This window comes from Streptomyces sp. 2P-4 (assembly GCF_030167965.1).
GTDB lineage: Bacteria > Actinomycetota > Actinomycetes > Streptomycetales > Streptomycetaceae > Streptomyces > Streptomyces globosus_A.
In genome coordinates this window covers 5,464,942-5,578,979 of the sequence record NZ_CP095011.1, presented here as the reverse complement: position 1 = coordinate 5,578,979, position 114,038 = coordinate 5,464,942, and the positions used below count along the sequence as shown (strand labels likewise).

The 114,038-nt window shown below is 73.2% G+C and carries 97 protein-coding genes, 3 rRNA genes and 4 pseudogenes (1 of these 104 running past the window's edge); 36 read left to right on the top strand and 68 right to left on the bottom strand.

From position 1 onward, the window contains the following. Positions 1–231: 231 nt before the first annotated feature. Entirely contained in the window at positions 232–2,325 is a 2,094-nt protein-coding gene (locus MUK52_RS24735) for a right-handed parallel beta-helix repeat-containing protein (protein ID WP_284580104.1), read from the bottom strand. 154 nt (positions 2,326–2,479) lie between these two features. On the opposite strand from MUK52_RS24735, the gene hmgA reads away from it, so the two are divergent. Further along, the gene (gene hmgA / locus MUK52_RS24730) at positions 2,480–3,793 is read left to right on the top strand and encodes a homogentisate 1,2-dioxygenase (RefSeq protein ID WP_284580102.1); all 1,314 of its coding nucleotides are present in this window, start codon (positions 2,480–2,482) and stop codon (positions 3,791–3,793) included. Between the two features lie 79 nt (positions 3,794–3,872). Next, the gene (locus MUK52_RS24725; protein WP_350205969.1) at positions 3,873–4,622 is read left to right on the top strand and encodes a GntR family transcriptional regulator; all 750 of its coding nucleotides are present in this window, start codon (positions 3,873–3,875) and stop codon (positions 4,620–4,622) included. A 42-nt stretch (positions 4,623–4,664) separates the two neighbouring features. Here the strand turns inward: MUK52_RS24725 and MUK52_RS24720 are convergent, their stop codons facing one another. Further along, entirely contained in the window at positions 4,665–4,829 is a 165-nt protein-coding gene (locus MUK52_RS24720; RefSeq protein WP_174250436.1) for a hypothetical protein, read from the bottom strand. 173 nt (positions 4,830–5,002) lie between these two features. Here MUK52_RS24720 and MUK52_RS24715 point away from each other — a divergent pair, with 173 nt between their 5' ends. Then, complete coding sequence (locus tag MUK52_RS24715; protein WP_472912574.1) at positions 5,003–6,259, top strand: type ISP restriction/modification enzyme; 1,257 nt, start codon at positions 5,003–5,005, stop codon at positions 6,257–6,259. A 23-nt stretch (positions 6,260–6,282) separates the two neighbouring features. Here MUK52_RS24715 and MUK52_RS24710 read toward each other — a convergent pair whose 3' ends face one another. Beyond that, positions 6,283–7,014, bottom strand: a complete 732-nt coding sequence (locus tag MUK52_RS24710) for a TetR/AcrR family transcriptional regulator (protein ID WP_284580096.1) — start codon at positions 7,012–7,014, stop codon at positions 6,283–6,285. 70 nt (positions 7,015–7,084) lie between these two features. Here MUK52_RS24710 and MUK52_RS24705 point away from each other — a divergent pair, with 70 nt between their 5' ends. Then, on the top strand, positions 7,085–8,311 hold the full coding sequence (locus tag MUK52_RS24705) for a CaiB/BaiF CoA transferase family protein (RefSeq protein ID WP_284580094.1): 1,227 nt from the start codon (positions 7,085–7,087) through the stop codon (positions 8,309–8,311). 35 nt (positions 8,312–8,346) lie between these two features. Here MUK52_RS24705 and MUK52_RS24700 read toward each other — a convergent pair whose 3' ends face one another. After that, the gene (locus MUK52_RS24700) at positions 8,347–8,616 is read right to left on the bottom strand and encodes a hypothetical protein (RefSeq protein ID WP_114056943.1); all 270 of its coding nucleotides are present in this window, start codon (positions 8,614–8,616) and stop codon (positions 8,347–8,349) included. A gap of 463 nt (positions 8,617–9,079) precedes the next feature. On the opposite strand from MUK52_RS24700, the gene MUK52_RS24695 reads away from it, so the two are divergent. After that, entirely contained in the window at positions 9,080–10,786 is a 1,707-nt protein-coding gene (locus MUK52_RS24695; RefSeq protein ID WP_502963633.1) for a serine/threonine-protein kinase, read from the top strand. Positions 10,787–10,879: 93 nt separating this feature from the next. Here the strand turns inward: MUK52_RS24695 and MUK52_RS24690 are convergent, their stop codons facing one another. Further along, positions 10,880–11,692 carry an SGNH/GDSL hydrolase family protein gene (locus tag MUK52_RS24690; protein WP_281277953.1) on the bottom strand — a complete coding sequence of 271 codons (813 nt, stop codon included), beginning with the start codon at positions 11,690–11,692 and terminating at the stop codon, positions 10,880–10,882. Between the two features lie 241 nt (positions 11,693–11,933). On the opposite strand from MUK52_RS24690, the gene MUK52_RS24685 reads away from it, so the two are divergent. Beyond that, complete coding sequence (locus tag MUK52_RS24685) at positions 11,934–13,034, top strand: DUF5925 domain-containing protein (protein ID WP_284580091.1); 1,101 nt, start codon at positions 11,934–11,936, stop codon at positions 13,032–13,034. A gap of 8 nt (positions 13,035–13,042) precedes the next feature. On the opposite strand, the gene MUK52_RS24680 is transcribed toward MUK52_RS24685, so the two are convergent. Beyond that, positions 13,043–13,447, bottom strand: coding sequence for a GntR family transcriptional regulator (locus MUK52_RS24680; RefSeq protein WP_114056944.1), 405 nt, complete (start codon positions 13,445–13,447; stop codon positions 13,043–13,045). A gap of 52 nt (positions 13,448–13,499) precedes the next feature. On the opposite strand from MUK52_RS24680, the pseudogene MUK52_RS24675 reads away from it, so the two are divergent. Both MUK52_RS24675 and MUK52_RS24670 read left to right on the top strand, forming a co-directional pair. Further along, a pseudogene (locus tag MUK52_RS24675) lies at positions 13,500–14,429 on the top strand (GNAT family N-acetyltransferase); the annotation flags it as partial. A gap of 48 nt (positions 14,430–14,477) precedes the next feature. After that, the gene (locus MUK52_RS24670; RefSeq protein WP_284581765.1) at positions 14,478–14,948 is read left to right on the top strand and encodes a ribonuclease FAU-1 family protein; all 471 of its coding nucleotides are present in this window, start codon (positions 14,478–14,480) and stop codon (positions 14,946–14,948) included. Between the two features lie 29 nt (positions 14,949–14,977). Here MUK52_RS24670 and MUK52_RS24665 read toward each other — a convergent pair whose 3' ends face one another. The 3 genes from MUK52_RS24665 to MUK52_RS24655 form a co-directional block, all read right to left on the bottom strand. Continuing rightward, on the bottom strand, positions 14,978–15,847 hold the full coding sequence (locus MUK52_RS24665; protein WP_114056945.1) for an esterase/lipase family protein: 870 nt from the start codon (positions 15,845–15,847) through the stop codon (positions 14,978–14,980). A 165-nt stretch (positions 15,848–16,012) separates the two neighbouring features. Beyond that, the gene (locus MUK52_RS24660) at positions 16,013–17,092 is read right to left on the bottom strand and encodes a DNA polymerase Y family protein (RefSeq protein WP_502963593.1); all 1,080 of its coding nucleotides are present in this window, start codon (positions 17,090–17,092) and stop codon (positions 16,013–16,015) included. Further along, positions 17,089–20,613 (bottom strand): DNA polymerase III subunit alpha, encoded by a 3,525-nt coding sequence (locus MUK52_RS24655; protein WP_502963592.1) that lies wholly within the window; start codon positions 20,611–20,613, stop codon positions 17,089–17,091. Before MUK52_RS24655 ends, MUK52_RS24660 begins: the two co-directional genes overlap by 4 nt. A 182-nt stretch (positions 20,614–20,795) precedes the next feature. On the opposite strand from MUK52_RS24655, the gene MUK52_RS24650 reads away from it, so the two are divergent. Next, on the top strand, positions 20,796–21,884 hold the full coding sequence (locus tag MUK52_RS24650; RefSeq protein ID WP_114056947.1) for a YhgE/Pip domain-containing protein: 1,089 nt from the start codon (positions 20,796–20,798) through the stop codon (positions 21,882–21,884). 63 nt (positions 21,885–21,947) lie between these two features. On the opposite strand, the gene MUK52_RS24645 is transcribed toward MUK52_RS24650, so the two are convergent. Both MUK52_RS24645 and MUK52_RS24640 read right to left on the bottom strand, forming a co-directional pair. After that, the gene (locus tag MUK52_RS24645; RefSeq protein ID WP_114056948.1) at positions 21,948–22,823 is read right to left on the bottom strand and encodes a S1 family peptidase; all 876 of its coding nucleotides are present in this window, start codon (positions 22,821–22,823) and stop codon (positions 21,948–21,950) included. Positions 22,824–23,346: 523 nt separating this feature from the next. Beyond that, positions 23,347–24,549, bottom strand: coding sequence for a DUF5685 family protein (locus MUK52_RS24640; protein WP_284580086.1), 1,203 nt, complete (start codon positions 24,547–24,549; stop codon positions 23,347–23,349). Between the two features lie 284 nt (positions 24,550–24,833). Between MUK52_RS24640 and MUK52_RS24635 the strand changes: the two genes are divergently transcribed. Further along, positions 24,834–25,283, top strand: coding sequence for a cell division protein SepF (locus MUK52_RS24635; RefSeq protein WP_114056950.1), 450 nt, complete (start codon positions 24,834–24,836; stop codon positions 25,281–25,283). Between the two features lie 9 nt (positions 25,284–25,292). Here the strand turns inward: MUK52_RS24635 and MUK52_RS24630 are convergent, their stop codons facing one another. Together MUK52_RS24630 and MUK52_RS24625 are read right to left on the bottom strand one after the other, a co-directional pair. Continuing rightward, complete coding sequence (locus MUK52_RS24630; RefSeq protein ID WP_114056951.1) at positions 25,293–26,462, bottom strand: acyl-CoA dehydrogenase family protein; 1,170 nt, start codon at positions 26,460–26,462, stop codon at positions 25,293–25,295. 103 nt (positions 26,463–26,565) lie between these two features. Continuing rightward, a complete protein-coding gene (locus MUK52_RS24625) occupies positions 26,566–28,278 on the bottom strand; it encodes an MFS transporter (RefSeq protein ID WP_284580080.1) in 1,713 nt (570 codons plus the stop codon). A gap of 294 nt (positions 28,279–28,572) precedes the next feature. On the opposite strand from MUK52_RS24625, the gene MUK52_RS24620 reads away from it, so the two are divergent. Continuing rightward, positions 28,573–29,718, top strand: coding sequence for a putative hexosyltransferase (locus MUK52_RS24620; RefSeq protein ID WP_502963591.1), 1,146 nt, complete (start codon positions 28,573–28,575; stop codon positions 29,716–29,718). Positions 29,719–29,948: 230 nt separating this feature from the next. After that, a complete protein-coding gene (locus MUK52_RS24615) occupies positions 29,949–31,034 on the top strand; it encodes a phosphatase PAP2 family protein (protein ID WP_114056954.1) in 1,086 nt (361 codons plus the stop codon). A 380-nt stretch (positions 31,035–31,414) separates the two neighbouring features. Here the strand turns inward: MUK52_RS24615 and MUK52_RS24610 are convergent, their stop codons facing one another. Next, a complete protein-coding gene (locus MUK52_RS24610) occupies positions 31,415–32,155 on the bottom strand; it encodes a LysM peptidoglycan-binding domain-containing protein (protein WP_350205962.1) in 741 nt (246 codons plus the stop codon). A gap of 298 nt (positions 32,156–32,453) precedes the next feature. Here MUK52_RS24610 and MUK52_RS24605 point away from each other — a divergent pair, with 298 nt between their 5' ends. Both MUK52_RS24605 and MUK52_RS24600 read left to right on the top strand, forming a co-directional pair. Continuing rightward, positions 32,454–33,269, top strand: a complete 816-nt coding sequence (locus tag MUK52_RS24605; RefSeq protein WP_114056955.1) for a DUF8842 C-terminal domain-containing protein — start codon at positions 32,454–32,456, stop codon at positions 33,267–33,269. 208 nt (positions 33,270–33,477) lie between these two features. Next, entirely contained in the window at positions 33,478–33,873 is a 396-nt protein-coding gene (locus tag MUK52_RS24600; RefSeq protein WP_284580074.1) for a hypothetical protein, read from the top strand. A 12-nt stretch (positions 33,874–33,885) separates the two neighbouring features. Here the strand turns inward: MUK52_RS24600 and der are convergent, their stop codons facing one another. The 4 genes from der to MUK52_RS24580 all read right to left on the bottom strand — a co-directional run bounded on the left by der (position 33,886) and on the right by MUK52_RS24580 (position 38,033). Next, positions 33,886–35,346, bottom strand: coding sequence for a ribosome biogenesis GTPase Der (der, locus tag MUK52_RS24595; RefSeq protein WP_114056957.1), 1,461 nt, complete (start codon positions 35,344–35,346; stop codon positions 33,886–33,888). Between the two features lie 110 nt (positions 35,347–35,456). Continuing rightward, the gene (locus MUK52_RS24590; RefSeq protein WP_114056958.1) at positions 35,457–36,104 is read right to left on the bottom strand and encodes a lysophospholipid acyltransferase family protein; all 648 of its coding nucleotides are present in this window, start codon (positions 36,102–36,104) and stop codon (positions 35,457–35,459) included. Continuing rightward, a complete protein-coding gene (gene cmk, locus MUK52_RS24585) occupies positions 36,101–36,799 on the bottom strand; it encodes a (d)CMP kinase (protein WP_284580068.1) in 699 nt (232 codons plus the stop codon). The genes MUK52_RS24590 and cmk overlap by 4 nt, the downstream gene beginning before the upstream one ends. A gap of 145 nt (positions 36,800–36,944) precedes the next feature. Next, positions 36,945–38,033 carry a prephenate dehydrogenase gene (locus MUK52_RS24580; protein ID WP_114056960.1) on the bottom strand — a complete coding sequence of 363 codons (1,089 nt, stop codon included), beginning with the start codon at positions 38,031–38,033 and terminating at the stop codon, positions 36,945–36,947. A 219-nt stretch (positions 38,034–38,252) separates the two neighbouring features. On the opposite strand from MUK52_RS24580, the gene MUK52_RS24575 reads away from it, so the two are divergent. The 3 genes from MUK52_RS24575 (at position 38,253) to MUK52_RS24565 (ending at position 39,932) form a co-directional block, all read left to right on the top strand. Next, a complete protein-coding gene (locus tag MUK52_RS24575; RefSeq protein WP_114056961.1) occupies positions 38,253–38,594 on the top strand; it encodes a DUF952 domain-containing protein in 342 nt (113 codons plus the stop codon). Between the two features lie 85 nt (positions 38,595–38,679). Further along, positions 38,680–39,138 (top strand): Rieske (2Fe-2S) protein, encoded by a 459-nt coding sequence (locus MUK52_RS24570; protein ID WP_114056962.1) that lies wholly within the window; start codon positions 38,680–38,682, stop codon positions 39,136–39,138. 68 nt (positions 39,139–39,206) lie between these two features. After that, positions 39,207–39,932, top strand: coding sequence for a nucleotidyltransferase domain-containing protein (locus tag MUK52_RS24565; RefSeq protein ID WP_284580064.1), 726 nt, complete (start codon positions 39,207–39,209; stop codon positions 39,930–39,932). Positions 39,933–39,935: 3 nt separating this feature from the next. Here MUK52_RS24565 and MUK52_RS24560 read toward each other — a convergent pair whose 3' ends face one another. The 11 genes from MUK52_RS24560 to pyrG all read right to left on the bottom strand — a co-directional run bounded on the left by MUK52_RS24560 (position 39,936) and on the right by pyrG (position 52,757). Further along, positions 39,936–40,958, bottom strand: coding sequence for an ADP-ribosylglycohydrolase family protein (locus MUK52_RS24560; RefSeq protein ID WP_114056964.1), 1,023 nt, complete (start codon positions 40,956–40,958; stop codon positions 39,936–39,938). Then, complete coding sequence (locus MUK52_RS24555) at positions 40,955–41,698, bottom strand: NUDIX hydrolase (protein WP_284580061.1); 744 nt, start codon at positions 41,696–41,698, stop codon at positions 40,955–40,957. The genes MUK52_RS24560 and MUK52_RS24555 overlap by 4 nt, the downstream gene beginning before the upstream one ends. Before the next feature lie 145 nt (positions 41,699–41,843). Beyond that, on the bottom strand, positions 41,844–43,001 hold the full coding sequence (locus MUK52_RS24550; RefSeq protein WP_284580058.1) for a pseudouridine synthase: 1,158 nt from the start codon (positions 42,999–43,001) through the stop codon (positions 41,844–41,846). Continuing rightward, entirely contained in the window at positions 43,001–43,570 is a 570-nt protein-coding gene (gene scpB / locus MUK52_RS24545) for an SMC-Scp complex subunit ScpB (protein WP_246042862.1), read from the bottom strand. Before scpB ends, MUK52_RS24550 begins: the two co-directional genes overlap by 1 nt. 122 nt (positions 43,571–43,692) lie before the next feature. Next, positions 43,693–44,739, bottom strand: a complete 1,047-nt coding sequence (locus MUK52_RS24540; RefSeq protein WP_284580056.1) for a segregation and condensation protein A — start codon at positions 44,737–44,739, stop codon at positions 43,693–43,695. A gap of 268 nt (positions 44,740–45,007) precedes the next feature. Next, positions 45,008–45,532, bottom strand: a complete 525-nt coding sequence (locus MUK52_RS24535; protein ID WP_174250438.1) for a hypothetical protein — start codon at positions 45,530–45,532, stop codon at positions 45,008–45,010. After that, positions 45,517–46,677 carry a ParA family protein gene (locus MUK52_RS24530; protein WP_114056969.1) on the bottom strand — a complete coding sequence of 387 codons (1,161 nt, stop codon included), beginning with the start codon at positions 46,675–46,677 and terminating at the stop codon, positions 45,517–45,519. The genes MUK52_RS24535 and MUK52_RS24530 overlap by 16 nt, the downstream gene beginning before the upstream one ends. A 335-nt stretch (positions 46,678–47,012) precedes the next feature. After that, entirely contained in the window at positions 47,013–48,128 is a 1,116-nt protein-coding gene (gene ald / locus MUK52_RS24525; protein ID WP_284580049.1) for an alanine dehydrogenase, read from the bottom strand. 150 nt (positions 48,129–48,278) lie between these two features. Further along, on the bottom strand, positions 48,279–50,327 hold the full coding sequence (locus tag MUK52_RS24520; protein WP_284580047.1) for a tetratricopeptide repeat protein: 2,049 nt from the start codon (positions 50,325–50,327) through the stop codon (positions 48,279–48,281). Between the two features lie 70 nt (positions 50,328–50,397). Next, positions 50,398–51,027: an NUDIX domain-containing protein gene (locus MUK52_RS24515; RefSeq protein ID WP_114056972.1), complete on the bottom strand. Its 630-nt coding sequence runs from the start codon at positions 51,025–51,027 to the stop codon at positions 50,398–50,400. 83 nt (positions 51,028–51,110) lie between these two features. After that, the gene (gene pyrG, locus MUK52_RS24510; RefSeq protein ID WP_284580043.1) at positions 51,111–52,757 is read right to left on the bottom strand and encodes a CTP synthase; all 1,647 of its coding nucleotides are present in this window, start codon (positions 52,755–52,757) and stop codon (positions 51,111–51,113) included. Between the two features lie 481 nt (positions 52,758–53,238). Here pyrG and MUK52_RS24505 point away from each other — a divergent pair, with 481 nt between their 5' ends. The 3 genes from MUK52_RS24505 (at position 53,239) to MUK52_RS24495 (ending at position 58,234) form a co-directional block, all read left to right on the top strand. Further along, complete coding sequence (locus tag MUK52_RS24505) at positions 53,239–55,044, top strand: glycoside hydrolase family 15 protein (RefSeq protein ID WP_114056974.1); 1,806 nt, start codon at positions 53,239–53,241, stop codon at positions 55,042–55,044. 114 nt (positions 55,045–55,158) lie between these two features. Beyond that, positions 55,159–56,541 (top strand): FAD-binding oxidoreductase, encoded by a 1,383-nt coding sequence (locus tag MUK52_RS24500; RefSeq protein WP_284580041.1) that lies wholly within the window; start codon positions 55,159–55,161, stop codon positions 56,539–56,541. Positions 56,542–56,614: 73 nt separating this feature from the next. Next, complete coding sequence (locus tag MUK52_RS24495; protein ID WP_114056976.1) at positions 56,615–58,234, top strand: PucR family transcriptional regulator; 1,620 nt, start codon at positions 56,615–56,617, stop codon at positions 58,232–58,234. Between the two features lie 325 nt (positions 58,235–58,559). Here the strand turns inward: MUK52_RS24495 and MUK52_RS24490 are convergent, their stop codons facing one another. The 5 genes from MUK52_RS24490 to MUK52_RS24470 all read right to left on the bottom strand — a co-directional run bounded on the left by MUK52_RS24490 (position 58,560) and on the right by MUK52_RS24470 (position 63,837). Further along, the gene (locus tag MUK52_RS24490; protein WP_284580038.1) at positions 58,560–59,684 is read right to left on the bottom strand and encodes a glycosyltransferase family 4 protein; all 1,125 of its coding nucleotides are present in this window, start codon (positions 59,682–59,684) and stop codon (positions 58,560–58,562) included. A gap of 246 nt (positions 59,685–59,930) precedes the next feature. Next, the gene (gene recN / locus MUK52_RS24485) at positions 59,931–61,658 is read right to left on the bottom strand and encodes a DNA repair protein RecN (RefSeq protein ID WP_284581762.1); all 1,728 of its coding nucleotides are present in this window, start codon (positions 61,656–61,658) and stop codon (positions 59,931–59,933) included. Between the two features lie 145 nt (positions 61,659–61,803). Next, positions 61,804–62,778 carry an NAD kinase gene (locus tag MUK52_RS24480; protein WP_174250439.1) on the bottom strand — a complete coding sequence of 325 codons (975 nt, stop codon included), beginning with the start codon at positions 62,776–62,778 and terminating at the stop codon, positions 61,804–61,806. Then, positions 62,775–63,590 carry a TlyA family RNA methyltransferase gene (locus MUK52_RS24475; protein WP_114056980.1) on the bottom strand — a complete coding sequence of 272 codons (816 nt, stop codon included), beginning with the start codon at positions 63,588–63,590 and terminating at the stop codon, positions 62,775–62,777. The genes MUK52_RS24480 and MUK52_RS24475 overlap by 4 nt, the downstream gene beginning before the upstream one ends. Positions 63,591–63,597: 7 nt before the next feature. Continuing rightward, positions 63,598–63,837, bottom strand: a complete 240-nt coding sequence (locus MUK52_RS24470; RefSeq protein ID WP_284580036.1) for a hypothetical protein — start codon at positions 63,835–63,837, stop codon at positions 63,598–63,600. A gap of 65 nt (positions 63,838–63,902) precedes the next feature. Here MUK52_RS24470 and MUK52_RS24465 point away from each other — a divergent pair, with 65 nt between their 5' ends. After that, on the top strand, positions 63,903–64,250 hold the full coding sequence (locus tag MUK52_RS24465) for an SCP2 sterol-binding domain-containing protein (RefSeq protein WP_114056982.1): 348 nt from the start codon (positions 63,903–63,905) through the stop codon (positions 64,248–64,250). Between the two features lie 17 nt (positions 64,251–64,267). Here the strand turns inward: MUK52_RS24465 and MUK52_RS24460 are convergent, their stop codons facing one another. The 4 genes from MUK52_RS24460 to MUK52_RS24445 form a co-directional block, all read right to left on the bottom strand. Beyond that, positions 64,268–65,119 carry an ABC transporter ATP-binding protein gene (locus MUK52_RS24460; RefSeq protein ID WP_284580032.1) on the bottom strand — a complete coding sequence of 284 codons (852 nt, stop codon included), beginning with the start codon at positions 65,117–65,119 and terminating at the stop codon, positions 64,268–64,270. Further along, the gene (locus MUK52_RS24455) at positions 65,116–66,183 is read right to left on the bottom strand and encodes a FecCD family ABC transporter permease (protein ID WP_246042652.1); all 1,068 of its coding nucleotides are present in this window, start codon (positions 66,181–66,183) and stop codon (positions 65,116–65,118) included. The genes MUK52_RS24460 and MUK52_RS24455 overlap by 4 nt, the downstream gene beginning before the upstream one ends. After that, positions 66,180–67,229: a FecCD family ABC transporter permease gene (locus tag MUK52_RS24450; protein WP_174250440.1), complete on the bottom strand. Its 1,050-nt coding sequence runs from the start codon at positions 67,227–67,229 to the stop codon at positions 66,180–66,182. The genes MUK52_RS24455 and MUK52_RS24450 overlap by 4 nt, the downstream gene beginning before the upstream one ends. Positions 67,230–67,323: 94 nt before the next feature. Further along, positions 67,324–68,355: an HAD hydrolase-like protein gene (locus MUK52_RS24445; protein WP_114056985.1), complete on the bottom strand. Its 1,032-nt coding sequence runs from the start codon at positions 68,353–68,355 to the stop codon at positions 67,324–67,326. A gap of 119 nt (positions 68,356–68,474) precedes the next feature. Between MUK52_RS24445 and MUK52_RS24440 the strand changes: the two genes are divergently transcribed. Then, positions 68,475–69,746, top strand: a complete 1,272-nt coding sequence (locus tag MUK52_RS24440; RefSeq protein WP_284580025.1) for a DUF1015 family protein — start codon at positions 68,475–68,477, stop codon at positions 69,744–69,746. Between the two features lie 67 nt (positions 69,747–69,813). Here MUK52_RS24440 and MUK52_RS24435 read toward each other — a convergent pair whose 3' ends face one another. The 6 genes and pseudogenes from MUK52_RS24435 to MUK52_RS24410 all read right to left on the bottom strand — a co-directional run. Beyond that, positions 69,814–70,668: a tetratricopeptide repeat protein gene (locus MUK52_RS24435; RefSeq protein WP_284581761.1), complete on the bottom strand. Its 855-nt coding sequence runs from the start codon at positions 70,666–70,668 to the stop codon at positions 69,814–69,816. A 213-nt stretch (positions 70,669–70,881) separates the two neighbouring features. Next, positions 70,882–72,012 (bottom strand): annotated as a pseudogene (locus tag MUK52_RS24430) (hypothetical protein); the annotation flags it as partial. Between the two features lie 159 nt (positions 72,013–72,171). After that, positions 72,172–72,288 (bottom strand): 5S ribosomal RNA (rrf, locus tag MUK52_RS24425). 106 nt (positions 72,289–72,394) lie between these two features. Continuing rightward, positions 72,395–75,505, bottom strand: a 23S ribosomal RNA gene (locus tag MUK52_RS24420). Positions 75,506–75,787: 282 nt separating this feature from the next. Further along, positions 75,788–77,307, bottom strand: a 16S ribosomal RNA gene (locus tag MUK52_RS24415). The 16S, 23S and 5S rRNA genes sit together here, the layout of an rRNA operon. Before the next feature lie 554 nt (positions 77,308–77,861). Further along, positions 77,862–78,257, bottom strand: a pseudogene (locus MUK52_RS24410) (DNA-3-methyladenine glycosylase); the annotation flags it as partial. Between the two features lie 68 nt (positions 78,258–78,325). On the opposite strand from MUK52_RS24410, the gene MUK52_RS24405 reads away from it, so the two are divergent. Then, the gene (locus MUK52_RS24405; RefSeq protein WP_284580023.1) at positions 78,326–79,774 is read left to right on the top strand and encodes a recombinase family protein; all 1,449 of its coding nucleotides are present in this window, start codon (positions 78,326–78,328) and stop codon (positions 79,772–79,774) included. A 273-nt stretch (positions 79,775–80,047) separates the two neighbouring features. Here the strand turns inward: MUK52_RS24405 and MUK52_RS24400 are convergent, their stop codons facing one another. Next, complete coding sequence (locus MUK52_RS24400) at positions 80,048–80,659, bottom strand: DNA-3-methyladenine glycosylase (protein ID WP_284580021.1); 612 nt, start codon at positions 80,657–80,659, stop codon at positions 80,048–80,050. A gap of 14 nt (positions 80,660–80,673) precedes the next feature. Further along, positions 80,674–80,931, bottom strand: a pseudogene (locus MUK52_RS24395) (DNA-3-methyladenine glycosylase); the annotation flags it as partial. 104 nt (positions 80,932–81,035) lie between these two features. Between MUK52_RS24395 and MUK52_RS24390 the strand changes: the two are divergent. From MUK52_RS24390 to MUK52_RS24380, 3 genes are all read left to right on the top strand, one after another. Beyond that, positions 81,036–81,818: a sporulation protein gene (locus MUK52_RS24390; RefSeq protein WP_114056990.1), complete on the top strand. Its 783-nt coding sequence runs from the start codon at positions 81,036–81,038 to the stop codon at positions 81,816–81,818. 56 nt (positions 81,819–81,874) lie between these two features. Continuing rightward, positions 81,875–82,408 (top strand): YbhB/YbcL family Raf kinase inhibitor-like protein, encoded by a 534-nt coding sequence (locus MUK52_RS24385; RefSeq protein WP_114056991.1) that lies wholly within the window; start codon positions 81,875–81,877, stop codon positions 82,406–82,408. 149 nt (positions 82,409–82,557) lie between these two features. After that, entirely contained in the window at positions 82,558–83,061 is a 504-nt protein-coding gene (locus MUK52_RS24380; RefSeq protein WP_114056992.1) for an HNH endonuclease, read from the top strand. A gap of 62 nt (positions 83,062–83,123) precedes the next feature. Here the strand turns inward: MUK52_RS24380 and MUK52_RS24375 are convergent, their stop codons facing one another. From MUK52_RS24375 to MUK52_RS24360, 4 genes are all read right to left on the bottom strand, one after another. Then, positions 83,124–83,894: a sulfite exporter TauE/SafE family protein gene (locus tag MUK52_RS24375; protein WP_284581760.1), complete on the bottom strand. Its 771-nt coding sequence runs from the start codon at positions 83,892–83,894 to the stop codon at positions 83,124–83,126. 107 nt (positions 83,895–84,001) lie between these two features. Then, positions 84,002–85,018 carry an SPFH domain-containing protein gene (locus MUK52_RS24370; protein WP_284580014.1) on the bottom strand — a complete coding sequence of 339 codons (1,017 nt, stop codon included), beginning with the start codon at positions 85,016–85,018 and terminating at the stop codon, positions 84,002–84,004. 99 nt (positions 85,019–85,117) lie between these two features. Then, positions 85,118–85,546 carry an NfeD family protein gene (locus MUK52_RS24365; protein ID WP_114056994.1) on the bottom strand — a complete coding sequence of 143 codons (429 nt, stop codon included), beginning with the start codon at positions 85,544–85,546 and terminating at the stop codon, positions 85,118–85,120. 44 nt (positions 85,547–85,590) lie between these two features. Beyond that, on the bottom strand, positions 85,591–86,385 hold the full coding sequence (locus MUK52_RS24360) for an ABC transporter ATP-binding protein (protein WP_114056995.1): 795 nt from the start codon (positions 86,383–86,385) through the stop codon (positions 85,591–85,593). A 144-nt stretch (positions 86,386–86,529) separates the two neighbouring features. Here MUK52_RS24360 and MUK52_RS24355 point away from each other — a divergent pair, with 144 nt between their 5' ends. Further along, a complete protein-coding gene (locus tag MUK52_RS24355) occupies positions 86,530–87,312 on the top strand; it encodes an Rv1486c family protein (RefSeq protein WP_114056996.1) in 783 nt (260 codons plus the stop codon). Between the two features lie 73 nt (positions 87,313–87,385). On the opposite strand, the gene MUK52_RS24350 is transcribed toward MUK52_RS24355, so the two are convergent. The 3 genes from MUK52_RS24350 to MUK52_RS24340 form a co-directional block, all read right to left on the bottom strand. Then, entirely contained in the window at positions 87,386–87,631 is a 246-nt protein-coding gene (locus MUK52_RS24350; RefSeq protein ID WP_284580008.1) for a chaplin, read from the bottom strand. A 154-nt stretch (positions 87,632–87,785) separates the two neighbouring features. Next, the gene (locus MUK52_RS24345; protein ID WP_174250441.1) at positions 87,786–88,433 is read right to left on the bottom strand and encodes a response regulator; all 648 of its coding nucleotides are present in this window, start codon (positions 88,431–88,433) and stop codon (positions 87,786–87,788) included. Next, positions 88,426–89,556, bottom strand: coding sequence for a GAF domain-containing sensor histidine kinase (locus MUK52_RS24340; RefSeq protein ID WP_114056998.1), 1,131 nt, complete (start codon positions 89,554–89,556; stop codon positions 88,426–88,428). Before MUK52_RS24340 ends, MUK52_RS24345 begins: the two co-directional genes overlap by 8 nt. Positions 89,557–90,034: 478 nt before the next feature. On the opposite strand from MUK52_RS24340, the gene MUK52_RS24335 reads away from it, so the two are divergent. Further along, on the top strand, positions 90,035–90,727 hold the full coding sequence (locus MUK52_RS24335; RefSeq protein ID WP_284580003.1) for a transglycosylase SLT domain-containing protein: 693 nt from the start codon (positions 90,035–90,037) through the stop codon (positions 90,725–90,727). 92 nt (positions 90,728–90,819) lie between these two features. On the opposite strand, the gene MUK52_RS24330 is transcribed toward MUK52_RS24335, so the two are convergent. Further along, positions 90,820–93,372 (bottom strand): ABC transporter ATP-binding protein/permease, encoded by a 2,553-nt coding sequence (locus MUK52_RS24330; RefSeq protein ID WP_284580001.1) that lies wholly within the window; start codon positions 93,370–93,372, stop codon positions 90,820–90,822. Between the two features lie 474 nt (positions 93,373–93,846). Here MUK52_RS24330 and serB point away from each other — a divergent pair, with 474 nt between their 5' ends. Next, positions 93,847–95,046 (top strand): phosphoserine phosphatase SerB, encoded by a 1,200-nt coding sequence (gene serB / locus MUK52_RS24325; RefSeq protein ID WP_114057001.1) that lies wholly within the window; start codon positions 93,847–93,849, stop codon positions 95,044–95,046. 68 nt (positions 95,047–95,114) lie between these two features. Here serB and MUK52_RS24320 read toward each other — a convergent pair whose 3' ends face one another. The 4 genes from MUK52_RS24320 to MUK52_RS24305 form a co-directional block, all read right to left on the bottom strand. Then, positions 95,115–95,636 carry a SixA phosphatase family protein gene (locus tag MUK52_RS24320; RefSeq protein WP_114057002.1) on the bottom strand — a complete coding sequence of 174 codons (522 nt, stop codon included), beginning with the start codon at positions 95,634–95,636 and terminating at the stop codon, positions 95,115–95,117. A gap of 100 nt (positions 95,637–95,736) precedes the next feature. Continuing rightward, positions 95,737–95,940: a hypothetical protein gene (locus MUK52_RS24315; RefSeq protein ID WP_114057003.1), complete on the bottom strand. Its 204-nt coding sequence runs from the start codon at positions 95,938–95,940 to the stop codon at positions 95,737–95,739. Between the two features lie 146 nt (positions 95,941–96,086). Then, positions 96,087–96,206, bottom strand: a complete 120-nt coding sequence (locus MUK52_RS24310; protein ID WP_281277954.1) for an SGM_5486 family transporter-associated protein — start codon at positions 96,204–96,206, stop codon at positions 96,087–96,089. A gap of 5 nt (positions 96,207–96,211) precedes the next feature. Further along, positions 96,212–97,567 (bottom strand): CynX/NimT family MFS transporter, encoded by a 1,356-nt coding sequence (locus MUK52_RS24305; protein WP_284579998.1) that lies wholly within the window; start codon positions 97,565–97,567, stop codon positions 96,212–96,214. Positions 97,568–97,636: 69 nt separating this feature from the next. Here MUK52_RS24305 and MUK52_RS24300 point away from each other — a divergent pair, with 69 nt between their 5' ends. Continuing rightward, the gene (locus MUK52_RS24300; protein WP_114057005.1) at positions 97,637–98,326 is read left to right on the top strand and encodes a FadR/GntR family transcriptional regulator; all 690 of its coding nucleotides are present in this window, start codon (positions 97,637–97,639) and stop codon (positions 98,324–98,326) included. A gap of 24 nt (positions 98,327–98,350) precedes the next feature. On the opposite strand, the gene MUK52_RS24295 is transcribed toward MUK52_RS24300, so the two are convergent. From MUK52_RS24295 to fabG, 3 genes are all read right to left on the bottom strand, one after another. After that, a complete protein-coding gene (locus tag MUK52_RS24295; RefSeq protein WP_246042653.1) occupies positions 98,351–98,779 on the bottom strand; it encodes a hypothetical protein in 429 nt (142 codons plus the stop codon). A 217-nt stretch (positions 98,780–98,996) separates the two neighbouring features. Continuing rightward, positions 98,997–99,767, bottom strand: a complete 771-nt coding sequence (fabI, locus tag MUK52_RS24290) for an enoyl-ACP reductase FabI (RefSeq protein WP_114057006.1) — start codon at positions 99,765–99,767, stop codon at positions 98,997–98,999. 5 nt (positions 99,768–99,772) lie between these two features. Continuing rightward, positions 99,773–100,492: a 3-oxoacyl-[acyl-carrier-protein] reductase gene (fabG, locus tag MUK52_RS24285; protein WP_114057007.1), complete on the bottom strand. Its 720-nt coding sequence runs from the start codon at positions 100,490–100,492 to the stop codon at positions 99,773–99,775. 185 nt (positions 100,493–100,677) lie between these two features. On the opposite strand from fabG, the gene MUK52_RS24280 reads away from it, so the two are divergent. The 3 genes from MUK52_RS24280 (at position 100,678) to tyrS (ending at position 105,006) form a co-directional block, all read left to right on the top strand. Next, a complete protein-coding gene (locus MUK52_RS24280; protein ID WP_114057008.1) occupies positions 100,678–102,201 on the top strand; it encodes a TldD/PmbA family protein in 1,524 nt (507 codons plus the stop codon). Then, a complete protein-coding gene (locus tag MUK52_RS24275; RefSeq protein ID WP_284579993.1) occupies positions 102,201–103,595 on the top strand; it encodes a metallopeptidase TldD-related protein in 1,395 nt (464 codons plus the stop codon). Before MUK52_RS24280 ends, MUK52_RS24275 begins: the two co-directional genes overlap by 1 nt. Before the next feature lie 142 nt (positions 103,596–103,737). Beyond that, positions 103,738–105,006: a tyrosine--tRNA ligase gene (tyrS, locus tag MUK52_RS24270; protein WP_114057010.1), complete on the top strand. Its 1,269-nt coding sequence runs from the start codon at positions 103,738–103,740 to the stop codon at positions 105,004–105,006. 93 nt (positions 105,007–105,099) lie between these two features. Here tyrS and MUK52_RS24265 read toward each other — a convergent pair whose 3' ends face one another. Next, positions 105,100–105,378 carry a GlsB/YeaQ/YmgE family stress response membrane protein gene (locus tag MUK52_RS24265; RefSeq protein WP_114057011.1) on the bottom strand — a complete coding sequence of 93 codons (279 nt, stop codon included), beginning with the start codon at positions 105,376–105,378 and terminating at the stop codon, positions 105,100–105,102. Between the two features lie 176 nt (positions 105,379–105,554). Here MUK52_RS24265 and MUK52_RS24260 point away from each other — a divergent pair, with 176 nt between their 5' ends. Together MUK52_RS24260 and MUK52_RS24255 are read left to right on the top strand one after the other, a co-directional pair. Continuing rightward, on the top strand, positions 105,555–105,887 hold the full coding sequence (locus MUK52_RS24260) for a DUF3099 domain-containing protein (RefSeq protein ID WP_428985450.1): 333 nt from the start codon (positions 105,555–105,557) through the stop codon (positions 105,885–105,887). 146 nt (positions 105,888–106,033) lie between these two features. Beyond that, complete coding sequence (locus MUK52_RS24255) at positions 106,034–106,282, top strand: hypothetical protein (RefSeq protein ID WP_114057013.1); 249 nt, start codon at positions 106,034–106,036, stop codon at positions 106,280–106,282. A gap of 14 nt (positions 106,283–106,296) precedes the next feature. Here the strand turns inward: MUK52_RS24255 and moaA are convergent, their stop codons facing one another. From moaA to MUK52_RS24240, 3 genes are all read right to left on the bottom strand, one after another. Continuing rightward, positions 106,297–107,286, bottom strand: coding sequence for a GTP 3',8-cyclase MoaA (moaA, locus tag MUK52_RS24250; RefSeq protein ID WP_114057014.1), 990 nt, complete (start codon positions 107,284–107,286; stop codon positions 106,297–106,299). Positions 107,287–107,460: 174 nt separating this feature from the next. Next, positions 107,461–109,098 (bottom strand): monocarboxylic acid transporter, encoded by a 1,638-nt coding sequence (locus MUK52_RS24245; RefSeq protein WP_114057015.1) that lies wholly within the window; start codon positions 109,096–109,098, stop codon positions 107,461–107,463. Further along, positions 109,095–109,460, bottom strand: coding sequence for a DUF485 domain-containing protein (locus MUK52_RS24240; RefSeq protein ID WP_114057016.1), 366 nt, complete (start codon positions 109,458–109,460; stop codon positions 109,095–109,097). Before MUK52_RS24240 ends, MUK52_RS24245 begins: the two co-directional genes overlap by 4 nt. A 255-nt stretch (positions 109,461–109,715) precedes the next feature. Here MUK52_RS24240 and MUK52_RS24235 point away from each other — a divergent pair, with 255 nt between their 5' ends. Beyond that, on the top strand, positions 109,716–111,251 hold the full coding sequence (locus tag MUK52_RS24235) for a S8 family serine peptidase (RefSeq protein ID WP_114057017.1): 1,536 nt from the start codon (positions 109,716–109,718) through the stop codon (positions 111,249–111,251). Positions 111,252–111,345: 94 nt separating this feature from the next. On the opposite strand, the gene MUK52_RS24230 is transcribed toward MUK52_RS24235, so the two are convergent. The 3 genes in view from MUK52_RS24230 to MUK52_RS24220 are tightly spaced (at most 17 nt apart) and all read right to left on the bottom strand, a layout consistent with a single transcriptional unit that may run on beyond the window. After that, on the bottom strand, positions 111,346–112,389 hold the full coding sequence (locus MUK52_RS24230) for a zinc-dependent alcohol dehydrogenase family protein (protein WP_114057018.1): 1,044 nt from the start codon (positions 112,387–112,389) through the stop codon (positions 111,346–111,348). A 17-nt stretch (positions 112,390–112,406) separates the two neighbouring features. After that, entirely contained in the window at positions 112,407–113,153 is a 747-nt protein-coding gene (locus tag MUK52_RS24225; protein ID WP_114057019.1) for a lysoplasmalogenase, read from the bottom strand. Then, positions 113,150–114,038, bottom strand: partial view of a sterol desaturase family protein gene (locus MUK52_RS24220; protein WP_114057020.1) — the 3' portion only. Its footprint extends 5 nt past the window's final position; 889 of the gene's 894 nt are visible here — the last part of the coding sequence; the start codon falls outside the window, past its right edge — the gene reads right to left on this strand; the stop codon is at positions 113,150–113,152. Before MUK52_RS24220 ends, MUK52_RS24225 begins: the two co-directional genes overlap by 4 nt.

The following is a 114,038-nucleotide window of genomic DNA, read 5'->3' as shown; positions in this document are numbered from 1 at the left end:
GGTGGATCGGGGCCTGTGCGGAGGCGCGGTCCGGGGCCTGCGCGGAGGGAGGGGACTGGGGCCGCGAGGTGGGGCGGGTCGGTGCGGGGGTGGGGTGGGCCGGCGCCGTCGGATGGGTCGGTGGGTGGGCGAGGTCGGGTGTGCGGTGGGCGGGGGGTGGGGTGGTGGCGGGTGTGGCCGGCGCGGGAGCGGGAGTCGGCCCCGTGGGGGTGGGGGGCGGTGGGGGTGGGGTCACCTGGGGCTCCTCTCGGCCGGGGTCGGTGTGGGGGTGGGCGCGGGGGTGGGGGTGGGCGTGGGGCGGGCGGAGGCTGCGGCGGCGGCTGCCCAGAGGGTCCAGACGACTGCTGCCAGGGCGCGGGCCCAGGCAGGGCTGACGGGGGTCCCCGGGATCATCAGGACGGCCTTGTCGAAGGCGTCGAGGAGGGTCAGGCCGGCCAGGAGGAGGGTCAGCCGGGCCAGCCAGGGGCGGTCCGCGTGCAGGGCCGCGCCGGCGCCGGCCCACCACAGGCCGAGGAGGAGGAGGGCCACGGCGGGGACGGCCGTGTCGGCCAGCGGGGTCGTGGAGCCGGCGACGTCCAGAGCCAGGCCGGCCAGGCCCAGCAGCGACGCCGCCGTGCCCAGGCGGGAGCCGCGCAGCCGGCGCGCCCACAGCACCGCCCCGACCAGCCCCAGGACCGCGGCCGTGCCCAGCGCGATCTGGGTCTCGACGCGGGCCAGGCCCCGGGCGCCGTACCAGTCGCAGCCTGCGGGGAGCCTGCGCGCCTGCACGTCGTAGTCGGCGCAGACGAGCAGCTGTGCGAGCTTCACCGGCTCGCCCACCAGCCGGTGCGAGCCGCCTGACACCGCTCCGCGGCGCTCCCCGCACTCGGGCAGGGCTCCCGGGGAGGAGCCGTCGGGGCCGGGCTGCCAGCAGTTGCCGCGGCCCTGTCCGTCCCACCACACGTCCATCCCGTTGGGGCGGACGGCCCCGGACTTGTCGCGGCCCAGGACGTTCTCCGCGTACCGGTTGTGGTGGGAGGTGTCGGCCTGCTTCGACCAGGCGTTCTCGCCGCGGATGAAGGCGGGCACGGCCGACAGGTAGAAGCCGGCGCGGCGGTGCCCGTACACCCAGTTGCCCTCGTAGATGTTCCAGTTGCCGCCGGCGGTGATGATGCCGGTGCCCGGCGGCATGGAGATCTGCGGGCAGACGACGCCCTGCTCGTATCCGCGCTCGACGGGCGGCTTCGCGCAGGTGCCGTCGGCGACGTACCGGTAGTAGTCCTGGTTGTTGTCGTGGATGAGGTTCCGCTCGAACTTCGCGTGGTTCTGCGGCAGGCCGGGGTGCCCGGGGAAGGCGCTGTCCATCGAGGCGCCGCCCATGTTGTGGTCGAACTCGTTGTCGTGCACCCACACCGAGTCCCCGGCGGTGCCGGAGTAGCCGACCATGTTGTGGTGGCTGCGGCAGCCGGTGATCTCGATGGAGTAGCGGGGGACGTCGTAGCCGCGGCCCTCGTTGATGTTGCTGGCGCTGCCCGGGTAGATGCCGGAGTCGCCGTTCCCGTACGACTCGCAGTTCTTGTACAGGCCGTGGTCGCTGGCGAAGGTCAGGAAGCCGTACTCGTCGTTCCAGCGGGTCAGGACGTCGTCGATGACGAAGCCGTCGCCGGCGAGGACGTACAGGGCGTTGAAGGTGGTGCGCTGGGCGGTGAAGTTTCGGAAGTAGACGCCGTTCGACCGGTCGGCGCGGATGGCGTTGAGCTTCTGGTACTTGGCGTCGATGACGACGTCGAGCCGGGACGCGCCCGTCCCCTCGATCTGGAGGTCCTTCTTGCCGAGGATGGCGACGAGGTTCTGGTTGTGCCGGCACTGCACCTGCTGCTCGTACGACAGGATCTGGTAGCCGAGCGCGGAGGAGGGGGCCTTCAGGGCGGCGCACTCCCCCGACGGCTTGGGCAGGGAGGGCTCCTCCTCGTACAGGCCGGGGAGGATCGCGATGTTCATGCCTGGCCGGTCCACCGCGTCGACGGCCTGCTGGAGGTGGCGGTAGCCGGACTTCTCGCACCGCTCGTACAGGGCGAGGTTGCGCTGCCTGAGCGCCTCGGGGAAGGCCGCGATGCGGCGCTCGAAGGCCGGCCGGTCGGTCTTGCAGACCAGCAGGTCGGGCTCGGCGTCGCGGTAGGCGGGCACGGATCCGCTGCCGTCGGGGAAGGTGACCGGCCGCTCCTCGTGCGCGCGTGCGGCGGGCGCGGCCGTCAGGAGGGTCAGCAGCGGCAGCAGGGTGAGGAGGGCGGCGAGGAGGGCCGGCCGGGCGGCGGGGCGTCTGCGGGTCCACGGGGTCCACGACATGCGCGAGAGAGTAGAGCAATGTTCATGTTTTCGGATCCCCTGCGACAGCACCGATCCAAGCCGCGCCCCACACGCCCTCCAGGGGCCATTGACGCGCGGGCCGGGGAATCCTACTGTCGACCATAGGATTCCTTCGACAGAGCGGAAGCACCCCATGAGCGAGCAGGCCAGGAAGACGGCCGAGGGCCTGGAGTACCTCACCGGGTTCGGAAACGAGCACAGCTCCGAGGCCGTGCCCGGCGCCCTCCCGTCAGGCCGGAACTCGCCCCAGCGCGCCCCCCTCGGCCTGTACGCGGAGCAGCTCAGCGGCAGCGCGTTCACCGAGCCCCGCAGCCACAACCGCCGCTCGTGGCTGTACCGCATCCGCCCGTCCGCCGCACACCCGCCGTTCACCCGCGTCGACAACGGGTCCCTTCGGACGGCGCCGTTCACCGAGGCCCCGGCCGACCCGAACCGGCTGCGCTGGAACCCGCTGCCCGACCCGGCCCCCGGCACCGACTTCCTGGCCGGCCTGTGGACCCTCGGCGGCAACGGCGACGCCGCCCAGCGCACCGGCATGGCCATCCACCTCTACTCCGCCGACGCCGACATGACAGACCGGGTCTTCAGCGACTCCGACGGCGAACTGCTGATCGTCCCCGAGCGCGGCGGGCTCCTGCTGCGCACCGAGCTCGGCCTGCTCGCCGCCCGCCCCGGCGAGGTGGCGCTGATCCCGCGCGGCGTCCGCTTCCGCGTCGAGCTCCTCGACGGCACCGCCCGCGGCTACGTGTGCGAGAACTACGGGCGCCCCTTCGAGCTGCCGGACCTCGGCCCGATCGGCGCCAACGGCCTGGCCAACGCCCGCGACTTCCGGGCGCCGGTGGCCGCGTACGAGGACGGGGACCGGCCCACGGAGGTGGTCAACAAGTTCTGCGGCAACCTGTGGTCGGCGACGTACGACCACTCCCCGCTCGACGTCGTCGCCTGGTACGGCACGCACACCCCGTACGTCTACGACCTGCACCGCTTCAACGTGCTGGGGTCCATCAGCTACGACCACCCCGACCCGTCGATCTTCACCGTGCTGACCTCGCCCTCGGACACGCCCGGCCTGGCCGGCGTCGACTTCGTGGTCTTCGCGCCGCGCTGGCTCGTCGGCGAGGACACCTTCCGGCCGCCGTACTTCCACCGGAACGTGATGAGCGAGTACATGGGCCTCATCGAGGGCTCCTACGACGCCAAGGCCGAGGGCTTCGTCCCCGGCGGCGGCTCGCTGCACAACATGATGTCGGCGCACGGCCCCGACCGGGAGACCTTCGACAGGGCGAGCGCCGCCGAGCTGAAGCCGCAGAAGATCGACGACGGCCTGGCGTTCATGTTCGAGACGCGCTGGCCGATCACCGCGACCGCCCAGGCCGCCGGTGCGGACCACCTCCAGCGTGCGTACGACGACGTCTGGGAGGGGCTGGAACGGCACTTCCGCGCCTAAGATGCTCCCGGCCCCGCCGGGAGGGGCCGCGCGCCCCGCGCGCGCGTGCCCGCCGCCTCGTCCGTACGGAGAACCACCCGTGACCGCCTTCGCCCCAGACTCGCTGGTGCTGAACCGGAAGCTGCCGCTCTGGTATCAGGTGTCGCAATCGTTGCGCGCCTCGATACTGGGCCGCACCCCGGACGCCTCGCTGCGCCTGCCCACCGAGGAGCAGCTCGCCGAGCACTACGGGGTGAGTGTGCTGACGATGCGCCAGGCACTCAAGGAGCTGGAGGGCGAGGGGCTGATCAGCCGGCACCGGCGGCGCGGGACGTTCATCGAGCCCGGGGCCATGCGCGGGGCCCCTGTGCGGCTGCTGGGCTCGGTCGACGCGATCGTGGCGCAGCAGTCGGGCGACCGGACGACCGTGCTGGGGCACGAGCGGACGGCCGTCTCGGGCGAGCTGCTGGAGCACTTCCCCGACACGGCCGACGTCGTCGTCTACCGGCGGCTGCGCCACGACGGCGAGAGCGGCGAGCCGACGAACTGGGCGGAGAACGCGGTGCGCCCGGAGATCGCGGAGGCGGTGGACCTGGAGGACCTGGCGCGCTGGCCGATGACCAAGGTCCTGCGGGACGTGGTCGGCGTGCGGATCAGCCGGATCACGGACACCGTCGAGGCGCGGCTGGCCGATCCCGAGACGGCCGAGCTGCTGCGCGTGCCGCTGCTGAGCCCGATCCTGCACTACACGGGCGTCACGTACGGGGAGGACGGGCGCGTCGTGGACGTGGCGCGCATCCGGTACCGCGGCGACCGCTTCTCCTTCACGGTGACGGTCGACGCGCACTGAGGAGGCCGGAGCCGGCGCCCCGCCGCCGCTCCCGCCGTGCGGCTACTTCTCGTCGTCGTCGGCGCGGCGCTCGCCCTCCGCCTGTGAGGGGGTGGTGCGCATGGTGTCCGGGTGGTGGTGCGCCGCCCGCTCCTTCTCGTCCATGTCCTCGTCGAGCCGCTCGCCCTCGGCCTGCGAGGGGGTCGAGTATTCGTCGTACTGACTCATGTCCGCTCCTCGGCTCTGCGGTCGCCCCGCGCGCACCCGGGCCGGGCCCGCGGCGCCCGTGCACGGGGCCGTACACGCCGTACACGCCGTACACAAGGAGCGTAACGCTTCGGCCACCGCCCGGCCCGGACACGGCTGCGGGGGGCCTGCCGGGTGCGGGGGCCGTCGCTACCATCTGCCGGGTGAGCGACGACGTACCGCTGCTGGACGAGCTGATGCCGTGGGCCGTGAGCGGCCTGCGCCTGGGCCGCGCCTGGGTCGCCGCCCCCGATCCGGCGGCCCTGCGGGCTCGCTGGGGCGTGCTGGCCGGTGCCGAGGGGGCGGAGCGGGAGCGGCTGTTCCGGCCGAGCCGGGCCCGTTCCACGGCGCTGGGCGCGGCCGCGCTGCCGGGGCAGCGCGCGCCGTCCACGGCCCGCTTCGCCGATGCCCCGGGGCCGTGCCCGGAGCCGGTGCGGGCGCTGCTGGCGCCCTTCGACGAGCAGTGGCTGCTGCCCGACCAGCGGCTGATCGACTCGGCCCGGCCGGAGCTGTGGCGGGTGCTGGACGGGCAGCAGCTCTTCGTCCTGGAGGGCCCGGAGCCGGTTCCGGCAGCGGTCCCGGAAGCCGCGCCGGCGTCCGGTGCGGCTTCCGCGCCGGCGCCGGCGGCGGCCCTCCCGGAGCCGGGCCTCCAGGTCACCGTGCACCTGCCGGCCGGCCGGCTGGGCCGGATCCGGCCGCTGCACCGCCGCCCGGGCGGCGCGGAGCCCAACCTCGCGCCGGGCCTGCTGCCGCTGCTGGGCGCGCGCTTCGGCGGCTGGGTCACCCCGCAGGACGTGCTGTGCTGGATCCTGGCCGCCGGCCGGCCGGGGCCGCGCGGGTACGGGGTGCCGCTGCCCTCCGACCCGGGGCGGTGGCGGGCGGGGCTGGAGCTGGGCAGCCGCCTGCTGGCCGTGCGGCTGCGCGGGGGCGGCGGCGCGGAGCCGCCCCGGCTGCCGGGCGGCCGCCGCCCGTACGTGCGCTCCGCGGTCACCGGCTGGCCCGGCGGGATCGGGTACGACGCGGCCGCGGAGACGCTGGTCCTCGGCACGGGTACGGTCTCCCCCGTCCCGGCGGAGGCCTGGGAGTACGGGGCGCCGGGCGGGGCGCGGGTCCTGGAGGCGTGGTTCGCGGCCCGCTGCGCGCACCGCAGCCCGGAGGCGGCGGGGCTGGAGGCGGTGGGTCCGGCCGTGTGGCCGCAGGCGTGGACGTCGGAGCTGCTCGCGCTGGTGACGACGCTGGCGCTGCTGGCCGGGGCGGCGGAGGAGCGGGCGGCGTTCGAGCCGGGGCCGCTGCTGCCTCGGGCGGAGCTGGCGGCCGGGGGGGTGCTGCCGCCGCCGCGGTGGGCGCGGCGCCCGGCGTCCGTCCTGGACCACCTGGAGGAGGGCCCGGGCGGGCAGTTCGCCCTGCTGTGACGGGGCGGCCGGGCTCGGGGCCGTCAGGCGGGAGGCGTCCACCCGGCCAGCAGGCGGAGCACGCAGCGGTCGAAGACGGCGTCCATGTCTGCGGCCGCCTCGGCGACGGGATGGGTGTCGGCGAGGGCGGCCGCGAGCAGCGGGTAGGCGCCGGTCGCCAGGGCGGAGCCGAGCCAGGCGGTCCGTACCCGCGTCTCGTCGGCCTCGCTCCAGGGCAGGGCGCGGGCCCGCTCGGCCATGGCGAGCTCGTTCGCCGCGAACGTCGCGACGGAGCCGTTCACGGTCGCGAGGAGTTCCAGCTTCTGCCCTCCGGGCAGGTCCAGCGGGGTGAGGCAGTCCAGGCTGTACTCGAGGTAGCGCAGGGCCTGGGGGCTGAAGCCGTGGACGGGGCCGAGCAGGCGGGGCAGCCAGGGGTGGCGGTGCATCAGGCGTCGCGTCTGGCGGGCGAGGCCGAGGAGGTCGGCCTGCCAGTCGCCGGTGGGCGGGGGGAAGGCGTACTCGGCGCTGACGGCGTCGACCATCAGCTCGTACAGGTCTTCCTTGCGCGGCACGTAGTTGTAGAGGGACATGGTGCCGGCGCCGACGCCGGCGGCGACGCGCCGCATGGAGACGGCGTCGATGCCCTCGGCGTCGGCGATGCGGACGGCCTCGGCGGCGATCGACTCCCGGGTGTGCGCGGGCCGGGGCCCGCGGCCGGCGCGCTGCGGGCGGGCCCAGATCACTTCGGGTTCAGCGGGGCGTCCGCCGGCTGTCATCGCTCATCACCTCGCCGCCATCCTAGAGGGGGTGGTGACAGGGCGGGGTGCGGGCAGGTAGGCAGGGCGCATGGCATCTCACACTCAGGGCGTGCACGCCCGGCCCGCGGATCCGCTGCCCCTGGAGGGCGTCACCGTCGTCGCGGTGGAACAGGCCGTGTCGGCTCCGTTCGCCACGCGCCAGCTGGCGGACCTGGGGGCGAGGGTCGTGAAGGTGGAGCGGCCGGACGGCGGCGACTTCGCCCGCGGCTACGACACCGCGGCCCGGGGCCTCGCCTCGCACTTCGTCTGGGCCAACCGCGGCAAGGAGTCCCTCGCGCTGGACCTGAAGGACCCGCGCGGCCTGGAGGTGCTGCACGGGCTGCTGGCCGGGGCCGACGTGTTCGTGCAGAACCTGGCGCAGGGCGCGGCCGCCCGGCTCGGGCTTGACTCGGCGGCGCTGTGCGCGCGGTATCCGCGGCTGGTCGCCGTGGACGTCTCCGGCTACGGCCCGCAGGGCCCGTACGCGCACAAGCGGGCCTACGACATGCTGGTGCAGTGCGAGGCGGGCCTGGTGTCGGTGACGGGCACTCCCGAGCGGCCCGTCAAGGCGGGGATTCCGGCCGCGGACATCGCGGCGGCCATGTACGCCTTCTCCGGGGTCCTGGCGGCGCTGCTGCGACGCGGGGTGACCGGGCGCGGGGGCCGCGTGGAGGTGTCGATGCTGGACGCGCTCGCCGAGTGGATGGGACATCCGCTGCACCACACGATGCACGGCGGGGAGCAGCCCTCCCGCACGGGCCTGGCGCATGCGGTGATCGCCCCGTACGACGCCTACGCGACGGCCGACGGGGACCGCGTACTGCTGTCGGTGCAGAACGACCGCGAGTGGCGGCGGCTGGCCGGACAGGTGCTGGAGCGTCCCGAGTTGGCGGATGATCCGGCGTATGCGACCAACGCGGCCCGGACCCGGGGCCGGGAGAAGACGGACGCGGTCGTCGCGGAGGCGCTGGGCCGGCTGGACGCGGCCGAGGCGGTGCGGCGGCTGGAGGGGGCGGGTATCGCCTGCGCCCGCCTGAACTCGGTGGCGCAGCTCGCGCACCATCCGCAGCTCGCGGCGCGTGACCGCTGGCGGGAGGTGGGATCGCCGGCGGGTCCGCTGCGGGCGCTGCTGCCGCCGATCGGGCTGCCGGGGGGCGCCGCACCGCGGATGGGTGCGGTGCCCGCGCTCGGCGAGCACACCGACGCCCTGCTGCGCGCCCTGGGGATGTCGGGCGCGCAGATCGCGACTCTGCGCCGGGATGGAGTAATTGCGTAGGCCGGGGCGAAACCTGACGGGGGTCGGGACCGTTCTTACGAGCGGCGGCTGCCGAAGAGCGAGCGGCGCAGCCGCCGCAGCGGCGCGAAGAGCGAGACGCGCGCGCTCCGGCTCCGCAGCCGGTGCGTGTGGTCGCGCGAGGTGAGTTCGCGCATCAGCAGGGTCGCCTCGGCGACCTCCCGGTGCGGGACGGCGGGTCCGCCCAGCACGGCGAGGTGGCGGTCGAGGCGCGAGCTGGTCGCGCTGCTTCCGCAGGTGATGGCAGGCACGCGGGGCGGCCTGCTGCGCATCGTTATCTGTTCCATGTTCTCTCCCCACCCGTACGAGGGCACCCGGCCCGGGCAGGTTAACCCTATCGCCCCCGAGACGCCCCCGGGTATCCCGGTGGTGTGAATTACCCCTATGCGTCGGGGAGTTGACGGTTACTCAGCGGAGTTGTCGGTTACTCTCCGCAAGCTCCGCGGTGTTCAGCCATGCCGCGGGCGGCACGCGGGGGCGCGGCGGGGGCGCCCCGCGCCCGGCACGCCACGCGTTCCGGCGCCGCGACAGGGGCCACGCGGGGCGCACTGCGCTAACTTGGAGTGACCGCCCGATCGCACAGGGGCGCAGGGACGCACGGATGCACAGGGGGCTCGCGTGACGGACGGCAGGGGCGCCGGCGGGACGGGCGCGGCGGGCGGAGGCGGTGGCGGTACGGGCGGCGCGGCGGGCCCGGACCGGGTCGTGGCGGGCCGCTACCGGCTGCTCGGCCTGCTGGGCCGGGGCGGCATGGGCGTCGTGTGGCGCGCCAGGGACGAGGTGCTGGCCCGCGAGGTGGCCGTCAAGGAGGTGCGCGCGCCCGCCGGGCTGGACGGCGCCGAGGTCGGGCGGCTGTACCGGCGGCTGGAGCGGGAGGCCTGGGCCGCGGCGCGGGTGGCGCACCGCGGGGTCGTCACGGTGTACGACGTGGTGACCGAGGACGGCCGGCCGTGGATCGTGATGGAGCTGGTCCGCGGGCTGTCGCTGGCCGACGTGCTGGAGTCGGAGGGTCCGCTCGCCCCGCAGCGCGCCGCGCACGTCGGCGAGCAGGTGCTGGCGGCGCTGCGGGCCGCGCACGAGGCGGGCGTGCTGCACCGGGACGTCAAGCCCGCCAACGTGCTGCTGGCCAACGACGGCCGGGTGGTGCTGGGCGACTTCGGGATCGCGCGCCTGGAGGGGTCGGCGGCGATCACGGTGACGGGCGAGGTGGTCGGCTCTCCGGAGTACATCGCGCCGGAGGTGGCGCTGGGCGAGGAGCCCGGCACGGCGTCGGACCTGTGGTCGCTCGGAGTGACCTTGTACACGGCCGTGGAGGGCGTCTCGCCGTTCCGCCGCGAGTCCGCGCTGTCTACGCTGCGGGCGGTGGTGGAGGGCGAGCCTCCGGAGCCCCGGCGGGCCGGGGCGCTGGCGCCCGTACTGGACGGGCTGCTGCGCAAGGACCCGGGTGCGCGGCCGTCGGCGCAGGAGGCGGCCCGGGTGCTGCGGATCGTCGGCGCGGGCGGGGCCTTGCGGGATCCGGGCGGGCCGCGGGCCGGGGCGGGCGCGCCGGGTCCTGCCCTGCACGGCAGCGGCGGGGCGCTCGCGGACCCGGGGCCGACCGCGCCGATGCCGCGGACCGGCCCGGCACCCGTCGCGGAGCCGGGTGCCGGGTACGGGCCGCGGCCGCAGGGCCCGGGGCGGGCCGGGACGGTGCTCGCCGCGGGGGTCGCGGTGCTGGTGGCGGCGGTGGCGGTGCTGACCTGGCTGCTGCTCGCGGAACGGGCCGCGGGCGGTGGGGGCGGCTCCGGCTCGGCCGGGCCGTCGGCCTCCGCCGCCCCGCCGTCCGCGTCGGGCCCGGAGCCGGGGGCGGCGGGCGGGCCTGCGGGCTCCGCCGGCGGTTCGGAGCCGGCGTCCGCCTCGGCTTCGGCGTCCGCGTCGGCCTCCGCGTCCGGGTCCCCCTCGCCGTCGGGTACGGCCGCGCCGCATGCCTCCGCCGCCGTCCGGGCCGTGCGCGCCGCGTACGCGGGGAGCTGCCCGGCCGCGGCGTGGCGGGCGCCGGCCTTCACCGCCGCCGTGGCGGTGGAGCCGCGGCCGGCGTCGGTCGAGTACCGGTGGGTGCGGCGCGGCGGCGGCTCCGCCGAGGGCTGGCGGTCCGCCCCCTACCCGGCGCACGGGGAGCTGGAGTTGGAGCACACCGAGCTCGCGCACCGGGCGGGCGGGATTCTGGAGGACGCGGTGCGCCTGGAGGTCCGGGGGCCGGCCGAGGCGGTGTCGGAGTGGGTGGAGTTCTCGGTGGTGTGCGAGGAGCAGCCCCCGCCGGGCGGGTCTCCCTCCCCCGGTGCGAGCGCCTCGCCCGGTCCGGGCGTGTCCCCGGAGCCGGAGCCGGACCCGCAGGCGGGCGGCGGGAGCGAGCCGGAGCCCGGGCCCGGCACCGGAGCGGGGCCGGGGGCCGAGTTCGACCCGGAGGCCGCCGCCTGACCGCGGCGCGTACGGGGCCGCGTCGTACGGGCCCCGCGTACGGGGGTGCTGCGGGCGGCGGGCCGGGGCTTGCCGGTCCGCCGCCCGCGGCGGTCACGCGTTGTTGCGGAGGACGGGCAGGTAGCCGCCGGACTGCCCGGCGGCGGTCGGGTGGTAGGACTCGGAGATGTTCGCCCAGTTGACGCTGTGGAGCCAGGCGCTGCCGGAGCAGATCTCGTGGCCGGTGAAGGTGCCGACGACGGAGGCGAAGGTGAAGCCGTGGTCGGCGGCGCGCTTGGCGATGGCGGCGTTCAGGTGGTCGGCCGCGCCGTTGATGGCGGCGCGCTCGCCTTCGGTGAGGCCGGCGATGCAGGTGCCGTTGAGCTTGTAGAAGCGGGGGTAGCCGAGGACGACGACGCGGGCGGCGGGGGCCTTGCCGCGGATGGAGTTGTAGACCCTGTCGAGTTGGGCGGGGAGGGTGGAGTCGACGTAGCCCTTGGCCTGGTTCACCCGGTTGACGCAGGTCGACTCGGACTGGAGCACACAGGTCGTCATGACGTCGGAGAATCCGGCGTCGTTGCCGCCGATGGTGATGCTGACCAGGTCGGTTCCGGAGTTCAGCGGTCCGAGCTGGTTGGCGACGACGTCGCCGGTGCGGGCTCCGGAGCAGGCGGTGAAGGCGAAGCTCTGCGGGGAGTTGGCGGCGGCCCACAGGGCCGGGTAGGCGCGGGGGGTGCGCTTGCAGGAGCCGCTGGAGGAGTCGTAGTTCCCCGCGCCGAGGCCGGAGGAGTACGAGTCGCCCAGGGCGACGTAGCCGAAGTCGGCGGAGGCTGCGGCCGCTTGGCCGGAACCGAACAGGGCGGCGCCGGCGGCGAGTAAGAGGGAGGAGGTCCAGGCGGCGAGGCGGGGCATGCTGCGCAGGGGCATGTGCGGCTCCTCGTGGGGGCGTTCGTGGGGGGGGTTACTCGGGAGTCGGGGTTACTCCTGAGTCCGTGGTACCGGGAGCCGGGATTGGCCGGAAGTGTTCATGCCAAGGAGGTTCGGCGGAGGATTGGGCGCCGGACCTTCACCGCGCCGGGGTTTGGGGTGGAAGCCGGCAGGACAGGCCCTGAGCCGTTCCGGCGAAACACCGGTGCGCCGCGACGGCTCGTGCCGGATCATGGGCGCCATGCCAGCCAACCCCCATGACTCCCTGCCGATCCGGCTCACCGTCGACGACAGCGACTCCCCGGCGGATGTCGTCGACGCGCTGTTCCTCGGCCGGTTCGCCTCCGGCGAGCAGCCCTACTCGCGCAGCGTGAGCATCGAGCGGGTGAAGGCCGAGGCGACGCTGCTGCCGCCCGGCGCCGCCGTGCTCCGCGCGGCGCGCGACTCCGACCGCAGCGCCGTCCTGGCGGAGGGCGACGGCTGGACGGTGCTCGTCTCCCGCTGGAGCCGCGGCGCGGACGTGACGGTGACCGCCGTCAGCGACGAGGTCGCCGAGGGCGTTCTCGGCGAGGCCGTCGAGGGCGCGCAGGACGAGCCGGAACCGCAGCCGGAGAACGTCACCATGGGCTTCTGGTACGTCTCACCGCGCCGCGGCCCCCACCGCACGACCCGTCAGATCTCCGCGGGGACCTGGGCGGAGGTCCGCCGGAACTACACGGCGCCGGTGGCGTCCGCCATGGACCGCCTGATGAAGGTGACCCCGGACGACATCACCGGGCGGCTCCTGCTGCTGCACGGTCCGCCGGGGACGGGGAAGACGTCCGCGCTGCGGACGCTGGCCCGGTCCTGGCGGGACTGGTGCCAGGTGGACTGCGTCCTCGACCCCGAGCGGCTCTTCAACGACGTCGGCTACCTGATGGACATCGCCATCGGCGAGGACGACGGCTCGGCCCGGGGCCGGTGGCGGCTGCTCCTGCTGGAGGACTGCGACGAGCTGATCCGCGGCGAGGCCCGGCACACCGCCGGGCAGGCGCTGTCGCGGCTGCTGAACCTGACGGACGGCCTGCTGGGCCAGGGCCGCAACGTCCTCGTCGGGGTGACGACCAACGAGGACCTGGAGCGGCTGCACCCCGCCGTGGTCCGCCCCGGCCGCTGCCTGGCCCGCATCGAGGTCGGCCGGCTCACGCACGGCGAGTCCGCGGAATGGCTGGGCACGCAGGAGGACGTCCCCCGGGAGGGCGCGACCCTGGCGGAGCTGTACGCGCGCCTGCGCGGCACCGGCCCGGCGGGACCGCTGCTGCCGCCCCAGGGGCACACCGCGGAGGCAGGCCTGTATCTCTGAGGTCGTCGTCAGGCGTCGAAGCGGGCGCGGAGGGCGTCCAGGGCGGCGGCCGCCGCCTCCTCGAAGGTGAGGCCCAGGCGGCGGGCGCGCTCGGCGTAGGCCTGGGCGGCGGCGGCCGCCTCCCGCGCGGCGGAGTCGGCGGCGGCCGCGACGAACGTGCCGTGCCGGCCCCGGGTCTCGACCACGCCGTCCGCCTCCAGGACCCGGTAGGCCTTCGCGACCGTGTTCGCGGCGAGCCCCAGCTCCTCGGCGAGGCCGCGAACCGTCGGCAGCTTGTGTCCGACCGGCAGCCGGCCCGCGAGCGCCGCGTCGGCGATCTGGGCGCGCAGCTGCTCGTACGGGGCGGGGGCGCCGGCCGAGCCGTCGATCCGGATGTTCAGGTTCGTCGAGGTCACGGGCCGATTCTCCCCCATCGGCCGTGATATTCGCAGGCGTCGGGCCGCACCCGGCGCCTACGGTCGGCCCATGACCGTCAAGATCCGTGATCTCCGCCCGCTCGATCCCGCCGACGTGGAGGCCGTCGTACGGGTGCGCCGTGCGGCGCTGCCGTTCATGATCTCCACCCCCGCCGGGGTCGCCTTCGAGCTGGCCTCCGCCCCCGCCGCGCGGCACGCGCGGATCCTCGTCGCCGAGGACGGCGCGGGGCTGGTGGTCGGGACGGCCCAGACCGGCATCGTCCACGACAGCGCCGAGCCGGGCCGGGCCTTCGTCAACGCCCAGGTGGACCCGGCGCACCGGCACCGCGGGGCGGGGACGGCGCTGCTGCGCGCGGCCGAGGAGCACCTGGCCGCCTGCGGAGCCGCGGAGGTGTACGCCTGGGTGCTGGACGAGGAGCCGGCGCGGGCGTTCGCCGAGCGGCACGGCTACCGGTCGGGCCGCTCCGCACACTTCCTGCGCCTGGACCTGTCCGCGGCCGTACTGCCCCCGGCCCCCGCCGAACTGCCCGCGGGCGTCGAGCTGCGCCCCGGTTCGGCGTTCGCGGACGACCCGCGCCCGCTGTTCGAGGCGGACGCGGCGGCCTCCGCGGACGAGCCGGGCGACGTGCCGCTGCTGCTGGAGGACTACGAGGACTGGCTGCGGACCGTCTGGCACGACCCGGAGCTCGACAGGGAGCTGACCTCGGTCGTGGTGGTGGACGGGGCCGTCGCCGCGTTCACCGCGGCCCGCACCGACGGGGCCGCGCGCTACGGCTCGGCGATGACCGGCACCGCGCAGGCCTTCCGCGGGCGGGGCCTGGCCAAACTCGCCAAGGCGGACTCGCTGCGCCGGGCCCGCGCGGCCGGCTACCGGGAGGCCTTCACCGGCAACGACACCGGGAACGGGCCGATGCTCGCCGTCAACGAGTGGTTCGGGTACGAGGTCTGCGCGACGGAGGTCCGCTACGCGAAGCCGCTGCCCGGCCCCGCGGACGGCCCCGCGGACGGGGACGGCGCCGCGGACGACGTGTCCGTGGCCCTCTCGAAGGCGGGCCGCACCAAGATCCGCTACCCGGCCCGGGTGCTGTCCGACGACGGCGACCGGATCACCGTCCGCGCCCGGTGGGCGGCCGACGGCGTCCGCGACTTCGGCTTCGTCCGCTTCGAGCCGGGCGACGTCTTCACCGAGCACTACTGGCGCTCGCGCTGGTACGCGGTGAAGGAGGTGCGCACCGGCGGCGGCACCCTGAAGGGCTGGTACTGCGACATCACGCGCCCGGCGGCGGTCGCGGGCGGCGAGATCCGCGTCGAGGACCTCGACCTCGACCTGTGGGTCTCGGCGGACGCGTCGGCCGTCCTGCGCCTGGACGAGGACGAGTTCGCGGCGAGCGGGCTGGCCGCCCGCGATCCGGAGGCCGCCGCCGAGGCCGTCCGCGCGCTGGACGCCCTCGACCGGCAGGCCCGCACCGCGGAGGGCCTCCGCGCCCTGCTCCTCTGACCCGGACCGGCCGGCCCGCCGCGGGCGGCTCAGTCGAAGACCGAGGCGCAGGTGGTCGGTTCGGCGTTCGCCGGGTCGAGGGCGTTGAGCGCCTCGTGCCAGGCGATCCGGTCGGTGAGTGCGATGGTGAGGTGCTCGGAGAAGTCCAGGGGGCACAGGTCCTGGAGGACGACGTTGCGCACCTGGGACCCGGGGCCCTGGAGGAACCCGCTGCGGTAGGGGGTGACCACCTGGTCGTACCTGGTGGCGATCACCGTGTACCGGACGCCGGGCACGGTGTCGCCGGGCGCGTTGAGCTTGGCGAGGAAGGGCGATCCGGCGATCTGGTCGGCGAGCGCGGGCGTCTTCGTGCTGATCAGCTCCTCGGCGCCGGGGAAGTAGGGCAGCAGCTTGGTGAGCCCGCTCAGGGTGGTGCCGTGGTTGTCGGGGGCCAGGCCGACCAGGGCGTTGACCTTGTCGGCGCCGCCGAGGAACTTCAGGTAGTAGTTCGGCATCATGCCGCCCTGGGAGTGGCCGACGATGTCGACCTTCCGCGCCCCGGTCGCGCCGAGCACCCGGTCGACGTACGCGGAGAGCTGCTCGGCGGACTTGTCGACGGGGCCGAGCCCGTGGAAGAAGGGCACGCCGGGGAGCTGGCCGTAGTCGAGGGAGAAGACGCAGTACCCGCGGTGGACGAGGTAGGGGGCGAACCCGAGCCAGTTGTCGACGGAGTTGCCGAGGGTGCCGTGGACGAGGACGACGGGCCGGGGGTGGGCGGCGGAGGGCTTGCAGGAGAAGTCGTTCCAGCCGCGGCTGGGGCCGGTGGCGGCGGCCTGGGCGGTTCCGGAGGGGGCGGCGAGTGCGGCGGCGGTGAGGAGGAGGACGGCCAGCGGGCGGAGCAGGCGTCGCCAGGGCAGCATCAGGTGATCTCCTTGCGGGTCAAGGGGAAGAGACGTGGGGGTTCAATCCCGTGATCCGGATCACAAGGGGTGCTGCTCACGCCAAATTACGGGCGGGTAGCAATACAGGGAAGTTACGCGTCGGTAAAAAAATCAGGTGTCGACTGCGCCCCGACCGCTCCCCCGCTAGGCCGCGAGCGTGCCGCGAGCAATGGCGTGCGGACCGAAGCGCGCCCGCACCCGGTCGGCGACCGCCTCCAGACGCCGCGCCTTCTCGTCCTCGGGGTCGAAGCTCAGCTGGTGGGCCGCCCGGTCGGCCGGGGCGAGCTCCTCGACCCGCAGCGACAGCGCCCGTACGCGGGCCCGCTGGAGGCCGAGCGCCGCGTACAGGGCGTAGGCCGCGGCGGTCAAGTCGGCGGAGTGCGCGGTGGGTTCGGCCAGGGTCCTCGTACGGGTGAGGCCGGTGCGGTCGGCGCAGCGCACGGTGAGGGAGACGGCCCGGCAGACCTGTCCGCGGGCGCGGAGGAGCGCGCCGAGCTCCTCGGTCAGCGAGAGCAGCGCGCGGCGGTGCCGTACGGGGTCCAGCTCGTCGCGGGCGAAGGGCCGCTCGGCGGCCAGGGAGCGGGCCGCGGCGCCGGGCAGGACCGGGGTGCGGTCGATGCCGAGGGCGCGTTCGTGCACCTCGCGGCCGGCCCGGGCGCCGAGGAGGCGGCGCAGGAGGGCGGGCGGCGCGGCGGCGACGCGGCCGACCGAGTCGAGGCCGTACGCGCACAGGGTGCGGGCCGCCTTGGGGCCGACGCCGTGGAGGGCGGCGACGGGCCTGCGGTCCAGGAACTCCCGTACCGCGCCCGGGTCCGGGCCGACGCGGACGGTCCCCCCGCAGGGGGCCCCGGCGGCGGCCATCCGGGCCAGCATCGGGTTGCCTGCGATGCCGATCGCGCAGTCGACGCCGTACCGGGCGAGGGCGCGGACCCGTATCAGGGCGGCCAGTTCGGGGGCGCTGCGGCCGAAGTAGCGCAGGGCCCCGCGGACGTCGAGGAGCGCGGTGTCGGGCGGGGCCGGCTGCACGAGGGGGGTGAGCTCGCCGAGCAGTTCGAGCAGGCCGGTGTAGAGCGGGGCGCCGAGCGGCTCCCCGTCCAGCCGGCGCATGCGGACGCACAGCACGGTGGCGCCGGCGGCGGGCTCCGGGCCGGCTGCGGGCGCGGGCCCGGCGGCCGGCTGCCCGGCCACCCCGCGCTGCCCGGCCGCCCCGCGCTGCCCGGTCATCCCGCGCTCCCCGGGCTCGCGTGCCACAGCCGGCGCCCCGTCGCCGCGCCCTCCCCGGCCGGCCGGAGGTCCGCCCACGGGTTCATCTCGTAGCCCGTGGGCAGGTGGACCCGGCGGCCGCCGGAGGGGTCGGCGCCGGCCTCCCCGCCGGCGGGCGGGCCGGCGGGCTCGGCGAGCCGCTGCGCGACGGCGTCCAGCCCGCCGGCCTCGCGCAGTTCGACCAGTTCGGCCAGGTTCCAGGCGGCCGAGGCGACCACGCTCAGGCTCTGCGGGCCGCGGCGCTGCACGACGCCTCTGACCAGCAGCAGGAACGAGTGGAAGACGGTGTGCGCGCACGCCTCGTGGCTGTCGTCGAAGAAGGCCAGGTCGACCAGGCCGGTCCCGTCGTCGAGGGTGCTGAAGATGACCCGCCGGCCGGACCGGATCGGCGGGGTCTGGGTGGCCGCCTTGGCGCCCGCGACCAGGACCGTCCGGCCGTGCCCGACCTCGCGCAGCCGGTCGGCGGGGACGACGCCCAGCTCCGCCAGGAAGGCGCGGTGGTCCCCCATCAGGTGGCGGGAGGCGTCCATGCCGAGGACGCCCAGTTCGGCGCTGAGCCGCTCCGCGTCGGTCAGGTCGGGCAGGCCGACCGCGGCCGTGGACCGGCCGCCGTCCAGTGGGAGCTGGGCGCTGCGGGGGCCGCCGCCGCGGGCTCCGGCGGCCCGCTGCGCGCCGTGCAGTTCGGACAGGTGCAGCAGGAGGTCGCGCCGGTTGGCGCCGAAGGAGTCCAGGGCGCCGACCTGGGCCAGGCGCTGGGCGACGGGGTGGCCGGGGTGCGCCCGCTCCCAGAAGTCGCGCAGCGACCCGTACGGCTGCCCCGCCTCGATCCGGGCCGCCTCCGCTCCGCTGATGCCGTGGACGTCGCCGAGGGCGAGCCGGAGCCCCCACACCGGCGGGCCGCCCCCCTGATCGGACACCAGTTCGATGCGGTGGGCGGCCGCCGAGCGGTTCACGTCCAGGGGCAGCACCGGCACGCCCCGCCGCCGGGCGTCGGCGAGGAGCAGCCGCTTGGGGTACATGCCCGGGTCGTGGGTGAGCAGCCCGGCGTAGAAGGCGGCCGGGTGATGGGCCTTGAGCCACGCCGACTGGTACGTCGGCACCGCGAAGGCCACGGCGTGCGCCTTGCAGAAGCCGTAGCTGCCGAACGCCTCGACGATCTCCCAGGTGCGGGCGATCACCTCGGGCGGGTAGCCCCGCTCGGCGGCCTTCGCCGCGAACCACGCCTTGATCCGCGGCTGGGACTCCGTATCGGAGAGCCCGCGCCGCACGCGGTCCGCCTCGTCCCGCCCGCAGCCGGTCATGACGTGCACGATCTCGATGACCTGCTCGTGGAAGACCACCACCCCGTACGTCTCCGCCAGCGCGGGCTCCAGGTGCGGGTGCGGGAAGCGGACCGGGGCCCGCCCGTGCCGGGCCTCGATGAACGGCCGGACCATGTCGGCGGCGACCGGGCCGGGCCGGAAGAGGGAGATGTCCACGACGAGGTCGTGGAAGGTCGACGGCTGGAGCCGGCCCACCAGGTCGCGCTGGCCCGGGGATTCGATCTGGAAGCAGCCCAGGGTCTCGGCGGAGCGGATGAGCTCGTACGTCGCCGGGTCGCCCGGCGGGACCTGCGCCGGGTCGTCCAGGTCGAGCTCCTTCCCCGTGGCCCGCCGGATCTCGGCCACGGCGTGCGCCATCGCGGACTGCATCCGCACGCCGAGCACGTCGAGCTTGAGCAGGCCGAGCTCCTCCACGTCGTCCTTGTCGAACTGGGACATGGGGAAGCCCTCGCCGCTGGTGGGCACCACGGGGGTGCGGGCGAGCAGGGAGGCGTCGGAGAGCAGCACCCCGCACGGGTGCATGGCGATCCCGCGGGGCAGTGCGTCCAGCGCCTCGACGAGCTCCCACAGCCGTCCGTGCCGCTCCTCGCGGACGGCGCGCAGTTCGGGGAGTTCGGCCAGGGCCGCGCGGGCGTCGCGGGCGCGGATGTGCGGGAAGGCCTTGGCGAGGCGGTCGACCTCGGCCGGGTCCATGGACAGGGCGGCGCCCACGTCGCGGATGGCGTGCCGGACGCGGTAGGTCTCGGGCATGGCGACGGTCGCGACGCGCTCGGCGCCGAACCGGTCGATGATGCGCCGGTAGACCTCCAGGCGGCGGGCGGACTCCACGTCGATGTCGATGTCGGGCAGGACGCGGCGGCGCCGGGAGAGGAACCGCTCCATCAGCAGGTTCTGCTCGACGGGGTCGGCGTGGGCGATCCCGAGGAGGTGGTTGACGAGGGAGCCGGCGCCGGATCCGCGGGCGGCGGTGCGGATGCCCATCCCGCGTACGTCGTCGACGACCTGGGCCACCGTCAGGAAGTACGGGGCGAAGCCGTGGTAGGCGATGATGTCGAGTTCGTGGTGCATCCGCTCCCAGTACGCGGGCTTGCCGGCGTAGCCGCGCAGCACCATGCCGGCGGCGGCCCGCGAGGCGAGGACCCGCTGGGCGGTGCGGTCGCCGGCGCCGACGAGGCGGGCCTCGGGGAAGTGCACGGAGCCGATGCCGAGGTCGTCCTCGGGGTCCACCGCGCACGCCTCGGCGGTGTGCCGGGTCTCCGCGAGGAGCCGGCGGGCGTCGCCCGGCCCGAGGCCGGCGGCCCGGGTGATCCGCTCGGCGGCGTCGGCCATGGCGGCCGGGTCCTTCAGCCAGCGCTCGCCGCCGTCGAGGGGGCCCCGCGGGTCGACCGGTACCAGGCGGCGGGCCGCGTCGAGGATGTCGGCGACCGGCCCCTGCCCCGGGTCGGCGTAGCGGACGGCGTTGGTGAGGACGGCGCGCACGCCCTGTTCGGCGGCGAAGCCGACGGTACGGGCGGCCAGCCGCAGCGAGCCGGGCCCGGTGCCGGTGCGGCCGTGGTGCACGGCCTCCAGGCGCAGGGCGTCCCCGTACGCCTCCCGCCAGGGCGCGAGCAGCCGCGCGGCCCGGTCGGGCCGGCCGGCGGCCAGGGCTCGGCCGACCTCGGAGCCGGGTCCGAGCAGGGCGAACACGCCGGTGCCGGGCAGCTCCTCCCAGGGCAGTACGGGCGGGCCGGACGGGGCGGCGGCTCCGGGGGCGCCCGCGTGGGCGGCGGTGACCATCCGGCACAGCTCCGCCCAGCCGGCGGCGCCGTCGCGGGCGAGGAAGACGGCCCGGGGGGCGGACTCGTCGACGAAGGCCCCGCCCTTGGCGGGGGTCCGCCGACGGTGGGACGCCTCCGCGGCCCGCCCGGCGGAAGCAGAGGCGGAAGCGGTACCCGGGGCAGGGGCGGCGGCCACGGCGAGGTCCACCCCGAACAGCGGCCGGACCCCGGCCCTGGCGCAGGCCTTCGCGAACCGCACCGCGCCCGCGAGGGTGTCGCGGTCGGTCAGGGCGAGGGCGTCCATGCCCCGCTCCGCGGCACGCTCCGCGAGCCGTTCCGGATGGGAGCCTCCGTAGCGCATGGAGAACCCCGAAACGGTGTGCAGATGCGTGAACCCTGGCACCCGCGCCTCCTGCTCTCCTCGGTGTCACCTCCCCCGCTCTCCACCATAAGGCAATTCGAATACCCGTGCGAAACAGTTGTTCGATCATCCGGCGGTCCGCCCCCTCGCCCTTCCGTTTCCGCCGTCACCCGTTCAGCGCTCCCCTGCTGCGCTCCCCCTCCTGCCCGCCGAGCGTGTGAGACATGACCCAGAGCACCGAAGAGAGCCGTGGCGCCCCCGCGCCCGGCGGGTTCGCCGCCGAGATCAAGGACGCGGTGACCGCCCGGGCCGCCCTGCTGGTGCTGGGTGTGCTGGCGCTCCAGCTCGCCTTCGCCGTCTCGTACCTCGGGGCCTTCCACGACCCCCGGCCCAGCGGGATCCGCCTCGCCGTCGCCGCCCCCTCCGCGCCGGCCGCCGAGGAGACCGCGCGGCAGCTCGACGGCCTGGAGGGCGACCCGCTCGACGCGCACGCGGTGTCCGGCGAGGCGGCCGCGCTCCGCGAGGTCCGCACCCGCGAGGCCGACGGCGCGCTGATCGTCCGGCCGGGCGGCGGGCCCGACCGGCTGCTGGTCGCGAGCGGCGCCGGCGCCTCCCTCTCCCAGGCCCTGGAGCAGGTCGTCGGCCTCGCCGAGGAGTCCCGGGGCCGCACCCTCCAGGTCGTCGACGCCGTCCCCGCCGACGCGGGCGACGCCCGGGGCCTGAGCTCCTTCTACCTCGTCGTCGGCTGGTGCGTGGGCGGCTACCTGTGCGCGGCGGCCCTCGCGGTCAGCGCCGGCGCCCGCCCCGCGAACACCGCCCGCGCCGCGGTCCGGCTCGGCGCGCTGCTCGTGTACGCGGCCGTCGCCGGGCTGCTCGGCGCGGTGGTCGCGGGCCCGGTGCTGGGGGCGCTGCCCGGCGGGACGGCCGCCCTGTGGGGGCTGGGCACGATGGTCGTCTTCGCGGTCGGCGCGATCACCCTGGCCCTGCAGGGGCTGGCCGGGGTGGTCGGCATCGGCCTGGCGATCCTGCTGGTGGTGGTCGTCGGCAACCCGAGCGCGGGCGGCGCCTACGCGTACGCGCTGCTGCCGCCGTTCTGGCAGGCCGTCGGCCCGGCCCTGCCGCCGGGCGCGGGGACGTACGCGGCGCGCTCGCTCGCGTACTTCGACGGCCACGGCACGGCCGGGCCGCTGCTGGTGCTGGCCGCCTGGGCGGTGGGCGGCGCGGCCGTCACCCTGGCCTGCGCCGCCTTCCGCAGGGGCCGCCCCGGAGCCCCCGTCGGCAGCGGCCTCCCCGAGGAGCGGGTCGCCGCCTGAGCGGCGCACGCAGCGGCCCGCCCGGGGTCCGGGGCCCGGGCGGGCCGCTGCGCTCCTGCCGGGTCAGTAGACGCTGACCCCGTAGGCGTTCAGGGCCTCGACGACCGGCTGGAAGAAGGTCGTCCCGCCCGAGGAGCAGTTGCCGCTGCCGCCGGAGGTGAGGCCGACCGCACGGGTGCCGGAGTACAGGGGGCCGCCGCTGTCGCCGGGCTCGGCGCACACGTTGGTGCGGATCATGCCGTAGACGATGTCGCCGTTGCCGTAGTTCACGGTGGCGTTCAGGCCGGTCACGGTGCCGCTGTGGGTGCCGGTGGTGGAGCCGCGGCGGGTCACCGACATCCCGACGGTGGCGTTGACGGCGCTGGTGATGTCCTGGCTGCCGACGGTCCCGGGGCGGGACAGCGAGGTGTTGTCGTAGCGGACGAGGCCGTAGTCATTGGTGGGGAAGCTCGATCCCACGGTCGGGCCGATCGCCGTGGTGCGCGCCGAGTTCGTGTACCAGGTGCCCGCGCCGTCGGTGCAGTGGCCGGCGGTCAGGATGTAGTAGGTGCTGCCGCGGCGGACGTTGAAGCCGGCCGAGCAGCGCCAGCTCGACGCGTAGATCGCGTCGCCGCCGGAGACCAGCTTGCGCAGCTGGCCGGGGATGCGCTCGACGCGCAGGGCGGCCGCGTCGGCTCCGGCCTCCTTGCGGATCCTGGCGAGGTCCGCCTCGGTGACCGTGGAGTCGGCGGCGACCACCAGGGTGCCGTTGGCGGGGTTGGTGTACCAGGCAGTGCCGGCGACGTCGGCCCGCTGGACGGAGGCGCCTGCCGCCGCGAGCCGCGCGGCGCTGAAGCCGCTGTCCGCGCTGGCGGCGGTGGGCGCGGCGAGCCCGGCGACGGCAGCCAGGCCTGCGGCCACCGCGAGCAGCCGGGTACGGGTGATGCTCTTGATCCTCACTTCTCGTCCTCCCGGGAGGGATCGGGGGCCCGGCGGTGTGGGGGAGCCGGAGCCCGTGAGGCGCAGCCGGGGGTACGGCGGGCGCACAGTTTTCGTCGTGCCCCTGACAAATCCCCGAGTGGCGCTGACGCGAGTGTCTCGGCGCCGGAAAGCGGGGACAAGGGCGTGTTTCGGCCTCCGCCCGCCCGCGGCCGCCCCGGTCGGCGGGGGGCCGCCCGGCGGTGGGAGCGGGCGGAAGACGTGGTCGGCGGAGCCGGGAAGCGGCAGCGGCGTCCGGTCGCGGCCCCCCTCGGCGCAGCGGCCGCCCCCGGACCGCGGAACGGCCGGAATTCGACCCGCCGGGACAGCCGGCGGGTAGGCGGGGGTACCGGGCGGGCGCCGGTGGGGGTTCGCGTCATGTACGGCAGTCCGCCTCGGGGTCGGGTGCGTGATCGCTGGTGTCGCCAACCCTTCCACGCCCGGCCCGGACAGCAACCCGGCAGTACGCCGTCCGGGCCTGCGGCCTCTTGACGGCTGCTCAGTATCAGCTGCACCCGCAGTCGCAGTTGCAGCAGTCACAGCAATCACAGCTGTCGCACCAGGGGTCCCGCTTCTTGCGGGACCAGGGGCCCTCGTGCTCGGTACAGCACAGCTGGCAGGTGCAGAACATCCATGTGGCGACCGCGCAGCCGGCGAGCAGCCCGCGCCGCGGCTTCTGCGGCGGCTGCCCGCCGCCGGGTCCCGGCGGCATCCCGGGCCCCCCGCCGTACGGCCCGCCGCCCTGCGGCCCGCCGCCGTACGGGTTCCCCTGGCCCGGCCCGAAGCCCTGCGGCGGCGGCGCGCCGAAGCCGCCGCCCCGGCCGGCGGAGTTCACGGCCGTGTGCCCGCAGGAGGAGGTGCCGAAGGCGCGGTCCACGGAGCTCCGCAGCTCGTGCACCAGCAGCCGGTGGGCCAGCCCGGCGTCCGCGAACTCCACCTCGTCCAGCGCGAGCCGGATGCCGTGCAGGGCGTCGTCGCACAGCCGGCGCACCTCGGCGAGCGGGGTCCCGGTCGCCGTCAGCGGGTTCCAGGCGCCGTTCACGGCGTCCTCGGCCTGGTCCTCGACCGCGTCCAGCAGGTGCGCAAGCCGGCCGAAGTACCGGCCGGCCTCGGCGAGCGGGGCGGCGTTGCCGGGCCGCCCGGCCAGCCGTGCGGTATGCGCGAACGCCGCGGCCGTCGCCGTCTCCGTCGGCTCGGTCACCGCCAGCACCGGCGTGCCCGGACCGGCCAGGGTCTCGATGCCGGTCTGCCGGTCCACGGCGTCGACGAGGACGGCGGTGTCGAAGCCCAGCGAGGCTCCGGTGCGGGCGCCCGCCCGGTCCCAGCGCCGGGCCACCCGGCGGGCGGCCGCGGCCATCGGCGCGCGGGCCAACAGCCCGTCGCCGTCCGCGACGTGGTCCCGCACCTTCGCCGAGGCGAGCACGAGCGAGACGGCCGCGGCGAGCCGCGCGCCCTCGCCGTCGGCCACGGCAGCCGTCCGCATCCCGCGCAGCGGGCACGGACCCGCGGTGCGCCGGGCGCCGGCGACGGGGCCCGACTGAGCCTCCGTCAGAACCGATATGAGAAGCCCGTCGTAATTGGTCACGATACGGGCGAACTGCCCGTGGTCACCCCTGAGCGCCAGGCAGAGCCCGCACAGGTGGGCTGTCCACTCCGCCTTGAACCGCTCCCCGAGGCGGTGCGCACAAGGTCTGACGATGCCGAACAATACGGGCCCCCCGAGTGTCATCCGCGGAAAGATGGGCATCGTATCCAGCCAGATCAGTCACCCGTACGCCCCCGCCGACCACCCGCGCGGCCGCACCGGTCGTATTTTCACTCGGTCAGCAGTGGCGCCGCCCAGGATCCTCGACAGTGCAACGGATGTTCTGCACCAGTACCGTCACGAAACAACTTCGCGGCGGCCATCCGCTTGGCGCGTTGTCAGCATCATGGAGGACCATAGGGGTTGCGGAGAAAAGGACAGACTGACCGCGGTGAAAGGAGGCGTCCATGGGTTCGGTACGCAAGGCGAGCGCCTGGCTGGGTCTCGTGGAGGACAGTGACGACGAGCGTTACTACGACGACGACTACGCGGAGGCCGGGCACGGTTCCGTCGCCGGCCCCGGCGACCAGTGGGCCACCGACCCGCGGGTCCGGGTCGCCTCCGAGTCCGCCGTCGAGCGCGGCCGCCGCATCGCCACCGTCACGCCGGACGGCTTCCGCGACGCCCGCGCCATCGGCGAGCTGTTCCGCGAGGGCGTGCCCGTCATCGTCAACCTGTCGCTGATGGACCCCGCCGACGCCAAGCGCGTCGTCGACTTCGCCGCCGGCCTCACCTTCGGACTGCGCGGCTCCATCGAGCGGGTGGCGACCAGGGTCTTCCTGCTGACCCCGGCCGACACGCAGATCGTCAGCGGCGAGCCGGGCGGCCGCTCCCGCGACTTCTTCAACCAGAGCTGAGGCCGGGCCTCACCGGAAGGCGTCGAGACCGGTGAGCGCCTTGCCCAGCACCAGCTGGTGCATCTCGACGGTGCCCTCGTAGGTGAGCACCGACTCCAGGTTGGTGGCGTGCCGCATGACGGGGTACTCCAGGGAGATCCCGTTCGCGCCGAGGACCGTGCGCGCGGTGCGGCAGATCTCGATCGCCTCGCGGACGTTGTTGAGCTTGCCGAAACTGACCTGCTCCGGCCGCAGGGTGCCCGCGTCCATCCGCCGGCCCAGGTGGTGGGCGAGCAGGATGCCCTTGTGGAGCTCCAGCGCCATGTCCGCCAGCTTCGCCTGGGTGAGCTGGAACCCGCCGATGGGCCGGCCGAACTGCTCGCGCGTCCTCGCGTAGTCCAGCGCCGCCTCGAAACTGGCGCGCGCCGCACCCATCGAGCCCCAGACGATCCCGTACCGCGCGTGGCTGAGGCAGCTCAGCGGCCCCTTCAGGCCCGCGACCCCCGGCAGCACCGCATCGGCCGGCAGCCGGACGTCGTCCATGACCAGTTCGCTCGTGACCGAGGCGCGCAGCGACCACTTGTGCTTGATCTCGGGGGCGGAGAAGCCCGCGGAGTCGGTGGGCACCGCGAAGCCGCGGATCCCCTCGTCCGTCTGCGCCCAGACCACCGCGACCGAGGACACCGAGCCGTTGGTGATCCACATCTTGCGGCCGTTCAGGATCCAGTCCGTGCCGTCCCGCTTGGCGTGGGTGCGCATGGCCGCCGGGTCGGAGCCGACGTCGGGCTCGGTCAGGCCGAAGCAGCCGATCAGCTCGCCCGCCGCCATGCCGGGGAGCCAGCGCTGCTTCTGCTCCTCGGAGCCGTAGCGGTGGATCGCGTACATGGCAAGGGAGCCCTGGACGGAGACCAGGGAGCGGATCCCGGAGTCGGCCGCCTCCAGTTCGAGGCAGGCGAGCCCGTACTGCACGGCGGTCGCGCCCGCGCAGCCGTACCCCTCCAGGGACATGCCGAGGGCGCCGAGCGCGCCGAGCTCGCGGGCGAGCTCCCGGATGCCGGGGAGTTCGCCGCGCTCGTACCAGTCGGCGACGTACGGCAGGACCCGGTCGGCGGCCCATGCGCGGACCGTGTCGCGGACGGCGGCGTCCTCGGGGCTGAGGAGCTCGTCGAGGCCGAGCGGATCGGTGGGGACGAAGGACACGGGGCCTCCCGGCGGACCTGGGGGTGAACCTAGCGGTGCTAGTTTGTCGCCGCGGCGGGCGCCGGTCCACCCCCCGCCTGCCGGGTCGGACGGCGCCGGGTGGTCAGACGGCCTTGGCCGTGGGGCGGTCCTCGGCGTCTGCCGTGCCTGCCGTGCCTGCTGCGCCGGCCGCGCCCACCGGGCCCGCCTGGGCCGGCAGCGGCACGGGGGCGGCGGCACCCGCGGTGTCGGTCTCGTCCCCTCCGGCGCAGTCCATGGCGCGCGGCAGCTTCAGCGCCATCAGCGCCCCGGCGAGCAGCAGGCCGGCGCTGACGACGAGCGTGATGTGCAGCCCGTGGACGAACGAGTGCCGGGCGGCCGCGTACAGCGCCTCGCCCGCGGCCCCGCCGAGGTCCCCCGCGATCTGGTAGGCCTCCCCCAGCGAGTTGGCGGCGCCCCGCGCCTCCTGCGGCGGCACCCCGGGCACGTCGAGCAGCCCCGGCGCGTACGCCGCGTTCATCACGCTGCCGAGGAGGGCGATGCCCATGCCCGCGCCGAACTGGTAGGAGGTCTCGCCTATGGAGGCCGCCCCGCCCGCGGTCTCGGCGGGCGCCTCGCTCAGCATCGACTCGTACGCGGCGAACAGCGTCGTCTGGAGCCCGAAGCCGAGCAGCACGAAGCCGGCGGTGAGGAGCACGGGCCGGTCGTGCTGGCCCATGAGGGTCAGCAGCAGCACGGCGAAGGCCGTCAGCAGGAAGCCGAGCGAGACCATCGTGCGGGGGCCGATCCGGGCCAGGGTGTAGGAGCCGGTGGCGCCCGCGGCCATCGCCGCGAAGGTCAGCGGGAGCAGCCGGAGCCCGGTTTCGAGCGGGCTGAGCCCCAGGACGAGCTGGAGGTACTGGACGGCGAGCAGTTCCAGTCCGACCAGGGCGAGCATGGCGAGGACGATGCACCCGACGGAGGTGGAGAAGGCGGCGCGGGCGAACATCCGCATGTCGATCAGCGGGTGTGCGAGGCGCCTCTGGCGGCGGGTGAAGAGGACGAGCAGGAGGATGCCGAGGAGGAGCGGTACGAGGCATTCGGCGTCGAGGAGCCGGCGCTCGGCTCCGAGCCGCTTGACGCCGAGGACGACGCCGAGGACGCCGCCCGCGGCCATGAGCGCGCCGAGCACGTCCCACGGCCCGTCGGCGGCGCCCTTCGACTCGGGGAGCAGCCACCGTCCGAGCGGCAGGATCAGGGCCATCAGCGGGATGTTGATGAGGAAGACCGAGCCCCACCAGAAGTGCTCGATGAGGAAGCCGCCGAGGACGGGGCCGCCGGCCGCGCCGATGGCGGCGACGGCGGTCCAGATCCCGATGGCGAGGGCGCGCTCGCGGCGGTCGGGGAAGACCTGGCGCAGGATCGACAGCGTCGCCGGCATGATCATGGCGCCGCCTATGCCGAGGAGGGCGCGGGCGGCGATCAGGACCTGGGCGTGGTCGGCGAAGGCGGCGACGGCCGAGGCGGCGCCGAACAGGCCGTAGCCGAGCAGGAGTATCCGGCGGCGGCCGATCCGGTCGCCGAGGGTGCCGAAGAGGATCAGCAGGGCGGCGCAGACGAGCGGGTAGGCGTCGACGATCCACAGCAGCTCGATGGGGCCGGGGCGCAGGTCCTCGGTCACGGCGGGGACGGCGACGTGCAGGATCGTCGCGTCGAGCGCGACGAGGACCAGGCTGACGCAGAGGACCGCGAGGACGAGCCACCGGTTCGTTCCGCCGGAGGCGGCCCGGAGCCGGTTGCGGAGGGGTCCTCTGTCGGTGTCGGCGATCCTGCGGCCGGCCGCGTTGGTCCCCGACATGCATGTACCTCCCAGATGAATCGCTCGCACCCGGTGGACCGGTGTTCTCGGCGGGCCGCGGCGGCGGTGTGCGGTGCGGCGCCCTGCGGGTCCGGCGGCGACGTGCGAGTGAAGGGTCAGCGTACGCGAGTTCGCCCATGCCACACGTGGTCAAGCTCTCATCGCGGCGGCGGCCTCCCTGTGGCGTGCGCCACTCACCCCACCCCCTTCCGGCGGCTGCCCTTCCCCGGCGTACACGCGTCGTGACGGTCCGTGGTTCTGCGCCGGTCGGCGGTCACGGCCCTGCGGATAATCATGCCTGTGGAAGATCTTGGATGGCGCCGGGCCGCGCCTGCCCTGGCGGTCTACGCGGCGGTCCGGCTGCTCGGTGCGGCCGTTCTGTACGGGTGGGGCGCCGCCGTCGGCAGCAGTGCGCACACGCTGCTGTCGGCGCGGTGGGACTCGCTGTGGTACGCCCGCATCGCGGCGGAGGGCTACGGGTACGAGGTGGTCCTGCCGAACGGGGACGTGCACGCGAACCTGGCGTTCTTCCCGCTGCTTCCGTGGCTGGAGCGGCTGGTGTCGGGGGCGACGGGGCTGGGGTACGGCTCGGCGGGCCTGGCCGTGTCGGCGGTGGCGGGTCTCGCGGCGGCGTGGGGGATCTTCGCGGTGGCCGGGGCGGTGTGCCGGGAGCGGTGGCCGGAGGCGGACGCCCGGCGGGTCGGGGTGTGGGCGGTCGCGGTGTGGGCGGCGCTGCCGGTGGGCGTCGTGCAGTCGATGGCGTACAGCGAGGCGCTGTTCACGGCGCTGGCGGCATGGGCGCTGTACGCGGTCCTGCGCGGGTGGTGGCCGGCGGCGGGCCTGCTCGCGGCGGGGGCGGGGCTGACCCGCCCGGTCGGCGCCGCCGTCGTGGCGGCGGTGTGGGTGGCGGCGGCCCTGGCGTGGCGGCGCGGCGGGCGGTCGTGGCGGATCGCGGCGGGGGCGGCCCTGGCTCCGGCGGGGGCGGCGGCGTACGTGCTGTGGGTGGGTGCGTTCACCGGTGAGGGGCTGCTCGGGTACCTGCGGGTGCAGGAGGGCTGGGGCAACGGCTTCGACGGGGGGCTGGCCTTCGCCCGGTTCGCCGCGGCCATGCTGGCCGAGGGGCCCGGTCCGGCCGCGGCGGGGCTGGCTTTGGGCGGGGGCGTTCTGCTGGTGCTGTGGCTGTACGCGCTGTGCGTACGGCAGCGGCAGCCCGCCCCGCTGCTCGTCTACACGGGGATCGTGGTCGCGCTGGCGCTGGGCGCGTCGGGGTACTTCGGCTCGAAGCCGCGGCTGCTGCTGCCGGCGTTCCCACTGCTGTTCCCGGCGGCCCTCGCGCTGGCCCGGTGGCGGCCGGGGCGGGCGGCGGCGCTGCTGGGGGCGGCGGCGCTGGTGTCGGCGGCGTACGGGGCGTTCTGGCTGAACGGCTCGGGACCGCCGTAGCGGCGCGGGCGGCGGATGCTCTTACGCCTCGGGCGGAAAGGAATTGGACCGCCGAGATAAAGACCATGTAAGCGGTGCGAATGAATGGCCGCACCAAAGAGCCGGATGCGCCAACTAATGCCTTAATCCCAGGAATTACGCACCGCGTGAGACCAACTCCACATCACATGGTCATCACAAACCCGGTGATTCGACCGGGCTGCACAGCGGCGCGCGGTAACGTCGATTGAGTGCGTACCGACCAAATCCTGACCCGGCTGGAGCGGGTGTTCGCCCGACTGGACCGGGAACCCGAGCGGCCGGCTCATCTGCAAACACCGCGGATGAGCCGGCATCGCGTCGTGCTCCTCGGATCGACCTTCGCGTTCTACCTCGCGATCGTGGTGGCCGTCCTGACCACGTCCTGGCTCGTCCGCCTCGACTGGCAGGTGATGTTCTTCCGGCCCTACGAGCAGTGGCCGCAGCTGCACGCCTTCCTCGACTACCTCGTCGTGCTGGGCCAGCGCGGACCCACCGCGGTCATGGTCGCCGCGTGGCTGGGCTGGCGCTCCTGGCGGCAGCACACGCTCCGCCCGCTGATCACCCTCGGCGTGGCGCTGCTCCTGCTGAACGTGACGGTGGGCTCCGTCAAACTCGGCCTCGGCCGGCTCGGCCCGCACTACGCCACCACGATCGGCTCGGCCGAACTCTTCGCCGGCGGCGACATATTCCCTTCCGGGCACACCGCCAACGCCGTCGTGACGTGGGGCATCCTCGCCTACCTGGCCTCGACCGTGACCACCCGGCGCGTACTGTCCATCGTCTCCGCGGTGGTCTCGCTGAGCGTCGGCGCCACCACGGTCTACCTCGGCACCCACTGGGTCAGCGACGTGCTGCTCGGCTGGTCCGCGGGCCTGCTGATCATGCTGGCGCTGCCCTGGTTCGAGCCGCTGATCGCCGGCGTCGAGGCCTGGGTGTTCGCCAAGCGCGAGGCGATGCGCCGCCGCGTGGAGGCCGGGACGCTGCCCGCGCCGGTCGCCGCGATGCTCGTGCCGCTGCTGTCCGCCGGGGGCAAGTGGCGGCCTCCGGCCCCGGCGGGCGCCCCGGCTCCGGCCGCTGCCGCCACTCCGGCCCCGGTGCCCGCCCAGACGGCCGCGGCGGCCGCAGCCACCGGGCACACGGCGCTCGCCCGGCCGACCGCGCACCTGTCCGGCCGGCCGCACCTGGTCCGGCCCGAGCGCCTGCCGGGGGCCCCGGCCGGCTCCCGCCGCCCGGCCCACGGCGACCGGGCGGGCGCCGCCCGCGCTGCCGCCCGCCCGGCCGCGGGCGGCAGCTGACGGAACCGGCCCGGACCACCGGGCACGAGGGCCCGCGCGGGGCGGTACGCACCACCCCAGCCCGCGCGGGAGCGAGGCGGGCCGGAGCCGCATCCGGCCCGCCTCGGCCGTTCCCGGAGCCCGGGCGTCAGCGCCGCGCCCGGCCGTTCGTCCGTACCGGGTCACGCTTGTGTCACGGAATGTCGACAGTTTTACGGGTCGTCAGACTTCCCCCGATCGCCGCAGGAAGACCGCCCCGAACCGGCCCCCGCCATTGTTTATCCGGCGCGCCGCCGCATCCGCGGGAGGCCCGCTTTCGTATTCCGTTCGAGTGTCCGCGAATTCGGCGGCGGTATTGTGCGCGGCGGCCTGCGGCGCACCGCCGGGGCGTTCCGGTTCGCTTACGCCTTCTCCGCCGGAGCGGTTGCCGCGGACCCGGCCGGCACCGGCTGCGGACTCTGCCCGTCCGCCGCTTCGGAACTCGTTCCGGGGCCGCCCGGAACGGCCGACGGAGGCCGTTCCACAGGCGCCGACGGCGCCGGACGCGGCGGCGGGAGGACCAGCAGGAGGCCGAGGGCGAGCGCCTCCGGACGCGGCCCGACCACTGCCCGGTTGGCCTCGTACAGCGCCTGTGCGCCGCCCTCGACACGCCGCTTGCGGGCGATCCCCGCCAGCGTGTCCCCGGCTCGCACCACGTGCATCCGCCCGGCCAGCCCGTACCGCCGCGCGCATACCGGCCAGGCCTCCCAGCCCTGCTCGGCGAGCACTTCCTCCGCCACCGCGATCTGCTGCTCCCGCGTCGCCAGGTCCGCGCGCGGCGCATGGGCGAGGCCCCCGTACTCCTCCCACGTCGACTGCCGGAACTGCAGCCCCCCGTAGAAGCCGTTGCCCGTGTCGATCGCCCACCGCCCGCTGCTCTCGCAGTCGGCCACGCAGTCCCAGGGCCACTCCCCGCCCGGCCCGCAGTCCCCCGGCCCGCTGCCGACGGTCCCCGGCGAGCCGGGGTGCGCGGCGGCGGCGGGGCCGGGCGCCGGCGGAGGAGGGGCCGCGCCGGCTCCCGGGGGGAGTACGAGGACGAGAGCCAGCGCGGCGGCGGCTGCGGCCGCCGCTGCGGCGGCCCGCCGGATCCGGGGGTCGGGCACCGGGCCACGCTACGCAGCCCGTCGGAGCCCGCCTCCCGCGCCACGCGGCCTGTCCGATACCCCACTCGGTCGGCGGACGCGCCCCCTTCCCTGGAAACGGCCATGACCGGACACCAACTGGACATGAAACGGCATCTGTTGGCACCGAACCGAAGCCCCGGTCGGGCCCTTCACCCCTCTGGCCGCCAGGTTCGATTCCGTTCCCCCGGACGGCGTGACCCCGGCCGCCGATCCGCCGTTGATCCCGGCAGGCCGGGAACCGCCCGGCCCCCGCTCGCCTAGCCCGAGGAGCCACCCCGTGCCCCGCATGCTCGACGTCAGTGATGAGGTACGTGCCGAGATCGGTGACGAAGAAGCCGAGAGGCTGCTCACCGGCGACGACGCACCGCGCAGCTACGACTGCACCTCCTGCCGCACCCCCGGGGACCCCGAGACCGACCCCACGAGCACTGTCCTGTTCGTCGGCGACGAGACCGCCGTCCTCGCCTTCGCGCACGCCGGCTGCATCCCCTCCCAGGTCGTGTCGGTCTCCGAGGAGCAGCTCCAGGGCGCCGTCCGCAGCATCACCGGCGACAGCCCCGCCCCCGAGGCCCCCGCCGCCGGCGGCGCCGTCCCGCAGAGCGTCCCCGGCGGCCAGGCCGTCCTCGGCATCACCAGCGGCCTCGTCCTGATCGGCGGCGAACTGCACCCGGCCCTCGTGGTCGAGCCGACCGCGCCGATCGCCCGCCCCGGCACCACCGGCCCGGGCGACGACTTCCTGCCGCTCCTGATCGAGCAGGGCTTCATCCCGGTCACCGACACCGCCGAGCTGCCCACCCCGCTGGCCGGCTGGTCGGTGCTGCTCGCCGCGGGCCAGCTGCACGCCGTGCTCCAGCCGGGCGCCGACGGCTCCGGCCCCGTCGCCTGGTGGCAGGCGCACCAGGCCCTGTCGGTCACCGAGGGGTGGCGGGCCGCCGTCAACAAGTCCCAGCGCGTCCTCGTCTACGCGGCACCCGTCGGCTCCATCGGCCAGCAGCCGCGGGAGGACCTCCTGCGGGACGCCCTCGACAAGGCCGCCGCGGCCGGCAAGCTGGTGGCCGCCTCGATGCCGCTGGCGGGCACCCCGGGCGCCTGACGGGAAGCGGGCCCGGAGCGACCGTCCCACCCCTCACGAGGGGGCGGGACGGCGCACGTCGCCGGGGTGTGCGGGCCGCCCGCACACCCCCGGCGATCTGCGTTTCCTGCCCCTCCGCCCGCATCCGCAGGGCCCCGGGGTCGTTGGCTGATACGTGCATTCATACGACCCCTCCCGCGCCTCTGCCCCTACCAGCAGCATCTCCCGGATGCGCCCCGTACAGGACCGGGACGGCGCTCCGGCCGCCTCGCACACCCCCATCTACGACACGCTGTGCTCGGAGTACCTGCGGGCCTTCCGGGCGCTGCCCGGCGACCGCTCCGGCGAGGAGGACCTCGCCTTCACGGGGTTCTCGTACGGCGGCTCCCACGCCGCCGGCACCGGTTTCCACGGGGCCGGCTGGAGCGGCTCCGGATGGCAGCCGGAGCCGTGGCAGCCGCCGTACGCGCCCGTGCCGGCCCCGGCCGCGCCGCAGCCCTCGTACGCGTACGCAGGCGGCTCCGCGGGCACCGGCTCCGCCGCATACGCCGGCGGGCGGCAGCACCAGCCCGGGATGCAGCACATCCCGGCGGCCCTGCCGCCCGCCCCGCGCCGGGGCTACTGACCCCCGGCGGCGCTACTTCTTCTTGTGCTGGCCGCCGCGCTTCTCCCGCACCCGCACCGAGATGTGGATCGGGGTGCCCTCGAAGCCGAACTCCTCGCGCAGACGGCGCTCGATGAACCGGCGGTAGCCGTGCTCCAGGAAGCCGGAGGCGAAGAGGACGAACCGCGGCGGCTTGCTGCCCGCCTGGGTGCCGAACAGGATGCGGGGCTGCTTGCCTCCGCGGATCGGGTGCGGGTGCGCGGCGACGAGCTCGCCGAGGAAGGCGTTCAGCCGGCCCGTCGGGACGCGGGTCTCCCAGCCGGCCAGCGCGGTCTCGATCGCCGGGACCAGCTTCTCCATGTGGCGGCCGGTCTTCGCCGAGACGTTGACCCGGGGCGCCCAGGCGACCTGCTGCATCTCGGTCTCGATCTCGCGCTCGAGGTAGTAGCGGCGCTCCTCGTCGAGCTCGTCCCACTTGTTGTAGGCGACGACGACGGCGCGGCCCGCGTCGACCGCCATGGTGATGATGCGCTGGTCCTGGACGCTGATGTTCTCGGTCGCGTCGATCAGGATGACCGCGACCTCCGCCTTCTCGACGGCGGCGGCCGTGCGCAGCGAGGCGTAGTAGTCGGCGCCCTGCTGGAGGTGGACGCGCTTGCGGATGCCGGCGGTGTCGACGAACTTCCAGGTGACTCCGCCGAGTTCGATGAGCTCGTCGACCGGGTCGCGGGTGGTGCCGGCCAGTTCGTTGACGACGACCCGCTCCTCCCGGGCGACCTTGTTCAGCAGGGAGGACTTGCCGACGTTGGGGCGGCCGATGAGCGCGATGCGGCGCGGCCCGCCGACCTGCCCGCCGCCGAAGGACTGCGCCGGGGCCTCCGGCAGCGCCTCCAGGACGGCGTCGAGGAGGTCGCCGGTGCCGCGGCCGTGCAGCGAGGACACCGGGTAGGGCATGCCCAGGCCGAGGGACCACAGCATCGCCGCGTCGGCCTCGCCGCTCTGGCCGTCGACCTTGTTGGCGCACAGCACGACGGGCTTGCCGGCGCGGCGCAGCAGCTTGACGACGGCCTCGTCGCTGTCGGTGGCGCCGACCTTGGAGTCGACGACGAAGACGACGGCGTCGGCGGTCTCGATGGCGTACTCGGCCTGCGCGGCGACCGAGGCGTCGATGCCGAGGACGTCCTGCTCCCAGCCGCCGGTGTCGACGACCTTGAAGCGGCGGCCCGCCCACTCGGCCTCGTAGGTGACGCGGTCGCGGGTGACGCCCGGCTTGTCCTCGACCACGGCCTCGCGGCGGCCGATGATGCGGTTCACCAGGGTCGACTTGCCGACGTTGGGCCGGCCGACGACGGCGAGGACGGGCAGCGGGCCGTGGCCCGCCTCCTCGATGGCGCCCTCGACCTCTTCCGGGTCGAAGCCTTCCTCCGCGGCGAGCTCCATGAACTCCGCGTACTCGGCGTCGCCGAGCGCTCCGTGGTCGTGCTGGTCGTTCATGAAGTCCGTTCCTCGTCGTTCGTGGTGGTCGGTGGCGGCCGCGCGGGGTTCCGCGCCGGGCGCCACTACTGGGTCAAGTCTCGCTCAGCGCCGGCCGGGGCGCCCGGCGCTCAGCGCCCGGTCAGGCGCCTGGCGTCCGCGAGGTGGGCCGTGAGTCTGCTCTGGATGCGCACGGTGGCCTCGTCCAGGGCGGTGCGGGTGCGGCGGCCGGTGCCGTCGCCCGCGTCGAAGGGGGAGCCGAAGACGATGTCGACGCGGCTCTTGAACGGGGGCAGGCCGCGTATCAGCCGGCCGGGGCGGTCGGTGCTGCCGAGGACGGCCACCGGGACGACCGGCGCCCCGCTGCGGACGGCGAAGTACGCGAGCCCGGCGCGCAGCGACGCGAAGTCGCCCTCGCCGCGGGTGCCCTCGGGGAAGATGCCGAGCGCGCCGCCGTTGTCGAGCACGGCGAGGGCCTTGGTGACGGCGGTGCGGTCGGTGCCCCGGCGGTCGACGGGGACCTGGCCGATGCCCTCCAGGAAGGTCCCGAGCGGGCCGACGTACGCCTCCTTCTTGACGAGGAAGTGCAGCGGGCGCGGCGCGGTGCCCATGACCATGGGCCCGTCGATGTTGTGGGCGTGGTTCACGGCGAGGATGACGGGACCGGAGGCGGGCACGCGCCAGGCCCCCAGTACGCGCGGCTTCCACAGCCCGTACATGAGCCCGATGCCGATCCGCCGGCCGACCGCCGCACCCTTCGGGGAGGGCGTCCGGGTCACTTGCGGCCCGCCCTCTTCTCCTCGACCAGGGTCACCACGCACTCGATGACCTGCTCCAGGGTCAGCTCGGTGGTGTCCACCTCGACGGCGTCGGCGGCCTTCGCCAGCGGCGACGTCTTGCGGCCGGAGTCGGCGGCGTCCCGCTTGATGAGGGCTTCCTTGGTGGCCGCGACGTCGGCGGCCTCCTTGCCGCGGAGCTCGCCGCTGCGGCGGGCGGCGCGGGCCTCGGGCGAGGCGGTGAGGAAGACCTTCAGGTCGGCGTCGGGCAGGACGGTGGTGCCGATGTCGCGGCCCTCGACGACGATGCCGCCCTCGGCCCCGGCGGCGATGCTCCGCTGGAGGTCGGTGATCAGCGCGCGGACCTCGGGGACGGCGCTGACCGCGCTGACCTTGGAGGTGACCTCGCGGGTGCGGATCGGGCCGGAGGCGTCCACGCCGTCGACGGTGATCGTCGGGCCGGCCGGGTCGGTCCCGGAGACGATCGCCGGCTTGCCGGCGGCCAGGGCGACGGCGTCCGCGTCGTCGGTGTCGATCCCGTTGGTGATCATCCACCAGGTGATGGCCCGGTACTGGGCACCGGTGTCCAGGTAGCGCAGCCCGAGCTTGGCGGCCACGGCCTTGGAGGTGCTGGACTTGCCCGTGCCGGAGGGACCGTCGATGGCGACGATCACGGCGGACGGAGCTGCGGTTTCCACGGTGCGGGCACCTTCCTGGTTGCGCGTGCGTGTCAGGGCGTGCGAAAGCGCCCCTCTCCAAGGTTACCGGGCCCCGGAGCGGGCGCTGCCCGGAAGCCGCCGCGGGGGCCGCCGGGGCGGCTGCGGCCCCGGCGGCGGGCGGCGGTCACGGGCGGCGCAGGGCCCAGCCGCGGTCGCGCAGCTCCGCGGTGAGGGCGGCGGCGGCGCTCGGGTCGACCATGAGCTGGACGAGGCCCGCCTGCTGGCCGGTGGCGTGCTCGATCCGCACGTCCTCGATGTTGACTCCGGCCCGGCCGGCGTCGGCGAAGATCCGGGCGAGCTCGCCCGGCTGGTCGCTGATCAGGACGGCGACGGTCTCGTACGCCATCGGGGCGGCTCCGTGCTTGCCGGGGACCCGCTCGCGGCCCGCGTTGCCCCGGCGCAGCACGTCCTCGATGCCGCCGGCGCCACCGCGCCGCTCGTCCACGTCGGCGGACTCCAGGGCGTGCAGGGCGTCGACGGTGGCCCGGAGGTCGGCGGCGATGCCGGCGAGGACCTCGGCGACGGGGCCGGGGTTGGCGGAGAGGATCTCCACCCACATGCGCGGGTCGGAGGCGGCGATGCGGGTGACGTCGCGGATGCCCTGGCCGCAGAGCCGCACGGCGGTCTCGTCGGCCTCCTCCAGGCGGGCGGCGACCATGCTCGACACGAGCTGCGGGGTGTGCGAGACGAGCGCGACCGCCCGGTCGTGGGCGTCGGCGTCCATGACGACCGGGACGGCGTTGCAGAGCGCGACGAGCTCCAGGGCGAGGTTGAGCACCTCGTGGTCGGTCTCCCGGGTGGGGGTGAGCACCCAGGGGCGGCCCTCGAAGAGGTCGGCGGTGGCGGCGAGCGGACCGGACCGCTCCTTGCCGGCCATGGGGTGGGTGCCGATGTAGGCGGTGGTGTCCGCGCCGAGCGCGGCGAGCTCCCGGCGCGGGCCGCCCTTGACGCTGGCGACGTCCACGTACGCGCGGGCCACGCCGCGCCCGATGGCGTCGGCGAGGGTCGCCGCGACGTGGGCGGGCGGTACGGCGACGATCGCGAGGTCGACCTTCCCCGCGGGCGGCTCGTCGGTGCCGGCGCCGAGGGAGGCGGCCGTGCGGGCCGTGTCGGGGTCGTGGTCGGCGAGGTGGACGCGGACCCCGCGGGCGGCGAGGGCGAGGGCCGCCGAGGTTCCGATCAGGCCGGTTCCGATGACGACGGCGGTTCTCACGGGGCGCTCCAGGGTTGCGTGGTGTGGCGGCGGATCACTCCGGGCCAGGGTAGCCAGCGCGGGGGTGCCCGGGGTCCGGCGGCCCGGCAAGGGGGCGGGCCCGGCGCGGGCTGCCGGGCCCCGAGGGGGCCCTTCCGGACCATGGCACCGCCGATGGAGGGGGCCTGCCACTCGGGGCCGGTCCGCGGCGGGGCGGCGCGGCCGGGGTAGAACGTCGGCATGATCTTCCACATCGTCCCGCTCGCCGACTGGTCCGCCGCGCCCGAGCTCCCGTACGCCCCTGCCTCGCTGGACGCGGAGGGCTTCGTGCACTGCTCGGCCGACCGCCCCACCGCCCTGGAGATCGCCGACCGGTACTACCGGGAGGCGGAGGGCCCGGTGCTGGCCGTTGAACTCGACGAGCGGGCGCTGACCTCGGAGGTCCGCCGGGAGGGTGAATCGGGCGGCCGCTACCCGCACGTGCACGGGCCGCTGGAGCGGGCGGCGGTGGTCCGCGTCTGGGAGGTCGTCCTCCGGCCGGGTGCCGCACCGGAACTGGCCCCGTGGGAGCCGGGTGCCTGACGGGCGGCGCGGCGGAGCACCGCCCGGGGCCCGGCGCGCGCAAGGATGCTCTTCGCCGGTCCCGGCCCAGACGAGGAGGAGCCCCATGAGCGATCCCCTGCCCACCGCCCGACGCACCGTCCTGGCGGCGGGGGCCGCCGCCCTGGCAGGCGGCGCGGTGGCCGGCTGCGGCGGGGAGGAGGAGCCCTCGCCGATCCCGGAGAGCGCGACCCCCGGCACGTCCGGCCCGCAGGCTGCGGCCCCGAGCGAGAGCGCCGGGACGGCGCTGCTGAAGACGTCGGAGGTGCCGGTGGGCGGCGGAACGGTGCTGAAGGACCGGAAGCTGGTGGTGACCCAGCCGACGGCGGGGACGTTCAAGTGCTTCTCGGCGGTGTGCACGCACCAGGGCTGCCTGGTGAACAAGGTGGCCGCCGGCACCATCGACTGCCCCTGCCACGGCAGCCGGTTCGCCATCGCCGACGGCGCGGTCGTGAAGGGCCCGGCGACCCGCCCCCTCCCGGAGGCGGGGATCACGGTCTCGGGCGGCCAGGTGTCCCTGGCGTAGCGGGGTGACGGGGCGGGGCGGCGCAAATCCCGTCGACCGGGGCCCGCCTCCGCGCCTACCCTCCGGGGATGACCGGACAGACCACTCCGTCGGGCGCGACCGCAGCGTCCGGCCGGCACGCCCTGGTGCGCGACCACACGGTCTACGCGTGCGTCATGGGCTCGCGGGCGTTCGGCCTGGCGATCGGGTCGAGCGACACCGACCGGCGGGGCGTCTACCTGGCCCCGACCGCGCTGTTCTGGCGCTTCGAGAAGCCGCCGACGCACGTGGAGGGCCCCCGGGAGGAGGAGTTCTCCTGGGAGCTGGAGCGCTTCTGCGAACTCGCGCTGCGCAGCAACCCGAACATCCTGGAGTGCCTGCACTCGCCGCTGGTCGAGCGGCTGACCCCGGTGGGGGAGGAACTCCTCGCCCTGCGCGGGGCGTTCCTCTCCCGGCGGGTGCACGCCTCGTTCACCCGCTACGCGAAGGCCCAGCACGGCAGGCTCCTGGCCGGCGTACGGCTGCACGGCGCGCCGCGCTGGAAGCAGGCGATGCACCTGCTGCGGCTGCTGCTGTCCTGCCGCGACATGCTCCGCACGGGCCGCCTGGACATCGACGCGACCCCGTACCGCGACCGCCTGCTGGCGGTGAAGCGGGGCGAGCTGTCCTGGGCGGAGATCGACGCCTGGGCCTCCCGCCTGTCGGACGAGTCGGACGCGGCCCTCGCCCGCTCGCCCCTCCCGGCCGCCCCGGACGCGGCGGCGGTGGAGTCCTTCCTCCACCGTGCCCGCCGTACGAGCGCCGCGTCGGCGTAGCGCTCAGGCGTTCCAGAGGGCGGCGAAGGCGTCGAGCTCCTCGCGGTATTCGATGCGGGTCGTCCAGTCGTCCGGCCAGGCCGCCGCGCCCAGGTGGGCGCCTGCGAAGGCGCCGGCCAGGCAGGCCAGGGAGTCGGAGTCGCCGGAGGTGCAGGCGGCGCGGCGCAGGGCCGTCAGGGGTTCGTCCGGGAAGAGCAGGAAGCACTGGAGGGCCGTGGCGAGGGCTTCCTCCGCGATCCAGCCCTCGCCGGTGGTCAGGCAGGGGTCCGTCTCCGGGGACGGGGACCTCAGGGCGGCCGCCAGCCGGTCCAGGGCGGCCAGGCAGTCGTCCCAGCCGCGGGCGATGAAGGACTGCGGGCTCGCGTCGCAGGCCGTCCGCATCCAGAGGTCGCCGAGCCAGCGCCCGTGGTAGCGGGTGCGGTTGTCCAGGGCGTACGAGCGCAGCAGCCCGACCAGGCCGGTGACCTCGGCCCCGTTGGCGAGCAGCCACACCGCGCGGGCCGTCAGGTCCGAGGCGGCGAGGGCGGTGGGGTGGCCGTGGGTGAGGGCCGACTGGAGCTGGGCGGCGCCGGCCCGCTCCTCCTCCGTCCAGCCGGGGACGAGGCCGACGGGGGCCACGCGCATGTTCGCGCCGCAGCCCTTGGAGCCGGTCTGGCTGGCGTCGCGCCAGTCCCGCGCGGGGTCGGTGAGGAGGCTGCACGCCCGCAGGCAGGTGTTGCCGGGGGCGCGGTTGTTCTCCGGGGACCGGTACCAGGCCGTGAACTCCTCGCGGACGGGTCCGGCGAGGCCCTCCGGGGTCAGCGGGCCGCGGTCGGCCGCGGTGCGCATGCCGCGGGCGAGCGCGAGGGTCATCTGGGTGTCGTCCGTGACGATCGCCGGGCGGGGCAGCCGCATCTGCCGCCAGGGACCGGTCTTCGCGAGGATCGCCGGGACGTCGTTGAACTCGGTGGGGAAGCCCAGGGCGTCGCCGAGGGCCAGGCCGAACAGGGATCCGGCCGCCGCGCGCTTCGTCGCCGTCGTCGTCATGTCTTCGGGGTTCCTTCCGGGGGCGTGGGCGTGGGGCGGAGCAGCGGGGGGTGCAGGGCGGTGGCGGGGCCGGCCCGGTAGAGCGCGGCCGGTTTGCCGCGGCCTCCGGTGAGCCGGGCGGCGCCGGGCACCGCTTCGACGAAGCCGGGGGTGGCGAGCACCTTGCGGCGGAAGTTGGGCCGGTCCAGGGCCGTGCCCCAGACCGTCTCGTAGACGGCCCGGAGCTCGCCGAGGGTGAACTCGGGCGGGCAGAAGGCGGTGGCCAGGCAGGTGTACTCCAGCTTGGCGCCGATCCGGGAGCGGGCGTCCGCGAGGATCGCCGCGTGGTCGAAGGCGAGCGGGCCGGCCTCCCCGACCGCCGTCCACCGGGCGCGGTCCGCGTCGCCGCCGCCTTCCGGGGCCGGCTCGGGCATGTCGGGGACGAGCGCGGTGAAGGCCACCGACACCACCCGCATCCGGGGGTCGCGGTCCGGTTCGCTGTACGTGCGCAGCTGCTCCAGGTGGAGCGCGGCGACGACCGGCTCGGGCAGCCCGGTCTCCTCGGCGAGTTCGCGGCGGGCCGCCTGCTCCGCGGACTCGCGGGGCAGGACGAAGCCGCCGGGCAGCGCCCAGGCGCCTGCGTACGGGTCCTGGCCGCGCCGGATCAGCAGGACGTGGAGCGCGCCGGCGCGGACGGTGAAGACGGCGAGGTCGACCGTGACCGCGAACGGCGCGAAGCCGCGCGGGTCGTAGTCCGCCATGGCGGCACCGCCTCCCCTCATTCTCTTAAGAGTCATTTTGACTATAAACAGGGCGGGGTGTGCCGGGCAAGCAGAAAGCCCGCAGTGCCGTGTGGGGCACTGCGGGCTTTGCGTGCGGAGGCGGAGCGGGCCGGCCGCGGCCGTCCTACAGGCCGACCTCGCGCATCAGCATGCCGACCTCGGTGTTGGTCAGGCGGCGCAGCCAGCCGGACTTCTGGTCGCCCAGCTCGATGGGCCCGAAGGCGGTGCGGACGAGCTTCTCGACCGGGAAGCCGGCCTCGGCGAGCATCCGGCGGACGATGTGCTTGCGGCCCTCGTGGAGGGTGACCTCCACCAGGTAGTTCTTGCCGACCTGGTCGATCACGCGGAAGTGGTCCGCGCGCGCCCAGCCGTCCTCCAGCTCGATGCCGTCCTTGAGCCGCTTGCCGATGTCGCGGGGCAGCGGGCCGGTGATGGCGGCGACGTAGGTCTTCTTCACCCCGTACTTGGGGTGCGTCAGGCGGTGGGCCAGCTCGCCGTGGTTGGTGAGCAGGATGACGCCCTCGGTCTCGGTGTCGAGCCGGCCGACGTGGAAGAGGCGGGTCTCGCGGTTGGTGACGTAGTCGCCCAGGCACTGGCGGCCGTCCGGGTCCTCCATGGTGGAGACGACGCCGACCGGCTTGTTCAGCGCGAAGAACAGGTACGACTGGGTCGCCACGGTCAGGCCGTCGACCTTGATCTCGTCCTTGGGCAGGACGCGCTTGCCCTGCTCGGTGACGATCTCGCCGTTGACCTCGACGCGCGCCTGCTCGATCAGCTCCTCGCACGCCCGGCGCGAGCCCATGCCGGCCCTCGCGAGCACCTTCTGCAGCCGCTCGCCCTCCTGCTCTGCGCCCGGGAAGGTCTTCGGGGTGCGGATGACCGGCTTGTCCGCGTACCGGTCGCGTACGCGCTCCTCGATCCGGGCGTCGAACTCGCGCGGCCGCGACGGGCTGCCGAAGCCCGCCTCGCCGCGCCGCGCGCCGCCGCCCTGGCCGCCGCGCCCGCCGCTCTGGGGCCGGCCGGGCTTCTTAGGGCTGCCCTTGGCGCCGCCGCGGGCGTCCGCGCCGCGGGAGCCGCGGGTGCGCTCGGCGTCGGGGCCGACGTCGTAGCGGCGCTCCTCCGGGCGCGGGCGGCGCGGGCGCTGCGGCGCGCCGCCCGCCCGCTCGTCGCGCGCGCTGCCGGCGCCGCGGGGGTTGCCGCGCCCGCGTCCGTCTCCGTCCCTGCGGCTGCCGCCGCCGCCCGTGTTCCGGTTGCCGCCGTTGCCGTTGCCGCTGCTTCGCATCAAAGTTCCGTCGTCTTGTCGTCTTCTTCGGTGTCCGGTGCGTCCGGATCGAACGACGGAACGCCTTCCTGCGTCTCGGCCTCGATCGCCTCCGCCTCGGGGAGGAAGGGCGCCAGCTCCGGGAGCTCGTCCAGGCCGCGAAGGCCCATCCGCTCCAGAAAGTAGTTCGTCGTCCTGTACAGGATCGCACCTGTTTCGGGTTCCGTGCCCGCCTCGGCGACCAGACCGCGCTGGAGGAGCGTGCGCATGACCCCGTCGCAGTTCACCCCGCGCACCGCGGAGACGCGGGAGCGGCTGACCGGCTGGCGGTAGGCGACCACGGCGAGGGTCTCCAGGGCCGCCTGGGTGAGGCGGGCCTGCCGGCCGTCCAGGACGAAGCGCTCGACGGCGGCCGCGTAGCGGGGGCGCGTGTAGAAGCGCCAGCCGCCGGCGACGAGCCGCAGCTCGAAGCCGCGCTGCTGGACGGCGTACTCGTCGGCGAGCTCGCGCAGGGCGGCGGCGATCTCGCGCGGGGTGCGGTCGAGGACCTTCGCAAGGTGGGCCTCGGCGGCGGGCTCGTCCACGACCATGAGGACGGCCTCCAGCGCGGGCTTCAGCGGCAGCCCGGCCACGGCGTCGCCCGTGTCGTACGCGCCCTCCCCGCCCGGCAGGGCGTCGTCGGCGGGTGGCTGGTCCATGGTGTCCCACTCCTTCATTCCGCGGCTTCGGCGATCCGGTCGAACTCGTCGGTCACGGCGGGCATCGCGCCGGCCCCGCCGCCCGTCCAGCGCACGGTCAGCGTGCGCAGGGCCTCCTCCTGCTCCAGGGCGACCGCCTTCTCGCGGTAGAGCTCCAGCAGCGCCAGGAACCGGGCGACGACCGTGAGGGTGTCGTCCGTGTCCCGGGTGAGGTCGTCGAAGGTGGCCGCGCCCCGCTCCCGGAGGACGGCCACGAGGACGGCGGCCTGCTCCCGGACGCTGACCAGGGGGGCGTGGATGTGGTCCACGTAGACCTGCGGCTGCGCCCTGGGCTGCATGGCCCTGGCGGCGAGGCGGGCGAACCCCTCGGCGCCGATGCCGAGGACGACCTCCGGCAGGAGCGCCGCGTGGTGGTCCTCCAGGCCGACGGTGCGCGGGTGGCGGAGGCCTTCGGACTCGGCCCGCTCCGCGAGGATGTCGGCGATGCGCTTGTAGGCGCGGTACTGGAGCAGCCGCGCGAAGAGCAGGTCGCGAGCCTCCAGGAGGGCGAGGTCGGCCTCGTCCTCCACGTCGGCGGCGGGCAGGAGGCGGGCGGCCTTGAGGTCGAGGAGCGTCGCGGCGACGACGAGGAACTCGGTGGTCTGGTCGAGGTCCCCGTCGGGCCCCATGGCCCGGATGTGCGCCATGAACTCGTCGGTGACCCTGGACAGCGCGACCTCCGTGACGTCGAGCTTGTGCCGGGAGATGAGCTGCAGCAGCAGGTCGAAGGGCCCCTCGAAGTTGTCGAGCCGCAACGTGAACCGCCCGTGGCCCCCTTCGGCCCCCTCGGCAGGGGCGCCGGCCTCCGGCCCCGGCACGGCGCGCGGTGCCGCCTCCGGGGGGCCGTGAGGGGCAGTCGGGGCCGCCGGGGCGTCGGGGGCCGGGCCGGGGGCCGCGGGCCCGGAGAGCGCCTCCTGCGGCTCCGCCGGTGCCGGCTCCGTCGCTTCGGGGGCCGGGGATGCGCCGGGGCCGCGCCCGAGGGTCCGGCGGGGTGGGCGGCCGGCTTCGGCGGGAGAGGGCATTGCAGTCCAGGGAGGTACGGGGGGGCGGGCCCGATCGGCCCGCCCCAAGGCTCCCACGAACCCGGCCCGCGCGGCCCCCGGAGACCCGCGCCCCGCAGGGGGTGGCTCTTCAGGGGCTCGCGGCCCGCCGCGGGCAGGGCCGACAGGCGGCGCCCGCCGGCGGTCGCGCCGGCGCGGGCCGGGGGGCGGGGGGTCGGGGGCCGTGGCCGACTGGCCGCAGGGGGCCGGGCAGCCGGGCGTCGGCCGCAGGGAGCGTGGGGCCGGGGAGTCAGCGGCCGCGGAGGCGGCGGACCAGGATGCTGGCGTCGCCGCGGGACTCCAGGTCCGCCAGGACGACCGCCACCGCCTCGCGGACGATGCGGCCGCGGTCCACCGCGAGGCCGTGCTCGCCGCGGAGCACCAGGCGGGCGTGCTCCAGGTCCATGAGCTCCTCGGCGGAGACGTAGACCGTGATCTTCTCGTCGTGGCGCTCGCGCCCGCTCGGCCGGCGGCCCGACCCGCGGCCGGCGCCCTTCCCGCGGCGGGTGGCCCCCGCGGGGGCGGCGGCCGCGGTGACAGAACCTTCCTGCGGCTGCCGCGGGGCTCCCACCACGGGGTCCGTGCGCTCCGTGCCGGCCGCTGCCTCCCGGCCCCGGCCCTCACCCGCCGTGCCCTCCGCCGCCACCGCCGAGTGGTCGGGCAGGGCCGCCGCGGCTTCCTCGCCGCCCCGCTTCGGCGAGGACGACTGCAGTGCCATCCCCCCGGTCGTACGGAACAGTTCGTCGGCTCCGGGCAGACTCACTCGGCGTGACACCGGGCGAGCACCTCCCTGGCCAGTTGGCGGTAGGCGGCGGCACCGACGGAGTTCGAGGCGTACGTGGTGATCGGCTCGCCGGCGACCGTGGTCTCCGGGAAGCGCACGGTGCGGCCGATGACCGTGTGGTAGACGTGGTCGTCGAACGCCTCGACGACGCGCGCCAGCACCTCGCGGCTGTGCACCGTGCGGGAGTCGTACATCGTGGCGAGGATGCCGTCGAGCTCCAGCTCCGGGTTGAGCCGCTCCTGCACCTTCTCGATGGTCTCGGTCAGCAGGGCCACGCCGCGCAGTGCGAAGAACTCGCACTCCAGCGGGACGATGACCTTGTGGGCCGCCGTCAGGGCGTTGACCGTCAGCAGGCCGAGCGAGGGCTGGCAGTCGATGACGATGTAGTCGTAGTCGTTCATCAGCGGCTTCAGCGCCCGCTGGAGCGTCGACTCGCGCGCGACCTCGCTGACCAGCTGCACCTCGGCGGCGGAGAGGTCGATGTTGCTCGGCAGGAGGTCCATGTTGGGGACCGCCGTCTTCAGGAGCACCTCGTCGGCCGACATGCCCCGCTCCATGAGCAGGTTGTAGACCGTCAGGTCGAGTTCCATCGGGTTCACGCCGAGGCCCACGGACAGCGCGCCCTGCGGGTCGAAGTCGACGAGGAGGACCCGCCGCCCGTACTCGGCGAGTGCGGCGCCCAGGTTGATGGTCGACGTGGTCTTGCCGACGCCGCCCTTCTGGTTGCACATCGCGATGATCTTCGCCGGACCGTGGTCGGTCAGCGGACCCGGGATCGGGAAGTACGGCAGCGGACGTCCGGTCGGGCCGATCCGCTCGCGGCGCTGGCGGGCAGCGTCGGGCGCGAGGGTGGCCGCGTACTCGGGGTCGGGCTCGTATTCCGCGTCGGGGTCGTAGAAGTGCCCCTCGGGCACCTGGTCGTAGTCGGCGAAACCAATGGGCGCATCGCCGCTGTGGTCGCCGGCCGTGGAGTTCACGTCTAGGCCGTCCATGCTCTTTTGGGGCGTCGTCATGTGCTGGTGGTTTGCGAACGTGCGGACTGCGACGGAGCCGACCGCTTCGAGCCCGGCCGGACCCTGGCCCCGCTCGGGCGTCCCTGCGCGACCACCCCCAGGAGTAAATGTCGACTCATTCACAAGTCGTCTTACCTCCTCGGACGTGACCAGGACACTTATCGATAGGTCAGCGTGGCACCATGCCGACGGTTGGCGACTCTATGGCGTGTCACCGCCCAGCGGCAACACAATCCACCGGACCGGCAACGATGTGTCGGCAACCGAACACCGCTCTGTCAAGGGCGTCGGACCTGTCACTGTGAAGTTTCGCAGGTGTGCGAAAGGGTTAAAGGGCTACCTTTGAGGCGAGTTGGGCCCGGCCGGCCCGCCCGCGGCAAACGCGCCCGGCCGGACCTTGCGCGCAAGGTCCGGCCGGGGACGTGAGATTGACGTCAGTCGTTGACGGGTCGTACGGCTCAGCCGAGCAGCGTGCCGATCTCCACGGACTCGAGGCCGTGGGCCTCGGCGACCGGGCCGTAAACGACCTTGCCCTCATGGGTGTTGAGGCCCAGCGCGAGCGCCGGGTCGCGGCGCAGCGCCTCGGCCCAGCCCAGGTTCGCGAGCTGCACGATGTAGGGCAGCGTGGCGTTGGTGAGGGCGTAGGTGGAGGTGTTCGGGACGGCGCCCGGCATGTTGGCGACGCAGTAGAAGACCGAGTTGTGGACCTGGAAGGTCGGCTCGGCGTGCGTGGTCGGACGGGAGTCCTCGAAGCAGCCGCCCTGGTCGATCGCAATGTCGACAAGTACACTTCCGGGCTTCATCTTGGCGACGAGCTCGTTGGTGACCAGCTTGGGGGCCTTCGCACCCGGGATCAGCACGGCGCCGATCACGAGGTCGGCCTCGACGACGGCCTTCTCCAGCTCGTAGGCGTTGGAGACGATCGTCTTGACCTTGGTGCCGAAGATCTTGTCGGCCTCGCGGAGCTTGTTGATGTCCCGGTCGAGCAGGGTCACGTGGAAGCCCATGCCGATGGCGATCTGGACCGCGTTCCAGCCGGAGACGCCGCCGCCGATGACGACGCACTCGCCGGCGTGGGTGCCGGGGACGCCGCCCGGGAGCACGCCGCGGCCGCCGGCCGAGCGCATCAGGTGGTAGGCGCCGACCTGCGGGGCGAGGCGGCCCGCGACCTCGGACATCGGGGCGAGGAGGGGCAGCGCGCGGTTGGCGAGCTCGACCGTCTCGTACGCGATGGCGGTGGTGCCGGACTCCAGCAGGGCGTCCGTGCACTCGCGGGAGGCCGCCAGGTGCAGGTAGGTGAAGAGCGTCTGGTCCTTGCGGAGGCGGTGGTACTCCTCCGCGATGGGCTCCTTGACCTTCAGCAGCAGGTCGGCGGTCGCCCAGACCTCGTCGGCGGTGGGGAGGATCTCCGCGCCCGCGGCGACGTACTCGGCGTCCGAGATCGAGGAGCCGACACCGGCGTTCTGCTCGATGAAGACCTGGTGGCCGTTGCGGACCAGCTCATGCACGCCGGCAGGCGTGATGGCGACCCGGAACTCGTTGTTCTTGACCTCGCGGGGGATGCCGACCTTCATCGTCGATCACGGTCCTTGGCTCAGGGGATTTTCGGGGCACTTCCATACATACCCGTCCACAAGGCGCGCAACGGGATGCACCACGAGATGACGTGGTGGAGCCAGTCTAATGAAGGATGAGGCGCTGTCTAGCCTTGCAAACCAATAATCTCAGTCGTTACCACTGCGGATTTCGCAGGCCGCGGGGTCATCTCCCAGCAGTCTGTCGGCCGCCGAGCGGTGCAGCCGGGCCGCCGCGGGATCACCCAGCCGGTCGAGGGTGTCGGCCAGCCTGACCTGGAGCGCGGCCTGCAGCCGCAGGTCCCCGGCACGGCGTGCGAGCTCGACCGCCTCCCGGCAGGTGTGCAGCGATTCCTCGGGCCGTCCGGCGTACTCCTGGATGCGGGCCATCTCGCTCAACGCCTTTGCCTGGCCGGGGACATCGCCCAGCTTCCGGTAGCCGGCGGCGGCCGCCCGCCAGGCGCGCAGCGCGTCCCCGTACCGGCCTGCATGGGTGTGCGCGTTGCCGAGCCGCCCGTACAGCCGGGCCTCGTCCGCCCGCTCCCCGCGGGCCAGTGCCTGGGCCAGGGCGCGGCCGAACCAGTCGGCGGCCCGCTGCCAGTCGGAGAGCTCCTGGTAGGCGCCGCCTACGGATTCCATCGCGCGGCCCGTCGCGTACGGGTCGTTCGCGGCGCGTCCGGCGTCCAGCGCGGCCCGGTAGCGCTCCAGGGCCTCCCGGGTCCGGCCCGTCTCGGCGTCGAGGTCGGCGATGTTCAGCAGGGCGGCGGCCTGCTCCCGGTACAGGCTGCGCCGCTCGGCGACGTCGAGGACCAGCCGGTGCAGCCCGTACAGCTCGGGGGCGGCGGCCGCGGTGCCCCGGTGCTCGGCCAGGGCCCGGACCAGGCCCGCGACGAGCCGGCGGGCCAGGGTGTCCAGGCCCCCGTCGGCGACGGCGAGGACCGCGGAGGCCGACAGGGCGGGCAGCCTGCTCTCCAGCCAGGTCGCGGCGGCCCGCCGGTCGGCGAAGCGCAGGGCGCGTGGCAGCCCGTCCAGCTGCTCGCGTACGCCCTCCGCGTCCTCGGGGCCGGCCATGGCGCCGCAGGAGTGCAGCAGGCGGACGGTGCGCTCCAGCATCCGGGCGCGGGCGAGCTGGACCTCGGCGGGCCGCTCCTTGGCCTCCAGCAGGCTGCGCAGCAGCGGGGCGAGGCAGCCGGGCAGCCGGAACAGGCCGTCGGGGGCGTGCCGGAGCAGGCCGAGGCCGGCGAAGTCCTCCAGGAGTGCCTGGGCGGCGGCCACGGAGCAGCCGGCCAGGGCGGAGGCGGTGTGCGAGTCGACGATCCCGGCGGGCGCGAGCGGCAGCAGCCGGAGGGTCCGCTGGGCCGGCTGCGGGAGGGACTCGTAGACGAGCCGGAAGGCCCGCCCGAGGGGACCGGAGCTGCCCGCCGGCATGTCGTGGAGCTGCTTGGCGGTGTCGGAGACGGCGGCCTTGGGACGGGCGGCGAGCCACCCGCCGACCATGGCGAGGACGGCGGGCAGCCCCCCGCACACCTCGGCGAGGTCCTCGGCGGCCCGCGGGTCGGCGGCGATGCGGGTGGTGCCGATGAGGCGGGCGAGCATCTCGACGGCGGCCGGGGGCTCCAGCCCGCCCAGGGTGCAGGGGCGGACGTCCGGGATTCCGGTGAGCGGGCCCTCTGCGGTCAGCACGACCAGGCACTCGGGGGTGTCGGGGAGCAGGGCGTCGACCTGGTAGGGGTCGGCGGCGTCGTCGACGAGCAGGATCACGCGCTTGCCGGCGACGGCGGCGCGCAGGACGGAGCTGAGCTCGTCCTCGGAGGCGCCCGGCGGGGTGGCCTCGCCGAGGCCCTCCAGCAGGGTCCGCAGGGCCCGCTCGGTGGTGGTGCCCTCGCCGCCGGGGGCGGTCAGCCGGACGCGCAGTACGCCGTCCGGGTAGTCGGCGGCGACCTGCCGGACGAGGGCCTCGGCGAGGGCGGTGCGCCCGGACCCGGGTCGGCCGGCGATGAGCAGGAGCCGGGCCCGGGGGGACTTGGCCTTGCGGCCGGAGAGGGTGTCGAGGCCCGTGCGCGCGATGTCCTCGCGCAGCTCCTTCAGCTCGCGCCGCCGCCCGACGAAATCCGCCACGGATCCGCTCCTCTCCCTGCCTTCGGGGTGCGAGCGTAGTTCACGCAGAGCGACGACCCGTGGCGGGCGGGGCGGGCACATCCCCCGATCGGATCAGCGGATGGTCACACCGCACCGCCGTTCGGGGGCCCGCCCCCGCGGGCGGGCGGCCTCAGGCCTCGTACGGGCGGGCCGGCCAGGGGGCCTGCGCCGGGCGCAGCGAGTCCGGGCCGCCCTCGGCTGCGAGGGCCGCCTGGAGGGCCAGGACGCCGTTGGCCAGGCCCGGGTTGCCGAGGTCTCCGGCGAGGACGCCGCGTACGAGGTCGGCGAGCGGTACCCGGGCCACCTCCATGTCGGCCTCCTCCTCCGACGCCTCGAAGCGGTCGCCCTCCGCGTCGGCGAGGCCGCGCGCGAGGAAGACCCGGACCGCCTCGTCGGAGCCGCCGGGCGAGGCGAAGAAGTCGACGAGCACGCGCCAGTCCTCGGCCTTGACGTGCGCCTCCTCGTACAGCTCGCGCTGCGCGGCGTGCAGCGGGTTCTCGCCGGGCACGTCGAGCAGGCCGGCCGGGAGCTCCCACAGCCGGTGCCGCACGGGGTGGCGGTACTGCCTCAGCACCAGGACGCGCCCCTGCTCGTCGTAGGCGAGGACGCACACGGAGCCGGGGTGGGCCTGGTAGTCGCGGGTGGCGGCGGAGCCGTCGGGCATGCGGACCTCGTCGGTGACGACCGCCGTCTTCTTCCCCTGGAAGGGGCGCCGGCTCGACAGCGTCTCCCACGACTCGGCCGTGTCCTTGATGATCATTCCCCGAAACCCTCCGCACATGTGACAGCCGGGGCACGGACGTCCGTGCCCCGGCTGTCTACCGTATGCCCTCGCTCAGGCCGTCACTTGCCGGTCTTGCGCTCCACCGCGGCCTTGACCAGGCCGGCGAAGAGCGGGTGCGGGCGCGTCGGGCGGGAGCGCAGCTCCGGGTGGGCCTGGGTGGCCACCAGGTAGGGGTGCACCTCGCGCGGGTACTCGACGTACTCGACGAGCTTGTTGTCCGGGGAGGTGCCGGAGAAGACGAGGCCGGTCTTCTCCAGCTCGCCGCGGTAGGCGTTGTTCACCTCGTAGCGGTGGCGGTGGCGCTCGTCGACGTACGCCTGGTCGCCGTAGACCTCGCGGACGATCGAGCCCTCGGCAAGCTTCGCCGGGTACATGCCCAGGCGCATGGTGCCGCCGAGGTCGCCGGCGCCCTCGACGAAGGCCAGCTGCTCCTCCATGGTCGAGATGACCGGGTGCGGGGTCGAGGGGTCGAACTCGGTGGAGTTGGCCTCATCGATGCCGCCCAGGTTCCGGGCCGCCTCGATGACGACGCACTGCAGGCCCAGGCACAGGCCGAGCAGCGGGATCTTGTTCTCGCGGGCGTAGGTGATCGCGCCGACCTTGCCGTTCACGCCGCGGTCGCCGAAGCCGCCGGGGACGCAGACCGCGTCCACGTCCGCCAGCTGGGCGGCCGCGCCGGCCGGGGTCTTGCAGTCGTCGGAGGTGACCCACTTGATCTGGACGCGGGCCCGGTTGGCGAATCCGCCGGCGCGCAGCGCCTCGGTGACCGACAGGTAGGCGTCGGGCAGGTCGATGTACTTGCCGACGAGCGCGACCTTGACCTCGTGGTCGGGGTTGTGGACCCGGTCGAGGAGGTCCTCCCAGACCGTCCAGTCCACGTCGCGGAACGGCAGGTCGAGCTTGCGGACGACGTACGCGTCGAGGCCCTCGGTGTGCAGGACCTTCGGGATGTCGTAGATCGACTTGGCGTCGATGGCGGCGACCACGGCGGCCTCGTCCACGTCGCACATCAGCGAGATCTTGCGCTTGATGGAGGTCGGCACGTCCCGGTCGGCGCGCAGCACGATCGCGTCGGGCTGGATGCCGATGTTGCGCAGGGCCGCGACCGAGTGCTGGGTCGGCTTGGTCTTCAGCTCGCCGGAGGGGCCGATGTAGGGGAGCAGCGAGATGTGCACGACGAAGACGTTGTCGCGGCCGACCTCGTGGCGGACCTGGCGGACGGTCTCCAGGAACGGCAGGGACTCGATGTCGCCGACGGTGCCGCCGACCTCGGTGATGACGACGTCGACGTCCTCGGTCGCCATCCGCCGGATGCGGTGCTTGATCTCGTTGGTGATGTGCGGGATGACCTGCACGGTGTCGCCGAGGTACTCGCCGCGGCGCTCCTTGGCGATGACCGTCGAGTAGACCTGTCCCGTGGTCACGTTGGCCGAGCCGTCGAGGTCGACGTCGAGGAAGCGCTCGTAGTGGCCGATGTCCAGGTCCGTCTCGGCGCCGTCGTTGGTGACGAACACCTCGCCGTGCTGGAACGGGTTCATGGTGCCCGGGTCGACGTTCAGGTACGGGTCGAGCTTCTGCATGGTGACCCGCAGGCCGCGCGCCTTCAGCAGCGCACCCAGGCTGGAGGCCGTGAGGCCCTTGCCGAGGGACGAGGCGACACCTCCGGTGACGAAGATGTGCTTGGTCGTCAGGGATTTGGGCGGCATCGCCAAGAGGGGGCTCCCGTGGTCGCGAAGTGAGGTGCGTCCGGCGCCGGCCACCGTCGAACCGGAAGGTCTCAGGGGGCGCCGAAGCTGCGGTTTCGGGGTGCCTGATTCGCACAGGCAGACCACCGGTCCACGGGGTACCAGCCTATCAGCGCCCGGCGCGCTCCGCCTCCGGGCACGCCCCGCCACGGCCGCCCCACGCTGCGCGACGGGCCGCCCGCTGAGCCGGTCGGGCGGCATCCGCGCCGGTCACCCGTTCGGCCGAGCGGCATTCCCCCGAGACTTCAGGGGATCACTAGGCTGCCGTCATATCCTGCTCGGATATCGCTCCACATCGCCGCCGAGCAGTCCGGCAGACGGCGTAACCCGGCCGCATCCGGAATCATGAGCTCAGTGCGGGGATCCACACACGGAAGACCGCGCAACCGCGCAATGCAAGCGCCCTTCGGGGCGGACGTGGCCGTTCGACTGGAGAGGCATCGTGTCCGGGCGCATCGAGGATTACGCACTGATCGGAGACACGCAGACCGCCGCACTGGTCTGCCGGGACGGATCGGTGGACTGGCTGTGCCTTCCCCGCTTCGACTCCCACGCCGTCTTCGCGAGCCTTCTCGGAACGGAGGACCACGGATTCTGGCGGATCGGCCCGGCCGGCCAGGCCGGAGCCGCGGCCCCGTACGCCGACCGCCGCCGCTACCAGGGCGACTCGCTGGTGCTGGAGTCCGAGTGGGACACCCCGCGCGGCACCGTCAGGGTGATCGACTTCATGCCGCCGCGCGAGGACCACGCCCCCCAGCTGGTCCGCATCGTGGAGGGCGTCAGCGGGCGGGTGCCCATGCGGTCCTCGCTGCGCATGCGGTTCAGCTACGGGCGGGTCGTGCCCTGGGTCCACAAGGTGGACCAGCGCACCGTGGCCGTCGCCGGCCCCGACTCGGTGTGGCTGGACACCGACGCGCAGACCTACGGCAAGGACCTGACGACGTACTCCGACTTCACCGTCGGCCCCGGCGACCGGGTGGCCTTCTGCATCAGCTGGGCGCCCTCGCACCGCGCCGCGCCCGAGGTCCCCGACGCGGCGGCCGCGCTGGCGGCGACCACCGCGTTCTGGCGCGAGTGGGTCGACCACTGCACGTACCACGGCCCCTACCGCGAGGCGGTCGTCCGCTCCCTGATCACGCTCAAGGCCCTCACGTACGGGCCGACCGGCGGGATCGTCGCCGCCCCGACCACCTCCCTGCCGGAGGAGATCGGCGGCGTGCGGAACTGGGACTACCGCTACACCTGGCTGCGCGACGCCGCCATCACCCTCTCCTCGCTGCTGCGCACCGGCTACCGCGAGGAGGCCCAGGCGTGGCGCGAGTGGCTGCTGCGGGCCGTCGCCGGCGACCCGGAGAACCTGCAGATCATGTACGGGATCGCCGGCGAGCGGGAGCTCGGCGAGACCGAGCTGGACTGGCTCCCCGGCTACGAGGGCTCCCGCCCCGTCCGTGTCGGCAACGGCGCAGCCCACCAGCTCCAGCTGGACGTCTACGGCGAGGTCACCGAGGCCCTGCACCTCGGCCACATGACGGGCCTGGCCCGCAACGACTACGCCTCGGTGCTCCAGCTGAAGCTGATCAAGTACCTGGAGCAGCACTGGGACCAGCCCGACGAGGGCATCTGGGAGGTCCGCGGCCCGCGGCGGCACTTCGTCCACTCCAAGGTGATGGCCTGGGTGGCGGTGGACCGGACGATCAAGCTGATCGAGAGCGGCGACGCGGACGGCCCGCTGGAGCGGTGGCGCGAGCTGCGCGACGAGATCCACCAGGACGTCTGCGAGAAGGGCTACGACAAGGAGCGCAACACCTTCACGCAGTCCTACGGGTCCAAGGAGCTGGACGCCTCGCTGCTGCTGATCCCGCAGATGGGCTTCCTGCCGCCGGACGACAAGCGGGTCATCGGCACCATCGAGGCGATCCAGCGCGAGCTGTCCACGCCCGACGGGTTCATCCTGCGCTACCCGACCGCGGGCGAGGAGGCGGGCGTGGACGGGCTGGAGGGCGACGAGGGCGCCTTCCTGGCCTGCTCGTTCTGGATGGCCGACGACCTGGCGATGATCGGCCGGGTCGACGAGGCCCGCCACCTCTTCGAGAAGCTGCTCGCCCTGCGCAACGACCTGGGCCTGCTGGCGGAGGAGTGGGACCCGCGCCTCCAGCGGCAGGTGGGCAACTTCCCGCAGGCGTTCAGCCACGTCCCCCTGATCGACACCGCGCTGCGGCTGACCGCGAGCGGCGCGTACGGGGGCTGACCGGGACCGCCGGGCGGCGGGCTGCTTGCGGCGCGCCGCTTCCGGCGCGCCGCCCGGGTGGGGCCCGCCTACCCTGGAGGGGTCCCTCGACCGCTCGGGAAGGAGGGGTAGGCGATGGCTCCCCTCTCCAAGGCGGGCAACGCGCTCGCCGCGCTCCGCGAGGACCTCGCCGGCGACGTCTTCGCCCCCGGCGATCCGGGCTACGACGACGCCCGGCGCATCTTCAACGCCATGATCGACCGGCGGCCCGCCGTGATCGCCCGCTGCGAGAGCGTCGAGGACGTCGTCACCGCCGTCCGCTTCGCCCGCGACCTCGACCTGCCCATTGCCGTGCGCGGCGGCGGCCACAGCGTCGCAGGCATGTCCCTGAACGACGGCGGCCTCGTGATCGACCTGCGCCTGATGAACGACGTGGCGGTCAACCCGGCGGCCCGGGCCGTCCGCGTCGCCGGCGGCGCCGTCATGGGCGACCTCGACCGGGCCTGCGAGCCGCACAAGCTCTCCACGACCGGAGGACGCGTCTCCACCACCGGCGTCGGCGGCTACGTCCTCGGCGGCGGCAGCGGCTGGACCGACCGCAAGTTCGGCCTGGCCGTCGACAACCTCCTCGGCGCCGAACTCGTCACCGCCGACGGCACCGTCGTGGAGGCGACGGCGGAGGAGAACCCCGAGCTGTTCTGGGCCCTCCACGGCGGCGGCGGCAACTTCGGCATCGCCACCGCGCTCACCCTGCGCCTGCACGACCTGCCCGCCTTCTCCTTCGCGCTGGTGATGGCGGCGCCCGAGCACGGGCCCGCGCTGGCCCGCGCCTACCGGGACGTCGTGGAGGAGGGCCCCGACGACCTCGGCGGCGGGTTCATCTACCTGACCGGCCCGCCGGAGGACTTCGTCCCGCCGCACCTGGCCGGCACCCTCCTCGCCTGCGCGCTCCTGACGTTCACCGGACCCGAGGAGGGCGTCCGCAAGGCGGCCGCACCGCTCCTGGCCGTCCCGCACGAGGCCGAGCTCATCGCCGAGCTGCCCTACGCGGAGTTCGCGTGCATGCTCGACGACCCGCCCGGCCTGCGGAACTACTGGTCCGCCGAGTACCTGACGGGCGCGCCCGACGACATGCTGGACGTCTTCTGCTCCCGCGCCGAGTCCATGCCCGTACCGTCCAACTGCCAGCACGTGCTGTTCCCGCAGGGCGGCGCGATCGCCGCGGGCCCCCGGCAGTGGCCGGTGCCGTACCGGGACGCCCCCTGGGTCGTGCACCCCTTCGGCGTGTGGGAGGACCCCGCCGACGACGAACGGGCCATGGCGTGGGTGCGGGGCGTCCGCGCCGACGCCCGGCCCTGGAGCACCGGCGCCGTCTACCTCAACTTCACCGGCGACGAAGGGCCCGAGCGGATCGTCGCCGGCGTCGGCGCGGAGAACCTGCACCGGCTGCGCACCGTGAAACGGGAGTACGACCCCGACAACGTCTTCCGCTTCAACCACAACATCACCCCCCTGTAGCCGGACGGGGACCGTGCCCGCGGACGCCGCCCCGCCTTGGAACGACGCCGGACGCCCGGTAGCGTCCCGCGGCATGGACAACCAGGGCGGGATCACCGTTCAGCGGGCCCTCGAGCTCCCCGGACTGCGCAGCGGGCTGCCGGAGGTGGTGGCGTGCGCCGACCGCCTGGGCCGCACCGTGCGCTGGGTCCACGCCGGCGAGGTCCCCAACATCGCGTCGCTCCTCAAGGGCGGGGAGCTGCTCCTGACGACCGGACTCGGGCTCGGCACCCGGCCCGCCGAGCAGCGGGCGTTCGTACGCCGCCTCGCGGAGCGCGGTATCGCAGCCCTGGTCGTCGAGCTGGGGCCGCGCTTCACCCGGCTGCCCGCGACCCTCGTCGACACGGCGCGGGCAGCCGGGCTGCCGCTGGTGCAGCTGCACCGCGAAGTGCCGTTCGTGGCGGTCACGGAGGAGGTCCACACCGAGATCGTCAACGGGCACTATGCGCTCCTCCAGCGGGCCGAGGAGGTGTACGGGCGCTGCACGCAGGCCCTCCTCGGCGGCGGCGGCATCCCGCAAGTGCTGCGCATCCTCGCCGACTTCACGGCGAACCCCGTGTTCCTGGAGACACCCGACGGGCAACTGCTGTACGGCGCCGGCCCCGTGGCGGGCGAGGCCGCGGCCGACCCGCTCCAGGTATGGGAAGGGCTGCGCGGCCAGCGGGCCGCCGAGCCGTCGGGCCACGCCGTCGTCGTCGACGTGCCCGGCGGCGGGCCCGGCACCGGCTCCGTCCGGGCGCGGCTCGTCCTGCTCGGGGTGTCGGCGCCGCTGCTGCCGGTGCACCGGATGGCCGCCGAGCGGACCGCGGGCGTCCTGGCGGTGGTCATGATGCAGGCCCGGCAGGAGGAAGAGCTCGCGGCACGCGGCCGCGGCGACTTCCTGACCGACCTCGCGGAGGGCCGCATCTCCGCCGAGGACGCCCCCGCGCAGGCCCGGGTGCTCGGGTTCCGGCCCGGCGACGGGCCGCTGCTGCCGGTGGTGATGCGGCTGTCGGCCGACCTCGGGCCGTCGGGGAACTGGGCCGTGCTGGCCCGGGCCGTCCTGGAGGAGCTGTCGGCGGTCGGCGTGCCGGTGCTGCTCGGAGTGCGGCCCGTGGAGGGCAGGGTGCCGCTGCTGGTGTCGCTGCGCGCCGAATCCGAGCGGACTGCCGTCGCCGACCGGGTCGCGGCCGCGCTGCGCGCCGGCCTGGAACGGGCCGGGCTGGAGCGGGCCGGGGCGCCCGCGGCCGTCGTCGTCGGCGTTGCCGGCGGCTGGGCGGCCGCCTCGGCCGGGCTGCGGCATGCGGCCGAAACCGCCACCGCCGCCCACGGCCTGCCGGCCCGGCCCTGGTACGACGCCCGCCGGCTCGACATCGACCTGCTGCTGTGGCGGCTCCGGGAACATCCCGACCTGGCGGCGTTCGTCGAGCGGGCGATCGGGGCGCTGCGCGCCCACGACGCGGTGGCGCGGCCGGCGCTGCTGCCGACGTTGGAGACGTACCTGGCCCATGCGGGCCGCAAGGCGGAGACCGCGCGCGAGCTGCACCTGAACCGGCAGACCCTGTACAACCGGCTGGCCCGCATCGCCGACCTCCTCGGCACCGACCTGGACGACCCGGAAACGGTGCTGTCCCTGAGCCTGGCCCTCCGAGCCCGCCGCCACACGACCCCCTGAGCCCGCGCGGGCTGGATTCAGCGGCCCGTCGTCGCCACGTGCCGCGCATGGAGGCCATCTCCTCACCAGCCATCGCGATGACACTGGCCCACTCCAGCCCCAGAGGCACGGGCCCCGCCCCAGCCTCGCCGACAGCTGAGGCACAGACCCCGAACCAGCCGCTGGCGATTGTGGCGCAGGCCCCCAACCCGCCCCCGGGCATGAGGCGAACGGGGCCCGGCCCAGCACGCCGACGGCCGAGGCGCACGGGGGTCCCGGTCCAGCCCCGCCGGCGTTTGAGGCGCGGGGTCGGGGCAGCGCCGCCGTGTCGGCTCTGGGGGGAGAGTCAGCGGCGGTGGGTGAGTTCGTCGTAGACGGACAGGATCTGGGCCACCGTGTCGTCCTCCGACGGCCAGGTCGCCGCCTGCGCGCGGCCCGCGTCGGCCAGGTGGCGGCGGCGGGCCGGGTCCGCGAGGAGGGCCGCCACGGCTGCGGACAGGGCGTCCGGGTCGCCGTAGGGGACCAGTACCCCGGCCTCGCCGATCAGTTCGGGTACGCCGCCGACCTCCGTCGCCACCAGCGGCACGCCGGCCCGCAGTGCCTCCTGCGCGAGCAGGGACCGCGCCTCCCACCGGCTGGGCAGTACCGCCACGTCGGCCGCCGCGAGCAGCCGGGCGGCGTCCCGGCGGCGTCCGAGCAGCCGGACGGGCAGGCCTTCGGCCTCGATGCGCCCGGTGAGCTCGGCCCGCATGGGCCCTTCTCCGGCGATGACGACGAGCGGGGCGGGGTCGAGGCCGCGCCAGGCCCGGGCGGCGTCGAGCAGGAGGCTGTACCCGCGGTGCGGGACCAGGCTGCCGACGGCGATGACGAGGGGCCGCCCGACCGCGCCGAGCTCCGCCCGGGTCTTGCCGGGGTCGGCGGCCTCGGCCCGCCCGCCGGCGGGTGCGGCCGGCACGGCGTGCCGGGCGAGCCGTACGTCCCGGGCCCCGCGGGCACGTGCGAGGTCCACCTGGGCCGAGGAGCTGCCGAGGACCACGGCGGCGGCGCGGGCGACGTGCCGTTCGAGGAGGCGGCCGAGCCGCCCGAGGGAGCCGTCGGCGCCGGGCCCGCCTCCCGCCCAGGTGACGACGAGCGGTACGCGCCGCCCGCGCAGGGCGAGGAGGGCCCGGGCGGCGGCCCGGACGCCGTGGGCGTGCACCACGTCCGCGCCGGCGCACACGGCGCGCATGGCGCTCACCGCGTCGGGCGCGAACTGCGCGCCGGCGCCGGTGAAGTCGTACTCCCCTTCCGCTTCGACGGGCGCGCACACGGTGACCCGTACCCCGCGCGCGGCGAGCCCGGTGGTCAGCGACCGGACGTGCGCGCTGCTGTCCGCGCCGGCGCCGCCGAGGACCTGGACGGTGCGCAGGGGCGGCCGCCCGTACGGCTGTGCGGGGGCCGGGGCCGGGACCGGGGCCGGGGAGCTGCTCACTGGCCGGGGGCTCCTGGGTGAGGGGGCAGAGTCGCCGCCCAGGATGCCAGGGCGTACGCGCGTTCCGCGTCGATACGGAGTCGGATCCGGTACGAGATACCGTCACGCGCCCCTGAGCGTCACCCACACGGCGTAGTGTCCGTCATCTTCGCGCCACCCCCGCGCCACCCCGGGGCCGCTCCGGCGCGTGCGCGGGGGCGGCCCCGGGGCGCGGCATGCGCGCCGGGGCCGCCCCCGGGTGCTGCGCTACGCGTCGGCGCGCGCCGCGGCGAGGAGTTCCTCGGCGTGGGCGCGGGCGGAGACGGAGTCCTCGTGGCCGGCGAGCATCCGCGAGAGTTCGCGGATGCGGGCTTCGCCCTCCAGGACGGTGACGCCGCTGCGGGTGACGGAGCCGTCGTTGGTCTTCTCGACGAGGAGCTGCCGGTCGGCGAAGGCCGCCACCTGCGGCAGGTGGGTGACGACGACGACCTGGGCGGACTTGGCGAGCTTGGCCAGTCGCCGCCCGACCTCGACGGCGGCCTTGCCGCCGACGCCGGCGTCGACCTCGTCGAAGAGGTACGTGGGGACGGGGTCGGAGCCGGCGAAGACGACCTCGACGGCGAGCATGACGCGGGAGAGCTCACCGCCGGAGGCGCCCTTGGCGATGGGCCTCGGCTGGGCGCCGGGGTGCGGGGCGAGGAGCAGTTCGACCTCGTCCGCGCCCGTCGGCCCGTAGGCGACCGCCCGGCCGCCGACTTCGACGCCGTCGTCCTCGTCGGCGGCCTCGGCCTGCCGGATGTCGATGGTGACGCGGGCGTGGGGCATCGCGAGGGAGGCCAGTTCCCCGGTGACGGCTGCGGCGAACCGGGTCGCCGCCTCGACGCGGGCGTCCGTCAGGGCCTGGGCGAGCTGGGAGAGTTCGGCCCGCAGCCCGTCGCGTTCGGCGGTCAGCTCGGCGATCCGCTCGTCGTCGCCGTCGAGTTCGAGGAGCCGCGCGGCGCTCGCCTGCGCCCATTCCAGTACCGCGTCGACGGAGTCGCCGTACTTCCGGGTGAGCTGGGTGAGGGCGGCCCGGCGCTCTTCCACGGCGGCGAGCCGCAGCGGGTCGGCGTCGAGGTCGTCGGCGTATCCGGCGAGTTCTCCGGCGACGTCGGCGAGCAGGATCTGGACCTCGCCGATGCGCTCGGCGAGTACACCGAGGACCGGGTCGTGGGAGCGTACGGCCTCCAGGGCCCGGTGGGCGCCGGCGACGAGCGTGGTGGCGTCGACGCCTTCCGGGTCCTCGACGTCGCCGGCGAGCGCGGCGTGGGCGATCTGCGCGGCGGAGGCGAGCGCTTCGGCGTGGCCGAGCCGTTCGGCCTCGGCTGCGAGTTCCGTGTCCTCGCCGGGGACCGGCTCGACGGCGGCGATCTCCTCCAGCCCGAAGCGCAGGAGGTCGGCCTCCTGGGCGCGCTCGCGGGCGCGGGTGGTGATCTCCTCCAGTTCGGCGGCGACGGCCCGCAGCCGCCGGTAGGCGGCCCCGTACTTCTCCAGCGGGACGGCGACGGCGTCGCCGGCGTACCGGTCGAGGGCCTGGCGCTGCCGGGCGGGCCGCAGCAGGCCCTGCTGGTCGGTCTGGCCGTGGACGGCGACGAGGTCGTCGGCGAGCTCGCCGAGCAGCCCGACGGGCACGGAGCGGCCGCCGACGTGGGCGCGCGAGCGGCCTTCGGCGGACACGGTCCGGCTGATCAGGAGGGCGCCGTCGTCGAGCTCGGCGCCGGCCTCCTCGGCGCGTACGGCGGCCGGGGCGCCGGGGCGCATGACGATGCGCCCCTCGACGACCGCCGCCTTGGCCCCGATCCGTACGAGGGCCGGGTCGGCGCGCCCGCCGAGCAGCAGCCCGAGGCTGGTGACGACCATCGTCTTGCCGGCGCCGGTCTCGCCGGTCACCGCGGTGAATCCGGGCGACAGCTCGACCACCGCGTCGTCGATGACGCCCAGGGACCGTATCCGCATCTCCTCAAGCACGGGACGACCATACCGAGGTTTCACCGATGGCATGTGACGTCACCCGCCGGGAATTCTTCGAACGGATGTGCTATTGAATGGTCGTCCGCGGCCCGGGCGGAGCGGCCCCGTCCGCACAGCCGCCGGCCGGCGGTCAGTCCTGGTGCGGCGCCCCGCGCCAACCCGACACCGGCAGCGCGAACTTGGCGACGAGCCGGTCCGTGAACGACGCGTGGTGCAGCCGCGCGAGCCGCACCGGCACCGCGCCGCGGCGGACCTCGACGCGCGCCCCGGCGGGCAGCTCCAGCATCCGACGGCCGTCGCACCACAGCACGCCGTGCAGGGTCCCGGGCTGCACCTCGACGGCGAGCACCGAGTCCGGCGAGGTCACCAGCGGCTTCGCGAACAGCGCGTGCGCGCTGATCGGCACCATCAGCAGGGCCTCGACCTCGGGCCACACCACGGGGCCGCCCGCGGAGAACGCGTACGCCGTGGAGCCGGTCGGCGTCGCGCAGACGATCCCGTCGCAGCCGAACGCCGAGACGGGGCGGCCGTCGATCTCCAGGACGACCTCCAGCATCCGCTCGGGCGACACCTTCTGCACGGCGGCCTCGTTCAGCGCCCAGTCGCGGTGGACGACGTCCCCGTTGGAGCGGACCATCACGTCGAGCGTCATGCGGTCCTCGACCTCGTACGCCCGCGTCACGACCCGGTCGACGACCCGGTCGAGGTCGTCCCGCTCGGCCTCGGCGAGGAACCCGACGTGGCCCAGGTTGACGCCGAGCATCGGCACCCCGGAGCCGCGCGCGAACTCCGCGCCGCGCAGCAGGGTCCCGTCGCCGCCGAGGACGATCAGCAGCTCGCAGCCTTCGAGCACCTCGGGCGTGCACTCGGCGACCAGTTCCGCCTCGGGCGGCAGCGGCAGGTCCCGCGCCTCGTCCTCCAGGACCCGTACGCCGAGCCCGCTCTTGACGAGGCCCCGGACGACGAGCTCGGCGCTGCGGATGGCGGCCTGCCGCCCGGTGTGGGCGAGCAGGAACACCGTCCGCCGCCCCTCCCCCGCCCTGCCGCCCGCCCCCGCCGGCTCCGCCGGTTCCGTCCCGCCGTTCGATCCCGCTGAATCTGTCACTGCGGCCCCTCCGCCACTGCACGGTCGACATCCGCCGGGTCGAGTGCCGGTGCCCCCGCCCGCAGCCACAGAAAGTACTCGACGTTGCCCGAGGGGCCCGGCAGCGGACTGGCGGTCACCCCGAGCACGCCGAGGCCCAGCCGGGCCGCCTGCTCGGCGACGCCGCGCACGGCCTCGGCCCGCAGCTCGGGGCTGCGGACGACGCCGCCGCTGCCGAGGCGCTCCTTGCCGACCTCGAACTGCGGCTTGACCATCAGCACCAGGTCGGCGCCGGGCGCGCAGCAGGCGACGAGCGCCGGCAGGACCAGTCCGATCGAGATGAACGACAGGTCGCCGACGACGAGGTCGACGGGGATGCCGTCGATCTGCTCCAGGGTCAGCTCGCGGACGTTGGTGCGGTCCTTGACGGTGACCCGCTCGTCGCTCTGGAGCGACCAGGCGAGCTGCCCGTAGCCGACGTCCACGGCCATGACGTGGGCGGCCCCGGCGCGCAGCAGCACGTCGGTGAAGCCGCCGGTGGAGGCGCCTGCGTCGAGCGCCCGGCGGCCTTCGACGACGAGTCCGAGCGGCCGGAAGGCTGCGAGCGCGCCGGCCAGCTTGTGGCCGCCCCGCGAGACGTAGTCGGGGTCGCTGTCGTCCTTGAGGACGACGAGGGCCGCGCTGGTCTCGACCTGGGTGGCCGGCTTGGTCGCGGTGGTCCCGCCGACGGTGACGCGGCCCGCGGCGATCAGCTGGGCGGCGTGCTCCCGCGAGCGGGCCATGCTGCGGCGTACCAGTTCGGCGTCCAGGCGGCGGCGTGCCACTCCTGCCACGTTCGGTTCAGCTCCTGTTGTCGTACGGTCCGGGGGCGGGCGGTGCGTCCAGCGCGGTCAGCGCCTCGCGCAGGCCCCTGTGCACATCCTCGTACACGGCGGCGTGCCCGTCCGCCGGGAGGTGGTCGGCGTCCGCGAGGCGCTCCAGGCAGGCGTCCACCCCGGGGTGCCCGGTGGGCGTGCGGACGACGCCGAGCGGCGCCGGCGCGGCGGGCTCCGGGGGTGCGTCGGCGGCTTCGTCGGTCATGCCCCGACGCTACCCCGAAGCGCGCGGGCGCCGCCGCACCTCTCTGCGGTACGGTCGAGATCACGATGGCTACGATCGATGAGTGCCGAGCCGCACTCGACCGACTCTCCGGCAACCTGGCGCGGGCCGACGGCGACGTGCGCGGCGCGGCCGCGCTCGACCGCTCCCTGAGCTGCCACGTCACCGACCTGGACCGCACCTTCACGGGCCGCCTCGACGGGGGCCGGATCCGGGTGGAGGGCGTCGCGGCGGGCCCGCCGGCCGGCCGGGCGGACATCAGGCTGGCGATGACGGGCGACGACCTGGTGGCACTGGTCGCGGGCGACCTGAACTTCGCCCGCGCGTGGGCCTCCGGCCGGGTCAGGCTGGAGGCGGGCCTGCGCGACCTGCTCCGGCTGAAGAAGCTCCTCTGACGGCGGCCGTCCGCGGCTCAGGCGCCGGCAGCCGCCTCCGCGGGTGCGGTCTGCGGCCGGGCCCGCTTGCGGGCGGCCGGGATGACCAGGGGCGTGCCCGTCTCCGGGTCGTCGATGATCTGGCACCGCAGCCCGAACACCTTCTCCACGAGCTCCGCGGTCACCACCTTGGCCGGCGGGCCCTCCGCGACGACCCTGCCGCCGCGCATGGCGATCAGGTGCGTGGCGTAGCGGGCGGCGTGGTTGAGGTCGTGGAGCACCGCGACGAGGGTCCGGCCCTGGTTCTCGTGGAGTTCGGCGCACAGGTCCAGCACGTCGATCTGGTGCTGGATGTCCAGGTAGGTCGTCGGCTCGTCCAGCAGCAGCAGCGGCGTCTGCTGGGCGAGCGCCATCGCGATCCACACGCGCTGCCGCTGCCCGCCGGACAGCTCGTCCACCGTGCGGTCGGCGAGCTCGGCGACGCCCGTCGCGGCCATCGACTCCAGGACGACCCGCTCGTCCTCCTGCGACCACTGCCGCAGCAGCCCCTGGTGCGGGTACCGGCCGCGGGAGACGAGGTCGAAGACGGTGATCCCGTCCGGCGCGACGGAGGACTGCGGGAGCAGGCCGAGGGTCTTGGCGACCTTCTTCGCGGGCATGGAGCCGATGGCGTGCCCGTCGAGCAGCACCTGCCCGGCGGACGGCTTCAGCATCCGCGACAGGGCGCGCAGCAGCGTGGACTTGCCGCAGGCGTTGGGGCCGACGATCACCGTGAACGAGTTGTCGGGTATCTCCACCGACAGGTTCTCGGCGATGACCCGCTGCTCGTAGCCGAGGGTCACGTTCTGCGCGGACAGCCGCTGCACGTGCGTACTCCTTGAGTTCGTCATATACGTCCCGCCCTGCGCTCGGTGACGAGCAGCCAGAGCAGGTAGGCGCCGCCGACCAGCCCGGTCAGCACGCCGACGGGCAGCTGGTCGGCGCCGAAGGCCCGCTGCGAGGCCCAGTCGGAGAGCAGCAGCAGGACGGAGCCCATCAGCGCGCCGGTGACCAGGTTCGACCCGGGCGAGCGGGTCAGGCGCCGGGCCAGCTGCGGTGCGGCCAGCGCGACGAAGCTGATGGGCCCGGCGGCCGCGGCCGCGGCCGTGGTCAGCAGGACGGCCGCCAGCATCAGCAGCATCCGCATCCGCTCGACCCGGACGCCGAGGGCGTACGCGGCGTCGTCGCCCATCTCCGCGATCCGCAGCGCCCGCCCCTGGGAGAGGGCGAGCGGGAACAGCACGGCGCAGGTGCCCAGCAGCGGCCACACCTGGCTCCAGTCGCGGCCGGCGAGCGAGCCGGTCAGCCAGACCATCGCCCGGGTCGCCTCGATGAACTGGGCCTTGGTCAGCAGCCACTGGATCCCCGCGATGAGCATCGCGGAGGCGCCGATGCCGACGAGCACCAGCCGGTAGCCGTGGACGCCGCGCTTGTAGGACAGCAGGTAGATCAGGACGCCGGTGACCAGGCCGCCCGCGAGGGCGCCGCCGGCGACGGCCGTCGCGCCGCCCTTGAACAGGACGATCACGAGGAGCGCGCCGACGGCCGAGCCGTACCCGAAGCCGAGCAGGTCCGGGGAGCCGAGCGGGTTGCGGGAGACGGACTGGAAGACGGCGCCGGCCATGCCGAGCGCGGCGCCCACGAGCAGCGCGACCAGGACCCGCGGCAGCCGCAGGTCGTTGACGATGAAGTCCTGTGCGGGGGTGCCGTTGCCGAGGAGGGTCTGCACGACGTCCGCCGGGGCGATCTCGAAGTCGCCGGTGCCGATCAGCACGACCGACAGGGCCGCCGCCGCGGCGGCGAGGAGCAGCCCGGTCAGCAGCGCCCGCGGCTCCGCGCGCAGGGACAGCCCGCCGGGGGCGCGCACGGTCCGGGAGCGGGACCGTATCCGGGCCGTGGGGAGTTCGACGGTCACAGCTGGGCCATCCTCTTGCGCCGGACGAGATAGATGAAGACGGGGCCGCCGATGAGCGCGGTCACGATGCCCACCTGGAGTTCGGCGGGCCGGGTGACGATCCGGCCGACGACGTCCGCGCCGAGCAGCAGCACCGGCGACAGGACCGCCGAGTAGGCGAGCACCCACCGCATGTCGGGCCCGGTGATCATGCGCGCGAGGTGCGGGATCATCAGCCCGATGAAGACGATCGGCCCGCAGGCCGCCGTCGCGGCCCCGCACAGCAGGGTGATGGCGACCATGGCCCCGATACGGGTGCGGGTCAGGTTCGCGCCGAGGGCGCGCGCGGTGTCGTCGCCCATGGACATGGCGTTCAGCGGGCGGCCGAGCGCCGCCGCGAGCAGCGCCCCGGCGAGCAGGAAGGGCGCCACCTGCCGGACGGTGTCCATGTTGGCCGAGGCCAGCGAACCGACCGTCCAGAAGCGGAGCTTGTCGAGGGCCTTGCTGTCCATCAGCTGCACCGCGTTGATGTAGCCGACGAGGGCGGCGCTGGCCGCGGTCCCGGCGAGCGCCAGCCGGACCGGCGTCGCGCTGCGGCTGCCGCCGAGCACGTACACGACGACGGAGACGGCGGCGGCGCCGAGCAGCGCGAACCAGACGTACTCGGTGAGGGTCGAGGCCCCGAGGAAGCTGATGGCGGACACCACGGCGGCCGCGGCGCCGGCGTTGACGCCGAGGATGCCGGGCTCGGCCAGCGGGTTGCGGGTCAGCGCCTGCATGACGGCCCCGGACAGGCCGAGGCCGAGGCCGACCATCAGCCCGAGGAGGGTCCGCGGGACGCGCAGGTCCCGGACGACCACGTCGGAGGTGGTCCCCGAGTAGTGGAAGAGCCCGTGCCACACCTCGTCGAGGGGCATCTGCTTGGCGCCGACGGCGATGCTCGCCACGAGGACGAGCGCCAGCACCGCCAGGGCGGCCAGCAGGCCGGCGGCGCGCGCGGCGTGCCGCTTGCGGATGGCTGCGGCGCCGGGCGCCGCGCTCTGTTCGGGAGGACTCTCGACCAACACGCGGTTAGGTTAGCCTAGCCTCGGCGGATTCCGGCCATGGGATGCCTTCCGACCTGCGCTCCTGCACCCGGTGCTCCGCTGCCCGCCGCTTCCGCTACAGCCGGATACGGTCCAGTGCCGCGGCCGTGTCGAGCCGGCAGGAGCCGTCCCCCGCGGCCGTCCAGGCCGCCGCGCACAGCGCCCGCAGCCCGTCGACCGGGTCGCCGGCGCCTTCGAGGCGCAGTGCGCCGTCCGCCGCGGCCGCCGTCCAGCCGCCGCACCGGAAGCCGTCCCCGGCCGGCTCCACCTCCGGCTGCCCGGTCAGCAGGCCGCGCAGGTCGCGGTCGACGTACGTGGGCCGGTGGCGCGGCTCGGCCCGCAGCAGCTGCGCGCCGTCGGCGATGCCGGTGAGGACGAGCAGCGAGTCGACGTCCCCGTTGAACGCCCCCTCGATGTCGGTGTCCAGCCGGTCCCCGACGACCAGCGGCCGCCGCGCGCCGGTCCGCAGGACCGTCTCCCGGTGCATCGGGGGCAGCGGCTTGCCCGCCACCTGCGGCTCGGCGCCGGTCGCGATCCGCACGACCTCGACGGCCGCACCGTTGCCCGGCCCGATGCCCCGCGCCTGCGGAATCGTCAGGTCCGTGTTGGACGCGAACCACGGCACCCCGCGCCGGATGGCGAACGAGGCCTCCGCGAAGCGCCCCCAGGGCAGTTCGGGCCCCCCGTAGCCCTGGACGACCGCGGCGAGACCCGCCTCGTCAGCGGACTCGACGGGTACCAGCCCGCGTTCGCGCAGCGCGACCCGCAGCCCCTCCCCGCCGATCACCAGCACCTTCGCCCCCGGCTCGACCTGCTCCGAGATCAGCCGGGCCACCGCCTGCGCGGAGGTGATCACGTCGTCGGCGCCGGTCGGGATGCCCAGCTCGCTCAGGTGCGCGGCGACGGCGTCCGGGGTGCGCAGCGCGTTGTTCGTGACGTACGCCAGGTGCATCCCGCCGTCGCGGGCGGCCTCCAGCGACTCCACCGCGTGCGCGATCGCCTCGCCGCCCGCGTAGACCACGCCGTCGAGGTCGAGCAGGGCCGTGTCGTACGCCCGGTGGAGGCTGCGCTCGCTGCCCGCCGGACTCGTCCTGCTCCGCCGCGTCATCCTGTCCGCTCCCTCTGTCCGTCCGGCCCGATCGTCTACGACCGAATCCTGCCGCATGTGCTCCGAGATCTTTTCCACACGATCATCCCGCATGCCGAGACGCCCCTTACCATGCACCAATGACCACCTCTGCCACCTTGCCCTCCGGGCTGCGCCTGCTCCCCTTCCCCGGCCTGCGCTATGTCCCGGAACGCGTCGGCAGCCTGGCCGCGGTCACCTCTCCGCCGTACGACGTGGTGGTCCGCCCCGACGGCGTCGACTACCTGGAGTCGGCCGATCCGCACAACATCGTCCGGCTGATCCTGCCGCAGGCCGACACCCCTGCGGCGCGGAACGACCAGGCGGCGCGCACGCTGCGGGACTGGCTGGAGAAGGGCGTGCTGAGCGCGGACCCGGAGCCGGCCCTGTACGTGTACGAGCAGCGCAGGGGGCCGATGGTGCAGCGCGGCCTGATCGGTGCGCTGGCCCTGTCGGGGGCGGAGGCGGGCGTGGTGCTGCCGCACGAGGACGTCATGCCGCACGTGGTGACGGACCGGGCCGGGCTGATGCGCGCCACTTCGGCGAACCTGGAGCCGCTGCTCCTGACGTACCGCGGCGGGGACGCGGGCGCGGGCGCAGCGGAGGTCGTGGAGCGGACGGCGCTGAGGGCGCCGCTGCTGGCGACGACCACCGAGGACGGGGTCCGGCACCGGCTGTGGGCGGTCACCGACCCGGCCGACCAGGAGGCGGTCGCCGCGGACCTGGGCCGCCGCCAGGCGCTGATCGCGGACGGGCACCACAGGTGGGCGACGTACCTGCGCCTGCAGGAGGAGCACCCGTCGCCGACGGACTGGGACTTCGGGCTGGTGCTGCTGGTGGACACGGTGCGCTACCCGCTGGAGGTGCGGGCTATCCACCGGGTGCTGCGCCGGCTGGCTCCGGCGGACGCGCTGGCCGCGGTGGAGGGCTCGTTCCGGGTGCGCCCGGTGGACGGCCCGCTGCCGCTGGCCCTGGAGGCGCTGGCGGATGCCGCGGAACGCGGCAACGCCTTCCTCGTCGCCGGGGACGGCTCATTCCACCTGGTGACGGATCCGGATGCGGGTCTGCTGGAGCGCACGGTCCGCCGGGACCGGCCGGAGGCGTGGCGCCGGCTGGACGCGACGGTGCTGCACGCGACGCTCCTGGACGCCGTGTGGCGGATCCCGGACACCCCCGACCAGATCACGTACATCCATGACGCGGCGGCGACGGTGGAGATGGCGGAGCGCCACGGCGGGACGGCGGTGCTGCTGCATCCGGTGCGGGAGGAGGTCGTGCGGGGGCTGGCCCGGCAGGGCGTGATGATGCCCCGGAAGTCGACCTCGTTCGGTCCGAAGCCGGCGACGGGCCTGGTCCTGCGCAGCCTGGGCTGAGGCCCGCGGAAACGCCGGAGGGCGGCACCCCGCTCGGGGTGCCGCCCTCCTGTCGTCGGGTCTGCGCTCAGGCGCCGTCGCCCGGGCGGTCCGCTTCGTCGTCGCGGACGCCGCCGGCGTCGGCGTCGGCGTCGGCTTCCGGGGCGTCGAGCGGCTCGTACTCGTCGTCGTCCTCGTCGTAGTACTCGGTCTGGTCGGCGGCGCGCTCGGCGGCGGCCACTTCGGCCGCGTCCTCGCCGTCGGCGCCGTCCTCGTCCTCGTCGATCGACCCGTCGAGCGCGTCGACGAACTCGACGCCGTCGAGCTCGGCGAGGCGGTCGGAGGCGTCGGTGGCGCCGTCCTTGTCGGCCTCGACGGTCTTGGCGAACCACTCGCGGGCCTCGTCCTCGCGGCCGGCGGCGAGGAGCGCGTCGGCGTACGCGTAGCGCAGGCGCGCGGTCCACGGCTGGACGGAGGAGGAGGCGAGCTCGGGGCTCTGGAGGGTGACGATGGCGGCGTCGAGCTGGCCCATGTCGCGGCGGGCGCCGGCGGCGACGAGCCGCATCTCCACCTGGCCGGCCTTGTCGAGCTTCTGCACCTCGGGCTCGCCGGCCATCGCGAGGGCGCGCTCGGGGCGGCCGAGGCCGCGCTCGCAGTCGGCCATGACGGGCCACAGCTCGACGGAGCCGGTCATGCGCTTGGCGGCGCGGAACTCGGCGAGGGCCTCGCTGTACTTCTGCGTGGCGTACGCGGCGAAGCCGGCGGCCTCGCGGACGGCGGCGACGCGGGAGGCCAGGCGCAGGGCGATCCTCGCGTAGGCGTAGGCCTGCTCGGGGTCCTCGTCGATGAGCCGGGCGACCATGACGAGGTTCCGGGAGACCTCCTCGGCGAGCCCCTTGGGGAGGCTCAGGAGCTCCTGGCGGACGTCGGCGTCGATCTCCATGCCGGTGACGTCCTCGTCGATGGGGAGGCGCTTGACGGGCTCGCGGTCGCGGTCGGCGCGGAAGTCCCGGTCACCGCGGTCGCCGCGGTAGCCGCCGCGGTCGTCGCGCCCGCGGTAGCCGCCACGCTCGCCGCCCCGGTCGTCACGCCGACCGTAGGAGGGGCGCCCGCCGCGGTCGTCGTCCCGGCGGAACGACGGACGGTCGTCGTCACGACGCGGGTACGACGGACGGTCGTCACGGCGGAACGACGGGCGGTCGCCGCCGCGGTCGTCGCGCCGGCCGTACGAGGGCCGGTCGTCACGGCGCGGGTAGGAGGGGCGCTCACCGCGGTCGTCACGGCGGAAGTTCGGGCGGTCGCCGCCGCGGTCGTCACGACGCGGGTACGACGGCCGGTCGCCCCGGTCACCGCGGTCGTCACGGCGGAAGTTCGGACGGTCGCCGCCCCGGTCGTCACGACGCGGGTACGACGGCCGCTCGCCCCGGTCACCCCGGTCGTCACGGCGGAAGCTGGGACGGTCGTCGTCACGACGCGGGTACGACGGCCGCTCGCCCCGGTCACCCCGGTCGTCACGGCGGAAGCTGGGACGGTCGTCGTCACGACGCGGGTACGACGGACGGTCGTCACGGCGGAACGACGGACGGTCGCCGCCGCGGTCGTCGCGCCGGCCGTACGAGGGCCGGTCGTCACGGCGCGGGTAGGAGGGGCGCTCACCGCGGTCGTCACGGCGGAAGCTGGGACGGTCGTCGTCACGACGCGGGTACGACGGCCGCTCGCCCCGGTCACCCCGGTCGTCACGGCGGAAGCTGGGACGGTCGTCGTCACGACGCGGGTACGACGGACGGTCGTCACGGCGGAACGACGGACGGTCGCCGCCGCGGTCGTCGCGGCGGGGGTACGACGGGCGGTCGCCGCGGTCACCCCGGTCGTCACGGCGGAACCCGCCGCGGTCGTCGTCGCGGCGCGGGTAGGAGGGGCGCTCCCCGCGGTCGTCGCGGCGGAAGGCGGGACGGTCGTCGCGACGCCCGTAGGAGGGGCGGTCGCCGCCCCGGTCGTCGCGACGGGGGTACGACGGGCGGTCGCCGCGGTCGTCACGGCGGAAGCCGCCGCGGTCGTCGTCGCGCCGGCCGTAGGAGGGGCGGTCGCCCCGGTCGTCGCGGCGGAAGGGCGGACGGTCCCCGCCCCGGTCGTCACGGCGGAAACCGCCGCGGTCGCCGCTGTGCGAGCGGCCGCCGCGGTCGTCACGGCGGAAGCCGCCCCGGTCGCCGCCACGGTCGTCACGGCCCCCGCGGTAGCCGCCCCTGTCACCGCCGTCGTTGCGACGAGGCTCGCGCTCCGGACGATCGTCGGGAGAGTTGGACATGGGTGTGACTCCTGTCTTCGGGGTACCGCTAGTCATTCTCGCGCAACCTACCCCCGGCCGCGCTTCGACGTATTGAAGAGAAAAACAAAAAGGGCCCGTGGTCCAGCGTTGAACGCTGGACCACGGGCCCTTTGAAAGATTGTTCGGCGGCGTCCTACTCTCCCACAGGGTCCCCCCTGCAGTACCATCGGCGCTGAAAGGCTTAGCTTCCGGGTTCGGAATGTAACCGGGCGTTTCCCTAACGCTATGACCACCGAAACCCTATCGGTTTCGAGCGAACAAGCACACTCTGTAGTTGTGTTCCAGCTCTAGAAACCGGCAACTGTTCGTTGCTTCAGAACTAACACAGTGGACGCGAGCAACTGAGGACAAGCCCTCGGCCTATTAGTACCAGTCAGCTCCACCCGTTACCGGGCTTCCACATCTGGCCTATCAACCCAGTCGTCTACTGGGAGCCTTACCCTCTCAAGGAGGTGGGAATACTCATCTTGAAGCAGGCTTCCCGCTTAGATGCTTTCAGCGGTTATCCCTCCCGAACGTAGCCAACCAGCCATGCCCTTGGCAGGACAACTGGCACACCAGAGGTTCGTCCGTCCCGGTCCTCTCGTACTAGGGACAGCCCTTCTCAATATTCCTACGCGCACAGCGGATAGGGACCGAACTGTCTCACGACGTTCTAAACCCAGCTCGCGTACCGCTTTAATGGGCGAACAGCCCAACCCTTGGGACCGACTCCAGCCCCAGGATGCGACGAGCCGACATCGAGGTGCCAAACCATCCCGTCGATATGGACTCTTGGGGAAGATCAGCCTGTTATCCCCGGGGTACCTTTTATCCGTTGAGCGACGGCGCTTCCACAAGCCACCGCCGGATCACTAGTCCCGACTTTCGTCCCTGCTCGACCCGTCGGTCTCACAGTCAAGCTCCCTTGTGCACTTACACTCAACACCTGATTGCCAACCAGGCTGAGGGAACCTTTGGGCGCCTCCGTTACCCTTTGGGAGGCAACCGCCCCAGTTAAACTACCCATCAGACACTGTCCCTGATCCGGATCACGGACCGAGGTTAGACATCCAGCACGACCAGAGTGGTATTTCAACGACGACTCCACAACCACTGGCGTGGCCGCTTCACAGTCTCCCACCTATCCTACACAAGCCGAACCGAACACCAATATCAAACTGTAGTAAAGGTCCCGGGGTCTTTCCGTCCTGCTGCGCGAAACGAGCATCTTTACTCGTAGTGCAATTTCACCGGGCCTATGGTTGAGACAGTCGAGAAGTCGTTACGCCATTCGTGCAGGTCGGAACTTACCCGACAAGGAATTTCGCTACCTTAGGATGGTTATAGTTACCACCGCCGTTTACTGGCGCTTAAGTTCTCAGCTTCGCCCCACCGAAATGGAGCTAACCGGTCCCCTTAACGTTCCAGCACCGGGCAGGCGTCAGTCCGTATACATCGCCTTACGGCTTCGCACGGACCTGTGTTTTTAGTAAACAGTCGCTTCTCGCTGGTCTCTGCGGCCACCCCCAGCTCAAGGTGCAAGACCTATCACCAGGAATGGCCCCCCTTCTCCCGAAGTTACGGGGGCATTTTGCCGAGTTCCTTAACCATAGTTCACCCGAACGCCTCGGTATTCTCTACCTGACCACCTGAGTCGGTTTAGGGTACGGGCCGCCATGAAACTCGCTAGAGGCTTTTCTCGACAGCATAGGATCATCCACTTCGCCACAATCGGCTCGGCATCAGGTCTCAACCTTGTATGAGGGACGGATTTGCCTACCCCTCGGCCTACACCCTTACCCCGGGACAACCACCGCCCGGGCTGGACTACCTTCCTGCGTCACCCCATCGCTTACCTACTACAAGTCCGGTTCGTCGGCTCCACCACTTCCCTTCACCCGAAGGATCCAGGACGGCTTCACGGACTTAGCATCGCTCGCCTCGATATTGGGCGTTTCAAAGCGGGTACCGGAATATCAACCGGTTGTCCATCGACTACGCCTGTCGGCCTCGCCTTAGGTCCCGACTTACCCTGGGCAGATCAGCTTGACCCAGGAACCCTTAGTCAATCGGCGCACACGTTTCTCACGTGTGTATCGCTACTCATGCCTGCATTCTCACTCGTGAACCGTCCACAACTCGCTTCCGCGGCTGCTTCACCCGGCACACGACGCCCCTACCCATCACAGCCTCCGTTGGGAGTATTACTGCAATGACACGACTTCGGCGGTACGCTTGAGCCCCGCTACATTGTCGGCGCGGAATCACTTGACCAGTGAGCTATTACGCACTCTTTCAAGGGTGGCTGCTTCTAAGCCAACCTCCTGGTTGTCTCTGCGACTCCACATCCTTTCCCACTTAGCGTACGCTTAGGGGCCTTAGTCGATGCTCTGGGCTGTTTCCCTCTCGACCATGGAGCTTATCCCCCACAGTCTCACTGCCGCGCTCTCACTTACCGGCATTCGGAGTTTGGCTAAGGTCAGTAACCCGGTAGGGCCCATCGCCTATCCAGTGCTCTACCTCCGGCAAGAAACACACGACGCTGCACCTAAATGCATTTCGGGGAGAACCAGCTATCACGGAGTTTGATTGGCCTTTCACCCCTAACCACAGGTCATCCCCCAGGTTTTCAACCCTGGTGGGTTCGGTCCTCCACGAAGTCTTACCTCCGCTTCAACCTGCCCATGGCTAGATCACTCCGCTTCGGGTCTAGAGCGTGCAACTCAAACGCCCTGTTCGGACTCGCTTTCGCTACGGCTTCCCCACACGGGTTAACCTCGCTACACACCGCTAACTCGCAGGCTCATTCTTCAAAAGGCACGCAGTCACGAGACGTGCAAGCACGTCCGACGCTCCCACGGCTTGTAGGCACACGGTTTCAGGTACTATTTCACTCCGCTCCCGCGGTACTTTTCACCATTCCCTCACGGTACTATCCGCTATCGGTCACCAGGGAATATTTAGGCTTAGCGGGTGGTCCCGCCAGATTCACACGGGATTTCTCGGGCCCCGTGCTACTTGGGAGATGAGCAAGCAAGCCGTACAGATTTCAGCTACGGGGGTCTTACCCTCTACGCCGGACCTTTCGCATGTCCTTCGCCTATCCATACGGTTTCTGACTCGCCCAGCCGCCGGCAGACGACTGAAGCTCATTCCACAACCCCGCATGCGCAACCCCTGCCGGGTATCACACGCATACGGTTTGGCCTCATCCGGTTTCGCTCGCCACTACTCCCGGAATCACGGTTGTTTTCTCTTCCTGAGGGTACTGAGATGTTTCACTTCCCTCGTTCCTCCACACTGCCTATGTGTTCAGCAGCGGGTGACAGCCCATGACGACTGCCGGGTTTCCCATTCGGACACCCCGGATCAAAGCTCAGTTGGCAGCTCCCCGGGGCCTATCGCGGCCTCTCACGTCCTTCATCGGTTCCTGGTGCCAAGGCATCCACCGTGCGCCCTTAAAAACTTGGCCACAGATGCTCGCGTCCACTGTGTAGTTCTCAAACAACGACCAGCCACCCATCACCCCACCAGACAAGCTGGCGAGTTCACTGGGGCCGGCACTGAAGACTAGCCAGACGGCCGTGCCTTCAGGACCCAACAACGTGCCAGGCACCCTCGTTCATCCGCATCCTCTTTCCACGCCGAAGCAGTACTCGAGAACCATCAGATCCGAAGATGCCAACTAATCAACGTTCCACCCATGAGCTGACCGTGCAGAACGTTTGCCTGCAATCGGTACTGTGCTCCTTAGAAAGGAGGTGATCCAGCCGCACCTTCCGGTACGGCTACCTTGTTACGACTTCGTCCCAATCGCCAGTCCCACCTTCGACGGCTCCTCCACAAGGGTTGGGCCACCGGCTTCGGGTGTTACCGACTTTCGTGACGTGACGGGCGGTGTGTACAAGGCCCGGGAACGTATTCACCGCAGCAATGCTGATCTGCGATTACTAGCGACTCCGACTTCATGGGGTCGAGTTGCAGACCCCAATCCGAACTGAGACCGGCTTTTTGAGATTCGCTCCACCTCACGGTATCGCAGCTCATTGTACCGGCCATTGTAGCACGTGTGCAGCCCAAGACATAAGGGGCATGATGACTTGACGTCGTCCCCACCTTCCTCCGAGTTGACCCCGGCGGTCTCCTGTGAGTCCCCATCACCCCGAAGGGCATGCTGGCAACACAGGACAAGGGTTGCGCTCGTTGCGGGACTTAACCCAACATCTCACGACACGAGCTGACGACAGCCATGCACCACCTGTATACCGACCACAAGGGGGCACCCATCTCTGGATGTTTCCGGTATATGTCAAGCCTTGGTAAGGTTCTTCGCGTTGCGTCGAATTAAGCCACATGCTCCGCCGCTTGTGCGGGCCCCCGTCAATTCCTTTGAGTTTTAGCCTTGCGGCCGTACTCCCCAGGCGGGGAACTTAATGCGTTAGCTGCGGCACCGACGACGTGGAATGTCGCCAACACCTAGTTCCCAACGTTTACGGCGTGGACTACCAGGGTATCTAATCCTGTTCGCCCCACGCTTTCGCTCCTCAGCGTCAGTAATGGCCCAGAGATCCGCCTTCGCCACCGGTGTTCCTCCTGATATCTGCGCATTTCACCGCTACACCAGGAATTCCGATCTCCCTACCACACTCTAGCCAGCCCGTATCGAATGCAGACCCGAGGTTAAGCCTCGGGCTTTCACATCCGACGTGACTGGCCGCCTACGAGCTCTTTACGCCCAATAATTCCGGACAACGCTTGCGCCCTACGTATTACCGCGGCTGCTGGCACGTAGTTAGCCGGCGCTTCTTCTGCAGGTACCGTCACTTTCGCTTCTTCCTGCTGAAAGAGGTTTACAACCCGAAGGCCGTCATCCTCACGCGGCGTCGCTGCATCAGGCTTTCGCCCATTGTGCAATATTCCCCACTGCTGCCTCCCGTAGGAGTCTGGGCCGTGTCTCAGTCCCAGTGTGGCCGGTCGCCCTCTCAGGCCGGCTACCCGTCGTCGCCTTGGTAGGCCATTACCCCACCAACAAGCTGATAGGCCGCGGGCTCATCCTTCACCGCCGGAGCTTTCCACCGCGGAAGATGCCTTCCGCAGTCGTATCCGGTATTAGACCCCGTTTCCAGGGCTTGTCCCAGAGTGAAGGGCAGATTGCCCACGTGTTACTCACCCGTTCGCCACTAATCCCCTCCCGAAGGAGGTTCATCGTTCGACTTGCATGTGTTAAGCACGCCGCCAGCGTTCGTCCTGAGCCAGGATCAAACTCTCCATGAATGTTTACCGGTAATCCGGTGCACACACACGTAGAGCGGGCCAGTCATGCCGGAATAGGACCGACTGACCACTGCGTCCTCGCTGTGTTGTTGCCTGCAAGCACTTCCAGAGGAAGCCTCACAGGTCTTTTTCAAAGGAACCTCATCCACCGAAGTGGACGGGGTATCAACTTCTGGCGTTGATTTTTGGCACGCTGTTGAGTTCTCAAGGAACGGACGCTTCCTTCGTACTCACCCGCAGTAACACTTACTGGGGCTTTCCTCCGGGCTTTCGTTCTTCGTTTCCAACCTTACCAGATCGTTTTCCGTCCCGTTTCCGGCCCGCTTTTTCGATCCGAGGCCGTTGGGGGCCTTTGCCTTTCGGCGTTCCACCACTTTAGCGCCCTCTCCCCGCAACTCATAATCGAGTCATCGGAAATCGAATTCGGACATGCCGAATGCGACCCCGCCAGGGGTGAAGTGCTCGGTGGTGTTTTGGGCCGCCTCCCAGGGGCTGTCGGTGACAGCTGCCTGTTCCTACGGCTCGGGCCACGTTAGGCGTCCGTCGAGGCCGAGTCAAGTCGAGCGGCGGCGTGGCGCGTGGGCCCGGTACGGGCTGACCGTGGGGTCGCCGTCGATCCAGTACCGGTACGGGTGGGCCGCGCCCGCGCCGCCCACTCCCGTGCGCGGACCGTTCCCCACCTGGTCCGATACGACGGACCTGCCTGTCAGCAGGGACAGCGCGGAGTCAGGGCCGGCGCACAGGTCCGTGCCGTCCAGGGAGCGGTCCACCGCGAGGGCCGTTGCCAGACGGGCCGGACCCTTGGCGAGTTCCTTGTCTTTTTTGGCTGAGAGTCGACGTTTGCGGGCGAGCTCGGCGCCCACCGTGATCTCTCCCTCCCTCACCAGGACACCGCTCGCGTGGTCCTTCGGGCCACACACCAGGTTGAGGCTGAACCACATGCCGTAAGTAACTCACTAGGCATGTATGTCGTTGGTCCGGCAGCATCGGCAAAGCGACGACAAGCAGAAGACAGGCAGTGCGAGCGATCATCTACGCCAGGCTCAGCCCCACCCCGAGGGGCGAGGAGTCCAAGGGTGGGAACCTGACACAACAGGTTGAGCTGAGTCAGGCGCTGTGCGACCGGAAGGGCTGGTCGGTCGTAGCCACGATCGTTGAGAAGGACACGTCGGCTTCGACGAAGCGGGGAACCAAGCGGAGCGCCGAGTGGGAGCGCGTCAAGGCTCTGGTGGAGGACGGCAAGGCGGACGCCATCGTGTCCCGCCACTACGACCGCATGTACCGCACCCCCTGGGATCTTGAAGATCTGGTGGACCTGGCCGAGGCGACCGGCGTCACACTGGCCGCCGCACAGGCGCAGGGAGTGCTCGACCTGTCCACGCCGTCCGGCCGGCTCGCTGCTCGCATCGGCGCTGTGGTGGCTCGCAACGAGACCGAGATGCGAGTCGAGCGTCAGGTGCTCGGACACCAGCGGCGCAGGGAGTCGGGGAGGCCCTTCTGGAGTACTCGCCCCTTCGGCTTCGAGCGGGACGGCAGGCACCGGGAAGCAGAGGCGGAGGCCCTGCGGCAGGCGTACCGGGACGTCCTGGGCGGCGTCACCCTCTGGTCCATCGCGAAGGACTGGAACACGCGTGGGCTGCTCTCGCCGCACGGCAAGGAGTGGCGCAGCTCGAACCTTCGGATGGTCCTCTTGAAGCCGAGGAACGCGGGAATCCAGACGTACTCGCAGTGGGTAGAGAAGCCGGACGGGACGCGCGTGCGGCGGACCGAGGAGACCGGCGCGGGCAACTGGGAGGCGATCGTCTCCGAGGGCATATTCAGGGCCTTGGTCCGCTACCTGAGCGACCCGGAGCGCAACACGGGCGGCGGCGGCAAGCGCAAGGCCCTGTTGTCCGGCGTGGTCCGCTGCTCGAAGTGTCAGGCCGTCGTCACTCAGGGGTGGAGCAAGAAGAACGCGGCAGGTGAGCGGTACCGCATCTACACCTGTTCGGGTGGCCGGTGCATCACCTGCCCGGCTGACCCGCTGGACTCCTTCGTAGTCAGGAAGGTCATCGACAGGGCCGAGGAGTGGAACGCTGCACCGGCCACAGATGCCGCAGACGAGGAGCGAGAGGCCGAGCTGCTGGCCGAGGAGACGGCCGCATCCGAGAGGCGCACCGCCCTGGCGGAGATGTTCGCCGTAGGGGACATCGACGCGTCGACCTTGCGGACGGGCATCAGCAGATGCGACGCCGACCTGACCAAGATCCGGGCCGAGCTGGCAGACCTGGCATCGCAGCGGGTGCGCGTCGACCTCGGCGACATCGAGTACCTGTGGGAGGAACTGGACTACGAAGACCCCGACCGCATCGATTACGTGCGGACCGTCGTCATGCAGGTCTGCGAGCGAGTCGAGCTGATGCCGCGCGGTCGAGGGGTCCGATCCTTCAAGGGCGAGCACTGCCGGATCACGTTCCGGAACCCCTGAGATCCGATCACGGAGGGCCAAGCCGGCTGTCGGCGCCACGTGGCGATGGGCCCTGTCTGACGAGAGTCGGGTGGGGCCCCTTCGTCATACCCGGCGAGAAGGAGCCGGACATCCCTCAGAGGCTCTGTGCGCACCTCTCGCTCCCAGTTCATGCAGCAACGTGGCTCGACCGGCCAGGGACGCGTCACGGGCCGCGCTCGCCGACGATCACGCACCGCCTGACCCAACTCCGCACCGACTCCCCGGCGGGCCGTCAGCAAGGTGCACAGCGGGTCAGGCTCCTGTGGTCGGTTTGGCTCGCGGGCTCAGTCGGTACGCCGAGACCGTTGGATCACCGGCGAGGTAGAACCGGTGTTGCCAGTCGTGGGCCTTGCTCACGCCTACCCGAGGACCAACCTGGATGAGCGCGGCAGGTACTGGCTTCCCCTCGGACAACACGACCGAGGTACCTGTCAGGAGGTTTGCGCCATTGTGCTCTGCCGTGATGCCGAGTGCCTGGCCGACGTTCCCCGGACCTCGGGCAAGACGTGGACTCTCGACCCTCTCCCCTCGCCGCTTGCGCGCCAGGTCTTCGCCCTCGATGACCCTGCCTGCCCGGATGAGGACACCCGAGGCGATGCCATCCGTACCGGTGACGACGTTGGCGCACCAGTGGAGACCGTGGGACCGGTAGACGTAGAGGTGTCCTGCGGGCCCGAACATGGTGGCGTTGCGGGCAGTCCGGCCTCGGTAGGCATGGGAAGCTGGGTCAGCCGTGCCGGAGTACGCCTCGGTTTCCGTAATGGCGATGCTCACAGTCCCCTCGGGGGTCTTGCAGGTGAGGACACATCCGAGCAGCCTGGGGGCGACCTCTTCAGCGGGATGGGAGAGGAGATCAACGTTCATGCTGACTGCCTTGACATGCCGTAGATGAAGTAGACGTACGCGTGTCCGGGCGGTCCGAACATCGACGCGTTCCTCGCGGTGCGGCCGCGGTAGGCGTGGGAGCCGGGGTCGGACTCGCCCTCGTAGGCCTCCACCTCCGTGATGCGGAGCTCGATCGGGCCCTCCTCGGTGCGGCGGACCAGGATCCGGCCGAGAAGGTCCGGGGCCACGGTGAGGACCGGCCGGTCGTAGAAGGACCGGGGCAGGGGCGTACGGTCGGGGCGCGCGCTCATCCGGTCGAGCGTACTGGAACACGCGCGCCTGCAACCGGCGCCTAAGGTTCCGCGTTGGTAGGGGTTAGTCGCACACGTCTTCACAAGGGGAGTCGAAGCAGATCATGGGGTTCAAGAAGCTGTTCGCCGCACTGGGCGCCGGCGGTGCGTCCGTCGACACGGTCATCACCGAGCCGAACGTGGTGCCCGGCGGCATCGTGCAGGGCGAGGTCCGCATCCAGGGCGGTTCCGTGGAGCAGCAGATCGAGGGCCTGTCGGTCGGTCTGCAGGCGAAGGTCGAGGTCGAGGGCGGCGACCAGGAGTACAAGCAGGACATCGTCTTCACCAAGCAGCGCCTCGGCGGCGCCTTCAAGGTGCAGGCCGGCGCCCAGCACGTCGTGCCGTTCGGGCTGGAGATCCCGTGGGAGACGCCGATCACGCACTTCGAGGGCCACCACCTGCACGGGATGAACATCGGCGTCAGCACCGAGCTGGAGATCGCGCGCGCCGTGGACGCAGGCGACCTCGACCCGATCAACGTGCACCCGCTGCCGGCGCAGCAGGCCGTCCTGGACGGGTTCCGCCGGCTGGGCTTCACCTTCCGCAGCGCGGACATGGAGCGCGGGCACATCCGCGGCACGCGGCAGACGCTGCCCTTCTACCAGGAGATCGAGTTCCTGCCGCCGGCGCAGTACCGGGGTCTGAACCAGGTCGAGCTGACCTTCATCGCCGACGGCTCCGAGATGGACGTCGTCCTGGAGATGGACAAGAAGGCCGGCCTGTTCTCCGAGGGCAGCGACACCTACCGCTGCTTCCGGGTGGGGCTGCAGTCGTACCAGCAGACCGACTGGGCCGCGTACCTCAACGAGTGGATCGCCTCGGTCGGTTCGCAGCGCAACTGGTTCTAGGCTCGGAGCCGGTGCCGGTGCGGTCCGGCACCGGTCCGCGATCAGGAGGTTCAGCAGTGGCCGAGCAGAACAGGGCTCCCCTCCCCCACGCCTTCCACCCGGAAGTCGCCTCGTTCACGGTGGTGAGCGACGATCTCCGGCACGGCGGGGAGCTGGCCGGCGGCCAGGTCCTGGAAGGCGGGAACGTCTCCCCGCACCTGCGCTGGGAGGGTTTCCCGGAGGGGGCGAAGAGCTTCGCCGTGACGTGCTTCGACCCGGACGCCCCGACGGGCAGCGGGTTCTGGCACTGGGTCCTCTTCGACCTGCCCGCCACCGTGACGGAGCTGCCGGCCGGCGCGGGCAGCGGGAAGTTCGAGGGGCTGCCGGACGGAGCCGTGCACGTCCGCAACGACTACGGGACGCGGGACTTCGGCGGGGCGGCGCCGCCGGCCGGCGAGCGCCACCGGTACGTGTTCACCGTGTACGCGGTGGACCGGGAGAAGCTCGGGCCCGGCCCGGACGCCTCACCCGCCGCAGTCGGATTCAACCTGCGGTTCCACACACTGGGGCGCGCCCACCTGATCGGTGAGTACGAGGCGCCGGCAGGCTGATCGTTCGCCTCCTGTTTGCCCGGTCCTGGTCTGAAGCAGACCCGGACCGGGCATTTTTAATGCGTTGTCCCGCGTGGCGCGCGCAGCCAGAGTGGTTGCGGGCCCTGCAGCCAGGGTGGACGCGGGCCTGCGCACGGGAGGTGGGCGAGATGCGGGACACGCTGGTGCTGAATGCGAGCTTCGAGCCGCTGTCGACGGTGACCCTGAACCGGGCCGTCGTGCTGGTTCTCCAGGACAAGGCAGTGGTCGAGCAGTCGCATCCGGAACTGCGTGTCCGAGCGGCCGCCGTGGACCTTCCGATGCCTCGGGTGATCAGGTTGTGCCGGTACGTCCGTGTGCCGTTCCGAAGACACGCGCCGTGGTCCCGGCGGGGCGTGCTGGTGCGGGACCAGCACCGGTGCGCGTACTGCGGGAAGCGGGCCACGACGGTGGACCACGTGGTGCCGCGGGCGCAGGGCGGCCGGGACACCTGGCTGAACACGGTGGCGTCGTGCGCCGAGGACAACCACCGCAAGGCGGACCGGACTCCGGACGAGGCGGGTATGCCGCTGCTGCGGGAGCCGTTCGTGCCGTCCCCTGCGGACGCCATGCTGCTGGCCCTCGGGGTCGGCGGCCGGGAGGCGCTCCCGGAGTGGCTGGGCAGCACGGCGTAGGAACGGGTGGAGGCCCGTCCCCCGAGGGGGCGGGCCTCCGGCGTGTCCGGGGTGCGGCCCGGTCAGCGCAGCAGCATCTGGGCGATGGCGACGGTGCCGACGGCGACGATGACGCCGCGGAGCACGGTCGGCGGGAGCCTGCGGCCGACCTTGGCGCCGATCTGGCCGCCGAGGGTGGAGCCGGCCGCGATGAGGAGGACGGCCGTCCAGTCGAACTCGGCGACGAAGAGGAAGAAGACCGCGGCGATGCCGTTGACGACGGCGGCGATGACGTTCTTGACGGCGTTGATGCGCTGGAGGTCCTCATGGAGCAGGAGCCCCATCAGGCCGACGTAGAGGACGCCCTGGGCGGCGCCGAAGTAGCCGCCGTACGCGCTGGCGAGCAGCATGCCGCCCGCGAGGGCGGGGCCGCCGTCGGGGTGCGCTCCGTCCGAGCCGGCGGCTTCGCGGCGCCCGCGGAGGGCGGCGGCGAGTCGGGGCTGGAGGACGACGAGGACGAGGGCGAGCCCGATGAGCACGGGCACGATGGTGTCGAAGGACTCCGACGGCAGGCTCAGGAGCAGGACGGCTCCGGCGAGGCCGCCGACGGCGGAGACGGCGCCGAGCCGCAGGACGCGGGCGCGCTGCCCGCGGAGCTCCCGGCGGTAGCCGAAGGCTCCGCTGAGGGAGCCGGGGACCAGGCCGAGGGTGTTGGAGACGTTCGCCGTGACGGGCGGGAGGCCCGTGGCGAGCAGCACCGGGAAGGTGATGAGGGTGCCGGAGCCGACGATCGTGTTGATGGTGCCTGCGCCGATGCCGGCGGCGAAGACCGCGACTGATTCCCAGAGGGACATGGACATGGACCGGGCCATCTCCTTTGCATAGGAGGACGCCTCCCCGCCATTGAGGTCGAGGGGCCTCCTTGATCATGCAGGAGGGGACGGCCCGGTGGGCGCGCGGGTCAGTCGATGGGGGGCTGTTCGCGGCGTTCGGTGCCGTTGGCGCCGTTGCCGTTCCCGGTGTGGCCGCCGTTGGCGCCGTTGCTGCCGTTGTTCGCGCCGGACTTGGCGGAGTTCAGGGGGTTGAAGCCGGAGCCGCCGCCCATGGGGCCGAAGTTGCCCATGGCTCCGGAGAGGCCCTTGAGGGCGTCGCCGATCTCGCTGGGCACGATCCAGAGCTTGTTGGCGTCGCCCTCGGCGAGCTTCGGGAGCATCTGGAGGTACTGGTAGGCGAGGAGCTTCTGGTCGGCGTCGCCGGCGTGGATGGACTCGAAGACGGTGCGGATGGCCTGGGCCTCGCCCTCGGCGCGCAGGGCGGCGGCCTTGGCCTCGCCCTCGGCGCGCAGGATGGAGGACTGCTTCTCGCCCTCGGCGCGCAGGATCTCGGACTGGCGGACGCCTTCGGCCTGGAGGATCGCGGCGCGCTTGTCGCGGTCGGCGCGCATCTGCTTCTCCATCGAGTCCTGGATGGAGGTGGGCGGCTCGATGGCCTTGAGCTCGACGCGGTTGACGCGGATGCCCCACTTGCCGGTGGCCTCGTCGAGGACGCCGCGGAGGGCCGCGTTGATCTCCTCGCGGGAGGTGAGCGTCCGCTCCAGGTCCATGCCGCCGATGATGTTGCGCAGGGTGGTGACGGTGAGCTGCTCGATGGCCTGGATGTAGCTGGCGACCTCGTAGGTCGCGGCGCGGGCGTCGGTCACCTGGTAGTAGATGACGGTGTCGATGTTGACGACGAGGTTGTCCTGGGTGATGACCGGCTGGGGCGGGAACGGCACGACCTGCTCGCGGAGGTCGATGCGGTTGCGGATGGAGTCGATGAAGGGGACGACGATGTTGAGGCCCGCGTTGAGGGTGCGGGTGTAGCGGCCGAACCGCTCGACGATGGCTGCGCTGGCCTGCGGGATCACCTGGATCGTCTTGACCAGGGCGATGAAGACCAGAACCACCAGGATGATCAGGACGATGATGATCGGTTGCATGCGGTTCCCCGTGCCCTTCCGGCTGTCTGTGCTGCCCCGTTGATGCGTTCGGAGTCTCGCAGACCCCGGGGCCGCAGGTCGGCTGCTTGGCTCAAGTACTCACATGACGACGGCGGTTGCGCCGTCGATGTCGACCACGTCCACCTGGCTGCCGGGTTCGTAGGCGGCGTCGGCGTCGAGGGTGCGGGCGGACCAGATCTCGCCCGCGAGCTTGACGCGGCCTCCGCTGCCGTCGACGCGTTCGACGACGACGGCCGTTCTGCCCCTCAACGCGTCGATTCCGCTGCGGTGTTGGGGGCGCTGGTCGCGGCTGCGGTTCGCGATCGAGCGGACGGCGGCGGTGAGCGCGACCGACACGACGACGAAGACGAGGACCTGGGCGACGATGCCGCCGCCGAGCGCCGCGGTGGCGGAGGCCGCGAGCGCCCCGACCGCGAACATGCCGAGTTCCGGCATCGCGGTCAGGACGAGCGGGATGCCCAGTCCGACCGCACCGATGAGCCACCACACCCACGCGTCGATGTCCACGGGTTCATGGTAGGTCGGGGGGCGCGGTCGGGACAGGGTGCGGGTCAGCGCAGGGGCAGTCCCCGGGCGGTCCAGCGGTCGTGCTCGGTGCGCTCGACGACGAGCGGGAGGCCGAAGCAGAGGGAGAGGTTGCGGGAGGTGAGTTCGAGGTCGATGGGGCCGGCGGTGACGACCTTGCCCTGACGGATCATCAGGACGTGGGTGAAGCCGGGGGCGATCTCCTCGACATGGTGGGTGACCATGGCCATGGAGGGCGCGAGCGGGTCGCGGGCCAGGCGGCCGAGGCGGCGTACGAGGTCCTCGCGGCCGCCGAGGTCGAGGCCGGCGGCGGGCTCGTCGAGGAGGAGGAGCTCGGGGTCGGTCATCAGGGCGCGGGCGATGAGGGTGCGCTTGCGCTCGCCCTCGGAGAGGGTGCCGAACTTCCGGTCGAGGAAGTCGGTCATGCCGAGGCGGTCGAGGAAGGCGCGGGCGCGCTGCTCGTCGACCTCCTCGTACTCCTCCTGCCAGGTCGCGGTCATGCCGTACGCGGCGGTGAGGACGGTCTGGAGGACGGTTTGGCGCTTGGGGAGCTTGTCGGCCATCGCGATGCCGGCGATGCCGATGCGGGGGCGCAGCTCGAAGACGTCGACCTTCCCGAGGGTGCTGCCGAGGATGGTGGCGGTGCCCTTGGTGGGGAAGAGGTAGCTGGAGGCGATGTTGAGCAGGGTGGTCTTACCGGCGCCGTTGGGGCCGAGGATGACCCAGCGCTCCCCTTCCTTCACCGACCAGGAGACCTGGTCGACCAGAGCCCGGCCCTCGCGGACCACGGATACGTCCTGAAGCTCCAGTACATCGCTCATGAGCGCGTTGTCTCCCCTTGAGGTCTCGGTTCGTCTGTGCGCCGGTGTGCGCAGCCCCAGGGGAAAACCTACGCCACTCGGGGCGGGGTCCGGGCGCCAGCCCGGCTGCCGGGGCGGTTCCGGGCCGGTCCGTAGAGTGGGGGGATGCTTTTCGAACCACGTTCAGGGCGGCTGGCCGCCTGGGGGAACGCGCTGCTGGCCGGTCTGGTCTCGCCCGACGAGGCCGTGTCGTCGATCGTGGCCGGGGACGCCGTGCACCGGGTGGCGGGGCTGCCGGGCGAGCCGGGGCCGGTGGGGCTGACGCTGGCGCTGGGGCGGATGCGGGCCCTGGGGGTGACGGGGCTGCGGGTGGCGCTGCCCGTGCCGGGGCATCCGCTGGGGCTGAGCGGGCCGCCGGAGTTCAACGCGCGGGCGCTGGAGTCGCAGGAGGCGGTGGTCGCCGTGGGGGCGGCGCTGGGGCTGGTGCCGGAGGTGGCCGAGGCGGGGCCCGCGGGGGACGTGCACGTCGAGGTGGTGTGGCGGTGCCTGCCCGTGCGGGAGGCGCCCCCGGCGGACGTGCCGTCTCTGGGCGAGGCGGAGCGGGAGCTGGCGGAGGCCGTGCGCGAGGCGACGGCGGTGCTGACGCGGCTGGACGTGGCGGCCTCGGGGCCGGCGGCGGAGGCCGCGGTGTCGGCCTTCCGGGCGCGGGCGGAGGCCGGGCGGGAGGCGCTGGCTCCGGGGTATCCGGCGCGGGCGGTGCGGGTGCTGGCGCTGGCGCAGCGGGTGGACCTGCTGGTGTCGCTGGCGTACGAGCGGGGGCACGGCGGTGCGGTGGCGGCGTCGGAGATGGCGGCGCGGGCTGAGGCGCTGCGGCCGGTGGAGCGGGTGGCGCGGCGGGCGCTGGTGGCGGCGTACAACGCGGCGGTGGAGGAGCGGGAGCGGGGCTGAGTGCCCGGGGGCGCGGCACGGCCCCGCCTCCGGGGAGAGGGAGGAGGCGGGGCCGGCGGCGGGGGGCGGCGGGTCAGCCGTTGGTGCCGGTGTTTCCCCAGGCGCCGTTCAGCAGGCCGACCGCGGTGACCGCGTTGCCGACGGCGTTCACGGGGACGTGCACCGGGACCTGGTCGAGGTTCCCGGAGGCGACGCCGGGCGAGCCCGCGGCTTCGCCCGAGGCCCAAGCGCCGCCGTGGGCGGAGGCGGCGCCCGCCCCCGCGGCGAGGAGGCCGCCCGCGATCAGGGCGGCGGCGGTGGCCTTCTTGGTGTTCTTCACGTGTCCTCGTCCTCCGTACGTCTGCCGGGGCCGGCGCTCCGGCACGCCCTGGAGAACGGTCCCGCGCCGCACGGGATACGCCGTGTGGGCGACATGCACCCGACGGTATGACATTCGGAACGGCGGATGGACGGGTCGGCGGCGGCGCGCCGCCTCAGCCGGCCGCGCCGTGGCGGACGGCCCAGAGCGCCGCCTGGGTGCGGTCGGCGAGGTCCAGCTTCATGAGGATGTTCGAGACGTGCGTCTTGACCGTCTTCTCCGACAGGACGAGCGCCCGCGCGATCTCCCGGTTGGAGCGGCCGTCCGCGATAAGGCCGAGGACCTCCTGCTCCCGCTCGGTCAGGGAGCCGCCGCGGCCGGCCGCCGGCTGGTCGTCCTGGGACAGCAGCGCCTCGGCGACCTCCGGCTGGAGCAGGACGTGCCCGGCGCGGACGGAGCGGATGGCCGCGGCGAGCGCGTCCGGGTCGATGTCCTTGTAGACGTATCCGGCGGCGCCGGCGCGCAGGGCCGGGACGACCGTCCGCTGCTCGGTGAAGCTGGTGACGACCAGGACCCGGGCGGGGTTGTCCGCGGCGCGGAGCCGGCGCAGGGCCTCGATGCCGTCGGTGCCGGGCATCGTGATGTCCATCAGGATCACGTCGGGCCGCAGCTCCTCGGCGCGTGCGGCGCCCTCGTCGCCGTCGGCGGCCTCGCCGACGACCTCGATGTCGTCCTGGACCTCCAGGAAGGTGCGCAGGCCGCGCCGGACGACCTGGTGGTCGTCGACGAGCAGGACGCGGATCCGGCCGGGCGTCTCAGCCACCGGGTACCTCCATCTCGATCGTGGTGCCCGCGGCGGGCGCCGAGTGCACGGTGAGGCGGCCGCCGGCGCCGGCGGCCCGGTCCCGCATGGAGACGAGGCCGAGGTGGCGTCCGGCCGCGCGGACGGCGGCGGGGTCGAAGCCGCTGCCGTTGTCGGCGACGGTGAGGACGGCGCCGGTGCCGCGCCGGGCGAGCACGACGTCGACGCGGTCGGCGCCGGAGTGGCGCAGGGCGTTGTGGAGGGCTTCCTGGGCGACGCGGAGGAGTGCCTCCTCCTGGGCGGCGGGCAGGGCGCGTACGCCGTCGCAGGTGAAGGTGACGCGGGCGGCCTGCGCGCGGTCGAGGACGCGGACGTGGCCGCGGAGGGTGGCGGCGAGGCCGTCCTCGTCGAGGCCGGCGGGGCGCAGTTCGGTCACGGCGGCGCGCAGTTCGTCGGCGGCCTCGGCGGCGAGGGCGGCGACCTGGTGGAGTTCGTCCTTGGCGCGGGCCGGGTCGCGGTCGACGAGGGCGGCGGCGGCCTGGGCGGTCAGGCGGAGGGAGAAGAGCTTCTGGCTGACGGCGTCGTGCAGCTCGTGGGCGAGGCGGGAGCGCTCCTCGGCGATGGTGAGCTCGCGGCTCCGCTCGTACAGGCGGGCGTTGGTCAGGGCGATGGCGGCGTGCTGGGCGAGGAGGCCGAGGAGTTCCCCGTCCTCCTCGGTGAAGCCGCCGGGGGCGTGCTTGTTGGCGAGGAAGAGGGCGCCGAGGGTCTCCTCACCGTCCCGGATGGGGCGGCCGAGGAAGTCGGCCATCTCGGGGTGGGCGGCGGGCCAGCCCTCGAAGCGGGGGTCCTTGCGCACGTCGGCGAGGCGCTCGGCTCCCTCCTGGTGGAGCATCGCGGCGAGGATGCCGTGCTGGCGGGGCAGGGGGCCGATGCGGCGCCACTGCTCCTCGCTGATGCCGTCGACGACGAACTGCGCGAAGCCGCCGTGGTCGTCGGGGACGCCGAGGGCGGCGTAGCGGGCGCCGAGGAGGGCGCGGGCCTCGATGACGATCGTGCGCAGGACGTCGCGTACCTCCAGCCGCCGGCTCATGGCGAGCAGTGCGGTGCTGACGGCGGCGAGGCCGCTGCGGGGGGCGTGGTCCATGGAGATCACCGTACTCGGGGCTGTGACCTGCGGGATCGGGCGCGGGTCCTAGGGCGGGAGCCGGAGGGGGGCGGGGCCGGGGGTGCGGGTCGCTGGCGTGTTCCTCCGCCCTCGGGAGGAGGGCGGGGGCGGCCGGGGTCCTCCTGGAGTCGGACTTCGGTGACGGATTGCATTGCTTTGGCAACGCCGGGTGAGATTGTTACCTGCCCGATGTGAGCCCGCGCATAGGACCCAGGTCACTTACGAAGGAGCGTAGTGGACGGGTAAAGGCGACATCAATGCTGCTCTGGGCGGTGCGCGGGGCTGAGATCCGGGCGCGGAGCGGCGCCGTGATCCACTAAGCGGGATCGTACGTCACACCTTTGCCACGGGATTTTGCCGCCGCTAAGAATTGCCTCCGTCGCACGGCGCCGCGGATCTCCCCCGATTCGCAGGCCGCCTTCCTGCGGCTCCCGCGATTCGAAGAGGTTGTCCACGCATGTCCGAGATCAACATCCCCGGCCGTCGTCTGACGAAGGCCCACAAGAGGTCCTTCGCCACCGTCGCCGCCCTCGGCGCCGCCGCCCTCGCCGCCACCCTCGTCCCCGGCGGTGCCGGGAACTCCGGCCAGGCCGAGGCTGCCGCCGCTCCCGCGGCGTGGACGCAGGTCACGGGCGCCGTCCAGGCCCAGACCGTGCAGGCGAACCTGGCCGCGCAGCAGGCCGTCGCCGCCAAGGCCGCCCAGCAGGCGGCCGCCGCTGCCAAGGCCAAGGCGGACGCCGCGGCGAAGGCCGAGGCCGAGGCCAAGGCGAAGAAGGCCCGCGAGGCCAAGGCAGCCGCCAGCCGCGCCGCCGCCCGCACGCCCGTCTTCGCGAACAACCTGGACGGCTGGATCAAGGAAGCCCTCTTCATCATGAAGAAGGAGGGCATCCCGGGCACCTACGCAGGCATTCACAAGAACGTGATGCGCGAGTCCTCGGGCAACCCGCTGGCCATCAACAACTGGGACATCAACGCCAAGAACGGCGTCCCGTCCAAGGGCCTGCTCCAGGTCATCTACCCGACCTTCAAGGCCTACCACGTGCCCGGCACCAAGTTCGACCAGTACGACCCGGTCGCCAACATCGTCGCCGCCTGCAACTACGCGGCCGACCGCTATGGCACGATCGACAACGTCAACAGCGCCTACTGAGCCGGCACGCACGGCACGGCAGCCTCTTGCGCCGAAGGGCGGCACCCGGTTTCGGGTGCCGCCCTTCGGCGTTCTCGTGCGGGAGCCGTGCGCTAGTTGCGCATGACCTCGGGCTCGTGGCGGCGCAGCAGGCGCTGCACGGCGAAGCCGCAGACCACGCCGAGCGCGACGAGGACGAGGATGTCCAGGGTCCACTGCCCGATCGTGGGGTCCCACAGCGGGTCGGTGTTCTGCGGGTTCTCGATGTCCCACGGCGCCATCAGCTTGCCGAGGTTCAGCGTGGTGCCGGAGGCGGCGATGGCCCAGCGGGACGGCATCAGCCAGGCGAACTGCTCCAGGCCGGGCTTGTCGTAGATCTGGAACAGGATGCCGGTGAAGACGACCTGGACGATGGCGAACATGACCAGCAGGGGCATGGTCTTCTCGGCGGTCTTCACCAGCGCGGAGATGACCAGGCCGAACATCATCGACGTGAAGCCGAGCGCGATCACCGAGATGCACAGCTCGGCGGCGGGCGACATGAACAGGCCCTCGGCGGGCAGCTTGCGCGGGGTGAAGCCGATGGCGCAGATGATCACGCCCTGGAGGGCGGTGATGACGCCGAGGACGATCACCTTCGACATCAGGTAGGCCGAGCGGGACAGGCCGGTGGCGCGTTCGCGCTCGTAGATGACCCGTTCCTTGATCAGTTCTCGGACCGAGTTGGCGGCTCCGGAGAAGCACATGCCGACCGCGAGGATCAGCATGATCGTGCCGGCGTCGCCGTTGAACCGGCTCGGCGGGATCGGCGGGGCGAGGCCGAACTTGGCGGGGATGACCGTGGAGACGATGCCGAGGACCGCGGGCAGGGCCACCATCAGCACCATGAAGCCCTTGTCCGAGGCGATCACCGACAGGTAGCGGCGGATCAGCGTCCACAGCTGCGAGCCCCAGGCCTGCGGCTTGGGCGGGATCATCTGCTGCGGGGGCATGGCGACCGACTGCGGGGCGACCGCGTCGAGGTCGGCGGCGTACAGCTGGTAGTGCTGCGAGCCCTTCCAGCGGCCGGCCCAGTCGTAGTCCCGGTAGTTCTCGAAGGCCGAGAAGACGTCCGCCCAGGTGCTGTAGCCGAAGAAGTTCAGCGCCTCGTCCGGCGGGCCGAAGTAGGCGACCGAGCCGCCCGGGGCCATGACCAGCAGCTTGTCGCACAGCGACAGCTCGGCGACGGAGTGGGTGACCACGAGCACCGTGCGGCCGTCGTCGGCGAGGCCGCGCAGCAGCTGCATGACGTCGCGGTCCATGCCCGGGTCCAGGCCGGAGGTCGGCTCGTCCAGGAAGATCAGCGACGGCTTGGTCAGCAGCTCCAGGGCCACGGAGACGCGCTTGCGCTGGCCGCCGGAGAGCGCGGTGATCTTCTTGTCCTTGTGGATGTCGAGCTTGAGCTCGCGCAGGACCTCGTCGATGCGGGCGGCGCGCTCGGACTCGGCGGTGTCGCCGGGGAAGCGGAGCTTGGCCGCGTACTTCAGGGCGGTGGAGACCCGCAGCTCCTTGTGCAGGATGTCGTCCTGCGGGACCAGGCCGATGCGCTGGCGGAGCTCCGCGAACTGCTTGTACAGGTTGCGGTTGTCGTAGAGGACGTCGCCCTGGTCGGCGGGCCGGTAGCCGGTGAGCGCCTTCAGCAGCGTCGACTTGCCGGAGCCGGAGGGGCCGATGACGCCGATGAGCGACTTCTCCGGGACGCCGAAGGTGACGTCCTTGAGGATCTGCTTGCCGCCGTCGACGGTGACGGTGAGGTGGCGGGCCGAGAAGGAGACGTCGCCGGAGTCGACGAACTCCTCCAGCCGGTCCCCGACGATGCGGAACGTGGAGTGGCCGACGCCGACAATGTCGTTCGGGCCGAGCAGCACGGAGCCGGACTTGGGCAGCGCCTGGCCGTTGACGTAGGTGCCGTTGTGGCTGCCGAGGTCGTGGATCTCGAAGCGGCCGCCGGTGGAGCGGAACTCCGCGTGGTGGCGCGAGACCTGGAGGTCGGAGACCACGAGCTCGTTGTCCAGGGCGCGGCCGATGCGCATGACGCGGCCGACGGCGATCTGGTGGAACGTCGTCGGGCTGCGGTCGCCGCCGTAGCCGGACGCGGCGCCCTGGGCGGGGGCCGCGCCGCCGCCCTGCTGGTGCGGGAACTGCGGCTGCTGGGCCGGGGCGGCCTGCTGCTGCGGGTGCTGCGGCCACCCCTGGGCCTGCGGCTGCTGCTGCGGGGCGGGGGCCTGGTAGGCCGGGGCCGCCTGCGCCTGGGCCGGGGCCTGGTACGCGGGGGCCGGGGCCTGGTAGGCCGGCGCCTGCTGCTGCGGCACGGCCTGCTGCGGCGCGCCGGCAGCGGCGGCGCTGAAGTTCAGCCGCGGGCCGTCGGTGGCGTTGCCCAGGTGGACCGGTGTGCCGGGCACGAGCTCGGTGTGCTGGACCCGCGCACCGTGCACGTACGTGCCGTTGGTGCTGCCGTGGTCCTCCAGGCCCCAACCCCGTCCGTTCCACGCGATGGTGGCGTGCCGCCAGGACACGCGCGCGTCGTCGACCACCACGTCTCCCTGGGGGTCGCGCCCCAGCGAGTACGACCTGGACGGGTCCAGCGTCCAGGTCCTTCCGTTCAATTCCAGTACGAGTTCCGGCACTCCAGCCCCACTTAGGTCCCCCGAGAATCTCCCCGGCCGTCAGGGAGTCCGACGGCAGGGAGTCTAGGGATGGCTAACATCCTGGGGAACTATTTCAGGCTGGGGCCGACATGTGGAATCGAGCCCCCGTCAGGGCCCCGGGGCAGCCCGCCCGCCGGGCAAAGCACCCGCAGCAGGCCATACGGGACTCCCTGCCCCCGCGCCCGGCCCGTACGGGGCCCCCGGGCCCGCCCGGAGGGGTCGGTTCCCGGCCCGCTCGGGCCCGGGAGGGCCGCCGCGGGCCCCCGTTTCGTTGGTGAACCGTGACACTCGGGCGCGCCGCCGGGCCCGGCGGCCGCCCGCCGGCCCGGTGCGCCGCGTGGCCCGCCGTTCACCCGCGGTCCACCCGCCCGACGCGCTGACCGGGGGAAAGGGGTCCCGGTGGGTGGGACGGGGGTCCACCTGCGGCGGGCGGGCAGATACGGTGAGAGCACCATGAGCGCTTCGCAGACCTCCGAGGTCCCCACCCTCCTCGTCAAGATCTTCGGCAAGGACCGCCCCGGGATCACCGCCGGGCTGTTCGACACCCTCGCCGCGTACTCCGTCGACGTGGTCGACATCGAGCAGGTCGTCACCCGCGGCCGCATCGTCCTGTGCGCCCTCGTCACCATGCCCGCCGGCGGGACGGAGGGCGAGCTGCGGGCGACCGTCCACAGCTGGGCCGAGTCCCTCAAGATGCAGGCGGAGATCCTCTCCGGCACCGGCGACAACCTGCCGCGCGGCAGCGGCCGCTCCCACGTCACCGTGCTCGGGCACCCGCTCACCGCCGAGTCCACGGCGGCCATAGCGGCCCGGATCACCGCAACCGGCGGCAACATCGACCGCATTTTCCGGCTCGCGAAGTACCCGGTCACGGCCGTCGAGTTCGCGGTGTCCGGCTGCGAGACCGAGCCGCTGCGCACCGCGCTGGCCACGGCCGCCGCGCACATCGGGGTCGACGTGGCGGTGGTCTCGGCGGGCCTGCACCGCCGGGCGCAGCGCCTGGTCGTGATGGACGTGGACTCCACGCTCATCCAGGACGAGGTCATCGAGCTGTTCGCGGCGCACGCGGGCTGCGAGGCCGAGGTCGCCGAGGTGACCGAGCGGGCCATGCGCGGGGAGCTGGACTTCGAGCAGTCGCTGCACGCCCGGGTGGCGCTGCTGGCCGGGCTCGACGCCTCGGTCGTGGAGAAGGTGCGCGCGGAGGTGCGGCTGACGCCGGGCGCCAGGACGCTGATCCGCACGCTGAAGCAGCTCGGCTACCAGGTGGGTGTGGTCTCCGGCGGGTTCACGCAGGTGACGGACGACCTCAAGGAGCGGCTGGGGCTGGACTTCGCCTCCGCCAACACGCTGGAGATCGTCGACGGCCGGCTGACGGGCCGGGTGACCGGCGAGATCGTGGACCGGGCGGGCAAGGCGCGGCTGCTGCGCCGCTTCGCCGAGGAGGCCGGGGTGCCGCTGTCGCAGACGGTGGCCGTGGGCGACGGCGCGAACGACCTGGACATGCTGAACGCGGCCGGGCTGGGGGTGGCGTTCAACGCCAAGCCGGTGGTCCGGGAGGCCGCGCACACCGCGGTGAACGTGCCGTTCCTCGACACGGTGCTGTACCTGCTCGGCGTCACCCGCGAGGAGGTCGAGGCCGCGGGCCTCACCTGACGGAGGGGTGGAGGGGCCCCGGCGGTCGGCCGCCGGGGCCCCTCCGTGTCCGCGGAGTCCTGCGCGGGTCAGTGGTCCTTCGGGGTCCAGAAGTCCAGCAGCGTGCCGACGCCGTGCTCGACGGACTTCCACGAGCCGGTGAAGGAGACGACGGCGAGCGCTGCTGTCGGGAAGCCGGTACGGGCCATCCTGGCGAGGGAGTCGCCCTCCGCGCGGCCGGCGAGGGCGTCGGCGAGGGCGTGCATGCCCGGGTTGTGCCCGACCACGAGGAGGTCGCAGACCTCGTCGGACGTCTCGTTGAGGAGGGCGATGAGCTCGCCGAGCGAGGCGTCGTACAGCCTCTCCTCGTAGACGGTCCGGGGGCGCTGGGGCAGTTCGTGGACGGCGAGCTTCCATGTCTCGCGGGTGCGGACTGCGGTGGAGCAGAGGGCCAGGTCGAAGGCGATGCCGGTCTCGGCCAGCTTCAGTCCGGCGGCCGGTGCCTCCTGGCGGCCGCGCTCCGCCAGGGGGCGTTCGTGGTCGGACACCTCCGGCCAGTCGGCCTTGGCGTGCCGGAGGAGGGCGATCCTGCGGGGTGTGTCGGCGCTCATGGGCCCAGCTTCCCACGGATCGGCCCCTGCGGGCCCGGGTGTCGCGCCGCCCGGGTGCGGCGGCGGGGCGCGTCGCGGCGCGGGCGGGCGCGCGGGTGCGTCAGCCGGCGGCGCGCATCAGTTCGCGGCCGACCTGGAGCAGGTGGGGGGTGTCGCCGGTGGATGCCTGCGCCTCCCCGGCGCCGGCCGGGAGGAGGAGCAGCAGGCAGAAGGCGAGGACGGGCAGGGCCAGGGCCCACCAGTGCAGCCGGGCGTCGGCGCCGGCGGCGGTGCGTGATCCGGTGGGGCGCGTGGGGGCCGACATGGGCCGCCTCCGTGGGTGTGCGGGTGGGACGGGCTGGCTCCTTCGAATCTAGGGATCCGGAGGGCCGCGGCCCATCAGGGGTGCACCCGAGGCGACCCTGAACCCTGCCCCCTAGGGGATGGTGGGGCAAGCCCCACCCCGGCGGGTCAGGGGGCGGCGACGGTGGCGATGACGGCGATGACCACGGTGATGGCGAGCATGGCCCCGAGGACGATGCCGAGCATCTTGCGGCCGTTCTGCGGGTCGGGGTCGAGTACGGGATCCATGCCGTTCAGTCTCGCACGGCGCATTCGGCCTCGACGGTGCGGTCCCGGCCTGCGAGGACGCCGAGGGCGATCTGCGGGACGAGGAGGCCGGCCATGACGGCCAGCGGGAGGTCCCAGCCGCCGGTGTGCTGGTAGAGGGCGCCGATGAGGAGGGGGCCGGGCAGGGAGAGGAGGTAGCCGGTGCACTGGGCGAAGGCGGAGAGCCGTACGACGCCGCCCGGGGTCCTGGCGCGCAGGCCGATCATGGTGATGGCGAGCGGGAAGGCGCAGTTGGAGAGGCCGAGGAGCAGCGCCCAGGCCCAGGCTCCGGCGGCGGGGGCGAGCTGGAGGCCGGCGTAGCCGGCGAGGCCGAAGGCGCCGAGGACCGCGGCGATGGCGCCCTGGTTGCGCATGCGGCCGGCCAGGCCCGGGATGACGAAGGCGAGCGGTACGCCCATGACCATGGTGACGGCGAGCAGGACGCCCGCGGAGCCGGCGGAGACCCCGGCGTCGCGGAAGATCTGCGGCAGCCAGCCCATGGTGACGTACGCGCCGGTGGCCTGGAGGCCGAAGTAGCCGGCGAGGGCCCAGGCGGTGCGGCTGCGGACGACGGAGGGGCCGGTCCGGGGCGCGGGCGCCCCGCCCCCGGCGGCGGCCCGGCGCCGGTCGCGGCGCGCGGCGGCGGCGATCGGCAGCCAGGGCAGGACGGCCGCGGCGGCGGGGAGCGCCCAGACGAGCAGGCCGGTGCGCCAGTTGCCGCCGAGGGCGGAGGTCAGGGGCACGGTCGCGGCGGCGGCGAGGGAGGTGCCGATGGCGAGGGCCATGGAGTACAGGCCGGTCATGGTGCCGACGCGGTCGGGGAACCAGCGCTTGACGATGACGGGCAGCAGGACGTTCGTCAGGGCGATGCCGGCCAGGGACAGGGCGCTGGCGGCGAGGAAGCCGGCGGCTCCCTGCGCGAAGGGGCGGATCAGCAGTCCGGCGGCGACGGCTGCCATGCCGGCGCAGACGACGGCGGCGGGCCCGAAGCGGCGGGAGAGGCGGGGCGCGGTGATGCCGAAGACGGCGAAGCAGAGGGCCGGGACGGAGGTGATCAGTCCGGCGACGGTGCCGTTCATGCCGAGGCCGGTGCGGGCCTCTTCGAAGAGGGCGCCGAGGCTGGTGATGGCAGGGCGCAGGTTGAGGGCGGCCAGGACGATGCCGAGGACGAGGACGGGGCCGAGCCAGCCTGGCTGTGCGGGCTCCGCGGAGGGGGCGGCGGGCCGGGGGGCGGAGGCGGCGCGCTGGGCGGGCGGGGCGGGGTGCCGTCTCGGGGCGGCCAGGGTGCTCGGGCCGTTCGGGGTGTTCGCAGTGTTCGGGGTGCGGGTGTGGTCGTCGGGCATGGGTCCATCATAGAATCATGGGATGATTGACTGTCCCCTGCCGGAGCGGACCGAGAGGACCCCGTCCGGATGCCGCTGACCTCGCCCCGCCGATCCGCCCTGGTCGACCAGGTGATCGCCCAGCTCAGGAACCAGATCACCTCCGGGGAGTGGCCGGTCGGCTCCCGGATCCCCACCGAGCCGGAGCTCGTCGAGCTGCTCGGCGTCGCCCGCAACACCGTGCGCGAGGCCGTCCGGGCCCTCGCGCACAACGGACTCCTCGACATCCGGCAGGGTTCGGGGACGTACGTCCTCGCCACCAGCGAGCTGGCCGGGGTGATGCACCGCCGCTTCGCCGGGGCCGACCCGCGGCACGTCGCGGAGCTCCGCTCGACGCTGGAGTCCTCGGGCGCCCGGCTGGCGGCCGAGCGGCGCACCGACCGGGACATGGCCCAGCTGGACGCGCTGCTGGCGCGCCGCGAGGAGGCCTGGGCGAGCGGGGACGCCGGGCTGTTCGTCGCGGCGGACGTCGCCCTGCACATGGCGGTGGTCGCCGCCTCGCACAACGAGGTGCTCGTCGAGCTGTACGCGGACCTCGGCGACCTGGTCGCGGAGTGGCTCCGCACGGACGTGGGGACGGTGCTGGAGCCGTCGGCGCACCTGGACCACGCGCGGCTGATCGAGGCGATCCGGCGGGGCGACGGGGACGCGGCGGCCGCGGAGGCGGCCGGGTACCCGTACGCCTGCCTGGGCGGCGGCCGGCCGGAACCGCGGACGTAGCAGGGCCGCGGGGCCGCGGGGCGGTCAGGCCCGCCCGTGGGTGATCCAGGCGGAGCGGACCTCCTTCCAGCAGCGGCCCACGAGTTCGACCCGGCCTGCCGGGTCGAGCGGTACGGCGGCGCCGTCGCCGTCGAGGTCCCACCAGCGGTCGCATTCGACGTGCAGCCGCAGGTGGTCGGTCTCGGGGTAGCCGTTCTGGCAGTGCGCGGTCACCAGTGAGCCCTCGATGACGGTGTCGCAGTCGGCGCCGAAGAGCTCGGCGGCGGGCGGGGCGGGCCGGACGGGCGGTTCGACGGGGATGTCGTCGAGGTCGACGACGGCGGAGTCCGCGGTGGCGGGCACCGGCGCCGAACGCGGCCCCGCGGGCGGCGCGGGCGTCCCGGGGACGAGGAGGGCGGCCAGGGCCACCGGGGTGACCAGCAGCAGTACTGCCCGGCTCGGCCTCGCGTGCACGCCCGCACCTCCTCCCCGCAGCAGGATCCGGGAAGATCCCGGCCCGGTCAGTTTGCCGGGTTCTGTCCCGGTTTTCGACTCGGGAAGATCCGGTCGGCGGGCGTACGTGCGTTCGCCGGGCGCCCCCTTCCCCCGGGCCTGTACGCCCGAACGGCGGCGGCCGCGCCTCCCCTCGGGGAAGCGCGGCCGCCGCCGTTCGGATGGTGCGGCCGGGTGCTCAGGCACCCATGGCGTGCAGGCCGCCGTCCACGTGGACGATCTCGCCCGTGGTCTTCGGGAACCAGTCCGACAGCAGCGCGACGACGCCGCGGCCCGCCGGCTCCGGGTCGCTCATGTCCCACTCCAGCATGGAGCGGTGGTTCCAGGTGTCCGCCAGCTCGCCGAAGCCCGGGATGGACTTCGCGGCCATGGAGCCGAGGGGGCCGGCCGAGACCAGGTTGCAGCGGATGTTCTCCTTGCCCAGGTCGCGGGCGAGGTAGCGGCTGGTGGCCTCCAGGGCGGCCTTGGCCGGGCCCATCCAGTCGTACTGCGGCCAGGCGAACTGCGCGTCGAAGGTCAGGCCGACGACCGCCGCGCCCTCCGCCGGGAACAGCGGCTTGCAGGCCATGGTCAGCGACTTCAGCGAGAACGCCGAGACGTGCATGGCGGTGGCGACCGACTCGAACGGGGTGTTCAGGAAGTTGCCGCCGAGGGCGTCCTGCGGGGCGAAGCCGATCGAGTGGACGACGCCGTCGAGGCCGCCGAGCTCGTCGCGGACCAGCTGCTCCAGGCGGCCCAGGTGCTCGTCGTTCGTGACGTCGAGCTCGATGACCTTGACCGGCTTCGGGAGCTTCTTGGCGATGCGCTCGGTCAGGGTGGGCCGCGGCCACGCGGTGAGGATGACCTCGGCCCCCTGCTCCTGGGCCAGCTTGGCGACGTGGAAGGCGATGGAGGACTCCATCAGCACGCCGGTGACGAGGATCCGCTTGCCCTCGAGGATTCCGCTCATGGTGATCAGTGACCCATGCCCAATCCGCCGTCAACGGGAATGACGGCTCCGGTGATGTACGCGGCGTCGTCGGACGCCAGGAAGCTGACCGCTGCCGCGATCTCCTCGGGCTGCGCGTAGCGGGCGAGCGGCACGTTCGCCACGATGGCCGCGCGCTGCTCGTCGGTGAGCACCTTCGTCATGTCGGTGTCCACGAAACCGGGCGCGACGACGTTGAAGGTGATGTTGCGGGATCCCAGCTCGCGGGCGAGCGAGCGGGCGAAGCCGACCAGCGCCGCCTTGGAGGCCGCGTAGTTGGCCTGTCCGGCGGAGCCGAGGAGGCCCACGACCGAGGAGATCAGGACGACGCGGCCCTTCTTGGCGCGCAGCATGCCGCGGTTGGCGCGCTTGACGACGCGGAAGGTGCCGGTGAGGTTGGTGTCGACCACCGAGGTGAAGTCGTCCTCGGACATGCGCATCAGGAGCGTGTCCTTGGTGATGCCGGCGTTGGCCACCAGCACCTCGACGGCGCCGTGGGCGTCCTCGATCTCCTTGTAGGCCTGCTCCACCTGCTCGGAGTCGGTGATGTCGCAGCGGACCGCCAGGACGCCGAGTGCGGTGAGCTCCTCCGGCGGCTCGCCCGAGCGGTACGTGACCGCGACCTTGTCGCCGGCCTGTGCGAAGGCGCGGGCGATGGCGAGGCCGATGCCCCGGTTTCCTCCGGTGACGAGAACCGAGCGGCTCAACGGATCACCCTTTCGACTAGCGGTCTGAGTACCAGAAACCTATAGGCCCCGCAGGGAATGCGGAGAATCGATGTCCCACAGGGCCGTGCGACGGGCTCTGTCGAGTCCCTACAGAAAGGGGTAGGCACAAAAGCCCCGGGCGCGCCATGATCAGGGGGACCGGCCCCGACCTCGGGAGGAATTCCGTGCCCCATTCCATCGACGCGGCCTTCACCGCGCTGCCCCTGCGGGCGCTCGCCGACGCGGCGCTCGCCCGGGCCCGCGCGCTGGGCGCCGAGCATGCCGACTTCCGGCTGGAGCGGATCCGCAGCGCGTCCTGGCGGCTGCGGGACGCCAAGCCCTCCGGCGGGTCCGACACCACGGACCTGGGGTACGCGGTCCGCGTGGTGCACGGCGGTGCCTGGGGGTTCGCCTCCGGCGTGGACCTGACGATGGACGGCGCGGCGCGCGTGGCGTCCCAGGCAGTCGCCATGGCGAAGCTGTCCGCGCAGGTCATCAAGGCCGCCGGGTCCGACGAGCGGGTCGAGCTGGCCGAGGAGCCGGTGCACGCCGACAAGACGTGGATCTCCTCGTACGAGGTGGACCCCTTCTCCGTCCCGGACGCCGAGAAGGCCGCCCTGCTGGCCGACTGGAGCTCCCGCCTGCTCGCCGCGGACGGCGTGGCGCACGTGGACGCCTCGCTGCTCGCCGTGCACGAGAACAAGTTCTACGCGGACACGGCCGGCACCGTGACCACCCAGCAGCGGGTGCGGGTCCACCCGCAGCTCACCGCGGTCGCCGTGGACGGGCAGACCGGCGGCTTCGACTCCATGCGGACCATCGCGCCGCCCGTCGGCCGCGGCTGGGAGTACCTGACCGGCACCGGCTGGGACTGGGACGCCGAGCTGGAGCAGATCCCGGAGCTGCTCGCCGAGAAGATGCGCGCGCCCAGCGTCGAGGCGGGCCGCTACGACCTCGTGGTCGACCCCTCCAACCTGTGGCTCACCATCCACGAGTCGATCGGGCACGCCACCGAGCTGGACCGGGCGCTCGGCTACGAGGCGGCGTACGCGGGGACCTCCTTCGCCACGTTCGACCAGCTCGGCAAGCTCAGGTACGGCTCGTCGATCATGAACGTGACCGGCGACCGCACCGCCGAGCACGGCCTGGCCACCATCGGCTACGACGACGAGGGCGTCGAGGCGCAGAGCTGGGACCTGGTCCGCGAGGGCACCCTGGTCGGCTACCAGCTGGACCGGCGCATCGCGAAGCTGACCGGCCTGGGGCGGTCCAACGGCTGCGCCTTCGCCGACTCCCCCGGACACGTCCCCGTCCAGCGCATGGCGAACGTCTCGCTCCAGCCGGACCCGGGCGGGCTGTCGACGGAGGACCTGATCGGCGGGGTGGAGCGCGGCATCTACGTCGTCGGCGACCGCTCCTGGTCGATCGACATGCAGCGCTACAACTTCCAGTTCACGGGGCAGCGCTTCCACCGGATCGAGAACGGCAGGCTGGCCGGCCAGCTGCGCGACGTCGCGTACCAGGCGACGACCACCGAGTTCTGGGGGTCCATGGAGAAGGTCGGCGGCCCGCAGACCTACGTCCTGGGCGGCGCCTTCAACTGCGGCAAGGCGCAGCCGGGCCAGGTCGCCTCCGTCTCCCACGGCTGTCCGTCCGCGCTGTTCCGCGACGTGAACATCTTGAACACCACCCAGGAGGCCGGTCGCTGATGACCTCGAACCGCACGAAGCCGCACGAGATCGTCGAGCGGGCCCTGGAGCTGTCCACCGCCGACGGCTGCATCGTCATCGCCGACGAGGAGTCGACGGCCAACCTGCGCTGGGCCGGCAACACGCTCACCACCAACGGCGTGACCCGCGGCCGCACGCTGACCGTCATCGCCACGGTCGACGGGCGGGAGGGCACCGCCTCGGGGGTCGTGTCGCGCGCGGCCGTCACCGCCGACGACCTGGAGCCACTGGTCCGGGCAGCCGAGGCCGCCGCGCGCGACGCGGGCCCCGCGGAGGACGCGCAGCCGCTGGTCACGGGCACGCCCGCCTCGCCGGACTTCGCCGACGCCCCGGCCGAGACCTCCTCGTCGGTCTTCGCGGACTTCGCTCCGGCGCTCGGCGAGGCCTTCGCCCGGGCCCGGGCGGGCGGCCGCGAGCTGTACGGCTTCGCCAACCACGAGCTGGTCTCCACGTACGTCGGCACCTCGACCGGGCTGCGGCTGCGGCACGACCAGCCGAACGGCACGCTGGAGCTCAACGCGAAGTCCCCGGACCGGCAGCGCTCGGCGTGGGCCGGCCGCGGCACCCGGGACTTCAAGGACGTGGACCCGCTCGCGCTGGACGCGGAGCTCGCCGTGCGCCTGGGCTGGGCGGCGCGCCGCCACGACCTGCCGGCGGGCCGGTACGAGACGCTGCTCCCGCCGACGGCGGTGGCGGACCTGCTGATCTACCAGATGTGGTCGGCGGCGGCGCGGGACGCGGTGGAGGGCCGGACGGTGTTCTCCAAGCCGGGCGGCGGCACCCGGCTCGGTGAGCGTCTGTCCCGGCTGCCGCTGACCCTGCGCAGCGACCCGAACGCCCCGGGGCTGGAGTCGGCGCCGTTCGTGATCGCGCACAGCTCGGGCGACGACGCGTCGGTCTTCGACAACGGCCTGCCGGTGCCGGCGACCGACTGGATCAAGGACGGCGAGCTGGCCCGGCTGGCGACGACCCGGCACACCGCGGCCCTCACGGGCATGCCGCTCTCCCCCGGCTTCGGCAACCTGGTCCTGGACGGGGGCGGGGAGAAGTCGCTGGAGGAGATGGTCGCGGGCACGCAGCGGGGCCTGCTGCTGACCTGCCTGTGGTACATCCGCGAGGTCGACCCGGCGACGCTGCTGCTGACCGGCCTGACCCGGGACGGCGTCTACCTCGTGGAGGACGGGGAGGTCGTGGGCGAGGTGAACAACTTCCGGTTCAACGAGTCGCCGGTGGACCTGCTCTCGCGGGCCTCGGAGGCGGGACGGACCGAGAAGACGCTGCCGCGCGAGTGGAGCGACTGGTTCACCCGGGCCGCGATGCCGGCGCTGCGGATCCCGGACTTCAACATGAGCTCGGTCAGCAAGGGCGTCTGACCGTACGCGCCTGCCCGCCATCCGCCCGCCCGGCGGCTCCGGCGCCGCCGGGCGGCCGTCGGGAGGCGGCTCCCCGCCCGCCTAGACTGGCGGGGAAACCCTTCACCACCCTGTTGCACCTCGTTCAAGGAGAGTCACGACCGTGACGGACATCGTCGACGAACTGAAGTGGCGCGGGCTGTTCGCCCAGTCCACCGACGAAGAAGCGCTGCGCAAGGCGTTCGCGGACGGTCCGGTCACGTTCTATTGCGGCTTCGACCCGACGGCGGCGTCGCTGCACGTCGGGCACCTGGTGCAGGTCCTCACCGTGCGCCGGCTCCAGCAGGCCGGGCACCGGCCGCTGGCGCTGGTCGGCGGGGCCACCGGCCAGATCGGCGACCCGCGCCCGACGGCCGAGCGCACCCTGAACGACCCGGAGACGGTGGCGAACTGGGTCAACCGGCTGCGGACGCAGATCGAGCCGTTCCTGTCCTTCGAGGGCGGGAACGCGGCGGTCATGGTCAACAACCTGGACTGGACGGCGGGCCTGTCCGCCATCGAGTTCCTGCGGGACATCGGCAAGCACTTCCGCGTCAACAAGATGCTGACGAAGGACTCGGTGGCCCGCCGCCTGGAGTCGCAGGAGGGCATCAGCTACACCGAGTTCAGCTACCAGCTCCTCCAGGGCATGGACTTCCTGGAGCTGTACCGCCGGTACGGCTGCACCCTCCAGCAGGGCGGCTCCGACCAGTGGGGCAACCTGGTCGCCGGCCTCGACCTGATCCACAAGCTGGAGCCGCAGGCGCAGGTCCACGCGCTGGCGACGCCGCTGATGGTCAAGGCGGACGGCACCAAGTTCGGCAAGACCGAGAGCGGGGCCGTCTGGCTCGACCCGGAGATGACGACGCCGTACGCGTTCTACCAGTTCTGGCTGAACGTGGACGACCGGGACGTCTCCACCTACATGCGGATCCTGTCCTTCAAGTCCCGCGAGGAGCTGGAGGAGCTGGAGGCGCAGACCGCGGAGCGGCCGCAGGCCCGTGCCGCGCAGCGCGCGCTGGCGGAGGAGCTGACGACGCTGGTGCACGGCGCCGACCAGTGCGCCGCGGTCATCGCCGCGTCCAAGGCGCTGTTCGGGCAGGGCGAGCTGGCTGACCTGGACGAGGCCACGCTGGCCGCGGCCCTGTCCGAGCTGCCGCACGCCAAGGTGGCCGGGCTCGCCCCGGTCGTGGACCTGTTCGCGGAGACCGGCCTGGTCGCGAGCAAGTCGGCCGGCCGCCGCACCGTGAAGGAGGGCGGCGCCTACGTGAACAACGCGAAGGTGACCGCCGAGGACGCGGTCCCGGATGCGTCGGACCTGCTGCACGGGCGCTGGCTGGTGCTGCGCCGGGGCAAGAAGAACCTGGCTGCGGTCGAGGTCACCGGCGCCTGACCTGGGGCAGGCGGCCGGCCCGTACGGGGCGCGGCGCAGGGGCCGGTCCGGACTCTCCGTCCGGGCCGGCCCCTGCCGTGTGCGCCCGGGGTGTCAGGTCGTGCGCTTGCTTCCGCCGCGCAGCGACATGTAGATCATGTCGCCGAGCCCGACGATGAGGACGGCGCCCGCGAGCTGGAGCAGGTGCCGGATCCAGTCGATGCCCGCGGTCTCCCGCACGCCGATCCAGCCCGCCACGGCGTTGCCGAGGATGGCGCCGGCGATGCCGAAGAGCGTGGTGAGCCAGAGCGGCTGGTGCTGCTTGCCCGGCAGGATCGCCCGCGCGATCAGGCCGAGCACGAAACCGACGATGATCGCCCACAACCACTGCATGTCGAGCCTCCTCAGGGCGCGTCGTGCGCATGTGGGCCCAGTTTCTGCCCGCCGGCCCCGGCCCGCATGTCGGGCGCGTCCTGGCGGGGCCACCCGGTCTGCGTACCGCCCGCGGGTCGGCGTACCGTAGGAGGGACCGGGCGGGAGCGTCCGGGAGTCGGATCGGGCGGTGGAGCGTGCTGCGGAAGAAGCGGAACGGGACCGAGGTCTTCCGGATCACGGGGGCCCGGCTGGGCCTCGACGAGGACGTGCGCGGCAGGCAGCGCCGGTACGTGATCTCGATGGTGATCAGGACCCTGTCGGTCGTGGCGACGGTGCTCCTGTGGAACGTGGAGCGCCATGTGGCGGTGGTGACGCTCGTGGCGGGCGCGCTGCTGCCGTACGTGGCGGTGGTCATCGCGAACGCCGGGCGTGAGTCGGCGCCGAAGCTGCCGTCGCACTTCATCCCCTCACCTGCGCGTCCGGCGCTGGAGGCGGGAAACCTCAGGAATAGCTCAGATCAATCATGAGGTTCCGGTGCACCGCACCGGGTCCTGCGTGACATACTGCCTACGCGCTCCGCATCCCCCGTCGGAGCGACGGACCGACGCCGGGCAGCTCCCCCCGTGGCTGCTCGGCGTCGCCATTTCCCGGGGCCGGTTTGTAGGGTTGTGCCGTGATCACCCCTGACGCGCCCGGCGCCCCCGACGTCCCCACCTGCTCCGCCAAGGGCTGCCGTGCCGCGGCCGTCTGGGTGCTGGCCTGGAACAACCCGAAGCTGCACACGCCGGAGCGGCGCAAGACGTGGCTCGCCTGCGAGGAGCACCGCGAGCACCTGTCGCAGTTCCTGGGGGTGCGCGGCTTCCTCAAGGACGTGGTGGCGCTCGGCGAGTGGGTGCAGCCGGAGGGCTCGGAGCGGCGGTAGCGCCTGGTGGCGGGTCAGCCGCCGATCGCCGACATGGGGCGGTCGGGCTGGAGGAAGGACGGGTCGTCGAGGCCGGAGCCGGCCTTCTTGCCCCACATCGCCGCCTTCCACAGGCCGGCGATCTCCTCGTCGCTCCCCCCGGAGCGCAGGGCTCCGCGCAGGTCCGACTCCTCGGTGGCGAACAGGCACGTCCTGACCTGGCCGTCGGCGGTGAGCCGGGTGCGGTCGCAGGCGCTGCAGAAGGGCCTGGTCACGGAGGCGATGACGCCGACGGTGGCCGGGCCGCCGTCGACGAGCCAGCGCTCGGCGGGTGCGGAGCCGCGCTCCTCGGCGCCTTCCGCGGTCAGCGTGAAGCGGGTGCGCAGGGACTCCAGGATGTCCCCGGCGGTGATCATCCCGTCGCGCTTCCAGCCGTGCTGCGCGTCCAGCGGCATCTGCTCGATGAAGCGGAGCTCGTAGTCGTGGGCGAGGGCCCAGGCCAGCAGGTCGGGGGCCTCGTCGTCGTTGAGGCCGGGCATCAGGACGGCGTTGACCTTGACGGGGGTCAGGCCGGCGTCGCGGGCGGCGGCCATCCCGTCGAGGACGTCGCGGTGGCGGTCGCGGCGGGTGAGGGCCTTGAAGACGTCGGGGCGCAGCGTGTCCAGGGAGACGTTCACCCGGTCCAGGCCGGCGGCCTTGAGTGCGCGGGCGGTCCGCGCGAGGCCTATGCCGTTGGTGGTCAGCGACATCTTCGGGCGGGGCTCCAGGGCCGCGCACTGCTCGACGATGCCGACGAGGCCGGGGCGCAGCAGGGGCTCGCCGCCGGTGAAGCGGACCTCGGTGACGCCGAGGCTGGTGACGGCTATGCGGATCAGCCGGACGATCTCGTCGTCGGTGAGCAGATCGGACTTGCCGAGCCATTGCAGGCCTTCTTCGGGCATGCAGTACGTGCAGCGCAGGTTGCACCGGTCGGTGAGCGAGACGCGCAGGTCCGTGGCCACGCGGCCGTAGGTGTCGAGAAGCACGGTGGGTCCCCTCCCCTGTCCGGTTCGTAGAGGTGTGCGCCGCGTCGGGTGGAGGATGCATGCGCTCGCTGTCGAGCCTACGCGAGAGAGGTGATCCGGCGGGATACCCGATCGGACGAGGTGGGGTGCGGCCGTGTCGTAGGGATGTACGACACGGCCGCGCCGGGCGGCCGGTCAGTGCGCTCCGGTGCCGGTGAGGGAGCGGACCTCCAGCTCGGCGAACTTCGCGGGGTCGGCCTTCTCCTTGGACAGGACGGTGCCGAGCCAGCCGAGGAGGAAGCCCAGCGGGATGGAGACGATGCCGGGGTTCTCCAGCGGGAACCAGTAGAAGTCGGCGTCCTTGAACATCGAGGTGGGCTTGCCCGAGACGACCGGGGAGAAGAGCACCAGGACGACGGAGGAGACGAGGCCGCCGTAGATCGACCACAGGGCGCCGCGGGTGGTGAACCGCTTCCAGAAGAGGCTGTAGAGGATCGTCGGCAGGTTGGCGGAGGCGGCGACCGCGAAGGCGAGCGCGACCAGGCCGGCGACGTTGAGGTCGCGGGCGAGGGCACCGAGGAAGATCGCGGCGGCGCCGATGACGACGGTGGACCAGCGGGCGGCGCGGACCTCCTCCTTCTCGGTGGCCTGCCCCTTGCGGATCACGTTGACGTACAGGTCGTGGGCGAACGACGAGGACGAGGCGAGGGTGAGGCCGGCGACGACGGCGAGGATGGTGGCGAAGGCCACGGCGGAGATCACGGCGAGCAGGACGGCGCCGCCGGTGGAGCCGGCGCCGCCGCCGAGTTCCTGGGCGACGAGCGGGGCCGCGGTGTTGCCGGCCTTGTTGGAGGCGATGATGTCGGTCCGCTCCAGCAGGGCGGCGGCGCCGAAGCCGAGGGCGATCGTCATCAGGTAGAAGGCGCCGATGATGCCGATGGCCCAGTTGACGGACTTGCGGGCGGCCTTGGCGGTGGGGACCGTGTAGAAGCGGATCAGGATGTGCGGCAGGCCGGCGGTGCCGAGGACGAGGGCGAGGCCGAGCGAGAGGAAGTCCAGCTTGCTCGTCGCGTCCTGGCCGTACTTGAGTCCCGGTTCGAGGAACGCGGCTCCCTGGCCGCTGTTCTCGGCGGCCTTGCCGAGCAGCTCGGAGACGTTGAAGTCGAACTTCAGCAGCACCAGGAAGGTGATCAGCAGGGCGCCCGCGATGAGCAGCACCGCCTTGATCATCTGGACCCAGGTGGTGCCCTTCATGCCGCCGATGGTCACGTACAGGATCATCAGGACGCCGACCAGGGCGACCACCGCGATCTTGCCGCCGTCGCTGGTGATGCCGAGCAGCAGCGAGACGAGGACGCCGGCGCCGGCCATCTGCGCGAGCAGGTAGAAGATCGACACGACGATGGTGGAGGTGCCGGCGGCGGTGCGCACGGGCCGCTGGCGCATCCGGAAGGCGAGGACGTCGCCCATCGTGTAGCGGCCGGAGTTGCGCAGCGGCTCGGCGACCAGCAGCAGCGCCACGAGCCAGGCGACGAGGAAGCCGATGGAGTACAGGAAGCCGTCGTAGCCGAAGAGGGCGATGGCTCCGGCGATGCCGAGGAAGGACGCGGCGGACATGTAGTCGCCGGAGATGGCCAGGCCGTTCTGGAAGCCGGTGAACTGGCGGCCGCCGGCGTAGAAGTCGGCGGCGCCGCGGGTCTGCCGGCCGGCCCAGACGGTGATGATCAGGGTGGCGACGACGAACAGCCCGAAGAGGGTGATGATCAGCGGCCGGTGGTCGCCGGCGCCGGAGGCGAGCACGGGGGAGGCCGCGGCGAGGTCGTGGGTGCTCATCGGCCGCTCTCCATCCGCGCCTTGATGGCGTCCGCCTTGGGGTCGAGCTTCGCGGCCGCGTGGCGCGCGTAGAGCCAGGCGATCAGGAACGTCGTGGCGAACTGGCCGAGGCCGAGTACGAGCGCGACGTTGACGTTCCCGAAGAGCCGGGTCCCCATGAGGCCGCCCGCGTAGTTCGACAGCAGCACGTACAGCAGGTACCAGGCGACGAAGGCCGCCGTCAGCGGGAAGGCGAAGGAGCGGTGGGAGCTGCGCAGGGCGGCGAACTCGGGGCTTTGCTGGACGGCCTCGAACTCTTCGGCGGTGGGGCTTGCCGCGGACGTTCCCGCGCCGCCGGGGGGCGGCGCTGCTTCGGTGGTCACGGGGGGCTCTCCTTGTGACGCGGGTGCAGTGGGGACGGACAAATCAACCTCCGGGTGGGGAGCGGGCGCGCCGTCCCCCCTGACAACGGCACGTACCGCGTGCGGCGGCGGTTCAACTCCGCCTGATTCTTTGGAAACTGATTCCTCGAACTGATGGCGCAAAGGCGAACACCGGCATTAGGTTCACGTGTCATGAACCCGTCGTCCTGCGCGACCGCGCGCGGACGACTTTTTCACGGATGATGTGGAGAACCCATGGCTCATCTGGGATCCGGCCGTCGGCGCCTCGCCGTTCCGGTCGGCCTGGCGCTCACCGCCTCGCTCGCCTTCCTGCCCTCGGCCGCGGCGTCCGCCGCACCGCTGGGCACCACGGCGGACAGCGCGGCGGCCAAGCAGACCACCGGCCCGAAGCTGTCCTACGTGGCGAACCTGACCGCGTACGGCACGGCGAAGCAGGCGAAGAAGGCCATCGAGCGCGCAGGCGGCACGGTGGTGACGTCCTACGACCAGATCGGCGTGGTCGTCGCGCACTCCCAGAACCCCGACTTCGCGAAGACCCTGCGCGCCCAGCGCAGCCTGTTCGTCTCGGTCGGCGCCACCCGCACGGCCCCCCTCACGGCGGCGAAGACCACCGACGAGGGCGCCACCCAGAAGCTGAGCGCGGCCGACGCCGCCAAGGCCGCCGCGGCGGCGCAGACGGGGCAGGAGCCGCTGGAGCCCAACCAGTGGGACCTGCGGACGATCAAGGCCGACCAGGCGCACAAGATCAACGATGGCAGCCCGGACGTCACCGTCGGCGTCATCGACACGGGTGTCGACGACACCCACCCCGATCTGGCCCCGAACTTCTCCCGGTCGCAGTCCGCCAACTGCGTCGGCGGCGTCGCGGACACCTCCGAGGGCGCCTGGCGCCCGTACCCGGACGGCAGCGACCACGGCACCCACGTGGCCGGCACCATAGCCGCGGCCCGCAACGGCGTCGGCATCGCCGGTGTGGCGCCCGGCGTCAAGGTCGCCGGCATCAAGGTGAGCGAGCCCGGTACCAGCCTCTTCTACACCGAGGCGGTCGTCTGCGGCTTCATGTTCGCCGCCGAGAAGGGGATCGAGGTGACCAACAACAGCTACTACGTCGACCCCTGGCTCTACAACTGCAAGTCGGACAGCGACCAGGGCGCGCTGGTGGAGGCCCTCACCCGCGCCACCCGCTACGCCGAGCGCAAGGGCGTCCTCAGCGTCGCCTCGGCCGGCAACTCGAACCACGACCTGGCGGCCGACTCGATCCTCGACGACTCCAGCCCGAACGACACCGCCCCCGGCCCGCGCACCATCGACCCGAGCACCTGCCTGGACCTGCCGACGCAGCTCCCCGGCGTCGTGACGGTCAGCGCCACCGGCGACAAGGGCCTCAAGTCGTACTACTCGACCTACGGCCTCGGCGTCGTGGACGTGGCGGCCCCCGGCGGCGACAAGTGGCAGGTCCCGGCCACCCCCGACGCCAACGGCCGCGTGCTGTCGACGGTCCTCGGCGGCGGCTGGGGCTACAAGCAGGGCACCTCGATGGCCGCCCCGCACGTGGCGGGCGTCGCGGCGCTGCTGAAGAGCGCCCACCCGAAGGCCACCCCGTCGCAGCTCCAGCGCATGCTGAAGTCGCAGGCCACCAAGGCGGACTGCCCGGCCCAGGTGTACGACGCCGCGGGCAACCTGGTGGACGCGACCACCTGCCAGGCCAAGTGGGGCCAGACGGGCTACTACGGCGCCGGCGTCGTGGACGCCCTCAAGGCCGTGAAGTAACCCCGCGCGCCACACCGCCCGCACCGCGGGCGGCGGAGGGGCCGGTCCGGGACCACTCCCGGGCCGGCCCCTCCGGCCGTCTCCGCCCGGGGCCTCAGGGCTTGATGAGCACCTTCAGCGCGCTGCGGTCGTCCATCGCGCGGTAGCCGTCCGGGACCCCGTCCAGGGAGACCGCCCGGTCGAAGACCGGCGCCGGGTCGATCGCGCCGCTCAGCACGTCCCCGAGCAGCTCCGGGATGTACGCGCGGACCGGCGCCACCCCGCCCCGCAGGCTGATGTTGCGGTCGAACATCACGTCGAGGTCGACGCCGGTGGCGCTGCCGTGCGGGACGCCGACGTAGCCGACGGACCCGCCGTCCCGGGCGATGCCGATCGCGGTGCGCATGGACTGCTCGGTGCCGACGGCCTCGATCACGGCGTGCGCGCCCTGGCCCCGCGTCAGCTCCCGTACGGCCGCCACGGCCGCCTCTCCGCGCTCCGCGACGATGTCCGTCGCCCCGAAGAGCCTGGCGATGTCGGTGCGGGCCGCGTGCCGGCCGAGCGCGATGATCCGCTCCGCGCCCAGCCGCCGGGCCGCGAGCACCCCGCACAGGCCGACGGCCCCGTCCCCGACCACGGCGACCGTGGCGCCCTTGCGGACTCCGGCGCCGAGCGCCGCGTGGTGCCCGGTCCCCATGACGTCCGACAGCGCCAGCAGGCCCGTCAGCAGGTGGTCGTCCGAGGCGGCCTCGGCGGGCAGCCTGACCAGGGTGCCGTCGGCGTGGGGCACGCGGACGGCCTCGCCCTGTCCGCCGTCGTGGCCGACGGACCCCCAGAAGCCGCCGTCCGCACAGGAGGTGTACAGCCCCTCGGAGCAGTGGTCGCAGGTGCCGTCGGACCACATGAAGGGCGCCACGACCAGGTCGCCGGCCCGCAGCCCGGACACCGCGGAGCCGGTCTCCTCCACGACGCCGAGGAACTCGTGGCCGATGCGCTGGCCGGGCACGCGCTGCGCCTCCCCGCGGTAGGCCCACAGGTCGCTGCCGCAGATGCAGGCGCGCAGGACGCGTACGACGGCGTCACCGGGGAGCCGGACCGCCGCGTCGGGCACCTCCTCCACGCGGATGTCGTGCGGGGCGTGGATGACGGTGGCGCGCATGCGGTCGGGCTCCTGGGTCAGGTGGGGGCGGGATCCCGGCGGCCACCGCCGGGTACGACCGTCCTACGGTACGCCCGGGCCCCGGCGAGGACGCCGCCGGCCAGCAGGTACTGGGCCGCCGAGTACGTCGCCATGATCCAGAAGTCCGGGCGGGGCGGCTGCGGCCAGGCGGCCACCCCGGTGGCGATCAGGGTGTCGGAGAGCAGGAACAGGGCGCCGCCGAGCCCGGCGCGCAGGCCGAACGCCCCCGAGCGGAACGCCATCGCGGTCAGCAGCAGGCTGTAGCAGGCGACGGGGATCCGCAGGTCGGCCGGAAGGTCGCCCCACAGCAGCCCGACGGTCCCGACGAGCGCGGCGGCGTACACGGCACCCAGCCAGGGGTGCGCCCTGCCGCGGCGGAAGAGCAGGAGGTAGCAGACGTGCCCGGCGGCGAAGGAGCCCATGCCGGCCAGGAAGGCGGGCTCGGCGTCGAAGAGCAGGGCGACGTCCCCGCCCCAGCCGAAGAGCAGCGCCGCGACCAGCAGGCGGGGGGCGCGGCGGGTGAGCGCGTACGCGGCGAGCAGCGGCATGAGCAGCGGCTTGGCGAGCACGTGCCCGGTGTCCCAGCCGGCGAGCAGCGAGGCGAGGTCGGCGGCCGCGGCGGCGGCGAAGGCGGCGAGGAGCAGGCGCCCGGCCCGCTCCCGGCCCACGGCGCCGGCCGGGCCGGGCCGGGGGCCCGGCTCCGCTCCCCCGGGGGCCGCGGCGCGGTCGGAGGGGGCGCTCACGCGGCCCGCTCGGGTGCGGGCGCGGCCGCGGGGGCTCCGGCGGCGGGCTCGGCGGGCGGCGGCGCGGGCTGCCAGCCGGGGCCGCCGAAGACACGGCCGGCGCGCTCGCGCCAGGTGCGGGCGGCGCGCACGTCACGGGCGATGGCGGCGTACTCGTGGGTGGCGACCCGCAGGGGGTTGTAGGTGGAGATGTTCTTCGTCAGCCCGTAGACGGGCCGCTCCTCCTCGCCGGCCCAGGAGCCGAACATGCGGTCCCAGACGATGAGGATGCCGCCGAAGTTGCGGTCGAGGTAGCCGCCCTGCGAGGCGTGGTGGACGCGGTGGTGGGAGGGCGTGTTGAAGACGTACTCGACCGGCCGGGGCAGCCTGCCGATGCGCTCGGTGTGGACCCAGAACTGGTAGGCGAGGTTGATGCCGTAGCAGAAGGGGATCGCGGCCGGGTGCACGCCGAGCGCCACCATGGGCAGGTAGAACCACCAGGTGGTGGCGCTCGTCCAGGGCTGGCGCAGGGCCGTGGTCAGGTTGAAGCGGCGGCTGCTGTGGTGGACGACGTGGCAGGCCCACAGGATGCGGACGACGTGGTGGCTGCGGTGCTGCCAGTAGTAGAGGAAGTCCTGGACGAGCAGCATCAGCAGGACCGTCCACCACAGGAACGGCACGCGCAGCGGGGTGAGTTCGTAGACGGCGGTGAAGACGGCGACGACGGGGATCTTCCACAGGAGGTCGAAGCCGATGCTGCCGAGCCCCATGGCGATGCTGGTGGCGGCGTCCTTGGCCTCGTACCCGGCGGCGTCCTCGTCGGGATGGAGGCGGTAGCTCACGGCTTCGATGACGGTGAGCAGCACGAAGGCGGGTATGGACCACAGCACCACATCGGGCAGGTTC

Coding starts and splice junctions, on each gene's coding strand:
- pyrG (WP_284580043.1), bottom strand. CDS start 52,757: ATGCCGCCCAAATCCCTGACGACCAAGCACATCTTCGTCACCGGAGGT.
- MUK52_RS24390 (WP_114056990.1), top strand. CDS start 81,036: ATGGGGTTCAAGAAGCTGTTCGCCGCACTGGGCGCCGGCGGTGCGTCC.
- fabI (WP_114057006.1), bottom strand. CDS start 99,767: ATGAGCGGAATCCTCGAGGGCAAGCGGATCCTCGTCACCGGCGTGCTG.
- MUK52_RS24520 (WP_284580047.1), bottom strand. CDS start 50,327: ATGTGCCCGCCCCGCCCGCCACGGGTCGTCGCTCTGCGTGAACTACGC.
- MUK52_RS24335 (WP_284580003.1), top strand. CDS start 90,035: ATGTCCGAGATCAACATCCCCGGCCGTCGTCTGACGAAGGCCCACAAG.
- ald (WP_284580049.1), bottom strand. CDS start 48,128: ATGAAGGTCGGCATCCCCCGCGAGGTCAAGAACAACGAGTTCCGGGTC.
- MUK52_RS24465 (WP_114056982.1), top strand. CDS start 63,903: ATGGCTACGATCGATGAGTGCCGAGCCGCACTCGACCGACTCTCCGGC.
- MUK52_RS24695 (WP_502963633.1), top strand. CDS start 9,080: ATGGGCGTCGTGTGGCGCGCCAGGGACGAGGTGCTGGCCCGCGAGGTG.
- MUK52_RS24650 (WP_114056947.1), top strand. CDS start 20,796: ATGACCCAGAGCACCGAAGAGAGCCGTGGCGCCCCCGCGCCCGGCGGG.
- MUK52_RS24360 (WP_114056995.1), bottom strand. CDS start 86,385: ATGAGCGATGTACTGGAGCTTCAGGACGTATCCGTGGTCCGCGAGGGC.
- MUK52_RS24265 (WP_114057011.1), bottom strand. CDS start 105,378: ATGCAGTGGTTGTGGGCGATCATCGTCGGTTTCGTGCTCGGCCTGATC.
- MUK52_RS24685 (WP_284580091.1), top strand. CDS start 11,934: ATGCCAGCCAACCCCCATGACTCCCTGCCGATCCGGCTCACCGTCGAC.
- MUK52_RS24400 (WP_284580021.1), bottom strand. CDS start 80,659: ATGAACGTTGATCTCCTCTCCCATCCCGCTGAAGAGGTCGCCCCCAGG.
- MUK52_RS24275 (WP_284579993.1), top strand. CDS start 102,201: ATGACCTCGAACCGCACGAAGCCGCACGAGATCGTCGAGCGGGCCCTG.
- MUK52_RS24690 (WP_281277953.1), bottom strand. CDS start 11,692: ATGCCCCTGCGCAGCATGCCCCGCCTCGCCGCCTGGACCTCCTCCCTC.
- MUK52_RS24735 (WP_284580104.1), bottom strand. CDS start 2,325: ATGTCGTGGACCCCGTGGACCCGCAGACGCCCCGCCGCCCGGCCGGCC.
- MUK52_RS24440 (WP_284580025.1), top strand. CDS start 68,475: ATGACCACCTCTGCCACCTTGCCCTCCGGGCTGCGCCTGCTCCCCTTC.
- MUK52_RS24310 (WP_281277954.1), bottom strand. CDS start 96,206: ATGGATCCCGTACTCGACCCCGACCCGCAGAACGGCCGCAAGATGCTC.
- MUK52_RS24665 (WP_114056945.1), bottom strand. CDS start 15,847: ATGCTGCCCTGGCGACGCCTGCTCCGCCCGCTGGCCGTCCTCCTCCTC.
- scpB (WP_246042862.1), bottom strand. CDS start 43,570: ATGGTCGTGGACGAGCCCGCCGCCGAGGCCCACCTTGCGAAGGTCCTC.
- MUK52_RS24560 (WP_114056964.1), bottom strand. CDS start 40,958: ATGACGACGACGGCGACGAAGCGCGCGGCGGCCGGATCCCTGTTCGGC.
- recN (WP_284581762.1), bottom strand. CDS start 61,658: ATGCGGATACGGTCCCTGGGCGTCATCGACGACGCGGTGGTCGAGCTG.
- MUK52_RS24710 (WP_284580096.1), bottom strand. CDS start 7,014: ATGACAGCCGGCGGACGCCCCGCTGAACCCGAAGTGATCTGGGCCCGC.
- MUK52_RS24705 (WP_284580094.1), top strand. CDS start 7,085: ATGGCATCTCACACTCAGGGCGTGCACGCCCGGCCCGCGGATCCGCTG.
- MUK52_RS24620 (WP_502963591.1), top strand. CDS start 28,573: ATGCCTGTGGAAGATCTTGGATGGCGCCGGGCCGCGCCTGCCCTGGCG.
- MUK52_RS24720 (WP_174250436.1), bottom strand. CDS start 4,829: ATGAGTCAGTACGACGAATACTCGACCCCCTCGCAGGCCGAGGGCGAG.
- MUK52_RS24575 (WP_114056961.1), top strand. CDS start 38,253: ATGATCTTCCACATCGTCCCGCTCGCCGACTGGTCCGCCGCGCCCGAG.
- der (WP_114056957.1), bottom strand. CDS start 35,346: ATGAACGACCAGCACGACCACGGAGCGCTCGGCGACGCCGAGTACGCG.
- MUK52_RS24380 (WP_114056992.1), top strand. CDS start 82,558: ATGCGGGACACGCTGGTGCTGAATGCGAGCTTCGAGCCGCTGTCGACG.
- MUK52_RS24460 (WP_284580032.1), bottom strand. CDS start 65,119: ATGACGAACTCAAGGAGTACGCACGTGCAGCGGCTGTCCGCGCAGAAC.
- MUK52_RS24625 (WP_284580080.1), bottom strand. CDS start 28,278: ATGTCGGGGACCAACGCGGCCGGCCGCAGGATCGCCGACACCGACAGA.
- MUK52_RS24320 (WP_114057002.1), bottom strand. CDS start 95,636: ATGAGCGCCGACACACCCCGCAGGATCGCCCTCCTCCGGCACGCCAAG.
- MUK52_RS24300 (WP_114057005.1), top strand. CDS start 97,637: ATGCCGCTGACCTCGCCCCGCCGATCCGCCCTGGTCGACCAGGTGATC.
- MUK52_RS24515 (WP_114056972.1), bottom strand. CDS start 51,027: ATGATCATCAAGGACACGGCCGAGTCGTGGGAGACGCTGTCGAGCCGG.
- MUK52_RS24470 (WP_284580036.1), bottom strand. CDS start 63,837: ATGACCGACGAAGCCGCCGACGCACCCCCGGAGCCCGCCGCGCCGGCG.
- MUK52_RS24340 (WP_114056998.1), bottom strand. CDS start 89,556: ATGGACCACGCCCCCCGCAGCGGCCTCGCCGCCGTCAGCACCGCACTG.
- MUK52_RS24370 (WP_284580014.1), bottom strand. CDS start 85,018: ATGCAACCGATCATCATCGTCCTGATCATCCTGGTGGTTCTGGTCTTC.
- MUK52_RS24355 (WP_114056996.1), top strand. CDS start 86,530: ATGCTTTTCGAACCACGTTCAGGGCGGCTGGCCGCCTGGGGGAACGCG.
- MUK52_RS24660 (WP_502963593.1), bottom strand. CDS start 17,092: ATGACCGGGCAGCGCGGGGCGGCCGGGCAGCGCGGGGTGGCCGGGCAG.
- MUK52_RS24555 (WP_284580061.1), bottom strand. CDS start 41,698: ATGGCGGACTACGACCCGCGCGGCTTCGCGCCGTTCGCGGTCACGGTC.
- MUK52_RS24445 (WP_114056985.1), bottom strand. CDS start 68,355: ATGACGCGGCGGAGCAGGACGAGTCCGGCGGGCAGCGAGCGCAGCCTC.
- MUK52_RS24435 (WP_284581761.1), bottom strand. CDS start 70,668: ATGGAGATCGACGCCGACGTCCGCCAGGAGCTCCTGAGCCTCCCCAAG.
- MUK52_RS24500 (WP_284580041.1), top strand. CDS start 55,159: ATGGCTCCCCTCTCCAAGGCGGGCAACGCGCTCGCCGCGCTCCGCGAG.
- MUK52_RS24315 (WP_114057003.1), bottom strand. CDS start 95,940: ATGTCGGCCCCCACGCGCCCCACCGGATCACGCACCGCCGCCGGCGCC.
- MUK52_RS24245 (WP_114057015.1), bottom strand. CDS start 109,098: ATGAGCACCCACGACCTCGCCGCGGCCTCCCCCGTGCTCGCCTCCGGC.
- hmgA (WP_284580102.1), top strand. CDS start 2,480: ATGAGCGAGCAGGCCAGGAAGACGGCCGAGGGCCTGGAGTACCTCACC.
- MUK52_RS24305 (WP_284579998.1), bottom strand. CDS start 97,567: ATGCCCGACGACCACACCCGCACCCCGAACACTGCGAACACCCCGAAC.
- MUK52_RS24495 (WP_114056976.1), top strand. CDS start 56,615: ATGGACAACCAGGGCGGGATCACCGTTCAGCGGGCCCTCGAGCTCCCC.
- MUK52_RS24570 (WP_114056962.1), top strand. CDS start 38,680: ATGAGCGATCCCCTGCCCACCGCCCGACGCACCGTCCTGGCGGCGGGG.
- MUK52_RS24700 (WP_114056943.1), bottom strand. CDS start 8,616: ATGGAACAGATAACGATGCGCAGCAGGCCGCCCCGCGTGCCTGCCATC.
- MUK52_RS24600 (WP_284580074.1), top strand. CDS start 33,478: ATGCGCCCCGTACAGGACCGGGACGGCGCTCCGGCCGCCTCGCACACC.
- MUK52_RS24635 (WP_114056950.1), top strand. CDS start 24,834: ATGGGTTCGGTACGCAAGGCGAGCGCCTGGCTGGGTCTCGTGGAGGAC.
- MUK52_RS24540 (WP_284580056.1), bottom strand. CDS start 44,739: ATGCCCTCTCCCGCCGAAGCCGGCCGCCCACCCCGCCGGACCCTCGGG.
- MUK52_RS24680 (WP_114056944.1), bottom strand. CDS start 13,447: ATGGGGGAGAATCGGCCCGTGACCTCGACGAACCTGAACATCCGGATC.
- MUK52_RS24230 (WP_114057018.1), bottom strand. CDS start 112,389: ATGCGCGCCACCGTCATCCACGCCCCGCACGACATCCGCGTGGAGGAG.
- serB (WP_114057001.1), top strand. CDS start 93,847: ATGAGCGCTTCGCAGACCTCCGAGGTCCCCACCCTCCTCGTCAAGATC.
- MUK52_RS24550 (WP_284580058.1), bottom strand. CDS start 43,001: ATGCGAAGCAGCGGCAACGGCAACGGCGGCAACCGGAACACGGGCGGC.
- MUK52_RS24375 (WP_284581760.1), bottom strand. CDS start 83,894: ATGTCCCTCTGGGAATCAGTCGCGGTCTTCGCCGCCGGCATCGGCGCA.
- MUK52_RS24235 (WP_114057017.1), top strand. CDS start 109,716: ATGGCTCATCTGGGATCCGGCCGTCGGCGCCTCGCCGTTCCGGTCGGC.
- MUK52_RS24565 (WP_284580064.1), top strand. CDS start 39,207: ATGACCGGACAGACCACTCCGTCGGGCGCGACCGCAGCGTCCGGCCGG.